Source organism: Phytohabitans aurantiacus (assembly GCF_027923225.1).
GTDB lineage: Bacteria > Actinomycetota > Actinomycetes > Mycobacteriales > Micromonosporaceae > Phytohabitans > Phytohabitans aurantiacus.
In genome coordinates this window covers 1-115,343 of record NZ_BSDI01000018.1, presented here as the reverse complement: position 1 = coordinate 115,343, position 115,343 = coordinate 1, and the positions used below count along the sequence as shown (strand labels likewise).

Here is a 115,343-nt window from a genome sequence, read left to right as displayed (position 1 = left end):
CGTCACCGACGTGCCGGGCGGCTGTGTCGTCAGTCAGCCGTGGGCGTACGGGGCGTCGATGCCGCTCGTCGCGCTGCTGCTGTCGGCCGGCACGGTCTGCTACGACATGTACGCCAACCCCAAGAGCGGCAACCAGGGCGAGTCGACGCACGACGGCGTCATCACCGGCTCGGACCTGCATCCGGGCGGCGGATGGTGCGCGGCCGACGCACCCGCCGCCGAGGTCCTGCGCACCTTCCTGTACCGGAACCACGCCATCGAGTACTGCTGCGCCTACGCCGGCGTGCGCCCCACCGACGCCCGCCCCTTCCTCGAGCCCGACCGCTGGGTACGCCTCCCCGCCCGCGACTGGTGGGCAATCTCCTTGTGATCAGCGGCGCGCGTGGCGGGCCGCCACCGTCGCGAGGGCCGCCGCCAGCAGGAGAGTCGCGGCCGCGGCCACCAGCGCCGGGGACGGGCCGCCCGCCAGGGCGCCCATGTAGTCGAGGCCGGCGACATCGTTGAGGACGGCGTACCAGAGCGGCGGATACAGCGCCTGGAACAGCCGGTGGGTGCGGCTCAGGACTCCCAAGGCCAGCGCGAGCGCCGGGATGAAGGCCGCACCGGCCAGCCAGCCCGCGAGATCGCCGTCCAGCGCCATCCGCAGACCTGGACCCGCGCCGACCGACGCGGTGAGCACGAAAGCAGCGAGCCATTGGGCGAACGTGCGCCGCATTGGTGAGGGACATGCACCGAGCAATGCGTCGACGCCGTGCTCGCGGGCCTGCGCGCCCAGCCGGGACCAGATCAGCACCGGCCAGATCCAGGCCGCGATCAGCAGCAGGCCCGTCGCGCGGACGGGCGCGGCGGCGCCCGCGACGACCAGCGCCGCCGCGCCGAGCCACCACCACCAGGAGACGCCCTGGGTGAGAATCCGCAGCTCACTGACCAGCAGGCGTCCGAAGGCGGCGCCACGCCGCGGCATGGTTTGGATTCTCGGGTACGCCATGGGCGGTTGCGCCGTGGGTTGGTGCACTGCGGCGGCGCTCGGCTCTGCTTCCCTCACGGCAACACCCGCGACGTCCGCAACACCCCGCTCTGCTTCCCTCACGGCGACACCCGCGACCGCGCAGCGCGCCGGGTCGAAGCGGCCGAACCAGATCGCCGGCACCGCGGCCGCCACGGTCGCGACCAGCAGGACGATCAGGCGCTCGCCCACGAAGCCGGCGGCGAGGTCGACGCCCGACCACTCGATCACGCGGGGCCGCACGTCGAGATACATCAGGCCCAGTGAGGTCTCCGTGAGCGCGATGCCCCTCGCGGCGAACTCGTCCCTGATGGACGCGGCGAACACGTGCACACCGAGGCCGCCCAGCGGGGCGCCCGCCGATTGCCCCGCGATCATCGTGGTCATCGAGACGAAGAACCAGATGACGTTGCCGAACCCGGTACGCAGCACGGGGATCGTCTCGAACAGCACCGCGGCGGTCGCGGTGAGCGCCAGTACCGGCAGCGTGAACACCGCGAACGGCACCAGCAGCGCGACCGGGTCGATCGCCCGGGACTCGCCGCGCGCCAGTTGCATCACCACGGCGGTACCGGCAAGCGCCGCCGCCATCGAGCCCAGCACCATGAGGTTGCTGAGGTACTTGCCCACCAGGTACCCCGACGTGCGCACCGGGGTTGCCGCGAGCAGTTGACCGACGCCGCTTCGTTCGTCGCGCGCGATCGCGGTCCGGACAATGTAGAAGCCGCCCGCGGAGAGCCACAGCGCGCCGGCGAGCGCGGTGACAGTGCCGATGTACGCGCTGTTGTACTCGCCCCGGTACGCGCCGGTGTTGACGATCGTCCAATGTGCGTCGACGGCTGGCGCGGCGAGGTACCCGAGACCCACGGCGGCCAGCAGCACCACCGCGTACGCGGGACGGCGTACCCGCTCGCGGAAGTCCGCGACGGCGATCGCGCCCAGTACCCGCGGCGTCATCGCCCGACCGCCGCGAGATATGCGTCCTCGAGGTCCGGGGTAGCGCGCGTGGCGGTACTGTCTGGTGCCGACGGCGCGAGCAGTCGCACGCGTACCCCCTGCGGTGTGCGGACCATCCTGCTGACGAGGTACCGGCTCTGCGCGGCGGCGACCGCGTCCGGCCCGATCACCGTTTCCCACACGTGTCCCTCGACGGCGCCCAGGAGTTGCTCCGGGGTTCCGCGGCGCAGCAGCCGGCCGTGGGCGACGATCGCGATGTCGCTCGCCACCGACTCGATGTCCGACACGATGTGCGTCGACAGCAGCACCAGGCGGTCGGCGGCCAGCTCGCTGAGCAGGTTACGGAAGCGCACCCGCTCCTGCGGGTCAAGACCGGCGGTGGGCTCGTCGACGATGAGCACCCGCGGGTCGGAGAGCAGCGTCTGTGCGATGCCGACCCGGCGGAGCATGCCGCCGGAGTACCCGCCGAGCGGTCGCTTGGCGGCCTCGGTCAGGTTGACCAGCGCCAGCAGTTCGTCGATGCGAGCACGTGCGGATCGCGCCGACAGCCCTTTGACGGCCGCCAGGTACGACAGGAACTCGCGGGCGGTCAGGTTGGGGTACACGCCGAAGTCCTGCGGGAGGTAGCCGAGCTGCCGCCGCAGCACGTCCGGCTTCGCCACGACATCGGTACCGTCGAAGAGCACCCGCCCGCTCGTGGGCCGGGTGACGGTCGCCGCGATCCGCATCAGTGACGACTTGCCGGCACCGTTGGGCCCGAGCAGGCCGACCACGCCGGTGCCGAGCCGCATGGTCAGCCCGTCGACGGCCCGCTTCTGTCCCTTGTAGACCTTTGTCACGTCGATCAGCTCGAACATCAGGCTGCCTTCCGTACCCGAGCGGTGCGGCCCTCGCCCGCCGTGGCGGTGATGCTGCGCTCGCTGGCCGGATCGCTGCGCAGGGCAGGCTTTCCGGGCGCGGCGCTGACGCGGTACGTCTCGGGTCCACCCGGCAGGGTGACGGCGACGTTGCCGTTGGCCTTGGCCCGCACGCTGGTGGGAGCGCCGGCGAAGTCGAGGGTGACGTTCCGCTCGCCGGAGGTGGCGGTGACGTCGGCGGAACGCGCGCCCGTGACGTCCACATTGGCCTCCGCGGTGAGGCGTAGCGCGCCCGTCGGGTTCTCGACCCGCAGCCAGGCGTCCGTCACCGTCGCGGTGAGGGCGCCGTCCAGCCCCACGGCCCGCACCGGGGAGTCGCTCGTCACCGTGATCGCGACCCCGGACGGGATGTGCACGATGTGGCGGCCGCCGCAGTCCGGTACGAACCCGCTGCATGTGACGTTCAGCCGCAGCGTCCCGCCGTCCATCTCCCACGCCGCGTTGTCGTCGGCGGTGGCCTTGCCGGTCAGCGACCGCTCCACCTCGAGCTTCTTGCCCGTGCCGGCGACCAGGCGCAGGTCGGCGCCGGAGCTTTCGATGACGAGCCGGTCGCCGGTGAGGGTGAACTCGCGCCGGTCCTCGCGGGTGTCGTTGACGGCGCGCACGTCGGTGCAGCCGGCAGCGGCGAGGATCGCCGCGATGCCCAATAGAGGTATAAAGCGCATGAAACGCTCCTGTCGGTTGTAAGGGGACCCAAGCACACCAGTCAGGACGGGGGTGGGGCACTACGCCCAGACGGCCAACCAGAGGTAGGGCTAGGCATACCGCGCCCGAGCGGGGGCGCGAGCTAGCGTGAGCGGGTGCCCGTACCGACGCCGCGGACCGCGATCGAGGCGGTCACCCGGCGCCGGTTCCTGGCATCCGGGTGGCCGTGGCGATCCGTGGCGTACCTGCTGACCGCACCGCCAGTGATGCTCGCCGCGGGGCTACCGCTGGCGCTGCTCGCCCTGCCCTGGATCGTGCTGCTGCTCCAGGTCGCCGAGTGGGACGACCCCTCGCTGACTGGGCTGGCGCTGCTGCTGGTGGCGGGGGCGGCGCTGCTGGGCGCGGTTGGCCCTCTGGTGGCGCTGCCGCTGGGCGCGGTCGAACGGTGGCGGCTGCGCATGGTCGACACCCGGCCGGTCGCGTCGGCGCACCGCCCGCCGGGGCACGCCGCGTGGCTGCGCACGCGCTACAGCGAGGCGGCAACCTGGCGCGAGCTGGCCTACGCGGTGCTGCTGTCCACTGTGGCGCCGGTCGGGTACGCCGCCGCACTGGTGCTGGTCATACTGATCGGCGCCTGCGTCGCCAGCCCGTTCCTCGTCTCCCTGGACGGCGGTCCGGTCGCGCTGGGCTTCGGCCAGGTCAGCACGGTGGGCGAGACGGTGCCGTACGCGCTCGCCGGTGTCGCGTTGCTGCCGGCCGTGCCGTATCTACTGGCGCTGCTCGCCGGTGCGCACGCGGCGGTGGCGCGGGCGCTGCTCTCGGCCGGCACCGGAGAGCGGCTGCACGCCGAGCTCGTCGAGGTCTCCCGGTCGCGGGCGCGGCTCGTCGACGCGTTCGAGGCCGAGCGCCGCCGGATCGAGCGCGACCTGCACGACGGGGCCCAGCAACGGCTGGTCAGCCTGACCCTCCAGCTCGGCATGGCCCGGCTGGACCTGCCGCCCGAGTCGCCAGCCGGTCAGGCCGTCGCCGGCGCGCACGACCAGGCCAAGCAGCTGATGGCCGAGCTGCGCGAGCTGATCCGCGGCATCCACCCGCAGGCGCTGACCGACTCGGGGCTGCCCGCGGCGCTGCGTGAACTGGCCGATCAGTCGACCATCCCGGTGACCGTCCACACCGAACTGTCCCGGCGGCCACCCGCGCCCATCGAGACAGCCGCCTACTTCGTGGTGGCCGAGGCGCTCGCCAACATGTCCAAGCACAGTGGAGCGACGGCCGCTGGCATCAACGCCACTCTCGACGGAAACGTCCTGGCGGTCGAGGTCCGCGACAACGGCCGCGGCGGCGCCGATCCCGCACGCGGCACCGGGCTGACCGGCCTGGCCGACCGCGTGTCCGTAGTGGACGGGCGCATGTTCCTGACCAGTCCGGCCGGCGGGCCGACCCTCATCCGAGTGGAGATTCCGTGCAGGCAGACCAGCGATCCGCACCTGTAGATCAGCGACCGATCCGGGTAGTCCTCGCCGAGGACGGCGTGCTGCTGCGCGAAGGGCTCGCCGGTCTGATGGGGCGCTTCGGTTTCGAGGTGGTGGCCGCGGTCGGCGACGCGGACGCGCTGCGGGAGGCCGTCGCCACGCACTCCCCCGAACTGGTGGTCACCGACATCAGGATGCCACCCGGGTTCAGCGACGAGGGGCTGCGCGCCGCCGTCGAGCTGCGTCGCGCGTACCCGGGGCTAGCGGTGGTGGCGCTGAGCCAGTACGTCCAGCAGGGGTACGCCACCGCGCTGCTCGACTCCGGCGACGGGCGGAAGGTGGGCTACCTGCTCAAGGACCGGGTGGTCGACGTCGAGGAGTTCGTGGCCGCGCTCCACAAGGTGGTCGGCGGTGGCACGGTCGTCGACCCGGAGGTGGTACGCCAGCTGTTGCGGCGGCGCAGCGACCCGATCGCACAACTGTCCACACGGGAGCGTGAGGTGCTCGGGCTGGTCGCCGAGGGCCACTCCAACGCCGCGATCGCCCGCATCCTCGTGGTCTCGGAGGCGGCTGTCGGCAAGCACGTCGGCAACATCCTCGCCAAGCTGAGCCTGCCACCCACCGACGACAGCAACCGCCGCGTGCTCGCGGTGCTGACCTACCTGCGCAGCACCACGGTCAGCGATTGAGTCGCTTGTAGACCGGGGCCAGCCGCTTGTGCAGGCTCTGGTAGACGTCGAACATGCCGTCGTACACGGCGCTCGCGGCGGGCGAGGGCTCGAAGACGTGGTCGTCGCGCATCAGCCCGCGGATGTCGTCGAACGAGAGCATCCCCGCACCCACCGCACCGATCCACCCCGCGCCGCGCGCGTTGACCGCCACCGGCTGGGCGTCCCGGCGGATCTCGATGCCCAGCGCGTCGGCGAAGATCTGGCACCACGAGTCCGATCGGGCGCCGCCGCCGGTGATGACCATCGAGGTGACCGGGGCGCCGAGGAACCGGTCCACGGCCCGCATGAGCCAGCGCGTGTTGAGCGCGACACCCTCGAACACCGCGCGCAGCAGGTCGGAGCGGCTGGTGTCGAGGGAGATGTTGAAGAAGCCGGCCCGCAGGTGCGGATCGTCGACCGGGGCGCGCTCGCCGTACAGCCAGGGGGTGTAGAGCACGCCGTTGGCGCCCGGCGGCACGGTCGGCAGGATCTTGTCGAACGCGTCGAAGATCGAGCCCTCGTCGCGGCTGATGTACCCGGCGCCCAGCAGCGGGTCGTCCCATTCGACGACCTTGTCGCGCAGCCAGGTCAGGTTGGCGCCGGCGGTGGCCTGGAGGGCGGTCATCAGGTACCGGTCGGGGATCGCGCAAGGCACCGAGGCAATCTGGGCGACAACGTCGGTCTTCTTTCGGGGCACGTGCGCGGCAATCCACGAGGATGTACCGAGGTAGAGGTGCGGCTCGTTGTCGCCGGTCGTACCCGCACCGATCGCGGCCGCCGTATTGTCGATGGCACCGGCCACCACTTGCACCGACTCCGGCAGCCCCAGGTGCTCCGAGGCACTCCGCGACAATGTGCCGATCACCTCGGTGCACGCGACGATCGGCGGCAGCTTGTCGCGGTCGATGCCGCAGTCGGCGACGAGTGCCGGCGAGTACCGGATGTTCGTCGGGCGCCGGTTGTCGGTGACCCAGGAGGTCAGGATCGAGTCGACGGTCGCCACCACGCGGCCGGTCAGCTTCAGGTTGATCCAGTCGAGCACGTTGAGGAACGCCGCCGTTTGGGAGTACACGTCAGGCATCTCGTCGCGGACGAGCAGCATGTGCGCGGCGGGGTCCTTGCCGGTGGACGACGGCACGCCACCGGTGAGCCGCAGCCAGCGCGCGACCCTGCGCGCCGACAGCCCGCCCACCGACGGACGCCCGCCGAACTGCTTGCGCAGGTGCGGCGCGCCGCGCATGTCGAGCCAGGTGATGCAGCGCGTCAGCGGATTGCCCGCGGCGTCCACCGCGATGGTGCCCTCACCCTGCGTCGACGAGCACACCGTGGTGACCGCCCCCATGTGCTCCGGGTGATTGCGCCGGAGTTCGGCGGTGACCGCACCGAGCGCGTCCCACCAAGTGCCCGCATCCTGCTCCGCGCCGCCGCCGGGCAATACGTGCAGCGGCACCGGCCGTTCGGCCCAGCCGGTCACGGTGCCGTCGGCCGCGACCAGCGCGGCCTTCATGCCCGAGGTGCCCAGGTCGATCGCGAGGACCTGCTGTGCCACCGCGCCCAATCAGACCCCTTCCACCTGCGCGAACACCTGGTCGAACCGCTCCAGCGCCGCGTCGATGACCTCGTCGGTGTCGGCCATCGACGTGTACAGCCGGGAGCCGGCGAGCGTGATGATGCCGTGGGCGGCGTAGGCGGCGCCCATCTGCTCCATCAGCCGCTTGCGCGCCTTGTTCTCCTTCAACAGCTTGATCGGGCTCCGCATGTCCATCAGCATGACGCCGCTGCACTCGAGGTGGACGATCGAGCCCTGGTTGTAGGCGACGTACGGCAGGCCGTGCTTGTCGATCAGGCGCTGGAGGCCGCGCCGGAGCCGGTCACCGGCCCGGCCCGCGATGACCGGCGCGTTCGTGCGGGCCATCTCCTGGATCGCGAAGTAGCCGGCCGCGCACGACAGCGGGTTGGCCGACAGGGTGCCGCCAACCTGGATGTGCGCGCCGCTCTTGCCGTCGAGGCCCGACCCGAACACGCTCATCACGTCGGCGCGGCCCCCGACGCCGCCGGCCATCGGGTACCCGCCGGACACCGCCTTGCCGAAGACGGTGAGATCCGGGGTCACACCGAAGTAGCCCGCCGCCCCGCCGAGACCGACCCGGAACCCGGTGACCACCTCGTCGAAGACCAGCAGCGCACCGAACTCGTCGCACAGCTTGCGGACCTTCGCGTTGAAGTCCTTCGGCACCGGCCGGGTGCCCGACTCCGGTCCGAGCGGTTCGACGATGACGGCCGCGGTACCGCCCCGAAGGCGGTTCTCGGTGAGCTTGCGGCGCAATTCGCCGATGCTGTGCGGGAATGCCTCGCGGGTGCGGGCGGTCACCCCGAACGGGATGCCCTTCGCGTTCATCCGGAAGCTGCCGGGGACGCGCAGGCCGTACACCATCGTGTCGGACCAGCCGTGATAGGCGCCGCCCACCTTGATCACCATCTTGCGGCCGGTGACGGCCCTCGCGGCCCGCACCGCCGCCATGACCGCTTCGGTACCGGAGCCGAGCGACCGGTACATCTCGATGTGCGGCATGTACTGGTTGATGATCTCGGCGAGCTTCAACTCGTACTCGTGGAACAGCCCCGTCACCGGCCCCGAGTCCCGGATCACCACCGCGACCTGCTCGTTGACCGGCGCGTAGTTGCTGCCCAGGATCGTCGGGCCGCCGGCCTGGAGGAAGTCGATGTACGTGTTGCCGTCGCGGTCGGTCAGGTACGCGCCCTCGGCCCGGTCGATCGCGAGCGGGAACGGGTAGTTGAACGCCAGATTGTGCTGGACGCCGCCGGGAATGCGCTTCTTCGCCCGGTCGGTGATCTCCTTGCTGCCCCGGCACTTTGTCTCGAAGTAATTCAGCACGTCGAGCATGGCATCGTGTCGGAGTCCACGGATCGGTTGCGCCACCAGTGCCTTGAGCCGGCGCATCGTGTCATCGACGTCGAGGTACTCGCTGATCGCGTACCCGCTTTGCACCGAGGGTGCTTCCTCGATTGCCTCGACGCTGGGGAGCACTTCGTCCGCCGGTACCCGGACCGGCGGCACCGCCTTGGTGATCTGCTCGGCGATCCGCTTCTCGTCCTTGCGCAGCTTGCTGAAGGCGATCTCCCGGATCGCGGCCGGGATCGTGTACACCTTGCCGGCCTCGCTGGTGAGCGCCAGCAGGTACGCGATCGAGACCTTCTCCAGCAGCGCCATGTTGAAGACGGCGCGCTCGGGGTCGGTGCCGACAGCGACGATGCCGTGGTTGGCGATGATGAACGCGTTGTCGCCGCTGGCGACCTTCTTCTGCACGTTCTTCGCCAGGAAGCCGGTGCCTGACGGCGCGTAGTCGATGATCGCGACCTTCTTGCCGAGGAACCGCACCTGCTCGTCGGTCAGCGCCGGGATCTCCTTGCGCAGGAAGGCGAGCGCCGAGGCGTACGGCTGGTGGGTGTGCACGATGGCGTTGACGTCGGGGCGCTCGCGGTAGATATTGGCGTGCATCCCGCACTCGATCGACGGCTTGAGCCCCACGCCGGAGTCGTCGGGCACGTGCTTGCCGTCGAAGTCCACGACGCAGATGTCTTCGGCACGCATCCGCTCGTACCCGTAGTTGCTCGGCGTCACGGCGTACAGCTCGTGACCGGGGATGCGGACCGAGACGTTGCCCTCGGTCGCTTTGAGGTAGCCGCGTTCGAGCATCGTGCGACACATGTCGACGACGTGCTGGCGAGAGGTCCGGTACTCCACGCTTTCCATAGTCTACGGACCGGCCGGATGAATCACCGTCTTCCAGACAGCGAGATCTGGCCGGGTTCTTATCACGGCGTGACAAAATTGGCCGGTGACCCCCTGGCAGCGGCTCCCCGCCGACCTCTCGGAGGCGATGCGCCCCCGCCTCCCGGTGACCGTGCACGCGGTCGCCAGCGCCATCACCGAGACCACGCCCGCGTTCGCGACGATCGAAGACGCCAAGTTCGAGCGTGACCTGCGCACGGCGGTACGCGTGGCGATCGAGCGCTTCCTCGAGCTCGTCGGCACCGCCGAGCCCGCGCTGCCGCCCCGCATCCGCGACGTGTTCGTCAGCCTGGGCGCCGCCGAAGCCCGCGAGGACCGCGGCCCCGAGGCGCTGCTCGCGGCGCTCCGGACGGCGTCCCGGCTGCTGCTGCGCATGGCCTGCGACGCGCTCGCCCGCACCCGCCCCGTCGGCACCGACGAGCTGATCGACCTGTCCGACGCGATCAGCGCGTACGTCGACGAGCTGGCCGCCGCGAGCACCGACGGCTTCGCCCTGCAGGTGCGCGAGCAGGCCGGCGAGGGCGACCGCCGCCGGCGTCGCCTGGCGGAGCTGCTCCTGCGCGGCGGCACCGCGCCGAACGTGGCCCTCGCCGCCGCGTCCGCAGCCGGCTGGCCCGACCTCGACACGGTCGTCCCCGTACTCCTCCCCCTGGACCAGGCGCGCGACGCCCGCTTCCGGTACGGCACCGGTGGCGTCGTCACCGAACGCGGCCACGACGCTGTCCTCCTCCTGCGCGCACCGCCCACCTCTGCTCCCACCGAGGCCGTCGTCGGCCCCGCGCTGAGCTGGCAACAGTTGCCAGAGGCGGTGCGCCTCGCCGAGCTGACCGCCGAGCTCACCGGCGCCCGCCACGGCCCCGTCTTCGTCGACGATCACCTGGCATCGCTGGCACTGCGCGGCGAGCCGGGCGCCCTGGCGGTGCTGTCCGCCCGCCGGCTGGCGCCGCTGGCCGGGCTGCGCGCCTCGCAGCGCGAGAGCCTGCTGGCGACGCTGCACAGCTGGCTGCGGCACTGGGGCTCGCGGGCGGCGGTCTCCGCGGAACTGTTCGTGCACCCCCAGACCGTGAGCTACCGCCTGGGCCGCCTGCGCGACCTGCTCGGCGACGACCTGGACGACCCCGCGATCCGCTTCGAACTCCTCCTAGTCCTAACCGCCCGCACCCCGTAACGACCAGACCCGCCGCGCCGCCGCCCGCCGCGCGCCCCATCGCGGCCCGGCCCGGCGCGCCGCAGCGCGCCGCCGCCCGCGGCGGCGCGGCCCGGCGCGACGCGCCGCTCTGTCCGCCGATCAAGGGCGAATGCACGTGGTTGGATCTCTTTTCCGCGTGCATTCGCCCTTGATCGACGCGATCTTTCTTGATCGGCGTTGGCCGCGGCGCGCGGTGGACCCTCGCCACGGCGCGGCGTGGTGCGCGAGCGGCGGCGCGGCCTCTCGCGCGGCGATCTTGCAGTTGTCACGGCGGAATGCCCGGTTTGGGCCATGACAACTGCAAGATCGCCGCGTTCTGGCGCCACGCGGAGCCGGCAGCGGAGGCCGGGGAATTCGGCGAGCCCCGCGAGCCGCCGGCCTGCGCGGTGCCCGCGGGAGCAAGCGGTCCGCCACTGACGCGGACCGGGGCACATGAGATCGGCAAGTAAGCGGGAACCTGGCGGCCGGGTGCGGGCTCGCGGATTGTATGAAGGCGCGGTGGCTGACGGCCGTGCTCGTCGTAGCGGCGGCCGGGTGTGACGGTGGTTCGGCGCCGGACGATGCCACGTCCCCGCCGGCCAGCGCCACGGCGGCTGGGTGCGCGCGTCCGGCGCCGGGCAGTGCTGACGCGGTGGTGCGGCCCGGTCCCACCAACGGGCTGTCGGGCTCGCCGGGCGGCGACGCGCTCGTGATCGAGACGGTCATCCTGGATCGTGGGTGCCGGCCCGCCACGGGTGCGGATCTGCGGATCTGGCACACCGACGCGAGGGGGCGATACGGTCCGGAATCGGAGAAGTGCTGCTACTTCGAGGGCACGGTGCGGACCGACCATAATGGACGGTTCCGGCTTGAGACGATCAGGCCAGCGCAGTACCCGGAGGCGAACGCGCCACCTGCCCACATACACATGGAGATCAGGCACGGTTCGACGGACATCGCGACGCAGTTCGTGTTCGGGATCGCGTCGCCGCCGGCGATGGTGGCGCCGGCCGGCGACCTCGTGTCGGTGGTCCTGCGCCGCGCGGGCGATGGCTGGCACGGCGACGCCGTCATCGTCCTCTGACCCATCCCGCCCACTGACAAAACCGGGATTTGAGCTACCGCGATGCCCGCCGCGCGCAAGACCGTAGCTCCCGCAGCCTCACCCTCCGCGCCCAGTCGCGCTCAAGATCCCGACAAAATCCCTGATTTTGTCGCCTCAACCGCGCTCGAAGGCCGCCAAATCCGGGATTTCGCTGCCGCGTGCGGGCGGGTCGTGGCTCGCGGAGGGTGAGGCCGCGGGAGCAGCGGTCTTGGGCGCGGCGGACGTCGCGGTAGCTCGGATCTCGGTCTTGGTTCTGGGCTTGTGTCGCTGGGCTTTGCCGATCAAGCAACCCTGGCCCTCCGGGCCACCCACAGGTAGGTGGAAGCGGGGCAGCCAACCCGCGCCCGTCCTCTCCTCGGCGCTGCCGCCCGCGCGAGACGGCGTCTCGCCACGCCCTGCGCGCCTGCCGCCGATCAAGGGCGAACGCACGTGGTTGGACCTTGTTTCCGCGCACATCCGCCCCCAGACCAGCCTTTGACGGCGTGTCGCCACGCCCTGTGCGCCGATCAAGGGCGAATGCACGCGGTTGGATCTCTTTCCGCGTGTGTTTGCCCTTGATCCATGCGATTGCCCTTGATCGGCGCGCGTGGCGCGGCCACACGACGCCACCAACCCTCAAACCCGGCGGCTGGCCCGGCCGCGACGGCGCGCCGGCTCACACCCCGGGACCTCCTTCGTCGATCAAGGCCATGCGGGTGGATCAAGGGCGAATGCACGCGGTTTTGCGATCGAATCACGTGCGTTTGCCCTTGATCGGCGGAAAGGGCGCGAGCAGCGCGCGGGGAGGGAGCAGCGCGGGGAGGGAGCAGCGCGGGGAGGGAGCAGCGCGGGGAGGGAGCAGCGCGGGGAGGGAGCAGCGCGGGGAGGGAGCAGCGCGGGGCGCGAGCAGCGCGCGGGGTGTGACCGCAATGTACGTAAGCATCGCTGTGGTCATAACGGTGACCTCGGACACATGCTGGGTCCACCATCATCGCGGCCCCCTCATTCGGAAACGAAAGAGAAACCGTGATGAAAAATATGACGAAGGCGCTGGTCGCCGCCGCCTCGCTGGTCGCTGTCACCGCGCTCAGCGCGTGCGGCGCCACCGCCGACAAAGCCGATAACGAACAGGGCAGCGGCCCGATCACCGACCTGCGGCTCATGGTGCCCAACAGCCCGGGTGGCGGGTATGACACCACGGCTCGCACGATCGCGAAGGTCATGGAGGACACCAAGATCGCGTCGGGTGTGGAGGTGTTCAACCTGTCTGGCGCGGGCGGCACCGTCGGACTGCAGCGCACCGTCAACGAAAAAGGCAACGGCAAGCTCGCCATGCAGATGGGGCTGGGCGTCGTCGGCGCCTCGTACACGCAGAAGTCGCCGGCGAAGCTCACGCAGACCACCGCCCTCGCCAAGGTTATCGAAGAGTCCGGCGCGATCGTCGTACCGAAGAACTCGCCCTATCAGACGATCACCGACCTGGTGACCGCCTGGAAGGCGGACCCGAAGAAGGTCGCGGTCGGCGGCGGCTCCTCTCCCGGCGGCCCGGACCACCTGCTGCCGATGCAGCTCGCGAAGGCGGTCGGCATCGACCCGAAGCAGGTCAACTTCGTCTCGTACGACGGCGGCGGCGAGCTGCTGCCCGCGGTGCTGGGCGGCAAGGTGGCGTTCGGTGCGAGCGGCTTCGGGGAGTTCCTCGACCAGGTCGAGGCGGGCCAGATCCGGGTGCTCGCGGTCTCGGGCGAGCAGCGGCAGGAGGCGCTCAAGGACGTGCCGACGCTGAAGGAGTCCGGCATCGACCTCGTGTTCACCAACTGGCGGGGCATCGTCGCGCCGCCCGGCATCTCCGACGCCGACAAGCAGACCTGGATCGACGTGCTGACCAAGGTGCACGACAGCGACGCGTGGAAGGCCGAGCTGGCCAAGCGCGGCTGGACGGACGCGTTCGTCACCGGCGAGGCGTTCTCGACGTTCCTCACCGAGCAGGACAAGGCCGTCGCCGACATTCTGACCGGCCTAGGGCTGGTATGAGCACCGCGACCACGACGCCCGAGCGGCGGTCCGACCGGACCGCCGTGCGGGACCGCGCCCAGTACGGCGTCTGTGCGTTCCTCGCGCTTGTCGGGGTACTGGTCATCGTCGACGCGTTCCGGATCGGTCACGCCACCAGCAGCAACGACCCGATCGGGCCGCGTCCGGTGCCGATCCTGCTGGGCGTCCTGCTGATCGTGGTCGCCGCCGTGTACGCGCTGGACGTGGCACGGGGCGGGACCGGTGAACCGGAGGGCGGCGAAGACGTCGACCTCACCTCGAAGATCGACTGGCGCACCGTGCTCCTGCTGGGAGCCGCGTTCGTGGTGAACGCGCTGCTGATCGAGCGGCTGGGCTGGGTGATCAGCGGGTCGCTGCTGTTCTTCGGGGCGGCGTTCGCGCTGGGCAGCCGGCGGTACGTCCTGACGCTGGCGATCGCCATCGCGCTGTCGCTGGCCACCTTCTACGGATTCGCGATCGGGCTGGGCGTCAACCTACCCGCCGGCGTACTGCAAGGAATCCTATGAAGCACCCCACGAAAATGCTCCGCTGCACTCCACATTTCCGCAGGGACCCCGCATGATCGAGAACCTGACGAACCTGCTCGACGGGTTCGGCAACATCGTCACGCCGATGAACCTGCTCATCGCTCTCATCGGCGTCACCGTCGGCACGGCTGTGGGCGTACTGCCCGGCATCGGGCCGGCGATGACAGTCGCGCTGCTGCTCCCGGTCACGTACGGGATGGAGCCGGCGCAGGCGTTCATCATGTTCGCCGCGATCTTCTACGGCGGCATGTACGGCGGTTCCACCACGTCGATCCTGCTCAACACGCCCGGCGAGTCGTCGTCGGTGGTGACCGCGATCGAGGGCAACAAGATGGCCAAGGCGGGCCGCGCCGCGCAGGCGCTGGCCACCGCGGCGATCGGATCGTTCGTCGCGGGCACGATCGGCACGCTCCTGCTGGTACTTGTCATGCCGGTCATGGTGTCGTTCGCGATCGACCTGGGCGCGCCCGACTACCTGGCGATCATGGTGCTCGGGTTCATCGCGGTCAGCGCCGTGCTGGGCGCCTCCCGGGTACGCGGGTTCGCCTCCCTGCTCCTCGGCCTGGTCATCGGTCTTGTGGGCATCGACAAGGTCACCGGCCAGCAACGGCTCGCGTTCGGCATCCCGCAGCTCGCCGACGGCATCGACGTCGTGGTCATCGCGGTCGGCATCTTCGCCGTCGGCGAGGCGCTGTGGGTGGCCGCGCACCTGCGCCGTAAGTCCAGCGAGGTGATCCCGGTCGGCCAACCGTGGATGGGCAAGCAGGACTGGCGCCGCTCGTGGAAGCCGTGGCTGCGCGGCACGGCGCTCGGCTTCCCGTTCGGCGTGATGCCGGCCGGTGGCGCCGAGATCCCAACTTTCCTGTCGTACGCGACGGAGAAGAAGCTCAGCAAGCACCCGGAGGAGTTCGGCAAGGGCGCGATCGAGGGCGTCGCCGGTCCGGAGGCGGCCAACAACGCCTCGGCCGCCGGCACGCTGGTACCGATGCTGGCGCTCGGCCTGCCCACGAACGCGACCGCGGCGGTCATGCTCGCGGCCTTCCAGTCGTACGGCATCCAGCCCGGCCCGCTGCTCCTGGAGCGGGAGTCCACATTGGTCTGGACGCTGATCGCGAGCCTCTTCATCGGCAACCTGCTGCTGCTGGTGCTCAACCTGCCGCTGGCACCCGCCTGGGCGAAGCTGCTGCAGATCCCGCGCCCCTACCTGTACGCGGGCATCCTGTTCTTCGCCTCGATGGGCGCGTACGCGGTCAACGCCCAGCCGTTCGACCTGTTCCTGCTGTTGGTTCTCGGTGCGCTCGGGTTCGGCATGCGCCGCTTCGGCCTGCCCGTGCTGCCGCTGATCGTCGGCGTGATCCTGGGGCCGATCGCGGAACGGCAGGGCCGGATGGCGTTGCAGCTCTCCGGTGGCGACCTGTCCGGACTGCTCGGCGGCCCCGTCTCGTACCTCATCTACGCCGCCATCGTCGTCATCCTCGCCTGGCCGCTGCTGCGCCGCCTAACCGTGATCAGGGCGTCCCTCAAGTCGTAAGAACGACTTGAGGGACGCCCTGATCAGGGAGCGCAGGGGTCAGGCTACGAGCGCCAGCTCGGGCTCGGGGGCCTTTTCAGCGTGTACCGCGCGCGCCTTGCGCGGCAGCAGGAACCCGAGCCCGAACGCCGCCACGGAGAGCACGATCGTCAGCAGCGTGACCGCCGTGGCGGCGTCGACCGCGGTGCCGGCATCGAGCAGCCCGTGCCCGGCCGAGCCGGTGGACGGCTTGGCGATCCCGAAGAACACCGTGCCGAGCACCGCCACGCCGATCGAGGCGCCGAGCTGCTGGATCGACTCCAGCATGCCCGCGGCCGAGCCGACCTCGCGGTCCTCGATGTCGCCCATGATGATGTCGAACAGCGGCACGAAGATCATGCCCATGCCCAGCCCGAAGATGAACAGCGGCGCGGTCAGCGTCCAGGTGCCGATCTCGGCGCCGTACCGCTCGAAGACCACGTACACGCCGGCGGTGCCCACGGTCATGATGGCCAGCCCCAGGTGCAGGATGCGCCGGCCGAGCTTGGCGGCCGCCCCAGCGCTGAACCCGGAACCGAGGAACGCGCCGACCGCCCAGGCGGCCATCGTCATGCTGGCGCGGGTGGGGCTGTAGCCGAGGCCGAGCTGCAGGAACAGGCCCACCGCCAGCGAGAAGCCGACGATCGCGCCGAAGAAGACGACCACGAAGGCGACGCCGGAGGTGTACGACCGCTTGGCGAACACGCTCAGCTCCACGAGCGGGGTGGCACCGGAACGGCGGCGCCGGATCTGGTACACGATGAAGCCACCGATCAGCGGGACCGACGCGACCAGCAGGGCCAGCGACCAGGTCGGCCAGCCGAGCTCGCGGCCCTGCACCAGCGGGAAGATCAGGGCGAACATCGCGACACCGGCCAGCACGACGCCGGGCAGGTCGAGGGTGCCGCGGCGACCGGTGGTCTGGCCCGGGGCGGCGTCGGGCAGCGCGATCCGGCCGGCCAGCAGGGCGAACGCCCCCAGCGGCAGGTTGATCGCGAAGATCATGCGCCATCCGGTGCCGAACACGTCGGCGTCGACCAGCATGCCCGCGACGACCGGGCCCAGGATGGTGGCGAGGCCGATCATCGGGCCGAAAATGCCGAACGCCTTACCCATCTGGTCCGGCGGGAACAGGTCACGGATCAGGCCGAAGCCCTGCGGGATCATCACCGCGCCGAAGAGCCCCTGGATCACCCGCGCGATGATCAGCGTCTCGATCGTCGGGGTGACCGCGCAGACGAGCGACGCCGCCACGAACCCGACCAGGCCGATCATCAGCATCCGCTTGCGGCCGAACATGTCACCGAGCCGCCCGCCGGTCAGCAGGCCGACCGCCAGCGCGAGGGTGTAGCCGGCGGCGATCCACTGCAGCGCGGTGTAGGAGCCGCCGAGCTCGGCGTGGATGGCCGGTGCCGCGACGTTGACGATCGTCGAGTCCAGCAGGTTCATCAACGTGGCTGCCAGGATGGCGAACAGTCCCATCCATGGGCTCTTGGCTCTCATGACTATCTCCCCTACCTGCGGTTTCTTGCGGAACGGATCGTTCTGTTCTCACCGTAGCAGAGCGGAACGATCCGTTCCAGTCTTGCGGAACAGAATTTTTCGTTCCGCTGTATGCTGGGGCCATGACGAAGCCCCTGAGCGGCCGGAAAGCCCAGGCCGCACGCAACGACGAGGTCATCCTGGAGGCCGCGCGGGCGGTGTTCCTCGACGACCCCGGCGCCCCGATCGCGGCCGTCGCGGAGCGGGCCGGCGTCGGGATCAGCGCGCTCTACCGGCGGTACCCGAGCAAGGAGGAGCTGCTGCGCAAGCTCTGCACCGACGGCCTGGCCGCGTACATCGCGGCCGCGCAGGCCGCGGTCGACGACCTCGACGCCGGCCGCGACGCCTGGGCGGCGTTCGCCAGCTTCATGCGCCGCGTCGTCGACGCCGGATCCACGTCGCTGACCATCCGGCTGGCCGGCACGTTCACACCAAATGAGCAGCTGTACCGCGACGCGCGGCACGGCGACACACTGAACAACGAGCTCATCCGGCGGGTACGCGAGGCGGGCGCCCTGCGCGACGACATCGAGGTCGCCGACGTCGGTCTCATCCTGGAGCAGATCGCGTCGGTTCGGTTGGGCGACGACCAGCGCACCGCGCAGTTGCGCCACCGGTACCTGGCCCTGGTCCTGGAGGCCCTCCGCCACCCCGGCCACGGCGACCTACCCGGCCCCCCACCCCGCCCCGAAGAACTAGCCGCCCGCTGGTCCACCCCCTAGCTAACGCCCGCCCCGCCCCACCGGGGGCTCGCCCGCCACGCCGCCACCCACTCTCCCCCGCCCCGCTGCGCCGCGCCGCGCCGCCGCCCGCTCCGCCCGCCCCGCTGCGCCGCGCCGCCGCCCCGCTGCGCTGCGCCGCGCCGCCACCCGCTCTGCCCGCCGATCAAGGGCGAATGCACGTGCTTTGATCTCTTTTCCGCGTGCGTTCGCCCTTGATCGATGCGAATGCCCTTGATCGGCGGCCGCCGGCCGCGCCCTTTGCGACGCCCGCACCGACCCCGCTCCTTCGACGCGCTGGAGCCCGCCACGCCGGCGCGGGGATACAGCATTTTCCGGGTTTTCGCGCTGTCCGGGCGAGGTTGAGGCCGCGTTATCCCCGTTCTTGCCGCATCCCTCGATCTTGACGGCCGCCGGACGCGGGCAGCGGGCGCCCGCAGCTCGCAGCCCGCAGCCGTCGCCGCGGCCCGGGCCCAAGCGGACGACGATGCCCAACGCCGTCGCCGATCAACAGGTGACTGTAGTCACATATTGCCGTGTCGAATCGGGCACGCGCCGGACGACGCTTCGGTAGACAGACACCTGACGAAGGGAACTGACCGATGAGCAAGGTGACCACCGGCGCGACGATGTCCCTCGACGGCTTCATCGCCGGCCCGAATCACGACGGGTTCGACTACCTGTTCAAGTGGTACAACCGGGGCGATGTCGAGACCCCCACCGGCAATCCCAAGATGACGTTCCGCACCTCGGCGGCCAGCGCTGAACACCTGCGCAAGCTGACCGAGCGGCTTGGGGCGCTGGTGGTGGGCCGCACGCTGTACAACATCACCAACGGGTGGGGCGGCCGGCACCCGTTGGACACGCCGACCGTGGTCCTCACGCACGAGCGCCCCGCCGACCGGCCGGAAGACGACGAGAACTTCGTCTTCGTGTCGACCGGCATCGAAGACGCCGTGGCCAAGGCCAAGGAACTTGCCGGCGGCAAGGAGGTGGGCCTCAACGGCGGCACGATCGCCCGGCAGGCGCTGGATGCCGGCCTGCTCGACGAGGTACACGTCGACCTGGTGCCCGTGCTGCTGGGCAGCGGCATCCCGTTCTTCGGCCAGATCGCCGGTGCCCCGGTCGAGTTCGAGGGCCCCATCTCCCTGGTCGAAGGTGACGGCGTAACCCACATCGCCTATCGCGTGGTCCGCTAGGGCCCGCACACGCCCGCCCCCGGCTCTCGCCCTTCGTCGATCAAGGAGATCTGCATCGATCAAGGGCGAAAAGGGGCGGGCGCCGTTAGAACTGGGCGCTCGCCACGTAGTCCATGGCCTTGACGAACTGCGGGTCTGCCAGGCGGCGGCCGATCTCCTCCTCGGTCGGCTCGGCGACGCGCTGGTGGATCCACCACAGGTTGCCGAACGGGTCGAGGAACCGGCTCACCCGATCGCCCCAGAACAGCTCGGTCGGCTCGGTGACGACGGCGGCGCCGCGCTCCACCGCTCGTCGCAGCACGTCGGCGTCGTCCGCGACGTACACCCGCAGGAACGCCGGGCGGTCCGTCCAATCTGGGCGGTCGAACAGCATGACGACCGAGTCGCCGATGCGCACCTCGGCGTGGCCGATGTTGCCGTCCTCGCCGACCCTGCCCAGGTCGGTGGCGTCGAAGACCGCGACGACGAACTCGATGATCGCGGCGGTGTGGCCGCGGGAGATCACCCACGGGGTGACGGTGTGGTAGCCATCCGGAACAACGTTCATGCGTCAACGGTATGCGTCATGTAGGTCAGCTTTGGTCCTACTTCAGAGGATCAGGCCGCCGGTCGCGCGAATGTTCTGCCCGGTGATCCACTGCCCGTCCGGGCTGGCGAGAAGCGCGACGACGTTCGCGATGTCCTCCGGCCGGCCGAGGCGCCGCAGAGCCGTGAACGCGGCCGTCTGCTCGGCCGCCCCCGGCGGGTTGGTGTCGCGGAACATGTCGGTGTCGGTGGCGCCGGGCGAGACCACGTTGGCGGTGATGCCTCGGTCGCCCAACTCGCGCGCGGCCACCTTTGTCACCTGTTCCAGCGCGGCCTTACTCGCGCAGTAGAGCGCGAGGCCCGGCGCCGGGATCGCGGTGTTGAGCGTGGAGATGTTGATGATCCGGCCGTTGTCGGGCATCCGCGCCGCACCGCGCCGCATCAACAGCAGTGGGTACTTCACGTTTACCGTCATCACGCGGTCGAACTCCTCGCCCGTGATGTCGGCCAGAGCGGTCGGCGGGTTGATGGCCGCGTTGTTGACGAGGATGTCGAGGCGGTCGCCAACGGCTTCCAGTAACGCGTCGACGGTACCCAAGTCTTCCTGATCGGCGCGGACAGCGACGGCACCGTCAAGCTCGTCCGCGCGCTCCTTGAAACCGAACACGACCCGCGCGCCGCCGGCGGTGAGCCGGCGCACGACGGCGCGGCCGATCCCCCGCGAGCCGCCGGTGACGAGCGCCGTCTTTCCCGAAAAGATCATGCCGCGACGCTAGTCGCGTCGCGACAGTGCGTCTTGGACAAACGCGAACAGCTCCGCGGGGGTCACGCCCGCGAGCGCACGTGTCTCGCGGTGAAAATGGGACTGATCCGTGTACGCGGACGCGGCAACCGCCGCGACCGTGGCCGATGGTGCGGCCAGCGCGCCCAATGACCGTTGAAACCGTGCAATGCGCGCGACCGTCTTTGGCGGTAGGCCGATGCGCTTTTTGAATCCAATTTGGAGGTACCGCTGGCTCACGCCGAGTTCGTTGGCGAGACCGCCGATCGTGAGCCGATCGCCTTGCTGCAGCCGCCACCAGGCACGGTCCACAATGGTGCGCTCACCGTCCACATTCAACCGTCCCGTGAACCACGCGTCGAGGGCGGCGAAGCGCGACCGCCAGTCCGGCAGCTCCCCGAGCCGGTCGGCAAGCCTGTCACCGTCTCGCCCCAGCACAGCGTCCAGCGGCACCACCTCACCGACCATCGCCGCAGCCGGCGCGTCCAGAAGCGCGTGGACACCGGCCGGCGTGAGCCCGATCGACACCCCGTGCCGCCAGGCCGGCTCGCCGTAGAGCAGCGGGGTGGCGCGCGGACCGGTCGCGAGGCGGCTCGGGCCGGCGAAGTCGACGATGAGCGTGGTGAAGTTCAGCGGCAGCAGCCGCCGCACGAAGGGTGCGACGGCGCCGGCCCGAAACCCCGCGTACCCGGCGACGTACGGCCGCAGGTACGGCGCGGAGCGGCACGGCACCGCCTCCGCGCAGGACGCGCTGTCGAGCCGCGCGGACAGGGAGTGAACCTGCGTCAGCACGGTTCAATCATGGACCCGCGTGAACGGTGGGCGGACGGTGTCTGACGGTTCGCGACATAGAGGGATTTGCCACTAGCGCTACATGCCCTCTACCAGCGACACTCTTTCGCACCACGGGTCAAACGCGAAGGAGATTCTTGTATGGCTAGACAGGTGCTCAGACCGCTGTTCGTCGCGGGCAGCGCCATGGCTCTGGTGCTCGTGACCGCGGGTACCGCCCTCGCCGCCCCGCCAGCGAAGCTGCCCGGCAACGCCGAAGCGGTCGAGCAGAGGTGGCAGCCGGCGTACGACTACGACACCGACGGCTGCTACCCCACCCCCGCCATCGGTCCCACCGGCACGCTGAACGGCGGCCTCAAGCCCACCGGCGCACTCAACGGACAGTGCCGCGACCAGTACGACCTGGACAACACCAACGGGTACGCACGCTACAAGTGCAACAACGGCTGGTGCGCCTACGCGTACGCCCTCTACTTCGAGAAGGACCAGGTCCTGGCCAACATCGAGAGCGGCCATCGCCACGACTGGGAGCACGTCGTCGTGTGGGTGCAGGCCGACCAGGCGCGGTACGTGTCCACATCGGCCCACGGTGACTTCGCGGTCCACGCCAGCAGCGCGGTCCGCTGGGACGGCACCCACCCCAAGATCGTGTACCACAAGGACGGCGCCGGGTCGCACGCCTTCCGCCTCGGCAACGCCAGCGACGAGCCGGCGGAGAACCACTACGGCGCCTGGCAGTACCCGACGCTGGTCGGCTGGAACGGGTACCCCGCGGGCGTCCGCGACCCCCTCAGCAACGCCAACTTCGGCAGCGCCCTCTTCGACCTCAAGGACAGCCGGTTCAACGGCATGCTCGAACGCGCCCTGCCGTCCGGCATCGCGTTCGACCCCCATGGGTGACAATCACCGCATGAACGTAATCGCGCAGGTCGCCGCCCTGATCGCCGGGCTGATCCACATCATGATCTTCACGATGGAGAGCGTGCTGTTCGCCCGACCGGCCGTCCACGGCACGTTCGGCGTCAAGGCGAGCGACCTGCCCGCGGTGCGGCCGTGGGCGTTCAACCAGGGCTTCTACAACCTCTTCCTGGCACTGGGCGCCCTCGGCGGCCTGCTCGTGGTGTGGACCGGGCCCGACTCGGCCGGCCGGGCGGTCGTGGTGTTCGCGTGCGCCAGCATGCTCGGCGCGGCGCTCGTGCTGCTGGCCAGCAACCCGAAGATGGTGCGGGCGGCGGCGATCCAGGGACTGGCGCCACTCATCGCGGTGGCGCTCGCGTTCCTATGAGGCCCCGCCGCGCCAGCGGCGACGTCCCGCGCCCGCCCTCTCCCCGATGCCGCCGCCCGCCCGCGACGGCGTGCCGCCACCCCCCACACGCCGATCAAGGACAAATGCGCGCGGTTCGATCTCATTTCCACGTGCATTCGCCCTTGATCCATGCGAATGCCCTTGATCGACGCAGCCCAGCGACACAAGCCCAGAACCAACACCGAGATCCGAGCTACCGCGACGCCCGCCGCGCGCAAGACCGCCGCTCGCCGAACGACCCAACATCGACCTGCGGGTCGTACCGTTCACAGCGCCATTTGTTGACCTGCGTAATACTGTCGATTACCTTTAAATTTGAATAAACGCGGGCCGGTGGCCCCGCCTGCTCGCGATCGCGGAGGCGGGAGGTAGTCATGTCCACTTGGGACGCCACGACATACGAGGCCAAAGACAACCTGCTCCGTGTGGTCCGTGGCGAGGCCGAGCGGTTTCTCGCGCTCGCCGGCGACCCGGACCGCTGGACGGCGCCCACCGCCTGCCCGGGGTGGGAGGTGCGCGACCTCGTCGGCCACATCATCGACGTTACCGAGAGCTACTTCGTGGGTTTCGACGCGGTGCGCGGCGGCGGGCAGGTGCCGGCGGCGCTCGGCGTGCGGGTCATGCAGACCGCGTTGGATGACGGTGCCAAGGCGTTGCGTTCGCTCAACCAGGATGAGGCGATCGGGCGGCTGCGCGGTGACTTCGACAGGCTGATGGAGATGTGCGAGGCGCTCGGGCCGGACGAGTGGCGTGGGCTCGTCGTGCCGCACAAGTACATGGGGCCACTGCCAGCGTTCTTCTATCCGACCTTCCAGCTCATGGACTACGGCGTGCACTCGTGGGACATCCGGCAGGGCACCGGCCGGGCGCACGGCCTGAGCGGCGACGCCGCCGACCTGCTGGTGCCGTTCATGTTCATCCTGTGGCAGTCGACCACCACCCCGCCCGCCGGCGCCGAGGAGTGCCGGATCGGCGTGCGGATCAACGGCGGCAACAACGCCGGCTCCTGGCGGATCACCGCCGGTCCGGGTGGGCTGGCGTACGAGCCGGGCGCGGTCGACGACCTGCCGGCGACGCTCGACTTCGACCCGGGAAGCTTCGTGCTGACCGCGTTCGGGCGCAGCAACGCCGGCACGATCACCGGCGATGTGGCGGTGGCCGACCGGTACCTCAACTTGTTCTTCCGTATCTGAAGGGGTTAGCGATGACGGACTACGCGGCGATCGACGCCGACCGGGACGAGATCCGCAAGGAGTACCTGCGGGCCGACCGGCCGGTGAGCAGCGCGCGCGGCGTGCACCACGTCGCGCTGCTCAGCTCGGACGTACGGCGGACGGTCGAGTTCTACCAGGGTGTACTGGAGTTTCCGCTCACCGAGATCTTCGAGAACCGCGACTACCGGGGCTCGAACCACTTCTTCTTCGACATCGGAAACGGCAACCTGCTCGCGTTCTTCGACTTCCCCGGCCTCGACCTCGGCCCGTACGCGGAGGTGCTGGGCGGCCTGCACCACGTCGCCATCTCCGTCGAGCCGGACCGGTGGGACCATCTGCGCCGCAAGCTCGACGAAGCGGGCGTGGAGTACCTGCTGGAGAGCGGGACGTCGATCTACTTCAAGGACCCGGACGGCGCGCGGGTCGAGCTCATCGCGGATCCGCTCGGCGAGATGTACGGAAACCCTGTCCTCTGAAGCGGCGTGCGCTGACCGGCTCGTGACCGGCCCACAGCAGGCCGGCGATCGCCAGTGCCAGCAGCGCGGCCCACCGGTCGTGAGCGGCGTCCGACCGCGGATCGCCGGGCGCGACCAGCATCGCCAGCCGCTCCGGCAGGCGGCTCAGCAGCAACGCGAGGACCAGGACGGCCGGCGCGGCGACCACGCCCGCGCCGGCTCCGCTCCCGCGTGACCGGGCGGCCGCCAGTGCCAGGGCGGCGCTCGCGAAGGCCACCGCCTCCAGGCTGGCGTCCCACACGGGTAGGTGGGCGGCGACCTCCTTGTCGGCGCCAGCGACCGTGATCGCGACGACGGCGACCCACCACAGGGCCGCCGCGACGAGTGCCACTGCCGCGCGGACGGCGTGGCGGACCACGCGGGGCGTCGGCACGGTGGCGATCACGCGGGCCGCCGGGTCGTCCAGGAGGAACGCGACGCCGACGGCGCCGCACAGCCCCGCGAGGCGCAGCAGCCGGATCAGGTCTTCGTCGGACAGCACCACGGTCATGGCCGCCGGGACGGCGACGATCACCAGGCCGAAGCCGGCTGCCGCCAGGAACGGCAGCCAACTCATCGCCCGCGCGGTCGGCGCCAGCAGCGCTGGTACGGCCCGAGCTGTCACTCCATACATACGCTGCGCTCCCCCTCCGGCTCCTGCGGGGGTACCGGTACGCCGAAGAGCTCGCCGGCGCGCTCGGTGGGCGTGCCGGCCGCGCTCAGCTCGGCCCACGAGCGCTTGACCGTCTCGGCGACCTCGGCGGCGGGCCGTTTCAGCAGCGCCTTTGCCACCGCCATCTCCCGATCGGACACCGAGATGAAGGTGTTGAAGCTCCGGTCGAAGAACCACACCCCGCCCGTGCTGCTGGCGTCGATCTCGCGCAGACCTTCCGCGGCCAGCGGCGTGGCCTGCCCGGCTAGCCAGCCGACCAGGACGCCCCGCGTGCCGCAGATGACTCCGTCCACACCGGGGCCCTTGCGCGCCACGACCTCGAACGCCACCCGACCCGCGAAGCCGGCCTCGTCCTCCCCCTCACCCCAGCGGGTGCCCACCGTCACCGCGTTCGGCGTGCCGGCCGCATCGTCGACGCGTTTCCACACCTCGGCCACCTTGGCGCGGTCTTCCGGGCCGCTCACGAAGCCATTCGACCGGTTGTCGTCTGTGGACACTCGCTGCCGGACGGCGAGCGGCTTGCGCGCCTCCTGCTCGGGGACCCCGCGCAGCACGCCGCGAACCACGGTGTCCCACCCGTCGATCCACGGGGCGAAGTCGTCGAACGCGCAGTACGTGACCTGGTCGATGGTGCGGCAGGTCTGCATGCCGGCCGGGCGCTCGACGGCGTCGAGGCTGGCCTTCTTCACCGCGTCGCTCACCGGAAGGTACTGCGCGGATCCCGCGAGGACGGCGACGGCGAGGCCAGCGGCGCCGGCCAAAGTGAGTCGCCGGCCACGGGCACCGGTGACGGCGAGCGCGGCCGCGACGAGGACCACTATCAGCCCGGCGAGGTACGCCAGGTGCCGGCCGGCGGGGCGCTCCATCATGTCGATCGGGTACGGCATCAGCGGCTCTTCCACCGATACCGGCATCAGCCACGCCAGGTATCGCGAGCCCGGCACCGACCCCAGCACGCCGATGAACGTGAAGACGACGATGCCGAGCAGGACCAGCGGCGCCAACACGGCGGTGCGGAGCACCCGGGCCAGCAGCACGCCCAGCGCGCCGAGCAGCAGGACCACAGCCGGGTAGACGGCCAGCTCGGCCGGGTTGGGGCGGCCGGCCGCGCTGGGCAGCAGCGCGAGCAGACCGATGCGCACCACGACGAGCAGCGCGACGATGCCCGCGAACGGCACGACCGCCAGCAGGAACGCGCCGGTGCGCCACGCGTGGGGCAGGACGAGCACGCCGTACTGGGCGGCCGTGCCGTGCCGGTGTGCCCGCAGCGCCGCCAGGTTGGCCGCGACGAGGGCCGCGCCGCCGAGGGTGAGCAGCCCGATGAACTGCTTGGACCAGTCTTCGTCGTGCAGCACCGGGAACCTGTTGGCCCCGCCGCTGACCCACTGGTACACCATCGGGCCGAGGAACAGCAGCAGGCCCGCGATCGTGACGGGATGCCGCAGCAGCCGCCGCGCCTCCACCCGAGCCAGGGCGAGCATCGCCCCGCGCGAGTTGGCCGCCTGGGCGGCGGTGGCCGCCTCGGGACGCTCGATGACCGACGTCGTCACGCGTCCTCCCCGCCGTGTGTCGCGGACGGGTCGACGAAGAGCAGGTAGCCGTCTTCCACGGTCGGGGTGACCAGGTCAGCGCCCGGTGGCGGGTCGCCGACGTGGCGATACAGCCCGCTGCCGGTGCGCCAGGACGCGAGGGCTCGCGGCTCACGGGCGCCGCTGGTCCAGACCCGGCCGGCGGCCAGGTCGGCCAGCTCGCCCGGCTGGCCCTCGAAGCGGACGGTGCCCCGATCGAGCACGATCACCCGCTGGCACAGCGCCATGACCTCTTCGGTCTGGTGCGTGGAGAGCAGGACCGTGCGCCGCTCCCCCAACTCGGCGATGACCTCGCGGAACCGCATCCGCTGCTCGGGGTCGAGGCCCACGGTCGGCTCGTCGAGGACGAGCAGATCAGGGTCGCCCACCAGGGCGGCGGCCAGCGCCACGCGCTGCTTCATGCCGCCGGACAGTGCCCGGATCCGCTTGCCGGCCTGCCGCTCCAGGCCCACCGAGGCCAGCACCCTGCGCACCTCCTGGTGCCGGGCCCGCCGGTCGGTCAGCTCCTTGAGGATCGCCACGTAGTCGACGAACTCGAACGCGGTGAAGCCCGGGTGGAAACCGGGATCCTGCGGCAGGTAGCCGAGGCGCCGGCGGACCGCCAGCCGGCCCGACCCGGTGCGCGGGTCGGCGCCTAGCACGGTCAGCTGCCCGCTGTCGGGCGCCAGCGCGGTCGCGACGATCCGCAACAGCGTCGTCTTGCCAGCACCGTTGGGGCCGAGCAGCCCGGTCACGCCATCCCGCAGCGTGAACGCCACACCGTCCAGGGCGAGCGTCCGGCCGTACCGCAGCGTCAGCTCAGACGCGCGGACCGCGGGCATCGTCGCGGCGATGGTCAACGAATCCTCCTCGGGGTTTCAAAGGTCCGGCGCAGCCGGACCACCATCAGGGCGGCAAGGCCGCCGGTAAGAGCGAGCGCCAGCTGCCCGGCGGGCACGAAGACCACCGGACCGGCATCGCCGGCACTCCAGGTCGAGGCCACCAGCGCAACCCAGCCGGCACCGACCGCGACGGCCGCGAGCACCGGGCCGAAGCGGGGCGTCAGCGCCAGGCTGAGCGTGGTCAGCACCAGTGCCGGCAGGAACCAGCCCACCGCCGCCAGGCCCAACTCCGGCAGGGCCAGGCTCGCCGCCAGGCTCAGCCCGGTGGTGGTGGACAGCACGGCCGCGCATCGCAACAGCAGCAGCCGGAACGTGTGCATCGGCGCCACGACCGAGATCTCGTAGGTCGGGTCGACGCGCGGGCCGAAGGACAGCGCCACCCCGGCCAGCGGCAGCAGGGGCGCCGCGGCGAGGAACACCGCCGGGTGCGCCAGGTGCGCCATCAGCGCGGTGAGCGTGAGCGTGATGGCCACCGCGGCCAGCCACGACAGCCGCAGCACCGGCGTGGCCGCCAGCAGCCGCGCGGTGTGCTCCGGCACCCCGACGCGGGTCAGCAGGCGCTCGATGGGCCCCGGCACCGGTGCGTCCAGCTCCGCCGCCAGCAGTTCCCAGCCGTCGTCCGCGAGCGCGGGGCCCGCCGCGCCGGTGAGCCGACCCCGGCACGAGGCGCACGCGGACAGATGCGCCTCGGTGGACCACAGCAGAGGCGGCGCCAACGCCCGGTCGGCGTATCGCCGCAGCTCGCCATCTGGCACGTGCCACCCCAGCCCGCCCATGGGTGTCTCCTCCTCGCCGGTCACGCCAGCTCCTGGCGCAACTGCCGCCGGGCCCGCATCGCCCGCGTCTTGACCGTGCCGGCGGGGATGCCCAGCAGCACCGCCGCCTCCGACGTGGTCAGCCCGTCGAGCACGGTCGCCTGCACGACCGCGCGCAGCTCGGGCGAGAGCCGGGCCAGCGCACCGGCCAGGTCGCCGTGCTCGACCCCGAACAGCACCTGCTCCTCGGCGGACGGCGCGTCGGCGAACCGGCGGCGGGCCAGCAACCCGGCCAGCCGCTGCCGGACGCCGTGCCCGCGCAGCGAGTCGATGAGCCGGCGCGAGCCGATCCGCCACAGCCAGCCGGTCACGTCGCTTTTCTCCTGCTCGCGGTAGCGTGCCGTGCCCCGCCACACGGCCAGGAACGTCTCCTGCACCACGTCGTCGACCACGGTGCCGTCGGCGCACCGGTAGCGAAGCCGCAGCGTCAGCCAGGTCGCGTGCCGGCGATAGAACGCCTCGAAGGCGTCCCGGTCGCCGGCCGCGACCCGGCTGAGCAGCTCACGGTCTGGCAGCTCACCGTTGGTTGGCGTGGTCACACCCCTTCATCGCGCCCCGACCCCCAAACGGTTCACCGGGGCTCGTCCGGCTTGTAGGTGACGTACACCAGGTCTAGCGGGTCGCCCGGCGCGTCGTGCACGGAGGTGTCGAGGAAGCCCGCCTCGGCGAGCATCCGCTCGGCGAGCTCGCGGCCCCATACGGTGCCGAGGCCCGCGCCGCCGGACGCGAGCGACACGGTCATGCAGTGCAGGGTGCTGATGGCGTACAGCATGGGCGCGAGCGGATTGTCCATGTTGGACTCAAGGTCGCTGGAGGCGTTGATGTCCACCATGAAGAAGACGCCACCGGGCGCGAGCGCCTCGTAGACCCGCCGCAGCACCGTCGCGGGAGCGGCCTGGTCGTGGATGGCGTCGATGGCGAACACGGCGTCGAACGCCGGCACCGGTGGCAACGCGGCGACATCGAGCACCTCGAAGGTCGCGTTCGTCAGGCCGAGCTCCGCCGCCTCGGCGCGGGCGCGGTCGATCGCGCCGGCCGACAGGTCGTAGCCGGCGAACGTCGACGCCGGGTATGCCCGTGCCATCAGATTCACGCAGTGTCCGGTGCCGCAGCCCACGTCGGCGACGCGGATGCCGCGGGCCAGGTGCGCGGTCAGGTCGCCAGCGAGCGGCAGCCACGCCTCGATCAGGAACTCGTCGTAGGTGCCGCGACCCAGGCCGTCCATGACGCTGGTGAACCGCGGCTGGAACCGCTCGTACGGGACGCCGCCGCCCTCCCGGAACGCCCGGGTCACGCCGTCGACCTGCTCGGCGAGCAGGACGACGATCTGGCTGCTCGTGGCCAGGTTCGCGCCGCCGGCGCCGGTGAGGCTGGCGGCGTGCTCGGGCGGCAGCGTGTAGGTGCGACCGCTGCCGTCGTACTCGATGATGCCGCCGGTCGTCAGCGCGCCCAACCACTCGCGGACGTAGCGCTCGTCCAGGCCGGCGCGCTCGGCGAGCCCGGCGCTGGTGGTCGGGCCCTGCGCGGCGGCTTCGAAGAGGCCGGTGCGGAACCCGATGTCGATCAGCGAGGTCAGAAGACCTCCGGTGTACAGCTCGAACAGGCGGCCGGCGAACTCCTCGGCCCGCGCCTGATCCATCACGAGAGTAGTCATGACGTCACGGTAGGAACGCCCGGGCCTGCGCCTCATCGGGCGGGCAATGGGTTCTTTTACCCACGCGCGAGGCCGTGGGTGAACGCGTACGCCGCCGCCTCGGTGCGCGACCCGACGTCGATCTTGGTGAAGATGTTGGACAGGTGGCGGGCCACGGTCTTCTCGGCGATGGCCAGCTCGGTGGCGATCTGGCGGTTCGTGCGACCGGCCGCGACCAGCCCGAGGACCTCGACCTCACGTCCGGTGAGCCCGTTGGGGCGCGTGGTGGCCGCCGCACCGAGCCGCTCCAGGGCCTCGCGCGCCTCCGCGCTCTCGCGAGCCGCCGTGTCCGCGTCACCGAGCCGCTCGTACGCGACCGCGAGCTGCTGCCGCACGCGCGCCACCTCGTACGGGGCGTCCAGCTCCCGCCACTGCTTGCAGGCGGTGCGCAACACACTCAGCGCCTCGATCGGCTGCCCCTCGGCCAGCAGTACCGCCCCGTGGGCGAGCCCAGCGGTGGCCGCCAGCCCCACCGTGCCGTAGGCATCGGCGATCCGGGCCAGCTCGTCGCTGGCCGCGCGGGCGGTGCGCGCGTCGCCCGCGGCGAGCGCTATCTCCACCTGTGCGGCGTACAGCCGGGCGCTCGTCAGGCGGTTACTGGTTTCGGCGGCGAGGGCAACCCGGATAGCAGCCGCGGCGGCCTGGGTGCGGCCCTGCCGGGCCCGGAGCAGGGCCAGGCCCGGCTGTGGGTCGCGGCCGAGGCGGTGCGCCATCTGGTACGCCTGCTCGGCACCCGCCGCATCGCCGCGGAGCCGGCGGATCTCGGCGACCGTGTACGCGGCTTCCGCGGCGGTCACCACGGCGATGCCGGCCACCTCTTGGCGTACCCGGTCCGCCTCCCGCTCGGCGGCCGCCCAGTTGCCGCGGATCTGGTCCAGCTGGCAGCGGTGCACGCGGCAGATACCGGAGAACACGGCCGCGGCCCGCAGCGTCGCCAACCACCGCTCGGTGGCCGCCACCCAGCGCCCGAACCTGCCCAGGTCGACCATCTCGTAGCAGGCCGCGACGAGGTGGCAATAAATGTTGCCCGCCCACTCCGGGCTCAGGTCGCCGGAGAGCGCGGCGAGCATCGCCTCGTCGAGCGCGGCCATGCCCTCCGGCACCCGTCCCCGGCGCACGAGCGCCCGGCCCTCGCCCAGGATGCCCGCCGCGGCGAGGTTGGGGTCGCCGAGACGGCGGCCGAGCGCGTTGAGCTCGCGGGCGGTGGCGACGACACCGTCGAGGTCGGGACCGTCGAGGCCCCCTTCCACCTCCAGCATGTACCGCAGGAAGCCCTGCTCGACGCTCTCCGGCTCGCCCGCCATCAGGCGCTGTGCCCGGCCGACCCACCCCGCGCCCTCGCCGCCCTCCCCGCGCAGGAAGTGGTTGACGGCCACCATGACCGCGGAGGTCGCCGCCCGACGCGGCCGCCCGTCCGCGAGGAACCGCCGGTACGCCTCGCTGGCGGCCGCGATCGACTCGTCGACGAGCCCGAGCCACCAGGCCGCGTCCGCCCACGCGTCGAGGTCGTCGGCGGACAGCGGCCCGCGCTGGGCGGCCGCGTGGAAACCGTCCCGAGCCTCCTGCCAGTCCCGGGTCACCCCCTCATCATGCCCCGCGGTGATCAGGGCGTCCCTCAAGTCGCCCTAACGACTTGAGGGACGCCCTGATCACGCTTTCTGCGCCAGGGCGAGGTAGCCGTCCTCCAGGTTGGGAGCGGCGGGGCTCGCGTCAAAGGCCGGCGGTGAATCGCCCACTACGCGGTAGCGCATGCCATCGTCGTGTGGGAGGGCGGAGACGACCGTGCCGGTAGTCGGCGCCGGTCCCGCTGTCACGACCGTCCACACTCGACCATCGGCCTGGCGCGTGAGGTCGCCGACGGTGCCGCGGAACACCAACCGTCCACTTGCGAGCACCGCCAGCTCGCGGCAGGTCTGCGCGACGTCGTCGACGATGTGGGTGCTGAGCAGAACGGTCCGCTGCCCGGCGAGCTGCGACAGCAGGGTGCGGAAGCGGATCCGCTCTTCCGGGTCGAGCCCGGCGGTGGGTTCGTCGACGATGAGCAGCCGGGGATCGGCGAGCAGTGCCTGCGCGATGCCGACGCGGCGGCGCATCCCGCCTGAGTAGCCGCGCAGCCGCCGGTCGGCGTCGCCGGTCAGCGCCACCACCTCCAGCAGTTCGCCGACCCGGCGCCGCCGAGCCGCACGGTCGTCGATCCCTTTGAGAAGCGCGATGTAGTCGAGGAACTCGCGCGCGGTCAGGTCCGGGTACACGCCGAGGTCCTGCGGAAGGTAACCGAGAATCTGTTGCACGGCAAGGCGTCCGGCGCGCGCCGTGCCGTCGTGCTCGCCCACCCGCACCGTGCCCGCGGTCGGCCGCAACAGCCCGGCGAGGATGCGCATCAGCGTGGTCTTGCCAGCGCCGTTGGCGCCGAGCAGGCCGAACATGCCGGTCGGCACCACGAGGTCCAGGTCGTCGAGCGCGCGACCCTTTCCCTTGTACACCTTCGTCAGCCCGGAAATCTCGATCCGCATGGGAACCGTCTCCTATCGAGTGGTGCGAGTACGAAGCGTTTGGGCGACGCCGAGCGCCAGGGCGGCGACCGCGAGCAGTACGCCGACGGACAGCCATGCGGTGGCGGGGGTGGCTTCGGGGCGCAGGAAGTTCAGCGTGGCGCCCGGCACCGGTCCGGCCAGCGTGAAGTCGCGCAGACCCACCAGTTCCTGGTTGCTGTAGACGCCGGCCGGTGAAAGCACGCTCTGCGTGGTCGTCGGCATGACGGCGGGGCTGATCCCGTTGCCCCAGAACCAGTACCCGACGAACAGCACGCGGAACAGCGGTGCCGGCATGACGAGCGGCACGGTGAGCGCGAAAGCGCCCACGAAAAGCACCGCCGGCAGGACGACGACCGCGTACGCCAGCGCGGCCCACGCCAGCGCGACCGGCCGGCCCGCCGTCACGGAGTACACCGCCGCGAAGCCGAACAGTATTACCGCGAGCGGCACCGCGGCGGCGGCACACGTGCCGAGGTACTTGCCGGCGAGGCGGCCGGTCGGCGAAGCCGGTGTGGCGTCCAGGATCGGTGCCACGCCTAGCCGGCTGTCGCGGATCAGGCGGTCGGCGAGCAGGGACCCGTACCCGACGGGCAGCATGAGGTTCATCAGGAACACCGTCGACGCGACCGTGTTCCGCGCGTCCGGATCCCGCAGCGCGTCGCCCCAGCCGCTGACGTTGAGCAGTACGAGCAGCAGCACGATGACCGCGTTCGTAATCCACATCGACCGCTTGCGGAGCATCATCGCCATCTCGTACCTGGCCGTGGCGATCACTCTGTTACTCCTTGGATCAGGCGTTCGGTGCGGCCGAGCAGCAGCCACGCCAGCGCACCGAGCACAATGGACACGGCGATCAGCGTGATCCGGTTCGCGGTCCAGTCGGCAGGCACCGCGCCTCGCGTGGTCGCGAACAGGTACAGCTGACGGGACCAGCCCTGCTCCTGGACCCTGTCGGCGAACATCTGCTGGAAGATCCAGAAGATCGCCACCAGGCCGCCGGCCGCCGCCGGTCCGCGGAACGCGGCACCGGCGAGGAACCCAAGCGCCGCCAGGCCCAGCGTCGGTGCGAGCCAGATGAGCTGGCCGGGCAGCGCGCCGTGGTTGGCCGGCCACTTCGCCCACCATCCGGTCGCGATCATCGGCACGGCGAGAAGCAGGGCCACCAGCGCGGTCCAGCCGACCGTGACCGCGAGCCGGCGCAGCAGGATCGTCCGGTACCCGGCCGGCGTGGTCAGCAGCAGCTCGGCGGCCGGGTCGCGGCCGACCAGCGAGGCGGCACCGATCCCCGCGGCCAGCGGTACGCCCATCTCCAGGGCACCGAAGAGGTTCTGCGCGATCTCATGGTCGGAGGCGTTGGCGCCGGCGTCGACAAAAGCGATGAGGATGGGGGCGGCGACGGCCAGCGGCGGGGTCAGCAGGGCTGTCCATCCGGCGCGCCGTGCCTCGTGCCGCCACAGCGGTAGTGGTCTCACGAGAGGTGAGTAGCGCGGAACCGGCGCAAGGGTTCACCGCGACCGGCGAGAAACACGGCGACCGCCACGAGGCCCGCCGCCGCGAGGCCGGTGGCGGGATTCGTCACCCACACCGCGCGGACCACGTCGAGCATCCCGCCGGCGTCGACCAGGGCCCCGCCGGCCAGTACCCGCAGCGACCACAGCACGATCGCCACGCCGAGCGCGATGTCGGGACCGACCCAGACCACCAGTACCAGGCTGAGCGCGGACAGCAGCGCCATCGGGCCGAGCCAGGCGGCGATCAGCTCCCACACGCCGGACGGATCGGCGCCGGCGGCGGCCACCACACCGGTCGCGGCGAACGCCAGCACCAGGTCGTACGCGAACACCAGCGCGATACGGGTGAGCAGGATCAGTCGCGGTGACGTGGGTGTCGCGGCGACCACCTCGTACGCCGGATCGCGGCGCGGCCCGTACACGCCGGCGACACCGGCGGCGGCCACCACGGGCGCCACGAGCGCGAGGACGTCGCCGGCCCAGCCGTCGTAGGCCGGCGGCATCGAGGCCATGACCACGCCGAGCGCCATGACGAGCGCGGACGCGACGAGCACGGAGACGCGCACGAGGCGCGCCTCGGCCAGTGCCAGCGACAGCGAGAACCACACCGGCCGGCGGGTCACCGGCTCCGGCTCGGCCAGGGCGCCGCGCAACAGCGCATCGCGTACCAGAGCAGGACCTGGAGGGACGGCGGCCGTGCCCGCCGCGTCCGCGAGCACCGCCCACCCGGCCAGGTCGGCGCGGCAGTCGGCGCAGCCGGCCAGGTGCGCCTCCACCCGGGCGCGGTCGGCCGCATCGAGCGAGCCCGCCGCGTACTCGACGAGGTTTTCGTTCATTCCTGCACCCCCTGGGTGGCGAGCGTGCGGGCCAGCGCGGCCCGGGCGTGGTGGAGCCGGCTCTTGACCGTGCCGACGGGCACGCCCAGCACGGCCGCGACCTCGGCGAGAGGCAGGCCGGCGACGAACACCAGCCCGATCACCTCCCGGTGGTGGTCGGGCAGGTCGCCGATCGCGCTGGCCACCGGCGTGCCGCCGGCCGCGGCGATCGCCAGCTCGTCCGGACCGGGCGCGGGATCGGCCCGGTCCAGCGGCTCGGACGGCGAGGGCGGCGGCGTGCCCCGCAACCGGTTGTAAGCCTGCCGCCGCGCCACCCCGAACAGCCACGTCGTCACCGTGGACGCGCCCGCGTAGGTGCCGGCCGACCGCCAGACCGCGAGCATGGTGTCCTGCAGGATCTCCTCGGCGGTCATCCGGTCGCCCGCCAGGCGCAGCAGGTAGCCGAACAACCGGCCACTGTGCGCCTGATACAGCCGGGTCAGCGCGCCACTGTCACCGCGCGCGACCCGGCGCAGCAGCGTCGCATCGTCAGACTCCATCACAGGTGAGTAGCAACGCTACGCCTGAAAGGTTCACCCCCGCCCTCTCCCGCGCGCTGATCTTGCCCCGCCGCGCCCGCCGCGCCCGCCGCGCCCGTCTCTGCCGCCGATCAAGGGCGAACGCACGTGCTTGGATCTCTTTTCCACGTGTTTTTGCCCTTGATCGACGCGAATGTCCTTGATCGGCGATGCCCGGCCGGACGCCCGGGACGTGCCGCCGGGCGTCGGGGGGCGTGCCGCTGGATGGCGGTCGGGATCGGGATCGGGAATTGGGCTACCGCGGCGTCCGTCGCGCTCAAGACCGTCGCTCCCGCGGCCTCACCCCGCGCGGTTCACAACCAGAACCGCGCGCTTCGTGATCAGGGCGTCCCTCATGTTGTTCTAGCGACTTGAGGGACGCCCTGATCACGACCTGACGGGTGGTCGTGGGGACGCGGAGGGTGAGGCCGCGGGAGCGACGGTCTCCAGCGCGACGGGCGCCGCGGTAGCTCAAATCCGTCAGTAATGGGCGGTGATTCGGCGGGCCGGGCCGTCGATGGTCAGCGCGCCGCCGTATGGCAGGACCCATTGGGGGTCGGTGTGGCCGAAGTCGACGTTGAAGACGATCATGGCTTCCGGGTTGTAGCGCTCGAACGCGCGCAGGATCGCCTCGCGCTGCTCGGCGCGGAAGCGCTGCCGCTCGTCCGCGCTGGTGCGGCGTTCGAGGCTGCTTGCCTTCGCGGTGCCGACGACGACCGCCGGGAACTGGGCCAGCAGCCCTCGCTCGCCGGCATCGCGCAGCATCTTGAACACCTCGGTCGCGGACGGCATCTCCTCGGAGGTCTCCAGCAGCAGCACGCAGCCCGCGTAGTCGTCGACCGGTCGCATCCACCGGTTCGCCGCGAGATTGCAATACAGGATCTCAAGACAGCCGCCCCAAGTCGGCGCGGTGACGACCTGGTCCGGCTGGTGCCAGTGCCATTCCGGCGCGGCGATGGTCGGCGCCACTTCGTCGAGCAGCGCCGGGTCGTTCCAGTCGAGCTCGTCTTCGCTGAACACGTCGACGGGGTGGATGTCGAGCTCTCCGCCGGTGAACAGCGCGGCGCGCAGCGAGCCCGCCGACACGGGATGCAATCCACCACCCCGGCCGAGATGCACCATGGTGGATCCACCGTGGAAGCTCGCGACGCCCAGACCCCACAACCAGTTCAGCATGTTCGTGTTGTCGCTGTAGCCGCAGAACGGTTTCGGGTTGGCGGCCACGACGTCCGGGTCGAGGTAGGGCAGGACCGTCAACTGGTCATCGCCGCCGATGCTCGCCAGCACCGCGCGGATGGTGGGGTCGGCGAAAGCCGCCATCAGGTCCGCCGCCCGATCCTGGGGTGTGGCGCCCAGGCGACGAGTGGTCGGATACTCCACGGGCTCGACGCCGAATTCGTCACGCAGGCGGCGCATGGCCACCTCGTGCACGGCCGGGAACATGCCGGGCGCGGCGAACGACGGGGAGACCACAGCCACCCTGTCGCCTGCGGTCACTTTCGGGGAAACGATGAACTCGGGACGCACGCCCTCATCTAACACCTTGAAACCGGTGCTAGCGAACGGTTACCAGCTCCTGCTCGGGCTGGTGGTCGGTCAGGTCGCGCAGGTGGCGTACCGGTGAGGCCAGCAGGACCAGTGGGATGCAGACAGCGGCGGCCACGAAGAGAAAGAGGGTGACGCGTCCACTGAGGACACCGGCGAGGGCGCCCGCGACGAGCCCGCCGATCGGGATGGCGCCCCAGGAGACGAAGCGAACCGTCGCCATCACGCGCGGCAGGAGGTCGGGTGGGCTGGCGATCTGCCGGTACGTGCGGGTCACCACGCTGAGAACCACCACGCCGATGGAGAACACGATGTTGCCGACCGCGAACGCGACGAAGCCCTGCCAGCCGGCGCCGATCGGCACGACGAGGGCGCCCGCCACGGCGACGAAGCCGGCGGCGATCAGCGCCCGGGCGGTGCCGAGCCGTGCCGTGATCCTGTTGGTGAGTGCCGCGCCGATCAGCGAGCCCACGCCGTCCGCCGCGAGGAGGATGCCGACGAGTCCGGGCTCGGCGTGCAGCTCGCGCACGAGGTACAGGGCGTACAGCGCGTGTTGCGCCCCGCAGACGACGTTGGCCGCGGTCGCCGCCCACATGCACGGGCCCATGACCGGGTGACGCACGACGAACCGCCAGCCTTCGCGGATCATCGCGCGCACCGGCGGCCAGCGGTCGGGGGCTTCGGTGCGACGCTCGGGCAGGGTACGCAGCAACAGCGCGGAGACGAGGTAGCTGACCGCGTCGACGAGCAGGGTGGGCACCGCGCCGAGGATCTGGACCACGAGACCGCCGACGGACGGCCCGCCCAGTTGGGTGGTGGCGTGGGTGCCGGAGGTGAGGCTGTTGCGGGACTGGAGCTGCTCCTTGCTCACGATCGCCGGCAGGAAGGTCGAGTTGGCGACATCGAAGACGACGTTCGCGAAGCTGATGACCAGAGCGACGACGACCAGCTGTACCACCGTGAGGTGACCCGTCCACCACGCCAGGGGGATGGAGGTGACGGCCGCCGCACGGGCCAGGTCGGCGCCGATCTGGAGGCGGCGCATGGGTAGCCGCTGCACGATCACCCCGGCCGGTAGGCCGATCACGATCCAGGCGACGTAGCTCGCGGCGGCGATCACCCCCATCTCGAACGCCGACGCGTCGAGCACCGTCAGCGCGGTGAGCGGCAGTGCCACCGCGCCCACCGCCGAACCGACCGCGCTGGTGGTACCCGCCGTCCACCACCGCCAGAAGACACTTGCCATCCCCGCACCTCCCCAGGTGAGTTCCAAAACGGAACTTACTATAGTGGAGGCGTGAAGCGCAGTGATCTTTCCGACGCCGACTGCGGCATCGCTCAGGCGCTCGGCGTGATCGGTGACTGGTGGACGTTCCTCGTGATCCGCGACATCGCCGGCGGCGTCACCCGCTTCGACGGCCTCCAGCGGGAGCTCGGCGTCAGCCGGCGCGCCCTCACCGAGCGCCTGGCGAACCTCGTCGCGCACGGCGTACTGCGCAAGGAGGCGTACTCCCGCCACCCACCCCGGTACGACTATCTGCTCACCCCGAAGGGCGAGGGGCTGCTACCCGCGCTGATCGCCCTGCAGGACTGGGGCACGAGGCACGTGATGGGCGACGGCACGCTGACCGCCGGCAGCGACGGCGGCTCCGCCGAGGTCCGCCGCACGCACGACCTGATCGGCCGCAGGCTGCCCGACGTCGCCCTGGAGAGGTACGACGGGGAGTGGATGCCGCCCGGCGCCCCGGGCGGCGCGTGGACCGTGCTCTACTTCTTCCCCGGCGCCTTCGCCCCCGGCCCCCAGGCGTATCCCCCCGGTTGGGGGGACATCCCGGGCACCAGGGGCTGCACGCTGGAGTCCCTCACGTACGCGTCACGGCACGCCGACTTCGAGGCGTCCGGGGCCACCGTGCGCGGCGTCAGCACGCAACGCCCCGACCAGTTGGCCGCCTTCGTCGCGCACGCGAAGCTGCCCTACCCGCTCCTGTCCGATCAGGACATGAAGCTGGCGGCCGGGCTGCTGCTGCCGACCTTCCGGGCGGGCGGGGCCGACCGGTTCAAGCGGCTCAGCCTGCTGGTCGACCCCGACACCGTCATCCGCGCCGTGCAGTACCCCATCACCGACCCCGCCGGCTCCGTGGACGAGATGCTCACCCTCGTGCGAGAGAAGGTATAGGACCGCGTCAGCGGATGGACTCCATGGGGAGCCACAAGCCGAGACGGCCGCCTATCGGCGCGGCCTTCGTGCGGAGCAGGTCGAGCTCGCGAACCGACAAGGCGCGGCGGTAGACGCGGACGTCGTCGATCGAGCCGCGGAAGCGATCCGCACCGTCCACTCGCTGTCCAATGTGGATCCCCTGGACGCCGAACTCCTTGCCCGCCGTCACCGAGCCCGGCGGTGCGGTCGCGGCCGCCACCTCGACGCCGTCGACGCGCAGCACCAGCCTGCCGTCGACGCGCTGGAGAACCACATGGTGCCACTGGCCGTCGTTGTACGCGGCCGGCGAGGCGACCGAGACGGTGAACCGGTCGACCACCATCATCGCCCGGATCCGGTTGCTCGCCGGCTCGGCGCGCAGCCAGATCTGCGGTGTGGTGCCGCTGCCCATCCGGTACGCCCACAGGATCGCGTGCGAGCCGGTCGTCTCGGCGTACCGGATCCACGTCGCGAGCGTGAAGTCGTCGCCGCGCAGGTCGATGGACTCGTCGAACGGTACCTCCACCCGGTCGTCGACCCGGTCCAGCGCCAATCCCTTACCGAACCGGCCATCCGTCAGTTGTGCACCGCCGCGCACGTACGCGGGATTGCGGTTGAACGTCACGTCGGGCGTCTTCGGTCCGGGCTCCGGCGCGGGCGGTATCCCCGGCGGCGTCCCATTCGGTGTCGACAGGTACGCCTCGTTGAAGCGGGCGTACCGGATCGTCTCGTACGGCGTGGCCACGCCCGCCTCGTACAGCAGCCCGATCTCGTCGCCGTCGAGCCGCACCATGTCGGAGTACGCGGTCGCTCCCCAGTAGATGACCTTGCCGCGCTGCCACGTGTCCCAGGTGCGACCACCGTCGTAGGACGACCGGATGCTCATCACCTCGCGAGCGGCCGGGTGTGCGGGCGCGGAGAGCAGGAGCCGGTGGCCGTACCGGAGCGTCGACGCCTGCACGTCCGGCATCGCGAGAGCCGGGATGGTCCGGAACGGCGCGTCGAACGTCGCGCCGCCGTCGCTGCTCGTGGCGTACGCCCGGTTGCCCGGGTCGGTGCCGCGCTCGCGGGCCAGCGCGTAGATCCGCCCATCGGCCAGTTCGGCGACGGTGACCTCCTGCGCGATGATCCGGCCATCGTCCCGGCTGGTCTCCGCGCCGATGTGCCACGTCTCACCGCTGTCGTCGCTGTACAGCAGGTGCGTGCCGTACACGTGTGGCCCGCCGGCACCGTCGTAGCTCTCGAAGCTGGCGCCGACGACGAGGCGCCCGGCGTGCGCGCCGCGGGTGAGCTGGATGCCGTGCATCGGCCCGGTGGCGTACCAGTGGTTCCACTCTGGACGCTTGGCCTCGGTCAGCTCGCGCGGTGCCGTCCAGGTCGCGCCGTGGTCGTCGCTGACCTGGACGTACGGGTCGCGGTCGCAACCATTGGGGCAGGGCGCCGCGCCGTTGTGGGTACTGACGAGCACGACCCGCCCGGTGCGGCTGTCCACTATGGGCACCGGATTGCCGTGGGTGGTGCCGTTGCCCTCGGAGACGACCTGGACCGGTCCCCACGTGCGCCCGCCGTCGGTGGAGCGGCGCAGCACGATGTCGATGTCCTCGTCGTCGCCGCAGTCCTTGACGCGGCCCTCGGCGAAGGCGAGGACCATGCCGTTGGCGGCGCGGACGATCGCGGGGATGCGGTAGCAGGCGTAGCCGCCGGCGTCCCGCTGCTGATACAGGACCTGTTCGGTGAAGAAGGGTTGAGCCTGGGCGGACGAAGCGCGCGCCGGACTGACGACCGCGGCGAGGACGGTGCCGGCGATCGCAGTGGAGACCCACAGCGGACGCAGCAGACGTAGGACGTGGGATGTCATGCTGGCGTACCGTACGCCGCTTGATCGCGAGCCCGCAAGACCTCCCCGATCGCTACGGAGTTTGTGCGCGGGCCACGCGTGCCTTCACGTCGGTGAAGTGCGCGCTCATCGCGGCGCGCGCCTCGGCCGCGTCACCGCCGCGCAGCGCGTCGACGATGCGCTGGTGGTTCGCCACGACGTCGGCGATCCGGTCCTCCGGCGGGTCGAGCGACGCCTCCACCTCGTGGTAGACGTTCCAGAACAGGCCGATGAGCTGCAGCACCAGCTCGTTTCCGCAGGACTCGTAGAGCAGCGCGTGGAAGGCGCGGTCGGCCGACAGGTCGGTGGCCATCCGCGCCACCAGCGCGTCGAGGGCCGCGAGGCGGGCCTCGCTCAGAGTGCCGGCGACCTGCCCGATCAGGCCGACCTCGATCAGTTCCCGCACCTCGACCAGGTCATGCAGGCCGCCGATGCCCGACGGGGTCCGGGACCGGACCCGGAAGGCCAGCGACGGCGACAGCACGTCGAGCGACGCGGTGCCGACGAACGTGCCGTGGCCGTGCCGGATCTCGACGATGCCGAGTGCCTGCAACGCCTGGATCGCCTCGCGGACGCTGTTGCGGCTGGCGCCGAGCAGGTCCATGAGCATGGGCTCGGTCGGCAGCGCCGCACCGGACGCGAGCTGGCGATCGTGGATGAGCGCGACGATCCGCTGCTGGAGAATCACACCGTTCCGTCTGGTCACGGCGACATCCTATGTCCCACTCCGTGATCAGGGCGTCCCTCAAGTCGCCCTAACGACTTGGGGGACGCCCTGATCACGGTGTGGGGGACAGGCGGGCGAGGCGGCAGCGTACACCTTCGAAGTGGGCCTGCATCGCGGCGATAGCCGCGGCCTTGTCACCGGCGACGACCGCGTCGTAGATGTCGCCGTGCCTGCGTGCGACGTCGAAGGGCGTCTCGTCCGGCGCGCCGAGGTCGTCGCGGAGCTGGTGGTAGACGTCCCAGAACGCGCCCAGCAGCTGGCCGACGAGCGGGTTGCCGAGCGGGCGGTACAGCACGTCGTGAAAGAGCCGGTCGGTCTCCGGCGAGACCAGGCCGGTGGCCGCCTCGGCGTGCATCCGCGCCATGATCGCGGCCACCGGTGAGATGTCGGCGTCGCGGTGGTCGTCGATCAGCCGCTGCACCAGGCCGCTCTCCAACACCTCGCGGATCTCCATCAGGTGCGCCAGGTGGTTGCGCTCGTCCTGCAGCGTGATCCGGCTGTGGAAGGCCAGCTCGTCGACCAGGCCGGTCAGCGACATGCGCCCGACGAACATGCCGAAGCCGTGCCGGATCTCGACGATGCCCACGGCCTGCAGCGCCTTGAGCGCCTCGCGCACCGAGTTGCGCCCGATGCCGAGCTGCGCCATCAGCTCCGACTCGGTGGGCAGCGGATCTCCGGCGCCGAGCCCGCGATCGAGGATCAGCTCCTTGACGGCCTGCTGGACCTCTATCGACCGGCTGAGCCGCCGGCTCCCCGGTAACAGTCCGGAAACCTGCTCTTGACCGCGGGGAGGCTCGATCATAACCTCCATCGTACAGGACGTAGGACGTGGGACGTCCAATGTCCTGCTCCCCTCACCTAGGAGGTACCCGTGCGCGCTCCGGACTCTCGGTTCGTGCTCAACCGCCGCGACTTTCTGCGCTACACCGCCACGATGGGTGCCGCCGCCGCGGTCGCGTCCACCGTTTCCGCTTGCTCCGGCCCCGCCTCCACCAGCAGCGTCGGCGCTGGTGGCGACAAGGATCTGATCACCGCCGTCATCGGCTACGGTAACGACCAGAGCTGGGACCCGACCATGACGGCGTCCGCCTTCGCGATGGCCGGCATCAACCACATCTACGAGGGGCTGCTGGAGACCGACCCGATCACCCGCGAGCCGTACCCGGCGCTCGCGACCGCACTGCCCACCGACACCGCCGCGACGTCGTGGAAGTTCACGCTGCGCGAGGGCGCCAAGTGGCACGACGGCCAGCCGGTCACCGCCGACGACGTCGTCTTCACCTACCAGCGGGTGCTGGACGCGAAGGCCAACGTGCTGGTCGGCAACTTCTTCCGGGCCTGGCTCGGCGAGGTGCGCAAGGTCGACGACCGCAGCGTCGAACTGGTCTTCAAGTTCCCCTTCCCCGACGCGGTGCAGCGGCTGTCGATCGTGAAGATCATGCCCAAGCACGTCTTCAGCCAGCCGGGCGCGTGGGACGCCGCCAAGGGTGGCAAGACGTGCGGCTCCGGCCCGTACAAGCAGGCGTCGCACCAGCCGAAGTCGAACACCACCTTCGAGGCGTTCGCCGACTACAACGGCCCGCGGCCGGCCACCGTCAAGAAGATGAACTGGCTGACCATTGTGGACGCTTCGGCACGGGTGGCGAAGATCTCGGGTGGCAGCGCCGAGGCCCAGATCGCCGACAACGTGCCGTACTCGAACATCGAGCAGCTGAAGAGCTCCGGCCTCACCGTCGAGGGCGGCAAGGGCATGAACCACATGTTCCTGATGTTCAACACCGGCGCCAAGCCGTTCGATGACATCCGCGTACGCCAGGCGCTGCTGTACGCCATCGACACCCGTACGATGATCGACGTCGCCCTCAAGGGCCACGGCACGCCGGCCAGCAGCTTCCTCAACGAGCAGAATCCCTCGTACGCCAAGGCGAAGACCGTCTACAGCCACGATCCCGACAAGGCGAAGGCGCTACTGGCCGCGGCCGGCGTGACGAACCTGTCCATCACGCTGATGGCCGTCAACGTCAGCTGGATCGCCGACTGCCTGCCGACCATCGCGAACTCGTGGGAGGCCATCGGCGTCAAGACGACGCTCCAGCCGCAGGACACCGCCGCGCTGTTCACCAAGATGGACCAGTCGCAGGACTACCAGGTGGTCGCGGCCGCGTCGAACCCCAACCAGTTCGGGCTCGATGCCGACCTCATCCTCCGGTACAACTACACGCGCGGCGGCTCGTGGATGAAGTACACGAAGTGGGACGCCAGCCCGGAGGCGAGCGCGCTGTTCGCGGCGATGGACAAGGCGACCCAGGAGCCAGACAAGCAGAAGAAGCTGGCGCTGGTGCACCAGTACCTCGACACCATCGCGGAGCAGGCGGTGCTCTATCCGGTGGTACACACCGAGCTGATGACGGCGTGGGACCCCAAGAAGCTGTCCGGCGTACGCCCGCAGGGGTACCCCGGCATCAACCTGCTCCAGGTCAAGCGCCTCTAGGAGTTACCGCGCATCTAGGAGAATCCACGTGGCCGTCATCGCCAGAATGCTGGTGCGCCGCATCCTCGTGCTCGTCCCGTTGCTGCTCGGCGTGGTGGCGTTCGTGTTCATCGTCATGCGCTTCTCCGACAGCAAGCCGGAGTACGCGTACTTCCAGGGCGCGAACCCCACCGCCGAGCAGGTCCGCCAGTTCCAGGAGGAGAACGGGCTGCTCGATCCGCTGCCGCTGCGCTACCTGCGTTTCGTCGGCGACCTCCTACAGGGGGACATGGGCACCAGCGTGCTCACCAAGCGGCCGGTACTGGACTCGGTCGTCACCGCGCTGCCGCTGACGATGCAGCTCACCATCCTGGGGCTGCTCGTCGCGGTGGTACTGGGGCTGCTGTTCGGCATCACCGCGGCCCTGTACCGGGACCGGTGGGCGGACCACCTCATCCGGGTGGTGTCGCTGATCGGGGTCGCCGCGCCGGCGTTCTGGCTGGCCCTGTTGATGATCCAATGGCTCGCCGTCGACTGGGGCTGGTTCCCCACCGGGGGGTACATCAACCCGGCCGACTCGTTCACCGGTTGGCTGCGCTCGATGACGCTGCCCGCGCTGTCACTGTCGCTGCCGGTCGCCGCGCAGCTCACCCGCATCATCCGCACGTCGGTGGTGGAGGAGCTCGACAAGGACTACGTGCGCACCGCGATCGGCAGCGGCCTGCCACCGATCGTGGTGGTCGGGCGGAATGTGCTGCGCAACGCGCTCATCAACCCGCTGACCGTGCTGGGCCTGCGAATCGGGTACCTGCTCGGCGGCGCGGTGGTCATCGAGACCATCTACTCCCTGCCGGGGATGGGCCAACTGATGATCAACGCGGTGCGAGACGGCGACCCGGCCGTCGTACAGGGCGTGGTGCTGACCATCGCCTGCGGCTTCATCGTCGTCAACCTCCTGGTGGACGTGCTGTACCTGCTGGTCAACCCGAGACTGAGGAGCGCTGGCTGATGCGACGCGGACTGACCGCCCGGCTGTCCCAGCCAGGCATCACGTTTCGGCGGCTCCCGCCCCTGTCGTGGGCGGCGCTCGCCGTGGTCGTCGTCGTGGGCCTGGCCGCGCTGTTCGGGCCGCTCCTGGCGCCGCATTCGCCGTACTTCCAGGAGGCGACCGGCGGCGGTCCATCCGCCACGCACTGGATGGGCCTCGACAGCTCCAACCGCGACATCTTCAGCCGCCTGCTGCACGGGGCGCGCTGGTCGCTGCTCATCGGCCTCGGCGCGACCGGGCTCGCGCTGACCGTCGGCGCTCTCATCGGCGCCATCGCCGCCACGTCCCGCCGGTGGCTCGACGAGACGCTCATGCGGATGCTCGACGTCGTCATGGCATTCCCCGGCATCGCGCTCGCGGCCGTACTGGTCGCCGTCTTCGGTGGCGCGATTCCGGTACTGGTGTGCGCGCTCGGCTTCCTCTACATGCCATCGGTGGCCCGCGTGGTACGCGCCAACGTGCTGGCCCAGTACGGCGAGGACTACGTGGCCGCCGAACGGGTCATCGGTGCCCGCACGCCACACATCCTGTTGCGGCACGTGGCTCGCAACTGCGCCGCCCCGGTGCTCGTGTTCTGCACCGTGATGGTGGCCGACGCCATCGTGTTCGAGGCGTCGCTGTCGTTCATCGGCGCGGGCGTGCGGCCACCGGCGCCGTCGTGGGGCAGCGTCATCGCCGACGGCAAGAACATGGTGCTGCTCGGCGGCTGGTGGGCCACCGTCTTTCCGGGCCTGATGATCCTGGTCACCGTGCTGGCGCTGAACATCCTGTCCGAAGGCGTCTCCGACGCGTGGGCGGCGCCCGCGTCGCGGGCTCCACAACGGACGGTCGCGGGGGTCAAGGCGGCGGCCGCCGCCAGCGAGGGAAAGGTAACGGAGTTGCCGGGCCTGGCCGAGGCGGCCACCCGGCTCGCCGAGCGCGCGCGGCCGCTGCCCGAAGGGCCGCCGATACTGGAGGTGAGCGGCCTCGCCATCGGCTTCGACGACCGGCACGGCGGCATCGACATCGTCGACGGCATCTCGTTCGACGTGCGCCCCGGTGAGGTACTGGGCCTGGTCGGCGAGTCGGGGTGCGGCAAGTCGCTGACAGCGCTGACCGTCATGGGCCTGCAGCCGCGCGGCGCCCGGGTGCGGGGCACGATCCGGTTTCGGGACAAGGACCTGCTGACGATGCCCCGGTCGGCCCGGCGCCGGCTGCTCGGGCACGACATGGCGATGATCTACCAGGACGCGCTGTCGTCGCTCAACCCGGCGATGACGGTACGGGCACAGCTCAAGCAGCTGATCCGGCGCGGCGGCACGCGCACCGCCGAGGAACTGCTGGAGCTGGTCGGCCTGGATCCGGCGCGGACGCTGTCGGCGTACCCCCACGAGCTGTCCGGCGGGCAGCGGCAGCGCGTGCTGATCGCGATGGCCCTGTCGCGCGGACCTCGTCTGATCGTGGCCGACGAGCCGACGACGGCGCTGGACGTGACTGTCCAGGCTCAGGTCATCGAGCTGCTGCTACGGTTGCGAGCCGAGCTGGGGTTCGCGCTCATCCTGGTCTCCCACGACCTCGCGCTCGTGGCCGACGTGACCGACCGCGTGGTCGTCATGTACGGCGGCCAGATCGTCGAGACCGGCGTGACGTCAGCGGTCGTCGGTGCCCCGGCGCACCACTACGCCCGCGGCCTGCTGGGCTCGGTGCTGTCCCTTGAGGCCGGTGCGGAGCGGCTCACCCAGATCCGCGGCGTGGTACCGGCACCGGCGGACTTCCCGGCCGGGTGTCGCTTCGCCGACCGCTGTCCAATGGCGACAGACATCTGCCGCGCCGAGGCACCGCCCTTGGCTGGCACGGAACGCCGCCACCAGGTGGCCTGCCACCACCCGGCGGTACCGGCCGTCGCGGCGACGGAGGTACTGTGATGGACACGCTGCTGGCACTGTCCGATGTGCACGTCGTGCACAAGGCGCGCTCCGGCGGGCTGTTCCGCCGCGACCGCGTGTACGCCCTGACCGGCGCCGACCTCGCCATCGCGCCCGGCGAAACCGTGGGCATCGTCGGCGAGTCCGGATGCGGCAAGTCGACGCTCGCCCAGGTACTGGTCGGCCTGCAACAGCCGACCCACGGCACCGTCACCTTCCGGGGGGAGGAGCTGTGGCAGCTGCCCGACGGCCGGCGCCGCCACCTGATCGGCTCCAACGTCGGCATGGTCTTCCAGGACCCGGCCACCGCGCTGAACCGCCGCATGCCGGTCCGGCAGATCCTGCGCGACCCGCTCGACGTGCACCGGCGCGGCACCGCACGGGAGCGCGACGAGCGGGTGCGGGAGTTGCTCGACCAGGTAGGGCTCCCGCACAGCGCGGCCGACCTGCTGCCCGGCCAGCTCTCCGGTGGGCAGCGCCAGCGGGTGGCCATCGCCCGCGCGCTCGCTCTCGCACCGGAGTTGCTGGTCGCGGACGAACCCACCAGCGCGCTGGACGTGTCGGTGCGGGCGCAGATCCTCAACCTGCTGCTAGACCTGAAGGACCGGCTCGGGCTGGCACTCGTCTTCGTGTCACACGACATCCAGACCGTGCGCAGGATGAGCGACCGCGTGGTCACCATGTACCTCGGCCGGATCGTCGAGCAGACCCCGGCGCACGCGGTGCCACACGCGGCACGCCACCCGTACACCCGGGCGCTCTTCTCCGCCACCCCCGGCCTGCTGTCGCCGATCGACCCGATCCCACTCGTCGGCCCCGTGCCGTCCGCCACTCGCCCGCCGAGCGGCTGCCCGTTTCGTACCCGATGCTGGCGCGCCGACGATGCCTGCGCCGCCGAGATGCCGTCACCACGCGCGGACGGCGCCCACGTCCTGCGCTGCCACCACCCGGTCGACGGCGGTGCCACCGACCTCGAACTGATCACCCAAGCCCAGGAGCGTTCATGAGTGCCGCCACGGCCCTGTCCGGCGTTGTCCCCCCGGTCTGTACCCCGCTGTCCCCCGACGGTGAGGTAGACACGCGGTCGCTGGTCCGGCTGGTCGACCACCTGATCGAGGGTGGGGTAGACGGGCTGTTCGTGCTGGGCTCGACGTCGGAGGTGGCGTACCTGCCCGACGGTCACCGCAGGGTGGTACTGGAGACGGTCGTGGGGCACGTGGCCGGCCAGGTGCCGGTGCTCGCCGGCGCCATCGACATGACGACACTGCGGGTGCTGGACCACGCGCGGGAAGCGGTGCGGTTGGGCGCCGACGGCATCGTGGTCACCGCGCCGTACTACACCAGGACCCACCCGGCCGAGATCGAGGGACACTTCCGGAGTGTCGCGAGTGGAGCGGGCGTGCCGGTGTACGCCTACGACCTGCCGGTGTCGGTGCACAGCAAGCTCGGCGGCGACCTGCTGCTCGACCTGGGAGCCGAAGGCGTGCTGGCCGGGGTCAAGGACTCCAGCGGTGACGAGGGCGCGTTCCGGTCCATCCTGCTGGGGCGCCGGGAGCGCGCCGGCCTGGACTCGTTCAGCGTGCTCACCGGCGGGGAGCTGACCGTCGACTGTGCACTGTGGATGGGCGCCGACGGTGTGGTGCCCGGACTGGGCAATGTGGACCCGCACGGATACGCCCGCCTGTACCGGTTGGCGAGGGCCGGCGACTGGGAGGCGGCCAGGGTCGAGCAGGAGCGGCTGCTACGCCTGTTCCAGTTCGTGACCGTGGGTGGCACGCGGATGGGCGGCAGCTCGTCGGCGCTGGGTGCCTTCAAGGCCGCCCTGTACCTGCGCGGCGTGATCGCCCACCCGACCACGGCCGTCCCCCAGATCCCCCTGGATGAGGACGAGATCGCCACCGTAGGCAAACACCTGTCCGCCGCCGACCTGCTCTAGCCTTTCCCACTCACCCCTTTGCGCTCCCGCGCGGGCGCTTCGCGCGCCCTTTCCGTCGATCAAGGGCGAATGCACGTGGTTGGATCTCTTTTCCGCGTGCGTTTGCCCTTGATCGATGGGGATGTCCTTGATCGGCGGGCGCTGGCCCCGCCCGGCCGGGCGGGCGCCTACAAGATCTCCCAGAGCCAGGAAGTGACGAGCTACCGCGGCGCCCGCCGCGCTCCATACCGCCGCTCCCGCGGCCTCACCCGCCGCCGTCCCACGACCTACGCGGCCGGCGCCGATTTTGCGCCGGGGTATCCGTCAGCGGCCGGGGCGAAAGTCGGGCGCGGGGCTGGGACTGGTGGTGTATCGCGGAGGGTGAGGCCGCGGGAGCAACGGCCTCGACCGCGACGCACGTCGCGGTAGCCCAAGACCCGATCCTGCTCCTGCGTCTGTGGCGAATAGCTGCCCCTGCGGGGGGAGCTGGCTTCCACGACCAGCGGCCGCGCCACGCGGGCCGCGCTCCGCGCGCGCCGCGCGCGTTGTGGAAACCGCGCCGTGCCGTGCGCCGTGCCGTGCGCGCCGCGCGCCGAGCCGCGCGTTGCGGAACCGCGCCGATCAAGGGCGATCCCGTCGATCAAGGGCGAATGCACGCGGAAAAGAGATCCAACCGCGTGCGTTCGTCCTTGATCGGCGGAAGCGGCGTGGCGACACGCCGTGCCGGGCCGGCCTGGAAGCGGACGCGCGTGGAGAAGAGATCCAACCACGTGCGTTTGCCCTTGATCGGCGGGAGGCGGGAGGCGGGAGGCGTGTGGTGACGCGCCGTCATGGGTGGGCGGTGGCGTCGGGGAGGACGGGTCGCTCGGCGGGCGGGGGCTTAGCGGGGGGTCAAGGGGATGTCGCGGGTTACCGTCGCGTAGGGGGTGTCGGCGACCACCGGGCCTGCCTCCCCCGGGTAATGGCCGCCGTGGGCGACGGTCAGGGCGTACGACCCCAGGGGGACGCGCACGGTGTACGTGCCCGAGGCGTCGGTGGTGACCTCGTGCTCCACGTTGTCGAGCCGGAGCAGTTGGACGGTCGCGCCGGCCACGGGAGCGCCCGTGCCCGCGGTGGTCACCCGGCCGCTGATCGTGCCCGGCGGCAGGTAGGTGATCGCCCCGCCCGGCCGCAGCAGCCCGGTCTCGACGTCGTCGGAGACGTAGTACCAGTACTCGTTGGAGAACTCGTCGTCGTGGCTCTCGATGCCGACGGTGGCCGACGCACCGCGCGCCTCGGGATTGTCGGGCAGCGCCTGGTACTCGATGGCGATGCGCCCGTTCTCGTGCAGCACGATGTCGAAGCTGATCCGCGTCGACGTGTCGGCGATCAGCACGTCCTGCCACGCCACGGTGAACCGGCGGTTGGGCGCGGTGCCGCTCGTGCCGGTGCGCACGCTCGCGGCCGCGTCGACGGTGAGCTCGTCCCAGAACGCGTAGATGGCCGTGTCCGGGGAGCCAGCGTTGTCGGCGGGCAGGCTTTCGTTCGATGTGGACTGCCACTCCTGCGGCTCGAACGAAACGTATCCGTGGGGGGTGACGTACACGGTCGGATAGGTGCGGCCGTAGAAGGGGAACGCGAACGGCATCGCCACGGCTGGCGCGGGGCCGATCGCCGTCACCGCGACCGGAGTGCTCGCCGTAACCGGCTCCGCCGCGGTGACCCGGCACTGGTAGCCGAAGCCGTCCGTGCCCTCCCACACGCTGTACGTCGCGATCACCGTGATGTCGCGAACGACGTCGCCGCCCAGGATCTCATCGAGGTACTCGTGGCCGTCCCGCATGCACTTGGGCACGTCGGCGTAGACGACCGAGGTGACGTCGGCTTCGGGTACCTTCTCGAACCGGTACGCGCCGTCGGGACCCGTGCGCGCGTACGTGAGGTAGAGCCCGTTGCTCGACAGCCGCACCCTGGCGCCTTCGATCGGGTTGCCCAGGTCGTCGCGGACCACGCCGCTGACGGTGCGCTCGTTGGCGGCCAGCCGCACGTCGTGCACCACAGTCGCGCCGTCGGTGTCGAGGACGAGCGTCGTCCGGTACAGGCCGAAGGTGACCAGCGACGCCTCGAAGGTGAACGTGCCGAGCGGCACGTGCAGCACGTACGTGCCGTCGTGCGCCGTGGTCGTGGCGATGGCGGGCGCGTCGCCGGCCCGCACCTGGACGGTAGCGCCGCTCGCGGGCGAGCCGTCGGGCCTGCTGACGGTGCCGCGCACGGTAGCCGACGTGCGGAACGCCACGGCTGAGTTGGGGCTCAGCACCGCGACGTCGCGGGAGTACTCCAGGCCGGTGGTGGCGGTCATGTTCTCGACACCGATGGTGGCGCCGGCGCCCCGTGCCACGGCGTCGGCGCTGAGCTGTCCGTAGTGGACGGTGACGCCGCCGTGCTCGGACACCTCGGCCGAGAACGTGGCCCGCCCGGGCGCATCGTAGAAGGCCACGTTGCGCCACTCCACCACGAACCGGCGGTCGGGCGCCGTGCCGAGCGTCGCGGTGCGCACGCTGGCCTGGGAGTCGACGATGAGGTCGTCCCAGAGCGCGAAGATGGCCGCGTTCGGGTACGAGGAGTTCGGCACCTCGCGGTTGATGGAGTTGTCAGCGGCCCGGTCGAAGGTGAGGAAGCCGTTGGTGGCGACCCACGCCTTGGTGTACCGGCCGCCGTAGAACGGCACCTCGAAGGGCAGCGCGACCTCCAGCGAGGCGTCGTCGCCGGTGAGCGGCAGCACGGCCGTCCCGCCCACAAACGGCGTGGTGACGCCGTGGCAGTGGTAGCCGGCCGCGTCGACCCGGGCGCTGGGGCGCAGGTCGATCTCCTCGTCACCGTCTACTGTGATCTGTCGCGAGCCGGCGGTCAGGCAGCGGCCGGCGCTGAACGACAGTGGATACGTGCCGGCCGGTACGCCGTCGAAGCGGTACGAGCCGTCGAGGCCGGTGGTGACCGCCGCGAGCGGGGTACGCAGCAACCGGAGCGTGATGCCCGCGGCCGGTACGCCGTTGGTGTCCAGCACCGCACCGCTGACCGAGTGCCGGGCCAGACCCGCCATGGTGAGGTCGACCGTGGCTGTGGCGTCGGCGGCGACCGCCACCGGTCCCGCCGAGGCCGTCGCGTAGCCGAACGAGGACGCCGTGACCTGATACGAGCCAGCCGGCACCCGCACGCTGTACTTGCCGGTGGCGTCCGTGGTGGCGACCCGCTCGACCCGATTCGACCCGACGAGCCGCAGGCGCGCGCCGGAGACGCCGGTGCCGCCCGAGGTCACCGTGCCGGCGACCGTCCCAAAGGGACCGAGCGGCGAGCGCCCGACAGCGGTGTAGATGTCGAGCTTGCCCTCACCCCAGACCCGGTTGTCGCCGGCTGTGCCGCCACAGGTGGTGTCGTCGACGTCGACAGCTGTGCCGTCGAGCAGCGCCCGGGTGCCCGCCACGTTGCCGATGAGGCTTGGCGAGGCAGACCACAGTAGAGCCACCGCGCCCGCGACGTGCGGCGTCGCCATCGAGGTGCCGCTGTAGGAGGTGTACCGGCTGCCGGGCAGGCTGGAGCGGACCGCGACGCCCGGGGCGGCGATGTCGGGCTTGACGAGCGTGTTGCTGGTCGAGCCACGGCTGGAGAAGTCCGCGATGGCACCGGCCGAGTCATAGGCCGCGACCGCGTACGTCGTCGGGTAGTCGGCCGGGGAGCCGATGGTGCCGCAGGACGGCCCGTCGTTGCCGGCGGCGAAGACCGGCATGATGCCCATCTGCACCCAGCGGTCGACCGCCTCGGTGTAGAAGGGATCGCTGTAGGCGGCGCCCCAGGAGTTGTTGACGACGTGCGGCGCGAGGTCAGGCCGGGGGTTCTGCCAGTTGGCGTCGAAGGGCGCGACTATCCACTGTGCCGCGAGGAGCAGGGCGAGGATGGCGCAGCCGTTGCCCTGGCAGCCACGGGTGGCGATCCAGCGAGCACCCGGGGCGACACCGATGCCGCCGTCGCCGACCATCGTGCCCATCGTGTGGGTGCCGTGGCCGTTGGTGTCGCAGGGGCCGGTGTCCAGCGGGCACTGGCCGTACGGGTCGTACCAGTTGTAGGTGTGGTCGAACGTTCCATCACCGTGGTTGCCCCGATACTGCTCGGCGAGGGCCGGGTGGTCGTACTGGACACCGCTGTCGATGCTCGCGACGACGATGCCCTCGCCGCGCACGCCGTACCCGGACCAGACCTTGTCGGCGCCGATGCTCGCCACGTTCCACTCCACGCCGCCGGCGGCCGCGGCCACCGTGCCGGCGGGCTCCGCCACCGGAGCCGGCAGCGCGTAGGTGCGGGCCGGGGTGACCGACCGTACCTCGGGACGGGCGGCCAGCTCGGCGGCGAGCTTCGCGTCCGCGCCGCTGATGTGCACGGCGTTGACGATCCACAGTGACCGGTGCGGCACGCGGCGCTCGGTGAGCAGGTCGCGCAGCCCGCGCTGGCTGCGCTCGGCCACGTCGACCAGCCGCTGCCGGCCGTACCCGGTGCGCTGCCCGTGCGTCTTGCGAGCGCGGGCTCCGCTCAGGTCGGCGCGTTCCTTGAGCGCCACCACCAGGTCGGCGCGGCGCCCGCCGGCGAGCGCCTGCGCGGTCTCCGGCGCGAGCCCAGGGCCCGGGGTGGCGGCGACCGGTTGTGCCGGCACGGCGGTACCAGCCGCCACGAGGAGCAGGCCGAGCAGGACGCGGCGCACTCCCGTCACCCGACCCGGGTGTCGAGGAACGCGAGCGCCTGGTTGACGGTCTTCCCGGCGAGCTGGTCGAACGCCGCGCGATCCAGCTCCTGGCCGATCCGCTCGGCGAGGGCGCCACCGCCGGCGGCCACGTCGGCCTCGGCGTAGTCGTTCATGAGACCGTTCAGCTCGTCCAGCATCTCCTGGCTGACCACTGTGGAGTCGCCATCCGCCGTGCCGACCGTGCGCAGCGCCGGCTGCAACGTCTGCATGGCGTGCGCGGTGCGCTTCCGCAGCTCGTCGTCGGCGGTCATCAGCTCGATGGCGCGCTGGCCGTAGGTGACGTAGACGACCTCGTAGTACGCCAGGGCGGGCGTGCGCGCCGCCGAGAACAGGTCACGTACGTGCAGCAGCGCGGCGAGCACCGCGTCGACACCGGGTCCCTGCGGGTCGAGGCCGCCAACCCCGGCACCGGCCAGCGACTCGTCCGCGAAGCACGGGCAGTCCTGGCGGGGCTGCTCGAAGACACCGTCCACGCCGACGGCGGTCCACGCGTCGGCGGCCGCCTTCGCCTCGGCGGAGCCCTTGCCGAACAGCTTGTTCGCCGACTCGATGAAGCCGATCCGCGAGTCGGTGAAGCGCGCCCGCTCACCGAGGTACGTGGTCAGCGTCCGGTACGCGATCTGCGCGGCCTTGGTGATGCCGATCTGCTGCGTCAACAGGTAGAAGGCCTTGTTCTGGATGCCGCTGTTGCTGTGCACGCCGCCCCAGTCGGAGCAGCTGGACTTGAAGTCGCTGTAGTGCGCGGGATCGCCGTAGATCGTCGGGTCTGCCATGCTGCGCAGCGCGCCGCCGGGGATCTGGCCACCGACCAGCCAGTCGTGGGCGCCCTTGGCGTAGTTCTCGATCCGCTCGCCGAAGATGTCGGAGAAGCTCTCGTTCAGCGCACCGGACTGATACATGTACCAGAGGCCGGCGCTGTTGAATGTCACGCCGTGGGTCAGCTCGTGCGCCACCACGTCCACTGTGGTCATGCCCTCGCCGAACACCATCGTGTCGATGTCGTCGGGGATGAACGCGGCGTTGCGCATGGGCTCGTTCGCCTTGTTCCGCACGCGTACGAACGCGCGCAGGTCGCCGCCCTTGCCGTCGTAGCTGTCCCGCCCGAACTCCGAGTAGTAGTAGTCGTAGGTGGCGCCGAGGTAGTCGTACGCGTCGTCCACGTCGTCGATCCCGGTCGCGCCCTCGCCCTCGGTGCGCTTGGGCAGGATCGGGAGCTCGGTCAGCTTGTTGGCGTCGTAGATCTTGCGGTCTCGCGCGTGCGTCGTCATCGGCATCGCGTACACCAGGCGGCCGCTGCGAGCGTCTACAAAGTACGCGTTGGACAGGCCGTCGGTCAGGTCGGTCAGCCACACCTGCCAGGCCAGCACCGCTGGGGTCGGCTTGTCCGGCTGCGGGTTCGACGGCAGCAGGTAGAGCTTCGCCGGCTCGACGAGACGCCCGTTCGGCATCGCCAGCCGTGCCGTGCGGAGCGCGTCACCGGCGGGCACGGTCGCCTGGGTGCTCTCCACCTTGAGCGCCGGCTCAGCGCCGTTGGTGACGAACTCGACGTACTGGCCGGTGCGGTCCAGGTGGATGCCAACCCGTGAGCCGTAGACGGGCACGCCGCCGACGTGCTGCTCGTACCAGAGGTGCCGTTCGCCGGTGCGGTCGCGCTGCTCCCGCTGCGGGCGCAAGGAGTTGGCCGGGTCGGCGAGGCCAAAGAGGCCGGCGTGCCGGTTCATCCACGCGGGCACGCCGCCGTCCAGCCGGCTCCGGGTGCCCACCATGGACGGTGTGCCGCGCCACGGGTCGTTGGAGACCAGCGGCTCGGCGCCCTGCTCGGTGCGCAGCCGCGCCAACTCGGTGGCGACACCCGGCCGCTTGTACCCGATCCGCGGCTTGCTCGCGCCGCCACCGAAGGGCAGCACGCGGTCGGCGGGCGGCTCGGCCGACGCCAGTACCGCCACGAGCGCGCCGGCCGCGACCACCGCCGCGACGACGGCGGCCCGGCGGCTGCGCGACGCCGTGCGCGGCAGTCCACCGAGGACGTTCGCGGCCAGGATGCCCGCGAAGGCCCACACCAGGGCGGCGGCGGCGAGGGGAACGGTGGGAACCGCCAGCCGCACCAGCGGGTCTCCCGCGAGCGCGGTCCCGGCGGCCGCGAAGGACGCGAGGGTGGTGGCGTACGTGGCGGCGGCCACCGCGACACCGGCCGCGTGCCCGCCGCGCTCCAGCATGGCCCGGGCGCGCACACCAACCACCGCCGCACCGGCGAGCGGGCCGGCGACCAGCAGCGCCAGCGGCGAACCCGCCAGCAGGAAGGTGACCGGGTACAGCCGGCCGCCGATGCCGGCCACCGTCCAGTCGACCGGCGCTCCCGTGCTGGCCGCGACGGCCGCCGCGGTGCCGGCCATGTCGGCGCCGAGGAAGCCGCCGATCTCACCGGCCGCCGTGTCACCGCCCGCCAGCAGCGTGAGGATCGCCCAACACACGCCGATGGTGAGTGCCGCGGCGCCCAACGCCTCGACGCCCACGCGGCACAGACCCGACCACCGACGCACCGGCATGGGCACGCTCCCCGTGAACAAACGTTTGTATAGGTGGCGAAGAATGTGACACGGAGATCATCAGAACCGCAAGTCCACATAGGTCACGGGACGGTAACTCCCCACCGCGCCGGCTAGCCGAGAATCACGTCGCTGCACATGTAGTAGGACTCGTCCTTGTGGCTGGCCTGCCAGATCGTGTAGACGACGTGCCGCCCGGTGCGGGTGCCGGCGTCGACCTGTGCCGTGTAGATGCCGGGCGCGCCCGGTTGGCGACCGGTCGTCGTGACCAGCTCCAGGTCGCTCCAGCGCAACGGCTGGGTGAGCACGTCGTAACCCTGCCGCGTGATGTAGACCTGCAGGAAGTCGGCGCCATGCTTGACCCCGTCGGTCACGGTGAGGGTGAACCGGCGGGGCTTGCTGGCGGCGCGCCACGCACCGGGCTTGTCCATCGCGGCGTAGCGGCCGTTGAACGTGAGCCCGCCGCTGCACAGCTGGCCGTCGGGGATCGCGGCGCGGAAGTTGCCCGCGACACCGGTGCGATTCAACGCGTTCCAGTTCCACATGGCGTTCGGGTTGGCCCGCCACGCCTGCCAGCACATCGGGTCCTCTGTGGCCATGACGGGATTGAGGAAGTCGCTGCCCCACCGGTTGAAGCAGCCGAACACCCGCGAGGGCGGGTCGGTGGCGGAGCCGTGCGCCCCCGCCGGCACGGCCAGCGCGGTCGCGAGCAGCACGCCCAGGAGCCCGGCGGCGCCGAGCAAACGCTTCATTATCAGCCTCCTCACTTATACATTGACGAATAAGAATGTCGGAAACGGTCGGAGGTAGCAAGGAAACATTTACGAAGCCTGTAAGGAGCTATGCATGGAGCTAAATAGGTACTATCTTCGCTCCATGCCACCTCGAGCACGGCGCGCACGCGGGGAGATCGAGAAGCTGCCCAGCGGTTCCCTGCGCGTGCGGGTGTATGCCGGCGTCGACCCGGCCACGAAGAAGCGTCGCTACCTCATGGAGACCGTCCCGGCCGGGCCCGCGGCGCTCCAGGAGGCCGAGGCGGTGCGCACCCGCCTGCTCGGCGAGGTCGGCGCGCGCCGCGGGGTGTCCACTTCCGACACTTCGGCCGCGCGGCAGAGCGAACGCCGCCAGGGCGAGCAGACCGTCGCAGCGATCGCCCGGTTCGCTGGCGTATCGGCGCCGACAGTGTCCAAAGTGCTCAATGGCCGTTCCGGCGTGGCGCCGGAGACCCGGCGGCGGGTCGAGGCGGTGCTGCGCGAGCACGGATACCGCCGCCCGGAAAAGGTCTCACGCGCCGCCAGTATCGAAATCGTCTTCTACGGCATGCAGAGCAACCTGGCGGTCGAGATCATGCACGGCGTGGAGCGGGTCGCGAGCGCCCACCACCTGGCCGTCAGCTTCACCGACGCGGTCCACCAGGCGTCCGAAGGACGCTCCTGGGCACAGGATCTGCTGGCCCGCCGCCCGACCGGCGTCATTGCCGTGCGCATGGGCTTCACCTCCGAGCAGCACGCCCTCCTCGCCGCGAGCGCGATCCCGCTGGTGGTGCTCGACCCGACCGGCGAGCCCGAGCACCCCGTGCCGTCGGTGGGCGCGGCCAACTGGAGCGGCGCGATCGCCGCCGCCCGCCACCTGCTCGACCTCGGTCACCGGCGCATCGCCGTCGTCGCCGGCCCCACCGAGCGGCTGTGCGCCAGAGCCCGGCTCGAAGGCATCCGCGCCGCGCTCGACGCCGCCGGGGCGCCGCTCGACGACCGGCTGGTCCGAATTGGACAGTGGTTCGCTTTCGAAGACGGCCTCAACCACGCCCGCGAGTTGCTGCGCCTGCCCGACCCGCCCACCGCTGTGCTGTGCGGCAACGACCTGCAGGCGTTCGGCGTCTACGAGGCGGCGCGCCAGGCAGGCCTTCGCATCCCTGACGACCTCAGCGTGGTCGGCTTCGACGACATCACATACGCGCGCTGGTGCGGACCGCCGATGACCACGGTGCGGCAGCCGCTGGCAGACATGAGCTCCGCCGCGGCGGAGCTCATCGTCGCCCTCGCCGCCGGGGAGCAGCCCATCCACACCAGGATGGAGCTGGCGACCACGCTCATCGTGCGCGAAAGCACGGCGCCGCCCCGCTAGCCAGTCTCCACAGTGGATGCCGATCGTGCGCACCGGCGGGCCGCGGCGGGCCCGACACCGGCCGCGATGAGAACAGCGGTCGCGGCGGCCTCGCCCGTCGGGTCGTTCCAGCCCGCACCCTCCTTCATCTCCTTCAGGGTGAGCGTCAACGACTCCAGGGCCTGAGCGAGCACGGGCGCGGGCAGGTGGTCGGCGAAAACACCATCGCGCTGGCCCCGCGCGAGGATCGCGAGCGCTTCGTCGCGCACGGGCGCGAGCGCCGCGCGGATTCCCTCTTCGCCGAGAGCGCGGCGCCCGAGCGAGATCAGCATGCGGTACCGGTCACCGGCGGCCCAGACCGCGATGGTCATACGAGCGAACGCGGTGGCCGGGTCGTCACCGGGTCGCCGAGCCGCGGCCGCCGCTTCGGTGACGGAGTCCCTCGCCTCGTCCGCGAGCGCGGCGACGAGCGCCTGCCGGTTCGGAAAGTGTCCGTACAGCGTGCGCCGCACCACGCCCGCCGCCCGAGCGATCTCGTCGAGCGTCGCCTCGGGATCCCGGCTCAACTCCTCGCGGGCGGTCGCCAGGATCCGCGCCCGGTTGGACCGGGCGTGGCTGCGTTGAGGCTGGTCAATCGCCATCGGGGCTCCCATCTGTGTGCTGCGTCTCCATAGTTGCACACCCCTGTGCAAGTACCTATGGTTGCACACAGATGTGCAAGTTTCGGAGGAGAACTCTCATGCCACTGATCGCTTCCACCCCGGTGGACCAGATGGCCGGCCCGTACCGGCGCAGGTGGTGGGCGCTGCTCGTGCTCTGCCTGAGCCTGCTGATCGTCGTCATGGCCAACACGTCGCTGATCGTCGCCGCACCCGACATGACCACCGACCTGGGCCTGACCAGCTCACAGCTCCAGTGGGTGATCGACGGCTACACCGTGCCGTACGCGGCGCTGATGCTGGTGCTGGGCGCGCTCGGTGACAAGTACAGCCGGCGGGGTGCCCTGATCCTCGGCCTGGTGATCTTCGGCGTCGGGTCGGTGCTCGGCAGCCTTTCCGGCACCGCGACGGACGTCATCGTCTCGCGGGCCGTGATGGGCGTCGGCGCGGCGACGATCATGCCGGCGACGCTGTCGCTGCTCGTGGCTTCGTTTCCCCGCCGGGAGCGGGCGCGGGCGATCACCGCGTGGACCGCGACCTCGGGCCTTGCCATCGCACTCGGCCCGCTGACCGCCGGTTGGCTGCTGGAAGACCACGCGTGGGGCTCCACGTTCCTCGTCAACGTGCCGATCGCGGCGCTGGCGATCATCGCCGCGCTGGTCCTGGTGCCGCCGTCGCGGGCCGCCGGGATGGGCCGGCTGGACCTGCTGGGCGGGCTGCTGTCGGTGATCACGGTCGGCTCGCTGGTGTACGGGATCATCGAGGGGCCGCACTTCGGCTGGGGCGCGACGGCGATCGGCGCCATGGTGCTCGCCGGACTTGGCCTCGTCGCCTTCATCGCCTGGGAGCTGCGCCATCCGCACCCCATCCTCAACGTGCGCAAGTTCCGGGACCGGCTGTTCAGCGGCTCAGTGCTGGCCGTGATGATGTTCTTCCTGGGCGCCTTCGGCACCATCTACTACGCGACGCAACACATCCAGTTCGTCCTCGGGTACGGGCCCCTCGCGACCGGCGTGCGGCTGCTGCCGCTGGCGGGCGCGGTGTTCGTGGGGGCGGCCCTGACCGGCCCGGTGACCCGCAAGCTGGGCATCAAGCCCGTCGTGCTCACCGGCATGGCGCTCGGCACGGTCGCCATCTTCCTGCTCACCCGCGTCGACGCCGGCGCCACCTACACCGACTTCCTGCCCAGCTTCGCCCTGCTGGGACTGGCGATCGGTCTGAGCACGGCACCCTGCACCGACGCCGTCATGGCCGCCTTCCCCGAGTCCGAACTGGGCGTCGGCGGCGGCATCAACGACACCGCGATCGAGCTCGGCGGCTCGCTGGGTATCGCCGTCCTCGGCTCGGTGCTGGCCACCTCGTACAAGGACGAACTCGGTACGCAACTCGCCGGCCATCTGCCGTCGACCACGCTCGACACCGCGAAGGAGTCGATCGGTGGCGCCCTGGCCGTCGCGCAACAGGTCGCCCAGAGCCCGCTCGGCGGACCGGAGCAGGCGCAGGCACTGGTGGCGGCCGCCAACGACGCGTTCGCCCAGGCGGTCGCGCACACCAGCCTGATCGGCGGGATCGTCCTCGCCGCCGGGACCGTGCTGGTGGCCTTGATCCTCCCCACCCGCCGCCCCACCCCACCCACCCGTACCGAGCCCGCGACTGCCGCACCCGCCCCTAGTGCGTCCACGCCCAGCGCCGCGGTCGGCACGCCCGCCGGCGCGGCGGGCACGGCCCGCACGCCCAGCAGCGCGGCGGGCACGGCCCGCACGCCCAGCAGCGCGGCGGGCACGGCCCGCACGCCCAGCGGCGTCGATCAAGGGCAAATGCACGTGGTTTGATCGCTTTTCCGCGTGCGTTCGCCCTTGATCGATGCGATCTCCCTTGATCAGCGCTCGGCGGAGGCGCGGTTCGGGGAAAGTGCGGCCTCGGACGCGGTCCGATGCCGCACTTTCCGCGAAGTCGCGGCCTCAGCCGCCGTCGCCCAGCGAACCGCCGTTGCGGCCACGGTTGTCGATCACGACGATCCCGGCGCCAGCCCACCTGCCGTTGCGCCGCTGGACCCGGCGGCGCCGAGCCACGCGGTCGAGCTGGTCCCGCGGTGGCGGGACATCACGGTTGTCTTGCACTTCGTCCATGCGTCCCCACACCTCCATCAGCGAACCGTTACCTTTGGCAACGGACACGGGACTCGGGGGGATCAATGCGAATGCCACGGATCGTCGCGCGTATGGAAGAGGTCCGGCTCAGCCGCCGCCGGTTACTGGTCAGCGCCGGTTCGGGCGTGCTGGGCATCGCCGTGGTGAACACGCTGGCAGGGTGCTCGAGCTCGGACGAGCCGAATGACGATGCAGGCACACCGAGCACCGGCTCCACGGGCTCGACCGGCGGGGCGATTCCCGGTAACTGGCAGCGCGTCGACCTGTCCTTTGTCTCCGCATATGTACTGGTCCGCGGCGGCGAGGTGGCCGTGGTCGACTTGGGCACCGCGGGCTCGGCCGACTCGATCGAGGCTGTGCTGAAGGGCGCCGGCACCGGTTGGGACGCCGTGAAGCACGTCATCCTGACCCACTATCACTCCGACCACGCCGGCGGCCTGTCCGAGGCGGCTCCCCTGGTCTCCGCTTCGCTGTACGCCGGTGCGGCCGACGTCCCATCCATCAAATCCACGAAGCCGTTGAAGCCGCTCAGCGACGGCGACGACATCTTTGGGCTGCAGATCATCGGCACACCGGGGCACACCGCGGGGCACGTGTCCGTCTTCGACCCATCGACCGGCGTACTGGTGGCCGGCGACGCGCTGCGGGCGACCTCCGGCCTCGAAGGGCCCGACGCGAAGTACACCGCTGACATGGCGCAGGCGGCGGCCTCGGTGCGCAAACTGGCCGCGCTCGACATCAAGACAATCCTGCCTGGACACGGCGCACCCGTGACGACCGGCGCCGCCGACGCGTTGACGAAGCTCGCCGAATCCCTGAAGTAAGCAGGGCGGTGTGGATATCCGCACCCCTGTTCGGCGGTCGCCTTCATGGTCGACACGCCGATCGGTTCGTACCGTTGTTGCATGATCAATACGTTGACCAGCCAAACCGAGCCGCCGGAGGGCGGTCTGGTCGGCTTCGTGACCGACCTGGTGGAGCGGCTCGGCGGGCCTGGCGCGGGTCTGGCGGTGGCGCTGGAAAACCTGTTTCCGCCGATCCCGAGCGAGGTCATCCTGCCGCTGGCCGGGTTCGCGGCGAGCCAGGGCAAGATGAACCTGTTCAGCGCCATCGCCTGGACCACCCTCGGCTCGCTTCTCGGTGCCCTGGCGCTGTACTACATAGGCGTCGCGCTCGGACGTGACCGGGTCCGGGCGATCGCGGCGCGGCTGCCGCTGGTCAAGCTGGCCGACGTCGACCGCACCGAGGCGTGGTTCGTCAAGCACGGCGGCAAGGCGGTCTTCTTCGGGCGCATGATTCCCATCTTCCGCAGCCTGATCTCGATCCCGGCCGGCGTGGAGCGGATGCCGGTGGCGAGGTTCCTGCTCTACACCGCGCTGGGCAGCCTGATCTGGAACACCGTCTTCGTCATGGCCGGCTACCTGCTCGGAGACAACTGGCACATTGTCGAGTCCTACGCGGGCACACTGCAGAAGCTGGTCATCGTCGCCTGCGTGCTCGCTGTCGGATACTTCGTCGGCTCACGCCTGCTCAGGGCCCGCCGGAAGCCCGCCGAAGAACCGATCACGCCGGTCCGCGGCGGGCGCGGCACCCTGTACGGCACCCCGCGCCGCCCCGACGACGCCTAGAAGATCCACTTCAAAAGATGCCGAGCTACCGCGACGTCCGCGGCGGTCCATGCCGTTGCTCCCGCGGCCTCACCCACCGCGCCCACACGACCCGCCCGCACGTAGCAGCGAAATCCCTGATGTCGCTGGCCCTGCGCGGTGCGCGGCGCGCGGGGCACGCTCGCGGGGCGCGGTGCGCGGTGCGCGGTGCGCGGTGCGCGGTGCGCGGTGCGCGGTGCGCGGTGCGCGGTGCGCGGTGCGCGGTGCGCGCCGATCAAGGGCATTCGCATGGATCAAGGGCAAATGCACGCGGAAATGAGATCGAGCCACGTGCATTCGCCCTTGATCGGCGGGAACGGCGTGGCGACACGCCGTGCCCGGCTGGCCTGGGGACGGACGCACGCGGAGAAGAGATCCAACCATGTGCGTTTGCCCTTGATCGGCGAGCAGGGGCGTGGCGACGCGCCGTCACAGGCGGGCGGCGGCGTCGCGGAGGACGGGGCGTGGGCTGGGTTGTCCCTCTTTCAGCCACCTGCGGGTGGCCGCAGAGCCGGGCTTCTTGATCGGCGGGCCGAGGGGGCGAGCGGGTGGTGGTTAGACGGACATTGCCGCCGCTCGGCCGGCGGAGCGGCCGGAAAATAGGCAGCCGCCCAGGAATGTGCCTTCCAACGCGTTGTACCCGTGCGCGCCACCGCCACCGAATCCAGCCACCTCCCCCGCCGCGTACAGGCCGGGGATCGGCTGACCGTCCTCGCCCAGCGCCCGCGAGTCGAGATCGGTCTGGATGCCGCCGAGCGTCTTGCGGGTCAGGATGTGCAGTTTTACCCCGATCAGCGGCCCGGCGGCCGGGTCGAGCAGGCGGTGCGGCGGTACGGCGCGGCCGAGGCGGTCGCCGATGTACCGGCGGGCGTTGCGGATGCCCTGGATCTGGGAGTCCTTGCTGAACGGGTTTGCCACCTGAAGGTCGCGTGCCTCGATCTGGGCACGGATCGCGGCGGCGTCGAGCAGCGGCTCTTCGGTCAGCTTGTTCATGCCGGCGACCAGCTCTTCGACGGTGTCGGCGACCACGAAGTCCGCGCCGTGCCGCTTGAACGCCTCGACCGGGGCGGGCGCGCCCTTGCCGAGTACCCGCTCGCGCAAGAATGCCCGGCGATTCTTGGCGGTGATGTCCGGGTTCTGTTCGGAGCCGGAGAGCGCGAACTCCTTCTCGATGATCCTCTGCGTCAGGATGAACCACGAGTGGCCGTACCGCGCGATGTCCGGTGTCGTACGCAGATGCTTGAGCGTGCCGAGCGTGTCGTATCCGGGCAGGCACGTGCCGGGCAGCCGCCGGCCGAGCGCGTCGAACCACATCGACGACGGGCCGGGCAGGATGCGGATGCCGTGGCCGGGCCAGATCGGGTTCCAGTTCTGGACGCCTTCGGTGTAATGCCACATCCGGTCGCGGTTGACGAGCCGCACGCCCGCGCCGGCGGCGATGTCGAGCATTCGTCCGTCCACATAGGCCGGTACGCCGGTCACCATTTCGGCTGGCGGCTGCCCGAGCCGCTCCGGCCAGTACCGGCGCACGATGTCGTGGTTGGCGCCGATGCCGCCGGTGGTGACGATGACTGCCTGAGCGGTCAGTTCGAACTCGCCCGCACTGTCGCGATTGGACGGTACGCCGCGCGCTGCTTCGTCGGGCGCCAGCACGGTGCCGCGTACGCCTGTCGCGGCGCCGCCCGAAAGCACCAACTCGTCGACGCGGTGGCGGTGGTAGAAGCGGAGCAGCCCGGCGTCGGCGGCCCGCTGCGCGGACGCCACGAAGGGGGCGACCACGCCGGTGCCAGTACCCCAGGCAACGTGGAATCGCGGCACGGAGTTGCCGTGCCCGTCTGCCCTCAGCGCGCCTCGCTCTGCCCATCCCACTGTCGGCAGAAACGTCACGCCGTGGCCCAGTAGCCACGAGCGCTTCTCCCCCGCGGCGAACTCGACGTACGCGCGCGCCCACTTCGCGGCCCACGCGTCCTCGCCGTCCAGCCGGTCGAAGCCGGCGCTGCCCTGCCAGTCGGACCACGCCAGTTCGAGCGAGTCGCGGATCCGCAGGCGGCGCTGTTCGGGCGTATCGACCAGGAAGAGTCCGCCGAACGACCAGAAAGCCTGCCCGCCGAGGTTGGCGGCGTTTTCCTGGTCGACCAGCGCGACGGTCCGCCCGGCGGCGGTCAGCTCGTGCGCGGCGACCAACCCGGCCAGTCCCGCGCCGACGACGATCACATCAGCGTCCACGCGCGCAGCCTAACTCCCCGAGATCAAGGCCCTCCCGCGATCAAGGCCATTCGCGTCGATCAAGGGCGAACGCACGCGGAAAAGAGATCCAACCACGTGCATTCGCCCTTGATCGACGGGCGCAGCGCACGGGCGCAGCGCGCCAGCGCCCGCATGTGCACGCACGGGCGCGTGCACATGCGGGCGCGGCGCGGCGCGCGAGGTGGCAGGCTGGCAGGCGTGGATGGGACGGGCATGCGCCGGGTCGCGACGCCTGCGCTGATCGTGCTGGCGGTCGCGGCGGCCTACGCGCTCGGCTCGGGCTGCTCGTGGCTGCTCTTCCGCGCTTCCGAGGCGGGCGCCGTGTTCTTTCCACCCGCTGGCGTCACGCTGGGCGCGCTGCTGCTGGTCCGGCGCCGCCGCTGGCCGTGGGTGCTGCTCGCGGCCGGCGCCGTGGAGCTCACGGTCGACCTGTGGCAGGGGCTCACACCGGCGGCGGCCACCGGTTTCGTGCTCACCAACACCGTCGAGCCGCTGGTCGGCGCGGCCCTGTTCCGGCGGTTCGTGCCGGGACACATCGACCTGACGCGGCGCCGCGACGCGATCGCGTTTCTCACCTGCGCGGTCGGCGCCGGCCCGATGGTGGGCGCGCTCATCGGCGCCACCACCAGCGTGATGACCGAAGACGCCAGCTGGTGGGCGGCCTTCGGTCGGTTCTGGGCGGGCGACGGCCTGGCCGTCCTGACGCTCGGCGCCGCCGTGGTCGGGCTGGGATCGCTGCGCGGCGGGACACGGCTGCGGCGCCTGGCACGCGCCGCCGCGGTTTTGGGCGCGATCGCGGTACTGACGGTGGTCGGCTTCTGGCCGCGTGACGTCCCACTGATCTACCTTCCGGTACCGGTGCTGCTGGCCCTCGCCTTCTGGGGGCGCGTGCCGACGGTGGGGGCGGCCGGATTCGTGATGGCGTTCGCCGCGAACCTCCAGAGCGCCGCCGGGCACGGACCTTGGGCGGGCATGGAGCACGCCTCCCTCCAGGTGTACCTGGCGTTCGTCGTGCTGGGCGGCTACGTGCTGGCCATCGCGGTGGCCGAGCGCGACCGGGCGCGCGCCCAGTCGCGGCGCGAGCTCGAAGCCAGGCAGCGCCTTCAGGCGCTGCAAGCGGTGACCGCCGGCCTGTCGACCGCCGCGACCTCCGAGCAGGTGATCCGGGTACTGGTCGACCAAGGCGTCGGCATCGTGGCTGACCACGGTGGTGTGGCTATCGCCGACCGCTCCGGCGAGCACGTGCGGATGTGGGCGACGGGTGTGGTGCCGACGACGGTGGTGGGGCGGTACGCCGAGGTGCGGCTCGACGCGGGCGAGCCGCTGCCGGTCGTCGACGTCGTGCGCACCGGTGAGCCGATCGTCCTGGCGTCGCTCGACGAGATCTCCACGCGGTACCCCCTGCTCATCGCGGATGACACCGGCACCACCCGCAGCCTGCTGGTGGTACCGGTGCGGGTGGGCCAGCGCAGCATGGGCGCGCTGGCGTTCGGGTTCGACCGGGACGGCGCGATCAGCCCGGAGGTGGCCTCGGTCGCGCAGACCCTCGCCGAGCTGGCCGGACAGGCCATCGAGCGGGCGTCGCGGTACGAGGCGGAGCACGAGACGGCGCACCGGCTCCAGCAGTCGCTGCTGCCCGACATCGCGCCGCACCTGCCGGGCGTCTCGGCCGCCGTGCGATACCGGCCGGCCGAGCGCGGGCGGGACGTCGGCGGTGACTGGTACGACGTGTTCGAGCTGCCCGGCAACCGGGTGGGCATCGCGGTGGGTGACGTGGTCGGTCACGGGCTGCCGGCCGCCATCTCGATGGGCCGGCTGCAGCAGTCGTTGCGGTCGGCGGCCCTGACCGGCGCGGGTCCGGCCGAGGTGCTGGAGGCGCTCGACACCGCGTCGGCGTCGATCGCCGGCGCCGACTACGCGACCGTCGGCTACGCCGAGTACAGCCCGATCGAGCGGACTCTCACGTACAGCTGCGCCGGGCACCTGCCGCCGCTGCTGGTGGTCGACGGCAGCGCTCAGTACCTGGACGGCGGCCGGTCGCAGCCGCTGGGGCTGAGCAGCCGGGCCCGCGCCCAGGCGCAGGTGGTGGCGCCCCCGACGGCGATGCTCGTCTGGTACTCGGACGGGCTGATCGAGCGCCGGCACCAGGTGATCGACGTGGGCCTCGACCGGCTGGCGACCGCCGCGAGCGAGCTGGCCGGCGCCGACCCGCAGGCGTGGTGCGACCAGCTGCTGCGGGCGATGACGCACGGATACACGGTCACCGACGACATCGTGGTCGCCTGCCTGTACCTGGACGGTCCCACCTCGGGCGCCGCCGGTTCCGCGCTGCGGCTGCGCCTGGTGTCGCCGGACGACCTGGCGCCGACCCGGCGGACGCTGCGAGGGTGGTGCGCCCGCCAGGATCTGTCCGAGGACGAGACCGACGCGCTGTTGCTGGCTTGCAACGAGGCGCTCAGCAACGCCCTCGAACACGCGTATCGCGGCCTGCCCGCGGGCCCGGTGGCCCTCAAGGTGGTCCGCGTCGACCGCCGGCAGGTACGCGTCGAGGTGTCCGACCGGGGCCGGTGGCGCGCCAACTCGTACCACGACGCGGAGCGGGGCCGGGGCCTCAACCTCGTCAACAAGCTGGCGCGCCGCGTGGTCGTCGACCTGAGCGACAGCGGCACCCGGGTGACGATCACCCTGCCGACAGGCTGACCGCCTCGTCGAGGAGTCGCTCCAGGGCGGCGCGGGTCGGCAGGTGTGCCAGCAGGTGGCGGACGCTGCGGTCCTGGTACCGGCGGATCTCCTCGTCGCGGGCGGTGAGGGCGTGGTCGAGCTGGCCCGCGACGTAGTTGGCGAGGCTGGTGACCGCGCCGGCGAACATGCCCATGCCGAGCGGCGGCAGCGTGCCCGCCACCGCGCGGTACCCGTCGAGGAGCGCGCGGGCCCCGGCGGTGTTGACGCCGCCGTTGGGGTTGATGGTCCAGTGCGTGAGCGCGTCGCCCAGCTCCCAGCTCGGCGGCTGGCCGCCGGCGTGCTCCCACCCCACGACGGCGAGGCGGCCGTCGGCGGCCCGGCGCGCGTTGTTCGGGCCGAGGCTGTTGTGGCACAGCACCGGCGGCGCGTCGCTCAGTCCAGGCGCCGCCGGCCCCGCAACCGAGTCGAGATCCTCCAGTGTGGACACCGCATCGGCGAGCGCGGCCGCCCAGGGCGCGCCTTTGGCCCCAGCGGTCTCGGCCATCTCGGCCCAGCCGCGCGCGGCGAACCGCATCGTGTGCCAGGGGCTGATGCGGTCGACGGGCAGCGCCAGCCCGTGCACCGTCGCCAGGATGCGGCCCAGTTCGCGGGTGAGCGTGGCGCTGACGGGGGCAGACAGCGGCGGGCCGGAGCGCAGCCACCGGTTCACCCGCCAGCTGTGGTCGCCGATCGACTCCACGATCGCGCCGGAGCCACTGCGTACCGGGGCCGGGAGCAGTACGCCGGCACCCACCGCCGCCTCCTGGAGGGCGACCTCGGTCTCCACGTCGACGATGGGTATCCAGGTGTCGGTCGTGCGGACCGCCCAGCGACCGCGATCTGTTTCGAGCGACCAGCGGCGGCCGATCTCGTCGGCCCGCGCCACCGACCGCATGGAGCCGGTGACCTGACCGAGGTCGTACCGGGCGGCGATGTCCCGCGCGAGCGCCGGGTCGGCCACGTCTGCCCGGCCCTGCTGGCGGTCGACCTCGGCCTTGAGCTCGGTCCAGCCGGCGAAACCGTACTGTTCGGCCAGTGATGCCTGCGCGTCGGCCAGCGCGGCCGACGGGTCGGAGTCGCGGAGGCCGGCCAGCAGATCCTTGGCCTGCTGGCGCAGGTGGTCGAGGTTGGGATTGTCAGGGAGCGTCTTCACGGAGGCACCTCTCACCCAGAGTCTTGACGACAAGGGTTGGCTTCGAGCCTTCCGGCGGACCGCGGCGCGCTCCCCAACGCGCTGCTGGCAGCCTAACGCACGACCTCGATCACCGTCATGCCGTCGTGGCAGCGGACGGTGACCGAGGCCGTTGTTCACGCGCCTACTTGGCGGCCTTCTGGAGTGCGGCCCAGTACTGGTCGAGCGTCTGCGGCGCGCCCCACGCCGCCGACATCTCCGCCGTCTCGGCGTGCACGCCGACCATCGCCTTGTCGGCGACGCCCTGCATCCACAGGCCGTCGGGGAAGGCCAGGTACAGCGGATCGCCGGCGGCCACACCCTTCGGCCGGACGACGCTGACGCCCTTGGCCGGTGCCCATGCGCTGATGTCGTCGAGCACCGCGACGACCTTCAGGTTCTGGGCGGCCTTGGCCAGCTGCGCGACGTCTGCGGACGAGGTCGCGTTGAGCTGCGCGTAGACCGTGCTACCGGCGGCCGCGGTGCCCTTCAGCGCCGAGTCGACCCGGATCGCGATCGTCACGTAGGGCGCGGAGCGGCCGGCCTGGCCCGCCTTGCTGTAGCTGATGCCGTCGGTGACGCCGACGAGCGTGCCGCGGACGATGAGCTCGCTCGCGGCGACGGCCGCCGCCGGGCTGGCCAGCTTGTCGTAGTCGATGTCCAGGCCGCGGGCGACGCCGGCGGCGAGTTGGGTGGCCGAGGAGGTGTCGGCCGCCTGGGCCTCAGGGGCGGCCCCGGTGGTGGCGGACCGGTCACCGGCGCAGCCAGTGAGTGCGAGGAAGGCGGCCGCCGTGGCGGCGGTCATCGCGATCGCGTATCGCTTGAACATTTCTCACTTCCTTTCTGGTGCGACCGGTCAGAACTGCGCGTTGATGTGGGAGATGTCGTGCGCGTCGTACCGGCGCCAGATGATGTCCAGGCTGGGGATCTCGCCGGAGATCATGGCGCAGTTGTGCGCGGCCGGGGAGTGGTGACCAAGACCGATCGTGTGTCCGATCTCGTGCACCGACGTCTTGTCGCGGTCGGCGATGTCGTTGTCGCCGATGTCGATCTGCGCGAAGTCGATCCTGACGTCCGCCGAGTCACAGACGGATCCCGAGAAGACGATGCATTCCGCCTGGCCGCGGATGGTGCCGGCCAGATCGAGCGACCACCACCAGACGTCGGTGGTGCTGGCGCTGCACGCGCCCAGGTTGGAGATGGTCATGTCGGTCGTGCTGTCGAGGATGCTCATCGCGTACGTTCCCGTGCCCGGGTCGATGCTGCTGGAGAATCCCGCGGTGAAGCAGTACGTGTGGAGCCCGCTGTCGGGCAGCCAGGTTTCCGGGTACGGAGTCGCGCTCGCCTGACCTGGCAGGAACAGGCTTCCCGCCGCGGCGGCGATGATCGCGATTACCGCGATCCTGAATCGACGCATGTGGCCCTCCCCCTTTGATGCGAACAGCCGATTGGCTGCCGAGAACGATGACACCAAAGGGAAAGAGATCGACATTAATCAGTCCTCGATCGGACCATTTAATGAATCCTGTCAATATTGACTCATTCGAAATAGTCGCTACGCCAAACTAACGAAGGGTTGCCACGAGGATTCTGGACATGTAGTGTCCAGGTATGCGGATGAGCGAAGGCGTCGAGTGGGCATTGCACAGCTGCCTCAACCTGACCTGGCTGCCGCCCGACCAGGCCGTCCCGACCGCCAAGCTGGCCGAGTTCTACGAGCTGCCCGCGGCATACCTCAACAAGCAGCTCCAGGCCCTTGCCCGCGCGGGCATCGTCTCCTCGACACCTGGCCCGCGTGGCGGCTTCCGGCTCGCGCGCAGCCCGGAGTCGATCACACTGCTCGACGTGGTCGTGGCCATCGAGGGCGCCGACGAGGCGTTCCGCTGCGAGCAGCTGCTCAAGCGAGGCCCGGGCGCCGATCCGGCAGTCGACTACCGGCAGGCGTGCCTCGTCTCCCGGGCGATGCGCCGCGCCGACCTGGCCTGGCGCCGCGAGCTGGCCGAGCAGACGCTCGCCGACCTCAAGGCCGAGGTCGAGCGCCACTACCCCGCCACACCCAGCAACACCGCCAACAGGTTCGCGGCCCTGCGCGCCTAAGGTCGTCAAGCCCTTCCCGAGGGAAGGGTTTTATTCGGAGGAAATTCTAGATGTCTAGTATCCAGGAATCGCTGAAGTCCGCCGTCCGCGGCAACGTCTGGCTGCCCGGCGAGCCCGGCTTCGACAACGTCCGCCGCCCATGGAACCTCGCGATCGAACAGCCCGTCGCCGCCGTCGTCGAGGCCGCCGACGCCGACGACGTGGCGGCGCTCGTCCGCCACGCACGCGCCGCCGGCCTGGGCGTCACCACCCAGCCCAACGGCCACGGCGCCACCGGCGGCACGGACGGCACGATCCTGCTGCGGACCGGCCGTCTGGACGCACTGCACGTCGATCCGGTCACCCGCCGCGCCCAGGTTGGTGCGGGGGTACCGTCGGGCCGGCTCCAAGCCGCCACGGCGGAACACGGCCTGACCGGGCTGCCCGGCAGCTCGCCCGTCGTCAGCGTCACGGGTGTCGCGCTCGGCGGTGGGCTGAGCTGGTTCGGCCGCGCCCACGGGTGGGTCGCCGACAGCGTCACGGCGTACGAGATAGTCGACGCCACCGGCGAGCGGCGACGGGTGACCGCCGAGACCGAATCGGACCTGTTCTGGGCTCTACGCGGGGCTGGCGGCGACTTCGCAATCGTCACCCAGCTCGAGCTCGCCCTGCATGCCGCACCCAGCCTCTACGGTGGCCGGACACTGTGGACAGCCAAGCACGCCCCGGCGGCTCTCGACGCCTACCGGCAGATCACCGCCCACGCGCCGGACGAGCTGACCGTATGGTTCGACCTGCTGCACTTCCCCGGTGCGGACCCGATGGTGGCGATCGACGCCACATACCTGGGCGAGGAGACCGAAGCGCGCGACCTGCTGGCGCCGATCGACCGCCTTCCCCAGCCGCTGGCCGACACCCGGCGGGTCATGTCCGTCGCCGAGCTCGGCTCCATCACCGCCGAACCCACCGATCCCAGCGCCGGACTGTCCCGCGCCGAGCTGCTGACCACACTGGACGACGCGGCCGCCGAAACGCTTCTGTCAGAACCGATCGCGCCGCTACTCAGCGTGCAGCTCCGCCATCTCGAAGGCGCGTTCGCGCAGCCGTCGGACAGCCCGCACGGGCCGCTGACCGAGCCGCACGCGCTGTACCTGTTCGGCATCCCGACCGACCCGGAAGCCGTCATCGGCAAGCAGCGCGCACTGGCGGAAGCGCTGCCGACGAGCGGCCGCAAGCCGTTCACGTTCCTCAACCCCGACGAGACGGTCGCCGACGCCTTCAGCCCGGACGTGGTGACCCGCCTCCGCGAAATCAAGCACGCGAACGACCCGACCAACGTCTTCCGCTCCAACTTCCCGGTGATTTCGTGACCAGAGCGGCGGTCGCGGGCTATTCGGCGCCGAACTGGAGGCTCCAGGCGTCGATGGAGCCGGTGTTGCCGGTCACGGTGTCTCGAACCTGGAGTGCCCAGCCGCCGCTCGCCAGCTCCGTCGAGGCGTCCACCCAGTACGTCGCGCGCACGTGGTCACCGGTGTCGCCGTCCGGGACATCCTCCAGCAGGTACGCCGTGCCATCGGGCGCCACCAGGTGCAGGACCAGGTCGCCGCGGTTGGGGTGCTTGACGTCGACGACGACGCGCAGGTTGGCCGGAGCGTTGCCTGTACGCCCGGTCACCTGGACACCGCTGGTGGCGACCGATCCACCGTCCATGATGGACACGTCGATGGCGTTGTGGTACTTGGTCGGTGCGGGGAAGGTCAGGCTCCAGCCGTCGATCAGCCCGGTGTCGCCGATCGCCGCATCGACCACCCGCAGCCGCCAGACGCCGTTGGCGAGTTCGGCCGACGCGTTCACCGCGTACTCCTTCACCACATCATCGCCGTTGCCGGAGCCCGTGAAGTCTTCGAGCGGATACCCGGTGCCGTCCGGGGCCACCAGGTGCAGAGACAGGTCGCCCCGCTGCGGGTGCCGGAGGGTGACTCCCACGCGTAGCCCCGATGGAGCCGCACCGGAAAGGCCCGCGATCGAGACCGTCGATTCGACCGTGCCACCGTCCACGATGGCCACGTCGTCGCCGTTTTCGAACCGGGTGCCGGGCACGGCCGGCTGCAGGCTGCCGAGGCTCAGGCTCCAGCCGTCGATGCTGCCGGTGTTTCCGGTGACCGTGTCGGCGACGCGCAGCCGCCAGTACCCGTTGGCTGTCTCGGCCGAGCCGTTGACCTGGTAGGTGGCGAACACGTTGTCGCCGGTATCCGAGTTCGGGAAGTCCTCCAGCAGGTACGCCGTGCCGTCCGGCGCGAGCAGGCGCAGGATCAGGTCTCCCCGGTTGGTGTGTTTGAGGTCCACGGCGACCCGCATGTCGGCGGGCGCGTTGCCGGCGATGCCGGAGACCTGCACGCCGCTGTCCACCGACGAGAACCCGTCATCGATGATCGCCACGTCGGTGCCGTTGGCGAACTTGTTAACCGGCCCGATGAGCGGTGGCGTCTGACTCACCGGCGACCACAGGCTCCACGAGGTGATCTGCACCGTGCCGCTCGTGCTGTTGCGCTGCACCGACAGTTTCCACGAGCCGTTGGCCACCTCCGCGGAGGCGTCCACGGTGAACGTACCCGCCATGGTGCTCGCCCCGTCGTGCACGACATACGCCGTGCCGTCCGGCGCGACCAGGGATATCTTCAGTTCCCGCAACCAGGTGTACGTGGTGCCGACCGTCAGGCGCAGGTCGCCTGGGGTGTTGCCGGGCACGCCGGTCACGTCCAGGTAGGACTCGCCGGTCACGCCGTAGGTGACGCCGTCGACGGTGAATCCGGCGCGCGTCACGCGCGGCCAGGCGACCGGTGGTGCGGGCGCCCCGGCGGGCGCGGCGGCGAGGCTCCAGGCGTCGAGGTGGCCCACGTCGCCCCAGATGTTGTCGCGGATGCGCAGCTGCCACACTCCGTTCGCTGTCTCCGCCGACCCGTTGAACGTGTAGGTACGGACGAGGTCGTCGACGTCTCCGGTGCCGGTGAGGTCCTCCAGCAGATACACGGTGCCGTCCGGGGCGACGAGGTCGAGCCTCAGGTCGCTGCGGTGCGGATGGCGCAACGCCACCGACACCTGCCAGTTCCTGGGCGCCATCCCGGTCAGCCCGGCGACGGTGACCGGCGACTCCATCGTGGCGTAGTCCGGGATCGTCATGTCGGTGCCGTTCTCGACCCGCCACCCGTCCGGAAGCACCGCCTGCGCGCTGGGCAGCAGTTGGATGCTCCAGCCGTCGATGGTGCCGGCGTTGCCCGTCTTCGTGTCCACCACCACGAGATCCCAGTAGCCGTTGAAGCGCTGCGCGACGCCGGGCACCGTGTACGTCTTGAAAACGTCGTCGCCGGTGTCGCTGTCGGGGATGTCCTCAAGGGGGTACAGCACCGCGCCGTCCGGAGTACGCAGCGTCAGTCTCAGGTCGCCCCGGTTGGGATGCCTGATGTCGACGGCCACCCGCAGGTCGTGTGCCGCGGTGCTGACGATCCCGCTCACCTGGGCCGAGCTCGTCGCCGGTGACCAGGCGTCGTCGGGGATCGCCTCGTCGGTGCCGTTGGCGAACTTGGTGGCCGGACCGGCCGGCGTCGCCTGGTGGTTGACCGGCGAGTAGAGGCTCCACGCGGTGATCGATACGCTGCCGCTGCTGCTGTTGCGCTGCACCACCAGCTTCCACGAGCCGTTGGCCACCTCGGCCGACGCGTCCACGGTGAACGTACGCGACATCGTGCTCGCCCCGTCGTGCACGACGTACGCCGTGCCATCCGGCGCGACCAGCGAGATCTTCAGCTCGCTCACCCAGTAGTACGAGGTGTCGACCGTCAGCCGCAGGTTCGCTGGCGCGTATCCGGACACCCCGCTCACCTGCGCGTATCCGGTGCCTGTCGTGCCGTACCCGCCAGTTTGTACGGCGAATGCCGCACCGCGCTGTTCCGGCCAGGCCACTGACGGCGCGAGTATCAGGCCCCACGACTCGATGGCGCCGGTCTCACCGGCGACCGCGTCCTCGACGCGCAGTTTCCAGGTGCCGCCCACCGTCTTGCCGCCGGCGTCGACCGCGAACGTGGCGGGCAGCGCGGGTTTCCTGTCGTGCAGCCGGTACGCGGTGCCGTCCGGCGCCACCAGCGTGACGACCAGTTGCTCGGGCTTGGGATGGGCGATCCTCGCCTGCACCCGCAGGCCGTTCGGCACGTTGCCCGCGACCCCGGATACGGTCAGCGGGCTCTCCGCGGCTGCGACATCGGCGATCGGCACGCGCACATTCGTGCTGGCCGGCGGGAAGTCCGACGTGGACAGGCTCCACGCGTCGATGATGCCGGTGTCGCCCCAGACCGCGTCGAGTACCCGGAGCTTCCACACCCCGTTGGCGATTTCGGAAGACGCGTTGAACGTGTACGTCTTGGCGAGGTCGTCGGCGTCTTCCGTGGTGGTGAGGTCTTCCAGCAGGTATCCGGTGCCGTCGGGCGCCTGGATGTACAGGGCAAGGTCGCCGCGGTGCGTGTGCTTGATGTCGACCGATACCCGCCAGTCCTTCGGGCCCATGCCGGTCAGGCCGGTCACCGTGACGGGTGACTCGGTCCAGCCGTCGTCGACGATCGGCACGTCCGCGGTGTTTTCCGCTTTCCAGCCGGCGGGCAACGTCGCCTGCGCGCTGGGCAGGATTTGGATGCTCCATTCGTTGATGACTCCGGCCCACTCGGTGCGGGCGTCGAGCACCCGCAGGTACCAGATGCCGTTGGGCAGCCGTGCCACACCGGATACGGTGTACGTCTTGCGCACGTCCTCCCCGGTGTCGGTGTCGGGGATCTCCTCCAGCAGATACGTGGTGGAGCCGGCCGGGTCCTGCAACTCCAGGCGCAGGTCCCCCCGGTTGGGGTGACGGATGTCGACCGCGACGCGCAGGTCGTTGGCGCCGGTGCCCGGTACGCCACAGGCGTCGACCGCACTGGTGGTGTAGTACTCGTCGATCGCGATGTCGGTGGCGTTGGCGAACTTGGTCTCGGGCGCGGTCGGCGACGCCTGGAGGTTGATGGCGGATGACAGGCTCCATCCGGTGACGGTGGGCGCACCGCTGATGCTGGTGTGCTTGATACGCAGCGTCCACACCCCATTGGCCGGCGAGGTGCCGGCGTTCACGAAGAAGCTCTTCTTGAGGTCGTAGGGGTCGCCCGGCCGCCCGCAGGCGTCGACCGGCGGCTGCGACGGCGGCAGGGCGCCGTCGTGCAGCAGGTACTCCCGGTTGTTCGGCCCGATCAGCGTCACGTGCAGGTCGCCGGCGTACGCATAGCTCTTGTCGATCGTGACCTGAAGGTTCGACGGCGCGTTGCCCGGAATACCGGAGACGGTCACGCTGCGGCTGGTCGTGCTGTTGTTGGCCACCGTGAAGCCGGAGCCGGCGACCTTGGGCCAGGGCACGGCCGGCCCGGGCTCGTTGCTCACGGGCGCGGCGAGGCTCCAGCGTTCGATGGTGCCGGTATCGCCGAGGACCCGGTCCACCACGCGCAGTTTCCACGTGCCGTTGACGAGCCGGCCGGAGGCGTTGAGCCAGTACGTCTTCTCGAAGTCGTCGACGTCGCCGCCGCCGGTGAGGTCCTCGAGCAGGTAGTCGGTGTTGTCGGGTGCGATCAGCCGCAGCTGGAGGTCGCCTCGGTAACTGTGGACTATCTTCACGGATACCTGGAGCGTGCCGGCCATGTCCGCGGTGAGGCCGCTCACCACCAGCGGGCTATCCACAGTAGACAGGTCATCGATCCTGGTGGGCTGTTCCTGCCTGATGATGGGATGGTCGATCCCGGCGAGCCTCACGATGTCTTCTGGCGAGGTCGTGTGAGGGCTGAGCGTCACGTCGTCGACCGCGCCGGCGAGAAAGTCGACCCACCGATCCTCGTGCCGGGTCCGCCCGATCGTGACGACCTGCTCGCCCTTGGCGACGCTGGTGTACTCCGCGGTCGCCTGCGAGCGGCCGTTGACGTACATGCGCAGTTTCTTGCCGGGATGGTCGTAAACGACCGCCACGTGGTTCCAGTCGCCGATTCTCGGCGGGGTGGTGGCGCGGATGAGACCGTCCGGCACCGTGCCGCCGTCGGCGGTGTTGCCGGCGATGGCAAACGTCCACGCCTTCGCCACGCTGTCGTAGTAGAGCCGGAATGGGCGCTGCCGCGTGCCGTCCTGACTCAGTACGGTCTGATGGCGGTCCAGTGTGTCCAGTCGCACCCAGCTCGACATGGTGAAGCTGTTGTCGAGCGGCAGCACCGGCCCCGCGGTATAGGCGTGCCCCTCCACGCCGTCGAAGCGCAGGCCGCTCCCCTGCTTCCTCCCCGTCGTCCACGACGCGCCGTTCCACAGTGCGAGCGCGTGGCCGTGGCCGGTGGCGTCGGCCGTGCTGTCGTCGAGGCTCCAGCGGGCGCCGGCGGCGAAGCTGGGACCCGCCGCCGCGGCCGTGATCTGTGCGGCCGACCGGACTCCCGTGAGCAGCTGGACGTCGTCGACCTCGCCGGGCCAGTAGTCGACCCACCAGCCGTCGTTCTTGCCCCGCCCGACCTGCAGCGAGCCTGTCGCGTACCACGTGCTGCGGCGCTCCATGCTCTTTGCCAGCCGGCCGTTGACGTACAGGCTGATCGTGCCGGCGGCGTGGTCGTAGACGCCGGCGAGATGGGTCCAGACGCCGACCTGCGGGACCGCGTCGGCCACCACATAGCCCGGTGCGCCGCCGCCATCCGCGTCCACGGGGTTCATGCCAAAGCTCCAGCCGCGCGGATAGCTGGAGAATCCGAGGCTGAATCCGCTGTCCCGCTGGCCGTCCTGGCTCACGGCGCTCGCCCAGGTGTCCATCTCACCGAGCTTGACCCAGGCCATCACCGTGAAGCTGTCGAATGTGCCCTCGGCGCTCCGGGCGGCCACCGGTCCACCGGCGTACGCGTGCCCGCCCTTGCCGTCCAGGCGCAGCGCGCTCCCGATGCCGGTGCGGCCGGGCGTCACCCACGACGTGCCCGACGACAGCAGGAGGGTGTGACCATTCGATGAAAGGTCGGCGCTGGTCTGCCCGGTGCCCTCGTCGAGCGGCCAGCTCGCGTCCGGCCCCAACGCCGCGCCGCCCATCCGATGCCGCACCTCGAAAGCCGACGCCGCCCACGGGTAGATCTGCAGTTCGTCGAGGTCTCCGGGCCAGAAGTCATCGAGCACCCCGTTGTACTTGGCGCGGCCGAGCACGGTGGGGCCGGCCGCGTACCAGGTGCTGGTGTGGCTCGCCTCGCCGCTCAGCCGCCCGTTGACGTAGATGTGGAGCTTGCCGGCTTGATGGTCGTAGACACCGGCCAGGTGCGTCCAGAGACCGGTCTGCGGGACGGCGACGGAGTCCGCGTGCGCGACACCCTCCATAGAGAACTGCCACGCCCGCGGCAGCGCGGTGTATTTCAGCGCGAACCCGCTGTCGGTCTCGCCGTCCTGGCTCAGCACCGTGGCGTGGTCGCCGGCCTTGTCCAGCCGCACCCACGCCATGACGGTGAAGCTCCCGAACGTGTCCTGCGCCGTCTTGGGCGCGACTGGCACGGTCGTGGCGGCGTACGAGGCGACGCCGTCGAGTCGCACCGCGCCGGTGGCGTTCGATACACGGTCCCTTGTGGAGGTCATCGTGCCGGAGATCGTCGCGGGGTACTTCGCCTTGTCGTCCAACAGCCTCCCCCCGGAGACGGAGTCCGCCTTCCAGTACCCGTGCACGGTCGTCGCGGTGACGATCGGCGATACCTTGAACACGTACTCCCGCTTCGGCCCCACGTTTTTGGCCCGGTCGACGGCCTGCACCACCACGGACGAGGACGAGAAGCTCGTCGACGCGGTGTCCGCGGTGTAGGAGACCGTCGCGCGCCCGCCGGGCGCGTCGGCGGCGATTGGTGTATCGGCCACCGGCGCGCGGCCGATCCCGTACTTGAACGCCACGACGTCCGGATCGCCGCCGGCGTCGAACGTGAAGCGACCCGCGGTATACAGCAGCGGGCCGGTCGCCGGAGACGCGGGAAACTCCGCCGAGGAGACCGTCGGGGCCGCCGCGGGCGCGCTGGTGTCCACGGTGAACCGGCACCAGGGCCGGCCGTCGCTGGCGTCACCCCGTTCGTCCTCCACGGTCACCCCGAAGAGGTAGGTCGCGCCGTTGCGCAGCGGCCGGTCGTCGGGCACGTCCACCTTGGCGACGTCGGGACCGCTGAACTCCGTGACGGCGCTGGCTACCTCCGTGGGCGGGCCGCCGGTCTCCTCCCACCAGCGAAACACGGCGCGCACGTTCTCCGGGTCGGGGTCGCTGATCGCGGCGGAGAGGCGCGGAGTGGCGTCTGCCATGGCGATACCCGCGTCGGTACACGCCAGCCCGTTGACCTTCAGGTCGGTGGCCCGGTTCGGGATGGTGTTGACGTTGTCCCAGGTGATGGCCAGCACGGTGGGTCCCACGTTCAGTTCGGGCACCGTGCGGTAGAGAAACTCCTTCGCCGCGTACGAGTCGTTGTCCTCGCGCGCCTTGAGCGCCACCGTCGTGGTCGGCCATTGGCCGTTCGCCGCCTCCGCCATCAGGTCGGTGACGTCGAAACCGACCATCGCGGGCTCGCACGACGCGTCGTACCCCCGCGCGGTGGAGATCTCGGCCGCCTTGCGGTGGAACGGGGTGGCGTCGCCCCAGGTGGTGGTCGGACCGATCGCACCGATGTGCCACAGCTCGACCGGTTGCGGGGTACACGACTCGGCCCACCACTCGTAGATCTTGAGCTGTGCCTTGAGCACGTGCTTGCCGGCGATCGGCGAGGTGTTCATCTCGAAGTACGACCGCCATCGGGTGTTCTCGCCGCGCACTCGGCCGACCTTCGCGATGTACTGCGACGAATCCCAGTACGCCGCCTTGGCGCCGGTAGTCGGATCGTGCGACAGCAGCATCCAGTGCAGCTTCTCCCCCCACGCCGGACCGTCCAATGTGAGCGGATACGTGGTGTCGGGGTCCGCGGCCACCTTCGCGTCGGGCTGGACGGTGAGCGAGTCTCCGGAGACCTTCCACCCCTTGGCCATCCGCGGGGTAGCCGGCCCGGTGGTGTGCAGGCCGAACCGCAACGTCCGCAGCTTGGGGTTACGGGCCGCAGCGGCGTCGCGCACCACCAGCGACTCGGCGAACCCGGTGGCGGTGGCCGTCAACCTCAGGTCCACCCCGGGGAGGATCTCGGGGTACGTGGCGGTGCTGCCGGCGAGCCTGGGCTTCGGCAGCCGCCCCGCCCAGTCAAGGCCGAAGTCCCCCGCGTCACCCCGGCTGCGGGCCAGCGGCACGGTCGCACCGCCGCCGGAGAACCGTACCGGGACCTCCGACACCTTCGGACCGACCGTGCCGTCGGCACGGGCGACCAGCGTGGTGTCGATGGGCACCCAGCCGGTCGCGGTCTTCGCGCGGACCGGCTGGTTGTGCACCGTGGCGGTGAAGGTGCCGTCGGGGTTGGCGACAACCGTCGTGTCCGCCGTGCCCAGCGCGTCGACATCGACCGGACGGCCGGTCCGCCGTGCCTCCGCCGACGCCTCGCCCTCCGCGGGGAGGGGGCGCGGCGCCGGTGGCGGGCCGGCCTCGACAAGGCCCGGCACCATCGCGTTCAGGGACGTCAGCAGCAGTACCGTCGCCAGCAGCGCGGCACGTCCGGTCGAAGGCATCACCCGTACCGCCCTACTTCTTCTTCTTTTTGCCGTACAGGCCGGGCGGGCTGTATCCCTCGACCTTCCCGGGCTTGGTGTTACACGGATTCCACGACGTGCACTGGTCGTACTCCCACTCGTCGCGATACTCCACGTAGTCGCCGTGCAGGTCTTCGAGATAGGAGCCTTCTTCGTAGTCGCTCGTGTCGTAGTACGGCTTGTAGCCCCCGTAACCGCTGGGCGACTTCACAGGCGTGTAGGTGCAGGTACGCACCGGGCCCTCCGTGCGGCAGTTCACCAGCCAGGTGCCGTCGCCCGGGTCATGGATGTCGTATCCGGACGAGCCGGTGCTGGGCGTCGTCGGGATGTTCGGAAGCGGGACCGGGCGTCCTGGTTGCGAGGGCGGGCTCTCCGGCGGCTGCGTGTATCCCGGCGGGACCTTCGGCGACCACTTCCGCACGCCGAAGACATTGTTGATCGTGGCGTTGAGGTTGGGGTTGCCGCGCGCGCCGGGCAGTACCCGGGTCACGTCCGGTGTGGACAGCGCTTCGCGTTCCGGGGAGCCGAACAGCCGGAACCCCGTGACCGCGCCGTCCCAGTCGATCGGCGGCGCCGACACCAGCGCGAGGTGGGCGGTCAGGCCGGTCGGGTCGGCGTAGGTGACAGGTGAGTTGCCGGCGTACGCGTAGCCGTGCAGTTGCTGCGGCGACTCGGTGTCGAGAATCGGGTCGACCGAGATGAACGCGCCCGCGTGCGGATCGTAGTCGCGCGCGCCGACGTGCGTCAGGCCAGTACTGCCATCGGCGGTGCCGCCCACGAAACCCCGCTCCCCCGGCCAGCCGGCCGCCGTACCGCCGCGCGGAGCGCCGTAGGGCAGCCGCCGCCGGACGGTGACGTCGAGGTTGCCGGCGTCGATCGCCGCGCCCGCCGTACCGGCGTGGTCGTCGGCGAGCCACGACAGGCCCGAACCGGTGCGTACGGCGATCGTGTCACCGTCCACGGTGTAGTAGCGGGTGCCGGTGACGGCGCCGGTGGCCGAGTCCAGGCGCAGCTCGGTGTCGCCCAGGTACAGCGTCCGGCCCTCCGGGTCGCGCCGGATCAGCCGCTCGCCGTCCGCGCCATACTCGAACGTCGTAACGTCGCCGCCCGCGTCCACCCCGGCGAACCGGCCTTCCGCGGTCCAGGTCAGGGTCTGCCCCGGCCGCGCCACCGTGTTTCCGGCCGCGTCGTACCCGTACCGGTCCACACTGGACCCGGTGGTCACGCTCTGGAGGCGGTGCGGACCGGCCCCACCGGCGGGCGGGTAGGCGTAGTCGCGAACCGTGTCACCGCCGGCCGCGTGCCATGTCTCGCGGGTGCGGTTGCCACCACCGTCGTACCGGTAGGAGTGCCAGTACGGCGCCGGCCCGCCGAGCACGGCCAGGCTCGGCGCGGCCGCGCAGTTGTCAGTGGCGGTCCATGCCTCCACCAGCCGCCGCAACGAGTCGTGCCCGAAGCACTGCGTGTCGCCGGAGGCGGCCTCGGCGCTGGCCACGACGTTACCGGCCGGGTCGTAGCGGATCCCGAGGTCGACCGCGACCGCGCCGGTGTCCAGTACCGTCCGCACTCCGGTGAGCCGACCGGTGCTCTCCTCGTAGGAGTACTGGCGCATCACCCGGCCGTCGAGAATGCGGGCCCGCAGCTGGCCGACCTCCGTGTATGCGGTCTCCGCCACGTACTGCGTCACCTCGGAGCCCACGGTGCTGACCCGGCCCAGGCCGTCGTAGCCAGTCAGGATCCGCTCTTCGGGCAGGCCCCCGACCGCTGGCAACTCCGTCGCCACGACCCCGCCGACCTGGTCGTACTCCACTGTGGACTCGTACCGGCCGGCCAGGCCGGCCTCGCGACTGGGAATCGTCACGGCGGTGCCGGTGGGCCACCCGTGCGGGTCGTAGCCGAGCGTCTCGGTGCGGTACGCGGCGCCATCGGCGTGCCGGATCGCCGCGGCGGGCTCACCGATGCCACCTTGCGCCGTGTCGAACGTCCACTCCGCCAGGCGCTTGCCGCTCGGCGATCCCTCGAAGGTCCCGGTTCGCCGGTCGAGCACGTCGTAGGTGTACGCGATCGTGGCGCCCCGCGCGTCGGTGACCGTGGCGAGGCGGTCCTTGCCGTCGTAGGTCATGGTGGCGGTGCCCTTGTCCGGATCCTCCACCCGCACCTGCCTGCCACGCACGTCGTATCCGAAGCGCCACACGTTGCCGGCGGGATCGGTCACCGAGGAACGCCTGCCCGCCTTGGTGTAGCCGTACTTCGTCGCGAGGTGCGCGCCGCTCGGACCGTCCCCTGTGTACTGTCGCAGCTCGACGACGCGTCCTCGCACGTCGGTGATCCGCGTCGTCGGCGTACCACCGGCGGGCGGATCCTCGCTGATCCGGTCACCGCCGTAGGTGTAGGTGGTGCGGTGCACCTCCGTGCCGAACGAGCGGAGGATCGCGGCGCTCTTCCGGCCCGCGCCGTCGTACTCGACGACCTCCTGCGAAGGTACCGCCGCGTGGTCGACCACGAGCAGCGACGTGCTCACGGCGCTGTCATTGTGGTAGTCGGCGTTGGTGCGGGCGACCCGGCCGTGTGCGTCGTAGTGCGTGTCGGTGACGATCCGGCCGCCGTTCGGCGCCGGCCTCTGGGTCTGCCGCTCGCGCAGCAATCCGTCGTAGAACGCGTGGCTGGTGACGTAGGCGCCGTTGCCGAGTAACCGGTGGGTGGTCACCACGGACGGCTCGTCGGACCGGAGCAGGTACTCGTGCCGCACCGACGGCGGTTGGTTGGCCGCACGCCCAGGCTGCCAGGCGGCGGTGAGCCGCCCGAGCGGGTCGTAGGTGCGCGTGCCGCGGCGGTCGTTGGCGTCGACCGTTGCCAGGACGCCTCCACGGGCGGCGTCCAGCTCGGTGACGCCCGTGTGGCCGAGCGGGTTGGTGACTGTCACCTTCGTCACCGGGCCGCCGGTCGCCGGCTCGTACGCGGTGGTGGTCTTCGCGTCGAGCGCGTCGAACGACTCGACGATCCGCCCGTGCTGGTCGTACGCCGCCCGGGTCGTGGTGACATACCGCGGCTCGTCACCCTCCCAAGAGGACAGTTTCTCGGTCCTGGTGACGTCGCCCTTCACCGGCGCCGCGTCGATGGTGCCGCTGCCGTCGTAGTAGGTGCGCTCGTCGGAGACCACGTCGGCCGGCGCCGGGTCGGTGCCGCACGGCACCGCCGCGGTGCGCACGCGGTTCGGCAGGTGAACCAGCCAGGCGGTGGTGTTGCGCGTGTACGACGTCGTGGTGCACAGGTCGTCGCCGGCCACCGCCACGTCGCCGTGGTCGTGAACCTCGGTCACACTGCCGTAGCCGTCGTGCTTCGTGGTGGTCTTCGACAGCCGCACGCCGCCGCCGGCGAGGACGGTGCGGGTCTGCACCGTGTCCACCTTCAGGATGCGGGCCTCCAGCGGGCCGCTGTCGCGGTCGCGGACCGCCGTCGGGTCGGACAGCCACGGCTCCTGGAACTCCGCCGAGATCTCCGCGCCGGTCACTCCATCCCGGACGATCGTCTCGCGGGCGAACCCGGCGTAACCGGGCTTGTCCGGGACCGGGATGCCCAGCGAGTCCTCGATGCTGACGCTCCGGCGGGAGCCGTCGAGGAGCAGGTCGTCGTGCATGCCGCGCATGAACAGGTGCTCGGTGAGCGTCTGCTGGCCGCTCGGTGCGCCGGTGCGCACCCGCACCTTCTGGAAGCCGCGCCAGGACCCCCACGTCTTGAACCGGTCCGGCACGAGCTCCGCGGCGTCGTAGCGCCAGGCGGGACCGGTGTCGACGTACTCGTACTGGGTGAGCGCGCGTGGCGCCCCGCCGACCCGGTCCACCTCTGCCACCTCGCGCACCACGTACTTGTGGAACCAGCCCAGTTCGGGGTTGGTCGCGCCCTGCGGAAGCCAGTACGCAGGGAAGCAGCTGCGCGCGTTCGCGTCCTGCCGGGGCAGCGTCGCGGTGTCACACTGCGCGGCCTGGTAGCCGACCTCGGTCAGGCCGCCGGCCTCGCTGTAGATCCGGGACAGCCGCCACTTGTTCATCGGCGAGAGCCCGTCGACCGTACCGATCCGGTTGGGCAGCCGCAGGCCGTCGAGCAGCACCTCCGGCAGGCGCGCCGTACCACCGACGTGTCCGGTATGGAGGATCGAGCGCAGCCAGAGGGCCGGGGTGGCGTCGTCGCCGGTCGCCGGGAAGGTGTGACCGAGCGTCCACGAGTCCACATCGGTGAACGCGGCACCGGTACGCACCTGTGTGGTGATCTTCGCGAGCCGCTTGGTGCCCCAGAAGCTGGGCCCGACAGCCGCGCAGCTCCCACCGGGGCACGACAGGTCCCACGGCGTGTCCGGCCAGTCGGAGGTCTGGGCCGCCTGGCAGACCGAGCCCGGCACGCAGCGCGGCGCGCTGGTGAAGAGCACCCGCGCCACCGGTTCGGTGCCCGCGCGCTGTCCATAGTCGATCCGTGTGAGGTAACCGCCCCGCACGTAGGGGGTGGCGTTGCTCGCGGTGCCGGACCGGCCGTAGTGGTTGGTCTCGGTCTCGTAGTGGTAGGAGATCTGGTCACCGTGGATGTCGGTGACGGTGTCGAGCGTCCAGCGGTACGCCTGCTGGCACCACGACGTGTCGAACGCCGGCCCGTGGCACGGTTCGCCGCTGTCATCGCCGAACACCGGCACCGTCCAGGTCGACCTCGCCGCGCCGACCCGCCCAAACGAGTACTGGGTGCCGTCCGGCCCGGTGACGACCCAGTGCTCGCCGTCATCGTCGCCGTTGCTGGCCCCGGTGCGCAGCTCGACGCGCCATCCCTCGTCGTTCGCGACCCGCCACACCTCCCGGGAGCTGTCCCAGACAAGTTCGCCCGTTATCCCGGGCAGGATCAGGTGCGCCGCCTGCCCGTCCCAGCACATGTCACCCTTGCCGGCCTGGCCGTCCTCGGCACACGGTTTGTAGGTACGCTCGATGAATCCCGGCTCGTAGCCGAATCCCTCACCGATCCAGGACGCCTGGTTGTTGGTCGACGCCGTCCGTCCATCCACGACACTCGACGCGTATGAGAGGGCTACCTCCGGGGTGAGCCCTGGTGCCGGCGGCACCCGGATCGGATAGTTCCACGAGAAGTCGCCCGACTGGATCCCCACCGCCCACGTCGCCGACGGCGCCAGCGAGGTCGGTGCGAAGCTGCCGGCGCTGCCGGCGGTTCCGGCGGTCACCGCGTACGTGGTGCCCGCGACTGCCGGCGCGCTCAGCTTCCCAGCCGCCGCGTCGTGCTTGGCCCGCACCACCTTGCCGGTGCCCAGGTCGACGACCCGCAACCGCGACGCGTAGTCACCGCCGTACGCCCGCCGCAGGCCCGAGTAGTCGACCTCGACCGTCGCCGACCGTCCTACCTGGAACGTGGTGACGGTGGCGGTGCGCCGCAGCACCTTCACGGCCGGCTGCCCCGCCCCGGTTGCCCGTACCGTGAGCGAGGCAGCCGCCGTCCCGCGCCCGGCCGCCTGCTTGTCCACCGCCAGCGCCGGACGTGGTGCCTTCGGAGCGGTCTTTCCCGTCACCGACCGCTCCGCCCCCGATGGCGGCACCTTCCACCTGTCCGGCTCCTCCGCCCGCGCCGCGACGGGAGTCGCTACCAACGACAGCAGCACCGTAATAGCCAATGCCGACATACGCCCGCGCACCGTCACCCTGCCCATCAACACTCACCGCCTGATTGTCTGAAGTGGAACCCGATCCGCGGACGCTGACTACTCTTCCCAGACACTGTCGATCGCCTCGGTCGCGGCCTTACTCGCGTAGATGCCGGCTACGGTCCCCACGACGGCACCGACGAACGCGCCAGCGGCCGTGCCGACGCCAGGAATGACGCTTCCGACCGCGGCGCCCAGACCCGCGCCTGCCTTCGCACCGGCCCAGACCGTGGCGGCGTCGACGCCGGTCTTCACCGCCGCCTTCCCCAGGCTGTCACCTCCGGCGACGTTGCTGTTGAAGGTCATCGCCGCCCCGACGGCGCCCAGCCCGCGCCCGCCCCACTTAACGGCGGGCTTGTTCAGCCCAGGGTCCTTGCGATAGGTGTTTGCGTGCTTCGAGGCCCACCAGTCCTTCTTCCACTTGTCCATCGTCTCGTCGTAGGTGGCAGCTCCACTGGGGCCCGCGCCCAGGGCTGTCGCGGCGTCGGCGGCCTTACCCAATTTCTCAGCGGCGTCGCGGTTCTTCATCTTCTTGACGTCTTTGGCAATCTTGGCGTTGCTGCCGTCGCACTGCCGCGGGTTGGCACACTTCCGCTTCGCCGCCGCGTTGCGGGCCTTCACCTTCTTCGCGTCCTTGTTGTCACACTGACTCGGCGTCGAGCAGTAGCGCTTTGCCGCCTTGTTCGCCCGAGCCTTCATCTTCTTGACGTCTTTGGCAATCTTGGCATTGCTTCCGTCGCACTGGCGCGGATTGCCGCACCGCGGCGTCGGCTTCGACTTGGGCTTGGTGCTCTTGGCCTTCTTGACCTTGGCTTTCGGCTTCTTCGTCTTCGGTTTCGCATGGCCGGGGCGGGGTTCGAGGCCGTCCGGGTCGCTCAGGCTCGCCGGGTTGTTGTTGGCGTAGGCGTACCCGTGCATCTGCTGTGGATCGTCCACATTGATGATCGGGTCGACCGAGATGAAGCGGCCGGTCAGCGGGTCGTACTCGCGCGCGCCGAGATGGGTCAGTCCGGTGGCGTCCTTGGTGCCGCCCACGAACCCCTTGTCACCCGGCCAGGTGGCAGGAGTGCCCCCGCGAGGTGCGCCGAAGGGCAGATGCAGCCGGTGGCTCACCGCCTGGGTGTCGGCGTCGACCACGGTTTCGCCCGTGCCGTGGTGGTCGGCGAAGACCCAGCTCAGCCCGGCTTCCGTCCGGATCGCGACGGTCGCATCGTGGAAGGCGTAGTAGCGGGTGCCGTCGACGCTGCCGGTCCCCCTGTCCCACCGCAGCTCGGTGCTGCCGAGGTAGAGCGTGGTGGCACCCGCCTCCCGCCGGATGAGCCTTTCGCCCTCCGCGTCGTACAGGTAGGAGGTGGTATCCGATCCCGCGGTGACCGACTCCAGCAGGCCCTCGCTGTTCCAGACCAGGGTCTGGCCGGGGCGACTCGTCGTATTGCCGTCGGCGTCGTAGCCGTAGCTGTCGGTTCGCGACCCGCCAAGCCCGGTCGACGTAACCGAGAGCAGCGTGTGCGGCTGCGGTGATCCCGCCATCGGGTACGAGTAGGTGCGTGTCGTATCACCAGCGGCGGCGTGCCACTTCTCGGTGAGCCGGTTGCCAACCTTGTCGAAGGTGTACGAGTGCCAGTACGGCGCCGGCCCGCCGAGGTTGTCGAGGCTGGGCCCACCGGCACAGTCGTCGGTCGCCGTCCATGCCTCGGTCAGCCGTTCCAGGTGGTCGATGTCGTAACACTGGGTGTCGGCCTGCCGGTCTCGCGCCGCCGTCACCAGCTTCTTGAGGTTGCCGGCGGGGTCGTACTCGAAGCGACGCTCCACCGCTGGCGTCTCGGAGAGCTCGTCGCGGGCCCGGGACACGGTCATCCGGTGCGTTCCGGTCTCGTACTCGAAGGACTGTTGCATCCGCTTGCCGTCGACGCCGCCGAGAATGTACTCGGCGAGCTCGCCCAGCGGCGTGTACCTGGTCCACTCGACGTAGGTCGCCGCACCCGTCAACGAGATCGGCTGCCCGAGTTCGTCGTAGCCGTACGCCAGGATCTCGTCGGGAAGCCCTCCGGCGCCCGGCTGTGTCACCGAGGTGACCTGGCCGACGTCGTTGTAGGTGGATGTCGACGTGTACCGGCCGGCCAAAGCGCCCTCGGCCGCGGGGATGGTCACCGCGGTGCCGGTCACCTGGCCCCGGTCGTTGTATCCGGTGACCTCGCTGCGGTACGCCTGGCCGTTCACGAACCGGGTCGACGCGACCGGAAGTCCCTTGCGGAGGCTGTCGTAGGTCTGCTCGGTCAGCTGGGTCCCGCCGGTGGATCCCTCGTAGGTGGCGGTCTTCCGGCCGAGGACGTCGTAGGCGCTGGCGACCGTCCTTCCCCGCGAGTCGGTCGTGGTGAGCAGCCGGTCCTCGTCGTCGTAGGTCATCGTCGCGGTGCCCTTGTCGGGGTCGTCGACGCGAATCTCGCGGCCACGCAGGTCGTAGTGGTGCCGCCACACGTTGCCCGCGGGGTCGGTGACCGAGGCGGGCTCACCGGACGGGGTGTAGGTGTAGCGGGTGCTGTCGTACGCGGCGCCGCTCTTGTGCTGGCGCAGCTCGATAACCTTGCCCTCGGCGTCGAACACCTCGGTGGTCGGGGTGCCACCGGCGGGCGGGTTCTCGCGCGTCCAGTTTCCGCCGTACGTCGTGGTGGTACGCCACTTCTCGATGCCCTTGACCCTGAAGATCTCGGCGGTTTCCCGGCCCACACCGTCATAGACGAAGACCGTCTGCCCGGGTGCGTCCTCGTCGGCGGTGACCAGCAGATCGGTCCCCGGCGCGTCGTCGTTGTGATACGTGGAGTTGGTCTTCACCACCCTCCCGTGCGAGTCGTAGATCGTGTCGGCGACGAGCCGACCGCCACCCGGCGCCGGCGACTGGGTCTGCCGTTGCCGCAGGAGTCCATCGAGGAGGGAGCGGTCGCTGCGGTATCCACCGTTGTTGAGAAGGGTCCTGGTGGTGATGACCGATGGGCCGTCGTTTCGCAGCAAGTACTGGAATTCGACCTCGGGGCTCTCGGCGCTGGACCGTCCGGGTCCCCATGCCTTCACGAGGCGTCCGAGCGCGTCGTAGACCATCTCGGAACGCTTGCCGTCGGCGTCGACGAGGAGCACCGGGGAACCGGTTGCCGGGTCGACCCGGGTCAGTGACCGGTGCCCGAGGGCGTTCGTAGTCTCGACCTCCGTCATGGGCCCGCCCACAGCCGGCGTGTATGCCGTGGTCTCCTTGTTGCCCAGGGCGTCGTAGCTTTCGATCTCGCGCCCGTGCGCGTCGTACGCCTTGCGACCCATCGTGGTGTAGACCGCGCCGTTCGCGCCCCAGGACGACAACTCCTCACCTCGAGTGGCGTCGCCCTTGGTAGGGGCCGCGTCGAGGGTGTCGGACCCGTCGTAGTACACCCGCACATCGGAGATCACATCGGTTGGGCGGTTCGGGGTGGCGGCGCAGGCGACGCTCACGGTCTCGACGCGGTGCGGCAGGCCGATCAGCCAGTCGTCCTTGTTGGCGGTGTAGCTGGTCCGCTGGCACCGGTCGTCGTCGCTTGTGGACAGGTCGCCGCGGTCGTCGGTCAGGATGTGGACGCCGTACGCGTCGTAGGAATGGATCTCCTCGGTCTCCCGGTAGCCCCCATCCGCCAGAACGGTGCGGGTGTAGTTCCGTTTCACCTCGGTGGTGTACGCGCTCAGGTCGCCGGAGGCGCGGCGGCGGATCGCGTTCGGCCCGATGACGACCGGCTCGTTGAGCTCACGCTCGATCTCGGGGCCGCCGTCGCCGTTGTACGTGATTTCCTCATGCGCGAACCCGCGCAGTACGGGCAGGTCGTCCTGCCCGCCGAGCTTGTCCGCCTTGGTGGTGCCGTCGAGCTTCTTGTCGCCGTGCATGCCCCGGAAGAAGCGGTGCTCGACGAGCGTGCGGGCGCCGCCGGGCGCGCCCGTGCGGACCTTGACGGTCTGGTAGCCGCGCCACTGCCCCCATGTTTTCAGCTCGTCGGGCACCAGTTCGGCGTCGTCGTGGTGCCAGGCGGCGTCGCCGGCGTACTCGTACGAGGTGAACTTGTCCGGCGATCCGCCGACCCGGTCGATCTCGCGAACCTGGGTCACCAGGTACTTGTGGAACCAGTCCAGCCGCGGCTGCGTGGCGCCCGCCGGAGTCCAGTAGACGGGGAAGCACGCGCGGCCGTTGGTGTCGGCGGCGGGTACGGTGCCGGCCGTGCAGTTCGCGGAGTAGGTGATGTCGATCTGGCCGCCGGTCTCGGTGTTGATTCTGACCAGCCGCCACTTGCGCATCCACGGTTCGCCGTCGACGACTTCCAGCCGGTTGTCGCGCAGCAGGCCGTCGAAGTTGACCTCTGGCGTGCTCAGCTGGCCACCGACGTGTCCCGTATGGACGATCGATTCGAGCCAGAGGCTGGGACCGGTGGTGTCGTTGGTGACCGGGTAGAGATGCTTGAGCGTCCAGGAGTCGACGTCCTTGAGCTGGCCGCCGTCGCGCACCTGGGTGGTCACCTTGGCGAGTCGCTTGGTGCCGAAGAAAACCGGCGACGTGCCAGTACAGACGCCGCCGTCACATTGCTGGTCCCACGGCACGTCGGGCCAGTCGGCCGGTTGGGAGCGCTGGCACGGCGAGCCGGGTATGCACCGGTCCGCGGCGGTGAAAACGACCCGGGCGGCCGGCTCGCTCTGGCCGTCCCGGAGGCCGTAGTCGATGCGAGTGATCTGACCGGCTCGCACGTACGGGGTGGCGTTGCCGCTGGCGCCCCCGCGTCCATAGTGGTTGGTCTCGGTGTCGTAGTGGTATGCCATGGCGTCGCCGTGCCGGTCCACGACGTAGTCGAGCATCCACCGGTACGCCTGCTGGCACCATGAGGTGGCGAAGGCGGCCGCGTTGCAGGGCTCGCCGGCCTGGTTGCCGAAGACCGGCACCGTCCAGGCCGACTTGGCGGCGGTGACGCGGCCGAAGAAGTACTGCGTGCCCTCGGGCGAGGTGAGCCGCCAGTGCTCGCCGTCGTTGTCGCCGTTGTTCGCGCCGAAGAGCTGCTCAACCCGCCAGCCGTCATCCTCCTCCGCACGCCAAATCCGCTTGCCCGCGTCCCACACCAGTTCTCCGGCCACGCCGGGCAGTGCGACGGTGGCGTTGGCGGACGCGTAGCACAGGTCGGTGGTGGCGGTGGTGTTGTTACCACCGTCCATGTCGGAGCCACACGTCGTGTACTGGCGCTCGATGAAGCCGGGCTGGAGGTCGAAGCCGTCACCGATCCACGACGCCTGGTTGTTGGTCGAGGTCGTGCGACCGTCGACGGCGCCGGAGGAGTACGACAGGGCCAGTGACGGCTCCATGCCCGCGGCCGGCGGCACCTCCAGGGGGTACGACCAGTTGAAGTCGCCGGACTGGAGACCCACCTCCCACATGGCCGACGGTGACAGCGATGTGGGCTTGAAGCTGCCGGCGCTGCCGCTCGCCGAGGAGGTGACCGCGTAGACCGCGTCGGCGGTGGTCAGGTCCGCGGTGGTCACGTCGCCGCGGATCCGGCCCGCCCGCACGTCGTTGGTGGCCCGCAGCGGCGTGGCGGCGACACACTCGGGCCGTTTGGGCGTAGACGCCGCGCACGCGGGCAGCCGCACCAGGGTCAGCCGCGCGGCGTAGTCGCCTCCGAAGGCGTGCCGGAAACCCGAGTAGTCGACGTCGACCGCTACAGGGCCGGCGCCGGCCGCTCCGTCCGTGCGGCGTACCCGGAACAGCACACCGTCCACTCCGGCCTGTTCGGCTGCGGACCTGTCGAGCAGCTCCACCTTCACCCGGCGCGGGCCGCCAGCGCGCGGCGCGATCGATACCGGTAGCCCACCGGCCCGCACCGCGGCGGTCCGCGCGCCCGACAGTGACACTTCGGCGCTGCCGGCCTTGGGCCACGTCACGGCCGGCGCCTTGGCCAGGGCGCCCGCCGCCGCCGGGTCGGCGGGGCGCGGCCGCGTGCGAACGGCCGTGCCCCGCACCGGCTTCGCCTCGGGCGCCGCCGACCAGCGGGCCTTGTGAGGTTTGGGTTCGGCGGCCTGAGCCGGCACGCCGCACAGGCCAGCCACCAGGGCGAGCGCGGTTCCCACCGCCACCGCCCCCCGAGACCAGAGCGTCAATCGATAGGCCGGCATCCGCGATCCCCTCCCCGTTTGAGGCGCGCCATCCGGGGATGGCGCCACGCACGTACGCTCAGGGTCCTGTCGATGGGCAGACATCGACAGGCGACCAAGCGGAGAATGACCGGAGATTTCCGGGCACGCGGGCCTGCCGGCGAGGTGGGCGCGCACGTCGAGTGGGGGACGCGCAGATTGTTCGGTGAGCTGTTGCGCAGGTATCGGCAGCACCGTGCGATGACCCAGGAGGAGCTGGCCAGACAGGCTGGCATCAGCGCGCGCCAGGTCAGAGACCTGGAGACCGGCCGGACGGCTCGTCCCCGCCCCAGCACCGTGCAGCTCCTCGCCGACGCGCTGGGCCTCGCCGATACCGAGCGTGAGCGCTTCTACCAAGCCGCGCTCGCCATCGCGCCACCGGCACCCGCGTCGCCGCCGATGCCCTCGGGGCCACCACGTGCCATCCCCCGGCAGCTTCCCACCCGGCCGGCGCGGTTCGTGGGACGCATCCGTGAACTGGCGAAGCTGCGCGGTTCGATGCCAAGCACCGATGTGGACGGTCGGATGCCGGTGGTGGCGATCAGCGGCCCCGGTGGGATCGGCAAGAGCTGGCTGGCTTTGCGGTGGGCCCACGACAACCTGGAGACGTTCCCGGACGGCCAGCTGTACGTGAACCTGCGCGGCTTCGACCCGGTGGCCGAGCCGATGCCGGCGGCGGTGGCGCTACGCGGTTTCCTCGACGCGCTCGGCGTACCACCGGAGGCCGCGCCCGCCGAGCCAGAAGCTCTCGCCGGCCGGTACCGCAGCGTCGCCGCGGGCCGGCGCGTGCTGGTGGTGCTCGACAACGCCCGCGATACCGCGCACGTGACGCCGTTGCTGCCGGGCGGCGACTCCGCGACGGTACTGGTCACCAGCCGGCGCCGGCTCACCGGCCTGGTCACCACCCACGGCGCGATCCCGGTGCGGCTTGGCCTGCTCGATGACGACGAGGCCAGGGGCCTGCTCGCCGGTGGACTCGGGCAGCAGGCGGCCGCCGAGCCCGACAGCGTCACCGACATCCTGGCGCACTGCGCCGGGCTGCCGCTGGCCCTCAGCATCGCCGCGGCGCGCGCCGCCACACACCCGGACCTGCCGCTCGCGGCCCTCGCCCGGCAGTTGCGCGACGACGCGACGCGACTGGACTATCTGGACACCGACGACCTGACGGCCAGCCTGCGCGCGGTCTTCGCGGCGTCGTGCCGCGCGCTGACCCCGGACGCGGCGCGGGTGTTCACCCTGCTGGGTCTGGCGGTCGGTCCGGACATCGGCGGAGCGGCCGCCACCAGCCTGGCCGGATCGCCACCGGCCGCCTGCCGGGTGACGATGCGCGAGCTCACCGACGCGCACCTGGTCGAGCAGCACGCGGTCGACCGGTACCGGCTGCACGATCTGGTGCGGGTGTACGCGGCCGAGTGCGCGCAGTCCACTGTCGAGCGGCACGACGCGCTGCGAAGGTTGTTCGACCACTACGCCGAGCTGGCCGAAGCCGCCGAACGCCACCGGGATCCGGACGAGGCGATCGAGCCGGCCGAGCCAGGTGACTTCGCGAAGCGGGAGGAGGCGGTGGCGTGGTTCCGCGCCGAGCACGCCGTACTGGTCGCGACGTGCCAGCAGGCGGCGAAGGTCGGCTTCGACCGGCACGCGTGCCGGCTGGCCCGTTCGCTGCGGTTCCACCTGGAAGACGGCGGGCACTGGGACGAGCTGACCGCCGTGCAGGGCACCGCGATCGGGGCCGCCCGCCGGCTGGGCGATCCGGCCGCGGAGGGCAACGCGTGTGACAGCCTCGCGCGCGCGTACGCCCGCCTGCGCCGGTACGACGAGGCGGAGGCCCACTATCGCCGCGCCGTCGACCTGTTTCGCGCGGTGGCTGACGCGGTCGGCGAAGCGCACGCCCAGCGTGGCCTCGGCGGGCTGTGCGCACGGCATGGCCGGCACGACGAGGCTTTCGCGCACAACCAGCGGGCGATCGACCTCTACCAGGCGGCCGGCCACGTGTCCGGCCAGGCGAAGGCGTTGAACAACATGGCCTTCCTGAGCGCCATGAGCGGCGAGCACCAACGGGCGTTGGCCTTGTGCGAGGAGGCGCTCGGCTTTCTGACGGCGAGCCCGCATCGCAGTCCGGAGGCCGCCATCTGGGGCACGCTCGGCTTCGTCCACCAGCAACGCGGCGACCATCGACAGGCGATCGCCAGCTACCGTCACGCCGTCGACATCACCCGCGAGCTCGGTGAGCGCTACAACGAGGGCTACTGCCTGTGCCGGCTCGCGGAGGCGTACGAGGCTCTCGGCGACCACTCCGCCGCCCGCGAGGCGCGGCAGCGGGCACTGGAAATCTTCGAGGAGATCGGGCACCCGGACGCCGACGAGGTACGGGCGGCCCTCAGCTGAGCCGCCGCACCATCACGCCGAGGATCTGGTTGCGGGGGCACGGGCCGTACTGCTTCGAGTCGAAGCTGCGCGGGTTGTCGCCGAGCAGCACGAGGTGACCCTCCGACACCGTCCCGCCGCTCCCGACGCCCTCCGGGTACTGGTCACCGGCCAGCGCGACGGCCCGCTTGATGTACCAGCCGGTCCCGCGCAGGCCGTCCACGGGCGGGTTGTGCCGCCAGCCGGTCTCGCGGTCGGGCCGCGCGACCACCACGATGCGCCCCCGTCGCAGGCCGCCCGCGCCGCGCCGGATCAGCACCCGATCGCCGGTCACGAGGGTGGGGCTCATGCTGAGGCCGGCGACGGTGATCGCGACATATGTGCGGCGCAGCCACCAGGCCAAGGCCAGCACGGCGACCGCGACCGCCGCAGCGGTGAGCGCCATCCAGCCGTTCACGCGGGCGCGTCCACGTACCCGGATGCCTGCAGGGTGAACAGGCGCGCGTACTCGCCGCCGGCGGCCAGCAGTTCGTCGTGGGTACCTTGCTCGGTCACCTGTCCATCTTGGAGCACCGCGATGCGGTCGGCCCGCCGTACCGCGCCGAGGCGGTGGGAGATGAGCAGGCTGGTGGCGCCGGCACGGTACCGGCGGAGGGTCTCGTGGATTGCCTGCTCGGCGTCGGCGTCCAGCCCCGCGCTGGGCTCGTCGAGGATCAGCAGGTCGCGACCGTCGCGCATCAGTGCCCGCGCCAGGGCGATCCGCTGCCACTGGCCGCCGGAGAGCGTGACGCCGCGCACCTGCTCGTCACCGTCTTCGTCGTGCATGAACATGCGCGACAGCAGCGTCCGGTACCCCTGTGGCAGGCCGGTCACCATGTCGTGTACGCCCGCGTGCTCCGCCGCCGCGCGGATCCGATCGGTGTCGTCGAAGTGCGCCACGTCGCCGATGCCGATGTTCTCGGCGGCTGTCAGGTCGTACGCGACGTAGTCCTGGAACACCGCGCTGATCCGGTCACGCAGGTCGGCGATGGGCACCTCGCGGATGTCGACGCCGTCCCAGAGGATGCGGCCCTTCGTCGGGTCGTACAGCCGGCATAGCAGCTTCACGAGCGTGCTCTTGCCCGCGCCGTTGAGTCCTACCAGCGCCAGCGCCTGTCCACAGGGGATCGCCAGGCTGACGCCTCGGAGCACCCACGGGGCGTCGTCGCCGTACCGGAACCAGACGTCGTCGAGGTAGATGCCGCGCCGCAGCACCGGAAGCGCGCTCGGGTGCTGGGGTACTGGCAGGTCTGCCGGCGTGTCCGTGACGTCGGTGTAGTGGCGGAACAGCAGCAGCGCGCGGTAGCCCTCGGTCGCGCCGAACACCAGGCCGCCGATCGCGCCCTGTACCCCGGCGACAGCCGCGATGAACGCGGACACGTCACCGATGGTGAAGTCACCGCGCACGGCGGCGCCCACCATCCACACCAGACCGCCGGCCGCGACCAGCGCGCCGAACGCGGACAGCGGCCCTTGCCGCGCCGCGATCCCGCGGTCGATCCGCTCCTCCGCGCGGTTGATGGCCACGGTCTCGTCGCGCATCCGCCGCAGCAGGAACGGCCCGGTGCCGAACAGGCGGGTCTCCTTCACCGCGGCGAGGTCGAGCATCAGCATCTGGTAGAAGAGCTGCCGCCGGCTGTGCGGGCTCATCCGCCACAGCATGTCGGCGTGCTGGCGGCTGATGAGCACCTGGACGAACAGCGACGGCACCGCGGCGCAGACGGTGACGACGGTCATCACCGGGCTGATCGTGACGAGCACGCCGAGGAAGCTGGCCACGGTCAGCAAGCTCTGCGCGGTGCCGAACGCCGATGTGACGACCTGGTCGGGCGCCCCGGTGGCGGCCTGCTGGGCAAGTCGCAGCCGGTCCCGGAACTCCGGCTCCTCGAAGCGTGCCAAGCCGTCCATCCGGTTGACCGCGGCGTAGAGGCGGTGCTGCACCAGCAGGGCGACGGAACGCTGCAGCCGTGACCGGACGTAGTCCACGCCATAGGGCAGGACGGCCAGCAGCACCCCGAGCCCGCCGATGCCCGCGACCAGCGCGACCGGCTCCGTGTAGGCGGGAGAGCCCGGTCTCTCCGTGCCGGAGAACTGGATGGCGTCGATGAGCCACTTGGTCAGCAGGGCCACACCGGCCGGCAGTACGCCCTGCGCGACCGTCATCAGCAGGTACAGCGTGGCCTCGACCGGCCCGGCCCGCCAGGTCAGCTTCAGGGCGTGCGCGGCTCCGCGGACCAGGCCGGACCCGTTCATGCCGCGGCCGCGACCAGCGTGCTCGTGCTGTCTCCCGAGCGCCGGACGATGCCGCCCGGGTCGGCGATGACGAAGGCCGGGAAGCTGTGGATGGAGAACGCCGCCGCGACCGGCCCCAGCGTCTCCTCCAGGATCACGGTGGCCCGCCCGTCGAGCGCGTCGACGTATTCGCCGGCGTCGGCGGCCTCCCCGCCCACGACGGCGACCACCTGGTCGGGGTTCAGCCCGTTGCGCTTCGCGTAGTCGAGCAGTCGGGGAATCGTCGGCCGGCACGACGAGCAGCCGCTGTCGAAGAACGCGTACACCGCCTCCGACTCGCTCTGGCTCTTGTCGCTGACGCTCCGGCCCGACAAGGCCTCGGCGTGAAACGCGGGCACCGGGCTGCCCGCGGGCAGTTCCGGCAGGTCGGGGTCGGCGGCCACCTTGCGCGCGGCCGGCGGCGACTCGCGCAGGCGGCGGATCACGGCCAGCGTCAGCACCAGGTTCAGGGTGGCGATCGCGCTGAACAGCACGACCGCGGCGACGAGGAACGGCATGGCGAGGATGCTCCCTTTCGTGGGACCTCAGGTCAGCCCGTGACCAGGTCCACTATGTCGTCGTAGAAGGCACACAACAGCGTGACCACGAGCGCCGCCGAGGCGGCGACCGCGTATCCGGCCACATCGGACGGTGCGGCCATCGGTGCCAGAGCGCCGGCCAGGGCCGACACGGCGATGCCAAGCAGCGCCAGGTTTCGCCACACGTGGCGCCAGCCCAGGCGCGCGCTCGGTCGGCCGAAGCAGGCGCACGTCAGGTTGAGCTTGGAGCGCGCGGCGGCCAGCGCCAGCGCCGCAAAACCCACGAGCAGCGCGGTGGCGGCGAGCAACGCGGGGACAGCTAACGGTCGGCCGGCGAGCAGCGCCGCTCCGGTACCGGCCTCCACGGTCACCAGCAGCCACGATGCCGGGCGGTCGAGGCGCCGGCCAGCGGGCCAGAGCCTCTTGCGCAGTACCGCCACCATCGCGACGGTCTCGTCGAGCGCCCTGGCCTTCGCCAGGCCGGACACGAGGAACACGCCGGCCAGCGCGAGCCGCAGAGCCAAAGTCACATAGGTCACTGTGGACACCTCACCCGGCCATGGACACGACACGCGGCCGTGTCCATGGCCTCGGCTCGACCGATCCTTGTGAAGCGGGACCTAGCAGCAGCCGACGCGCTTCCACGGCGTGGCGCTGCCGTCCGAGCAACGCGTGCGGCGGAACTTGGTGCGGAACGCCTGCCCGGGGCAGTACGGGTAGGCCCAGTCGCAGATCGTCTGCGGCGAGCACTCGAACTGGTCGGCGTCCGCCGTGTCCTGCGGCAGCAGGCCGCTCAGCATCCGGTCGCCGACAGAGCGGAGCAACTTCGTGACGCTCATGTGAACCTCCCAGGTTGGGGGCGTGTGCCGGGGAAACCCGGCTCGGTGCCTGCAGACCGTAGCCACCAGCTGTGGTAAAGATCTTGTGGCTTTCTTGTGGAAGCCTTGCGGCGCAGGTCGAGGCGGCGCGGATACGATCGCGACGGTGACCAATTCGGACGGTTGGATGATCGATGTTGATCAAACTCCTGGGGCCCGTCGAAGTGGCGCACAAGCAAGGCTGGTCGCGCGGCGGCACGCCCAAACAGGCGTGCGTGCTCGCCAGCCTCGCGTTGGCGCCCAACACGGTTCTCAGCATCGACGTGCTGGCGCACCGGATCTGGGGAGCCGATGCCCCGGCCGAGGCGCGCAACGTCCTCTATGGACACGTCAGCCGCCTGCGCCAGGCGCTGGGAACTCACGAACAGGTCGAGCTGCGCCGGGCCGGTGGCAGCGGATACGTCCTGGACATCGCCCCGACCGACGTCGACGTGTCGTTCGCGCGGCTGCTGGCCGGGCAGGCGCGGGCGGCGCGCGCACAGGGTGACGTGACCACGGCCGCGCGTCACTGGCGGGAGGTGGTCGGGCTGTGGCAGGGCCAGCCACTGTCTGGTGTGGCCGGTGGTTGGGCCGAACGCACCCGGCGCAAGCTGCGCGACGAGCACGTCGCCGCGCTCGCCGCCCTTGGTGAGTGCGGCCTGGAGCTGGGACGGCACGCCGAGGTCGCCGCCGATCTGGAAGCGGCCGCGGAACGGTTCCCGCTCGCGGAGAACCTCGTCGAGCAGCTCATGCTCGCGCTGTATCGGTGCGGGCGGCACGCGGAGGCGCTCGCCTGGTACACGGACACGCGCACCCGCGTGCGAGAGGAGTTCGGCAGCGAACCCGGCAAGCCGCTGCGCACGCTGCACCAGCGGATCCTGCGCCAGGACCCGGCTCTGCTCCTGGTCGACGCGCCGACCGTCGACGCGACCGAGTCACCGGCGTGGACGGCGATCTGCCAGCTCCCGCCCGACATCGCCGACTTCGTTGGCAGGGAACGCGAGCTCGACACGCTGACCGCCACCGTGCTGCGCCGCGGTGGTGGCGCCGCACCCGCCATCGCGACCGTCCACGGCACACCCGGCGTCGGCAAGAGCACGCTCGCCGTCCGCGTCGCGCACCGGCTGCGCCCGCACTACCCCGACGGCCAGCTGTTTCTCGACCTGGGCGGCGCCGCGCCCGCACCGCGTGACCCGAGCACCCTGCTGGCCGAACTGTTGCGATCGCTGCACGTCGAGCCGGCCGCCATACCCGAAACGCTCGCCGAACGCACCGCCCTGTACCGATCCACAGTGGCCGATCGCGCGATCCTGCTGGTACTCGATGACGCCGCCGACGAGGAGCAGGTGCGTCCCCTGCTGCCCGGCACCGCGCACAGCGCGGTGCTCGTCACGTCCCGGCACCACCTCGTGCTCGACGGGGCGACAGCCACGCCCCTGGACCTGCTGACCCGCTGCGAGGCGTTCGGGTTGCTGGCTCAGGTGACCGGCGGGCGGCGCGTCGAAGACGACCGCGCGTCCGCGGAAATCATTCTGGACGCCTGCGGCCAGTTGCCGCTCGCCATCCGCGTCGCGGGTGCGCGGCTCGCGGCCCGGCCCACCTGGCCGCTGCGCGCGCTGGCGGATCGCCTGGCGGACGCGAGCGACCGCTTGGACGAGCTGTCCGCGGGCCAGCACAGCGTGCGGGCGAGCTTCGCGGTCAGCTATGCCGCACTGCCGGCGGCCGCACGCCGCGCCTTCCGGCTCCTGGGTCCAGCGGGTTTCGAGACCATCGCGGAGTGGTCGGTCGAGGCGCTGCTCTGCCAGCCTCGCGACGTCACCGATGCCGCGATCGAGGCGCTCGTGGTGGCGGGCCTGCTCACCGCGTGCGAAGCCAACCCGGCGGGCGAGCCGCGATACCGCATGCACGACCTGTTGCGGGCGTACGCGTGCGACCGGGCCCGCGTCGAGGAAGACGAACGGCACCAGCGAACGGCGCTGCGGCGCCTCGTGGCCGAGTGCCTGCACCGGGTCCGGTCGGCGGTGCGCGACCTGTCCCACCCGTTCGCGCCGCCGCCCGGCCCATCCGCGTGCGGCGGCGCCGGCTACGAGTGGCTCGCGGCGGAACGCCACAACCTGGTCGCCGCCGTGCGGCTGGCGGCGGAGACGGGCCACCCGGACATCGCGGTGGAACTCGCGTACCACCTGACGGCGTACCTCAAGGCGCGCGGCTACTACGACGACGTCGTACGCGTGCAGCAGGCGGCCATGGCGGCCGGTGACGCACACCAACGCATGCGCTGCCGGCTCATCCTGGCCGAACTCGACGTCGATCGCGCCCGCTACGGTGCCGCGCTCTCCGAGTTCGAGGAGTTGTCACGCCACTTCGAGCAGACCGGCGACCGGCACGCGGCCGCGTACGCGCGGACCGGACGGGCGGCCTGCCGGCACGCGCTCGGCGACCACGAAAACACCATCGCCGAACTCGACCGCGCCGTGTCCGTGCTCCGCGCGGCCGGCGACAGCGGCGGAGCCGTGTACGCGCTGCTCGTCCTGCGCAGCGTGCACCTCGAAGCCGGGCGCTACGCGGACGCCATCGCGGTCAGCGCCGCGGCACTGGAGTTGACCGCCGGGCGCGCCAGCCTCGACCGTGCGTGGGTGCTCCGCGGCCTCGGCATCGCCTACTACGAGACCGGTCAGGTCGAGACGGCCGTCCGGTACTACGAGGAGAGCCTGGCCCTGGCCCGCCACTTCGACTGTGACGGTGGCGCGCGGAAGACGCTGCGCCGGCTCGGCGAGGCGTATGGGGCGCTGGGCCGCTTCGAGGAAGCCACCGAGACGCTCACCATGGCCCTGACCCGCTTCGTGCGCTCTGGCGACGTGCTCGGCGAGGCGCTGACGGCGTACGCCTTCGGCGAGCTCTGCCACCGTCAAGGTCGAGGGCGGGAGGCGCTGGCCCACTTCACGCGTTGCGCCGAGCTGATCGGGCCCACCGGTTCGCGTACCTGGCGCATCCGCGCGCTGCGCGAGATCGGGCGCGCGCGGGCCGGCCTCGGCGACCGCGCCGCTGCCGTGGCGGCCTGGACCGAGGCCCTGGCCCTGTGCCGCGACCCTCACTCCGCCGAGGCCCGGGAAGTCGCCCATCTCCTCACAGACGTTCGTCAGATCCACCCGTAGCCGCGGGCGACCCGGACGGCCTCGTGGCGATTGGTGGCGCCGAGCTTGCCGACGGCCGACGAGAGGTAGTTGCGCACGGTGCCGGGTGACAGCGCCGCCCGCTGGGCGATCTCCTCCACCGGCGACCCATCCGCGGCCAGCTCCAGCACCTGCGCCTCGCGCGCGGTCAGTGGGCTGTCTCCCACACTGATCGCCTCGGCCGCCAACTGCGGATCGACGTACCTGCCGCCGCTGTGGACGGTGCGGACGACGGTGGCCAGTGTCTCCGCGGAGACCGTCTTGGGCAGGAAGCCGCGCACGCCCGCGGTGAGCGCCCGCTTGAGGTGGCCGGGCAGGCCGTGGCTGGTAACGATCATCGTGCGGCATCCGGGCACGTCGGCATGGAGCGTCTTCGCCACCCGCACCCCGTCGACGTCCGGGAGCTGAAGGTCGAGCACGGCCACATCTGGGCGCAGCGCGCGGGCCATCGACAGCGCCTCGGCACCGGTGGCCGCCTGCGCCACCACCGTCAGGTCTTCCTCCAGGCCCAGCAACGCGGCCAGCGCGCCCCGGATCAGGTGCTCGTCGTCGGCGAGCAGGATGCGGATCCCCTGTGGACTCACGTCGGCGCCCCCTCGGTGGCCGCCGCCGCGTGCGTGGGCAGCTCGACCGTGAGGCGGAAGCGCTCCCGAAAGCGGTCGGCGACGACGGTGCCACCAAGGCCCGCAGCCCGTTCCGCCAGGCCGACCAGGCCGCCGCCGAAACGGACCCGGCCGCCGTCGGGCGCCGGCTCGCCGCGCACGCCGTCGTTTTCGATGGTGAGAGTGACCGTACCGCTGGCGCCGCCCCGCAGGGCGATGGTGCAGTTTCGCGCGTCGCTGTGCCGCAGCACGTTGGTCACTCCCTCTCGCACCGCCCAGCCCAGCGGCGTCCGCACCGACTCCGGCAGCCCGCCGCTCTCCCCGATCATCCGGCATTCGATGCCCGCCGAGGCGAGCAGCGAGCGGGCGCCGGCCAACTCGACGTCCAGACTGGACGAACGGTATCCGCCCACCACCCCGCGCAGCTCGGTCAGCGACTCCTGCGCGACCCGGCGCACGTCGAGCATCTCGTCGATGGCGGTTTCCTGGCCGCGCCGCGCGAGCTGCGCCGCCAGCTCTGCCTTCAGCGCGATGGCCGACAGGGTACGCCCGACGACGTCGTGCAGGTCACGGGCGAAGCGGAGCCGCTCCTCGGTGACCGCCAGGTTCGCCTGGACATCGCGCGCGCGGTCCAGCTCCCAGACCAGGCCGAGCATCCAGGCGGAGACGCGCCCGGCGAACGCCACCACGGTGAGCAGCGTCCCGAGCACGAAGGCCGCGTCGAGGGCCGGGGCTTCCTGGCGGACCGACAGCCCGTACGCCGCCGCGCACGAGGCCATGGCCGCGACCGCCGTGACCCGCGGGCGCACGGCCGTGCTGAGCGCGGCCACGAAGCAGGTGGTCAGAAGCATCAGGATGCTCATGGCGGGCCCGCCGTCGTCGCCGGGCGACACGTCCGGGTACGCGAGGTAGCCGCCGACACTCGCCGCGACCGTCAACGCGCCGGTGGCAGCGATCAGCGCCGCCGGTCGCGGCCTCCGCCCGAGGTAGTTGTCAAGGCCGGCGCCCACGATCAGAGCGCACAGCACCATGTGGACCGCGATGAGCGCGAGGACGAGCCACACGGCCGCGCCGATCTCCGGTGCGAGGCCGGTGGCCACCAGGAACGGAACGAACGCGAAGTTCAGGTAGAAGGACCATCGGACGCTCAGGTCGAACCGGGCCGCCTGGCTGCGCCGGCGCCACCAACCCAACACCGCCATCACCCGCCAACCTCCGGCCACCACACCAGCGTCGGATCGTCACCGTACCGGGTGGCAGCCAGGGAGGCGCCACTGTCAGGTGTGGGCGTAGACCATCGTGCTGCACGTGCCCGCGAGGTTCGTGCCGTTGTTCGAAAGACAGACGAAGAACCGGAAGCTGAGGTTCTCCCCGTAGCTGAGGTTGTACAGGGTCTGGTTGTGGGCACCGTTCGTATTGGTCCGCTCCTGCCAGGCGCCGTAGTTGACCGAGAAGTGGACCCGGACTCCGGCACCGTCCTTGTGCCAGTCGGTGACGTACATGTACTCACCGTCGGCGAAGAAGAGGGCCGAACCGGCCCCGGCCGTGTACGGCGCGTCGGCGCGGGTGTCCTTCCCCCAACAGGGTCCCATGCAGCCTTCGGCCCGCGCGGGGGCGGCGATCGCGAGCAGTGCGGCCATCGCGACCGCGAAAGCCACGAATCCTCGGATAATAATCCTCATGGCCACGGAGTCTCCCGTGGTCCCGGGCGAACGGGCCATCGATGCTCACCATCTTGAGGCAATCTTGAACAGCCATTCGCTATCGCCGGGGCTCCCACCGGAACCGGTATCGGATCGCCATCGCACCGGCCGCCAGCCAGGCCACCAGGACCAGCACCGGCACAGCGGCCGGGCCGAACGCTCCGGCGAAGTCCTCAGGCGCGCGCTCGCCGGCGGTGCCCACCCAGCCCAGGCGCATCAGCTCGACGACCGGGCTCAGTGGGAGCGCCCGCAGCGCCGCCGCTACCGGGTCGGGCAGCTCCTCCAGAGGCACCATCAGCCCGGACCCGAACAGGCATCCCAGCAGGATGGGCAGGGTCGTGATCTGCGCCAGCTCCGTCGTACGCGTGAAGACCGACGACGCCGCCGCGAGCAGTACGAACACCACGACGCCGCCCACCACACCAAGCAGCAGAAGCGGGGCGTTGACCGGGGCGGGCAGCCCGAGAAACACCGCACCGGCAGCGACGAACAGCACCGACTGGGCCAGTGCGACGGCGACGGCTGGGCTCGCGACACCGGCGAGGATCTCCGCGTCCGTGAGTTCCCCGGCTCGCAGCCGCTTCAGCACCAGTTCCTCGCGCCGCGACACGTAGGCCGTCACCAGGTTGTAGTACACGGCGGAGAGAAGGACGAAGGCGAGCATCGCGGTGACGAGGAAGGCCATTGTGGACAGTTCTCCCCGATCGACGGGTACGCCGGACACCGCCGCGACCATCGCGAGCGGCAGGACGATCGCGCTGAACAGCGCGGCGCGGTTGCGCAGCAGCAACGTGAGTTCGGCCCGGCCGAGCGCCCGGATCCGCCGCGCGGCGCTCATCGTGCGCCTCCAGCCGCCGCGATCGCCAGGAACGCCTCCTCCAGCGACGCCGGCCTGGCGTCCAGGTCACCAAGGGCGACGCCGCGCTCGGCCGCCCAGCACAGCAGTACCGTCAGCGCCCGCTGCGGCGCTCTGGTGTGGACGGTGAGCCGCGGTCCGTCCCGCTCCGGGGGCCTGGAGTCGGGCAGGGCCGGCACGTCGCCGGGGAAGACGTTGCCGGGCAGGGTGAACCGGATCCGCGCCGGATACGCGGCGATGACCTCGTGGAGGGTGCCCGCCGCCATGATCTGACCGCGGTGCAGGATGGCGAGGCGGTCGGCGAGCTCCTGCGCCTCCTCCAGGTAGTGCGTGGTGAGCAGCACGGTGACGCCCTCGCGCAGCAGGTCGCGCACCAGCCGCCAGGCGTCACGCCGGCTCTCGGGGTCCAGCCCGGTGGTCGGCTCGTCGAGAAACAGCACATCGGGCCTGCCGAGTATCGCCAGCGCCAGATCGAGGCGCCGGCGCTCACCGCCCGACAGCTGCTTCACGCGTACGCCCGCGCGGTGGTCCAGGCCGGCCAGCGTGAGCGCCTCGGCGACCGGGCGTGGTTTGGTGAGCGTGCCACCCCACAGCGCGGCGGTCTCCGCGACGGTCAGGTCCGGCGGAAAGCCACCTTCCTGCAGCATCACGCCCACGCGCGGTCGCACCCTCGCCCGCTGGGTGTACGGGTCATGCCCCAGCACGCGCACCGTGCCCCCGCTGGGCCGGCCGAGCCCTTCGACCAGCTCCAATGTGGACGTCTTGCCCGCGCCGTTGGTGCCCAGCAACGCGAACAGCTCGCCCCGCTCGACCCGGAAGGAGACTCCGCGTACCGCTTCGTAGCCCTCGTAGCGTCGGCGGAGCTCGCACGCCTCGACCACGCTGCCGGAATTCGTCATACACCGAGTCTTCGGCGTCGACCGGGACCGCTGTAGTGCCGCGATACACCGATCGGCGTGCGCGGTGCCCGGCGGCGCGATGACAGATGTCACGCCGCCGGGCGCCCTGTCACGTGTGGGCGTAGATCAGAGGGCCACACGTGCCCGCGATGTTCGTGCCGTTGTTCGAGATGCAGACGAAGAACCGGAAGCTGAGGTTCTCCCCGTACTCGAGGTTCCACTCGGCCTGCGACTTGTTGCCCTTCGAGTTGGTTCGCTCCTGCCAGCCTCCGTAGTTCACGGAGAAGTGGACGCGGACCCCGGCAGAGTCAGCGTCGTTGTCAAAGGCGTACAGGTGTTCGCCGTACGAGTCGAAAAAGGCCGAACCCGCCGCGGTCTTGTAAGGAGCGTCGGCTTTGGTATCCGTCCACCAGCAGGGGTAAGGGCAGTCGTCGGCTCGTGCCGGGGCTGCCGTCACGAGCAGCGCGGCCACCATGACCGCGACCGCCATAAGTCCTCGGACAAGAATCCTCATGGTGATCGAGTCTTCCGTGGCCACCGGCGGGCCGGCCGCGCCCGCCTGGCGTCTTGAGGAAATCTTGAAGGGCTAGCCGCCGGCCGTGACCCACTCGTAGACGCGTGGCCCCGCGGTCTGCGCGGTCGCGAAGTTGCTGTTGACCCGTGACGCCTCCTGCGCGTTGGGGAACGCGTTGGTGCACGAGATCGCCGCGCTGCTGCCCGACATCAGGTCGGCACACAACCCGGTACGCCTATCGGGCAGACCGAGCAGGTGGCCGAACTCGTGTGCCGCGATGCGTGGCGGGTGGTAGCCCTGGTTGACCGCCTGGCGACCCATGTACCAGTACCCGTTGCCGAGAGACTGCGTGTAGGCGCGCGGCCACCCGTTGTCGACGTACACGGTGATGTTTGCCCGCTGGCCGGCCGGCACTGGCTCCAAGCGCACGTTGGTGACGCGGTTGTTCCAGTTCTGCGCACCCTGGTGTACGACGGCGACGAACTCCGCGGCGCGACTGGCGTCGTAGTACAGGACCCGTGGTGCCGCCTGTGCCGGCGTGGCACCGACGAGCTGAGCCGCCGCGAGCGCCGCGGCGCCCAGTGCTGCGGCCAGGATTCTTCGTCTGAGCATCGGACCTCCCCAATCCATCGACTCTGATCTCTCAATATAGGGGTTGCCGCCTGCCAACTGAACTGCGACGACATGAGATACGTATGGATGGACATGCCTCGACCGCGCACCTTCGCCGCAGCCGCCATCATCGCCGCAGTCGTCGCCGCCGGCTTGGCGGCGCTGCCCATCGCGAACGCCGAGACCGGCGATTCGAATGGCGCCTCCGACTGGGTCGCACCCGAAACCACGGCCGTGCCCTTCGCCGGGCCGGCGGGCTCACCGGTCGACGTCAACGGGCAACTGAGCGTGTGCGGAGTCAACCTCTGCAACGAAGCGGGCGAGCCGATCCAGCTGCGCGGGATGAGCAGCCACGGCATCCAGTTCTTCCCGGACTGCCTCAACCCCGACTCGCTGGAGGCGCTCCGCAACGACTGGCTGGCGGATTTCGTGCGCATCTCCATGTACGTGCAGGAGGGCGGCTTCGAGACCGACCCGGCCGGCTTCACCGGCAAGGTGAACGAGGCGGTCGAAACCGCGACCGCGCTGGGTCTCTACGCCATCATCGATTTCCACATCCTCACGCCGGGCGACCCCACCTTCAATCTCGAACGCGCCCAAAGCTTCTTCGCCGACGTGGCTGCCGAACACGCCGACAAGCCGAACGTCATCTACGAAATCGCCAACGAACCCAACGGCGTCAGCTGGGACACCATCAAGAACTACGCCGAGCAGGTCATCCCGGTCGTGCGCGCGGCCGACCCGGACGGCGTGGTGCTCGTCGGCACGCGCGGCTTCTCCTCGTTGGGCCTGACCGACGGCGCGGACGAGACCGAAATCATCGAGGACCCGGTCGACGCCGAGAACATCATGTACACATTCCACTTCTACGCCGCCTCGCACGGTGCCGACCGGCGCGCGGTCGTCGACCGGGCCGCGGCGAGCCTGCCGCTGTTCGTCAGCGAGTTCGGCACCCAGACCTTCACCGGTGACGGCGCCAACGACCTGGAGAGCGCGACCGCCTGGCTCGACCTGCTGAAGAGCCACAAGATCGGGTACGCGATGTGGAGCTACTCGGACGGCCGGGAAAGCAACTCGGCGTTCGTGCAGGGCACCTGCCAGGGCACGGAGTACGCCGGCACCGAGGTGCTCACCGAGTCAGGAAACTTCATCCGCAGCCGCCTGCGGGGTGAGTGACCGGTCAGTCAAACGGCCGCCGGCCAGCCAGCTCCTCGAAAACCAGCCAGGTGCGCGTGGTGCGCACACCCGGCACCGCGTGCACAGCGGCGATGACGACGTCACGCAGCGTCGCGTTGTCGGGTGTGCGCACCAGCATCATGATGTCGACATCACCGCCGACGAGCGCCATGTGCTGCACGTACGGGACGTCGCGTAGCTGGTCCGAGACCGTCTCCCAGACGTTCTGCTCGATGTTCAGCAGCACGTATGCCGTGGTGCCGAGCCCCGCCCGCGCCGGGTCGACGCGCGCGGTGAACCCGGTGATGACCCCACCGGCCGACAGCCGCTCCACCCGGGCGTACGCGTTGGTGCGGGAGACCCGCACCCGCTCGGCGAGCGTGCGCACCGACATCCGGCCGTCGGCCGCCAGCTCGCGCAGGATCGCCCAGTCGACATCGTCGAGCACCGGTGCCGAACGTCCCACCGGACGCCCCGACAACGGCGGAACGCCTGACAAATGGTCCACCGCACGTCTCCTACAGATCCGATCGTCCCCACTTTACCCAGGATGTTGAGCCATTCGACCGACTAACAGGAGCATGTTGTGGCATGGCACAGCTCCTGCCGGCAACGCAGCCGGTGCGGTTCCTCACCGAGACGGGCACGCCCGTGGCCGACCGGCCGGCGTACCCGGAGCCGGATCAGGATCTACTCCTGTCGGCGTACCGGAAGATGGTCGTCGGGCGCCGGTTCGACACCCAGGCCACGGCGCTGACCAAACAGGGCCGGCTCGCCGTCTACCCGTCCAGCCACGGCCAGGAGGCCTGCCAGGTCGGCGCGGTGCTCGCGCTCGACAGCGGCGACTGGCTCTTCCCGACCTACCGCGAGTCGGTAGCACTGGTCTCACGCGGCATCGACCCCGTCGAGGTGCTGTCGCTGCTGCGCGGTGACGCACACTGCGGCTACGACCCCGGCGAGCACCACGTCGCTCCACAGTGCACACCGCTGGCCACCCAGACCCTCCACGCCGCCGGCCTGGCGTATGCCGAGCGCCGCAAGGGCAGCGGCCGGATCGCGCTGGCGTTCATCGGCGACGGCGCGACCAGCGAGGGTGACTTCCACGAGGCGCTGAACTTCGCGGCCGTGTTCCGCGCGCCGGTGGTCTTTCTCGTGCAGAACAACCACTACGCGATCTCCGTGCCGCTTTCGCGGCAGAGCGCGGCGCCCTCGCTGGCACACAAGGGCATCGGCTACGGCGTCCCGGCCGAGCAGGTCGACGGCAACGATCCGATGGCGGTTCTGGCGGTACTGTCAGCCGCCGCCGCCCATGCGCGCGCAGGCAACGGGCCGTTCCTCGTCGAGGCGCACACCTATCGCATCGACGCGCACACCAACGCCGACGACGCGAGCCGGTACCGGTCGACGGCCGAGGTCGACCAGTGGCGCCAGCGCGATCCGATCGCCAGGCTGGAGGCGTACCTGCGCGGGCGCGGTGCGCTCACCGATACCGTCGTCGCCGAGGTGGCCGCCGAGGCCGAGGAGTACGCCGCCGCACTGCGCACCCGCATGAACGCCGACCCGCCTCTGACACCCACCGACCTGTTCGACCACGTGTACGCCGAGCCGACGCCGCAACTGCGGGAACAGCGCGCCGGCCTGCTGGAGGAACTGGTGGAGGCGCGCTGATGGCACCGATCACGATGGCACAGGCGCTCAACACGGCATTGCGCGACGCCCTCCACGACGACGACCGGGTGGTCGTGTTCGGCGAGGACGTCGGCGCCCTCGGTGGCGTTTTCCGGGTCACCGACGGGCTGACCGACAAGTTCGGCGACGAGCGGTGCTTCGACACCCCGCTCGCGGAGGCCGGCATCGTGGGTTTCGCGGTCGGCATGGCGATGGGCGGGTTCCGGCCGGTCGTCGAGATGCAGTTCGACGCGTTCGCGTACCCCGCGTTCGAGCAGATCGTCTCGCACGTGGCGAAGCTGAGGAACCGCACGCGGGGCCGGCTGAGCCTGCCGCTTGTCATCCGGATCCCCTACGCGGGCGGGATCGGGGGCGTCGAGCACCACTGCGACTCCAGTGAGGCGTACTACGCGCACACGCCCGGGCTCAAGGTGGTCACGCCCGCGACCGTGGCTGACGCGTACTCGCTGCTGCGGGAGGCCATCGAGGATCCCGACCCGGTCGTGTTCCTGGAGCCGAAGAAGCTGTACTGGTCGAAGTCCGATGTCGACACTCCCTTGCGGACGGAGCCGTTCGGGCGGGCCGTGGTGCGCCGTGCGGGGCGCGACGCCACCGTGGTGGCGTACGGGCCGGCGGTACCGGTGGCGCTCGCGGCGGCGGAGGCGGCCGCCGGTGAGGGCTGGGACCTGGAGGTCGTCGACCTGCGCACGATCGTGCCGTTCGACGACGAGACGGTGACCGCCTCGGTGCGCCGCACCGGCCGGTGCGTGGTGATACAGGAGGCTCCCGGGTTCGCCGGTGTCGGCGCCGAAGTGGCCGCCCGGGTGCAGGAGCGCTGCTTCCACAGCCTGCACGCACCTGTGCTGCGGGTCAGCGGCTTCGACGTGCCCTATCCGCCGCCGATGCTGGAGCACCACCACCTGCCGGGCGTCGACCGGGTGCTCGACGCGCTCGACCGCCTGCAACGGGACGACGAACCCGACCCGCGGTTCCTGGCTCTCGGCGGGGCGGCATGAACACCGTCTTCCACCTGCCCGACCTCGGCGAGGGACTCACCGAGGCGGAGGTGCTCGAATGGCGGGTCGCCACCGGTGACACCGTCGCGGTCGACCAGATCGTCGTCGACGTCGAGACCGCCAAAGCCGCCGTGGAGGTACCCATCCCGGTCGCCGGCACTGTCGTCGAGCTGTACGCCCAGCCCGGCTCGGTGGTCGCGGTCGGCGCCCCGCTGATCGCGGTCTCCGGCGGGCCGGCAGCGGTGGGCGGGCCGGCAGCGGCGCCGGAGGAGCCGGCGGGCTCCGGCAACGTCCTCATCGGATACGGCACCGGTGGCGCGCACGCCAAGCCGTCCCGGCGCCGTCGCAGGCCCGCCGAGGCGGTCGCGCCCCGGGTCATCTCGCCCGTCGTGCGGCGCCTGGCCAAGTCGCACGGCATCGACGTCGCCGCGCTGGCGCCGAGCGGCCGGGGCGGGATCGTGCTGCGCCGCGACGTCGAGGCGGCCATCGCGGCCCAGCGGTCAACAGTAGAGTCACGACCGGTCGAGGGCGCGACGCGCATCCCCCTGCGCGGGGTACGCCGCAGCATCGCCGACAAGCTCGTGCGCAGCCGCACCGAGATCCCCGACGCCACCACATGGGTCGATGTCGACGCCACCGCCCTCGTCGCGCTGCGCCGCGAGCTGAACCAGGCGGCCACCGCCCCCATCGGCCTACTCGCCCTGCTGGCCCGCATCTGCGTCGCCGGACTCCAGCGGTTTCCGGAGCTCAACTCCTATGTGGACACCGTCCGTGCGGAGATCGTCCAGCTGCCGCACGTCAACCTGGGCTTCGCCGCGCAGACCGACCGCGGCCTGGTCGTACCCGTCGTCCACGACGCACACCGGCTCACCCTGACCGAGCTGGCGGAACGGCTGCGCGAGCGCACCGAGGCCGCACGGGCGGGCACGCTGGCACCGGGCCACCTCACCGGCGGCACCTTCACGCTCAACAACTACGGCGTATTCGGAGTGGACGGCTCCACGCCGATCATCAACCATCCGGAGGCGGCCCTGCTCGGCGTGGGCCGCGTCATGGAGCGCCCGTGGGTGGTCGACGGCCAACTCGCCGTGCGGAGCGTCGCTCAGCTGTCGCTGGCGTTCGACCACCGTGTCTGCGACGGCGGAGTGGCGGGCGGCTTCCTCCGCTTCGTCGCCGACCACGTGGAGCACCCCCACCACCTCCTCCTCCTCCTCTGACCCTCGAAGAATCAAGATTCCCTCAAGTCTCCGACCACCCCATGGCGCTATCTCCATCAACGCCTATATATCTCACGTAACCGGTGGAAGGAGTTCCAGATATGAAACGTCGAATGCTCGCCACCATCACCCTCACGTCGGTAACCGTCGCCGGAGCGCTCTTCGGCATCGGCTCACCGGCACACGCCGCCACAACGGTCTTCTGCTCGCAGCCAGCCAACCCCTCCGGCGACGCTTGCTTCTACTCCGACGGCGACAAGTTCGCTGTACAGGACATCCGCCCCGACGGTATGCGCGCCGTGGTCATCTGGAACACGGACTACGGTCGCAGCGGCGAATGCCACGACGCGAACGGCTCCCAGAACGGCTGGACGTGGTGCGACTACGACTTCGCTGAAGGCCACACGCTGCGGTTCGTGGTCGTCGCCCGCAACGGCGCCAACGGCGCGAACCAATGGCCCTCGAACGTGGTCACCGCCTGGATCTCGGGCCGCTGACCGGTACGTCCGGCGGAGGTCGTCGACCCACAGGTCGGCGACCTCCTAGGGCGCGACGGTCAGAGCGTCCGCGGAAACGTTGTGCACCACCGGATCCGTGTCGAGGCGGACGGCGTACCCGATGGGTGGACCGCTCTGAAGCCACCGCACGCCGACCACCGTGCCCACGGCGGCGCTGGTCGTCAGCACGACCCGCGCGCCCGGCGGGTGACCCTCGTACGCCTCGACGAGCAGCGCGTCGAGGATGTGCCGCGCGCCGGCGAGTGAGCCGCGAAGGCTCACTGACCGCAACTCCCGGCCCAGCGTGACGGCCACGTCGCGTACCCGCCGGTCGGAGCTGGCCTCGCCGGCCGTCAGCGCGGCCTCTACGCGTGTCCACAGTGGCCACCCGCCGTCGTCGAGCAGCATCCGGGCGGCCCGGTCGAGGGCGGCGCAGGTGATGTCGACGGCGGCCGCCTCGCCGAGGTCGGCGACCCAGGCCAGCTCGTCAGCGGCGGGCACGAGCGCGGGCGACTCGTGCGCGAGCACGGCGTAGAGCATCGCGAGCGTGGTTTCGCGGCCGTCGCCGTCATAGAGCGTTTCGGTCGCGGAGCGCAACGGCGGGAACCGCTCGATCAGGTGCGCCGCCCGACCGAGCGGAAGGTCAGCGGCGAGCCGACAGTCGCCGACCCGGGCATGGAACGGCCGGTGTTCGCGCAGGGCGAACATGGATGCGCGGTGCTCGTCTCCCCCAGTGGGAAAGCTGGGCCGCCGGTCAGCCGCCGGACGCGGGATCTGGCCCGCGATAAGGCGTGCGGCGACCAGATACGGCACGCCGAGCCGCGCGGCCAGAGCGCGGACAGCACGCCTGCGGGCCCTGTCGGGGACAGGTCGTCGGTGCTTCGTGCCGGTCATCGTTGTAATCTAGAACAGCAGCCGCGCCTGCACGAGCGTTGCGAGGCTCCCCACGCGGGCCCCGCGCAGACGCCAAGAGGCTTTGACTCAGCGCACGCCACCTTCTCCGTAGTCGTGCGCCCATGTGCGCCTGTCGGGTGGGGTGCGTGGGGCCTTGCCGCGAAGGCGTGAGTGTCGTGTTCGAACGCTTCACCGACCGTTCCCGTCGGGTCATCGTGCTGGCTCAGGAAGAAGCCAGGATGGCCAATCACCACTACATCGGCACGGAACACATCCTGCTCGGTCTCGTCCACGAGGGTGAGGGTGTCGCCGCCAAGGCGCTGCAGAGTCTCGGCGTCTCCCTGGAGGGCGTCCGTCAGCAGGTCGAAGAGATCATCGGTCAGGGTCAGCAGGGGCCGGGCGGGCACGTTCCGTTCACGCCGCGCGCCAAGAAGGTGCTGGAGCTGTCGCTGCGCGAATCGCTACAGCTCGGGCACAACTACATCGGCACCGAACACATCCTGCTCGGACTGCTCCGGGAAGGCGAGGGCGTCGCGGCGCAGGTGCTGGTCAAGCTCGGCGCCGACCGGGCTCGCGTCCGCCAGCAGGTCATCCAGCTACTCTCCGGTCACCCGTCCGTCACGCCCGTCGAAGAGACCGTTCCCGCCGTCTCTTCGACGGTGCTCGACCAGTACGGCGAAAACCTGACCAGGGCGGCGCGCGAGGGCAAACTCGCGCCCGTCATCGGGCGCGACCGCGAGATCCAGCGCGTGATGGTCGTGCTTTCCTGCCTGACGAAGAACAATCCGGTACTGATAGGCGAGCCCGGCGTCGGCAAGACAGCCGTCGTCGAAGGACTGTGCCAACGCATCGCGGACGGCACCGCGCCCGAGGCGCTGCGACACAAGCAGGTGTACACATTGGACCTCGCCAGTCTCGTGGCCGGCTCCCGATACCGGGGTGACTTCGAGGAGCGGCTGCGGAAGGTCGTCAAGGAGTGCCGCACGCGCGGCGACATCATCCTGTTCATCGACGAGATCCACACCCTGGTCGGCGCCGGTGCCGCCGAGGGCGCGATCGACGCCGCGAGCATCCTCAAGCCGATGCTGGCCCGGGGTGAGCTGCAGACGATCGGCGCGACCACCCTCGACGAATACCGCAAGTACTTCGAGAAAGACGGCGCGCTCGCCCGCCGCTTCCAGCCGGTCCAGGTCGACGAGCCGACACACGCGCAGGCCGTCGAGATGCTCAAGGGTTTACGCGGCCGGTACGAGAAGCACCATCGCGTGTCCATTTCGGACTCGGCGGTCGTCGCTGCGGTGACCCTCGCCGACCGGTACCTTTCCGACCGGCACCTGCCGGACAAGGCGATCGACCTGATCGACGAGGCGGGCGCGCGGATGCGCGTCCTGGACGGTGTCGGTGTGGTCGACGAGGAGCAGATCGCACTCGTTCTCGGTTCCTGGACCGGCATCCCGGTCTACAAGCTGACCGAGGAGGAGACGTCCCGGCTGCTGCGGATGGAAGACGAGCTGCACAAGCGGGTCGTCGGCCAG

General features: G+C 70.9%; 87 protein-coding genes (1 of these 87 running past the window's edge). 35 read left to right on the top strand and 52 right to left on the bottom strand.

Annotated features, from left to right (window positions below; all coding sequences use genetic code 11):
* Positions 1-370, top strand: the final stretch of a protein-coding gene (locus QMG73_RS20315) for an ankyrin repeat domain-containing protein (protein ID WP_281897948.1). The gene continues 581 nt to the left of window position 1, outside the view; only the last 370 of its 951 coding nucleotides appear in the window; the start codon falls outside the window, past its left edge; it ends in the stop codon at positions 368-370.
* Here the strand turns inward: QMG73_RS20315 and QMG73_RS20310 are convergent, their stop codons facing one another.
* The 3 genes from QMG73_RS20310 to QMG73_RS20300 are packed head-to-tail and all read right to left on the bottom strand — an operon-like array spanning position 371 to position 3,545.
* Complete coding sequence (locus tag QMG73_RS20310; RefSeq protein ID WP_281897946.1) at positions 371-1,963, bottom strand: ABC transporter permease; 1,593 nt, start codon at positions 1,961-1,963, stop codon at positions 371-373.
* A complete protein-coding gene (locus tag QMG73_RS20305) occupies positions 1,960-2,820 on the bottom strand; it encodes an ABC transporter ATP-binding protein (protein WP_281897944.1) in 861 nt (286 codons plus the stop codon). Before QMG73_RS20305 ends, QMG73_RS20310 begins: the two co-directional genes overlap by 4 nt.
* The gene (locus QMG73_RS20300) at positions 2,820-3,545 is read right to left on the bottom strand and encodes a hypothetical protein (protein ID WP_281897942.1); all 726 of its coding nucleotides are present in this window, start codon (positions 3,543-3,545) and stop codon (positions 2,820-2,822) included. The genes QMG73_RS20305 and QMG73_RS20300 overlap by 1 nt, the downstream gene beginning before the upstream one ends.
* Positions 3,546-3,680: 135 nt before the next feature.
* Here QMG73_RS20300 and QMG73_RS20295 point away from each other — a divergent pair, with 135 nt between their 5' ends.
* Both QMG73_RS20295 and QMG73_RS20290 read left to right on the top strand, forming a co-directional pair.
* Complete coding sequence (locus QMG73_RS20295) at positions 3,681-5,018, top strand: sensor histidine kinase (protein ID WP_281897940.1); 1,338 nt, start codon at positions 3,681-3,683, stop codon at positions 5,016-5,018.
* Between the two features lie 11 nt (positions 5,019-5,029).
* On the top strand, positions 5,030-5,686 hold the full coding sequence (locus tag QMG73_RS20290; RefSeq protein ID WP_281898010.1) for a response regulator transcription factor: 657 nt from the start codon (positions 5,030-5,032) through the stop codon (positions 5,684-5,686).
* Here QMG73_RS20290 and QMG73_RS20285 read toward each other — a convergent pair.
* Both QMG73_RS20285 and QMG73_RS20280 read right to left on the bottom strand, forming a co-directional pair.
* Positions 5,676-7,256, bottom strand: a complete 1,581-nt coding sequence (locus QMG73_RS20285) for a xylulokinase (RefSeq protein ID WP_281897938.1) — start codon at positions 7,254-7,256, stop codon at positions 5,676-5,678. The two genes, QMG73_RS20290 and QMG73_RS20285, sit on opposite strands and share 11 nt — an antisense overlap.
* Positions 7,257-7,265: 9 nt before the next feature.
* Positions 7,266-9,482 (bottom strand): aminotransferase class III-fold pyridoxal phosphate-dependent enzyme, encoded by a 2,217-nt coding sequence (locus QMG73_RS20280; RefSeq protein WP_281897937.1) that lies wholly within the window; start codon positions 9,480-9,482, stop codon positions 7,266-7,268.
* 85 nt (positions 9,483-9,567) lie between these two features.
* Between QMG73_RS20280 and QMG73_RS20275 the strand changes: the two genes are divergently transcribed.
* The 5 genes from QMG73_RS20275 to QMG73_RS20255 all read left to right on the top strand — a co-directional run bounded on the left by QMG73_RS20275 (position 9,568) and on the right by QMG73_RS20255 (position 15,883).
* A complete protein-coding gene (locus tag QMG73_RS20275) occupies positions 9,568-10,689 on the top strand; it encodes a helix-turn-helix domain-containing protein (protein ID WP_281897936.1) in 1,122 nt (373 codons plus the stop codon).
* Positions 10,690-11,197: 508 nt separating this feature from the next.
* Positions 11,198-11,773, top strand: a complete 576-nt coding sequence (locus tag QMG73_RS20270) for a dioxygenase family protein (RefSeq protein WP_281897934.1) — start codon at positions 11,198-11,200, stop codon at positions 11,771-11,773.
* A 1,029-nt stretch (positions 11,774-12,802) separates the two neighbouring features.
* The gene (locus tag QMG73_RS20265) at positions 12,803-13,804 is read left to right on the top strand and encodes a Bug family tripartite tricarboxylate transporter substrate binding protein (RefSeq protein WP_281897932.1); all 1,002 of its coding nucleotides are present in this window, start codon (positions 12,803-12,805) and stop codon (positions 13,802-13,804) included.
* Positions 13,801-14,331, top strand: coding sequence for a tripartite tricarboxylate transporter TctB family protein (locus QMG73_RS20260; protein ID WP_281897931.1), 531 nt, complete (start codon positions 13,801-13,803; stop codon positions 14,329-14,331). Before QMG73_RS20265 ends, QMG73_RS20260 begins: the two co-directional genes overlap by 4 nt.
* Positions 14,332-14,383: 52 nt before the next feature.
* Positions 14,384-15,883 carry a tripartite tricarboxylate transporter permease gene (locus QMG73_RS20255; protein WP_281897929.1) on the top strand — a complete coding sequence of 500 codons (1,500 nt, stop codon included), beginning with the start codon at positions 14,384-14,386 and terminating at the stop codon, positions 15,881-15,883.
* 39 nt (positions 15,884-15,922) lie between these two features.
* Here QMG73_RS20255 and QMG73_RS20250 read toward each other — a convergent pair whose 3' ends face one another.
* Positions 15,923-17,404: an MFS transporter gene (locus QMG73_RS20250; protein WP_281897927.1), complete on the bottom strand. Its 1,482-nt coding sequence runs from the start codon at positions 17,402-17,404 to the stop codon at positions 15,923-15,925.
* 122 nt (positions 17,405-17,526) lie between these two features.
* Here QMG73_RS20250 and QMG73_RS20245 point away from each other — a divergent pair, with 122 nt between their 5' ends.
* Both QMG73_RS20245 and QMG73_RS20240 read left to right on the top strand, forming a co-directional pair.
* Complete coding sequence (locus tag QMG73_RS20245; protein ID WP_281897926.1) at positions 17,527-18,165, top strand: TetR/AcrR family transcriptional regulator; 639 nt, start codon at positions 17,527-17,529, stop codon at positions 18,163-18,165.
* 599 nt (positions 18,166-18,764) lie between these two features.
* On the top strand, positions 18,765-19,361 hold the full coding sequence (locus QMG73_RS20240; RefSeq protein WP_281897925.1) for a dihydrofolate reductase family protein: 597 nt from the start codon (positions 18,765-18,767) through the stop codon (positions 19,359-19,361).
* A gap of 85 nt (positions 19,362-19,446) precedes the next feature.
* On the opposite strand, the gene QMG73_RS20235 is transcribed toward QMG73_RS20240, so the two are convergent.
* Genes QMG73_RS20235 through QMG73_RS20225 form a run of 3 tightly spaced genes read right to left on the bottom strand, consistent with a single transcriptional unit; the run spans position 19,447 to position 21,459 of the window.
* A complete protein-coding gene (locus QMG73_RS20235) occupies positions 19,447-19,908 on the bottom strand; it encodes a VOC family protein (RefSeq protein WP_281897923.1) in 462 nt (153 codons plus the stop codon).
* Positions 19,909-19,950: 42 nt separating this feature from the next.
* A complete protein-coding gene (locus QMG73_RS20230; RefSeq protein ID WP_281897921.1) occupies positions 19,951-20,649 on the bottom strand; it encodes an SDR family oxidoreductase in 699 nt (232 codons plus the stop codon).
* Positions 20,650-20,658: 9 nt separating this feature from the next.
* Complete coding sequence (locus QMG73_RS20225) at positions 20,659-21,459, bottom strand: helix-turn-helix domain-containing protein (protein ID WP_281897920.1); 801 nt, start codon at positions 21,457-21,459, stop codon at positions 20,659-20,661.
* 141 nt (positions 21,460-21,600) lie between these two features.
* Here QMG73_RS20225 and QMG73_RS20220 point away from each other — a divergent pair, with 141 nt between their 5' ends.
* From QMG73_RS20220 to QMG73_RS20205, 4 genes are all read left to right on the top strand, one after another.
* Positions 21,601-22,359 carry an NPP1 family protein gene (locus QMG73_RS20220; RefSeq protein WP_281897919.1) on the top strand — a complete coding sequence of 253 codons (759 nt, stop codon included), beginning with the start codon at positions 21,601-21,603 and terminating at the stop codon, positions 22,357-22,359.
* A 10-nt stretch (positions 22,360-22,369) separates the two neighbouring features.
* Entirely contained in the window at positions 22,370-22,744 is a 375-nt protein-coding gene (locus QMG73_RS20215) for a DUF1304 domain-containing protein (protein WP_281897918.1), read from the top strand.
* Between the two features lie 395 nt (positions 22,745-23,139).
* Positions 23,140-23,958 carry a maleylpyruvate isomerase family mycothiol-dependent enzyme gene (locus tag QMG73_RS20210; protein ID WP_281897916.1) on the top strand — a complete coding sequence of 273 codons (819 nt, stop codon included), beginning with the start codon at positions 23,140-23,142 and terminating at the stop codon, positions 23,956-23,958.
* Between the two features lie 11 nt (positions 23,959-23,969).
* Positions 23,970-24,455 (top strand): VOC family protein, encoded by a 486-nt coding sequence (locus QMG73_RS20205; protein ID WP_281897914.1) that lies wholly within the window; start codon positions 23,970-23,972, stop codon positions 24,453-24,455.
* Here the strand turns inward: QMG73_RS20205 and QMG73_RS20200 are convergent.
* From QMG73_RS20200 to QMG73_RS20135, 14 genes are all read right to left on the bottom strand, one after another.
* Positions 24,409-25,107 (bottom strand): hypothetical protein, encoded by a 699-nt coding sequence (locus QMG73_RS20200; protein ID WP_281897913.1) that lies wholly within the window; start codon positions 25,105-25,107, stop codon positions 24,409-24,411. The genes QMG73_RS20205 and QMG73_RS20200 overlap by 47 nt on opposite strands.
* Positions 25,095-26,696: a hypothetical protein gene (locus QMG73_RS20195; RefSeq protein WP_281897912.1), complete on the bottom strand. Its 1,602-nt coding sequence runs from the start codon at positions 26,694-26,696 to the stop codon at positions 25,095-25,097. The genes QMG73_RS20200 and QMG73_RS20195 overlap by 13 nt, the downstream gene beginning before the upstream one ends.
* On the bottom strand, positions 26,693-27,574 hold the full coding sequence (locus QMG73_RS20190) for an ATP-binding cassette domain-containing protein (protein WP_281897910.1): 882 nt from the start codon (positions 27,572-27,574) through the stop codon (positions 26,693-26,695). Before QMG73_RS20190 ends, QMG73_RS20195 begins: the two co-directional genes overlap by 4 nt.
* Complete coding sequence (locus QMG73_RS20185) at positions 27,571-28,416, bottom strand: hypothetical protein (protein ID WP_281897908.1); 846 nt, start codon at positions 28,414-28,416, stop codon at positions 27,571-27,573. The genes QMG73_RS20190 and QMG73_RS20185 overlap by 4 nt, the downstream gene beginning before the upstream one ends.
* Positions 28,413-28,970, bottom strand: a complete 558-nt coding sequence (locus tag QMG73_RS20180; RefSeq protein ID WP_281897906.1) for an RNA polymerase sigma factor — start codon at positions 28,968-28,970, stop codon at positions 28,413-28,415. Before QMG73_RS20180 ends, QMG73_RS20185 begins: the two co-directional genes overlap by 4 nt.
* Positions 28,971-29,002: 32 nt before the next feature.
* Positions 29,003-30,085, bottom strand: coding sequence for a class I SAM-dependent methyltransferase (locus QMG73_RS20175; RefSeq protein WP_281897904.1), 1,083 nt, complete (start codon positions 30,083-30,085; stop codon positions 29,003-29,005).
* A 56-nt stretch (positions 30,086-30,141) separates the two neighbouring features.
* On the bottom strand, positions 30,142-31,704 hold the full coding sequence (locus QMG73_RS20170; protein ID WP_281897902.1) for a LuxR family transcriptional regulator: 1,563 nt from the start codon (positions 31,702-31,704) through the stop codon (positions 30,142-30,144).
* Positions 31,705-31,773: 69 nt separating this feature from the next.
* A complete protein-coding gene (locus QMG73_RS20165; RefSeq protein ID WP_281897901.1) occupies positions 31,774-32,637 on the bottom strand; it encodes an ABC transporter ATP-binding protein in 864 nt (287 codons plus the stop codon).
* 12 nt (positions 32,638-32,649) lie between these two features.
* Positions 32,650-33,432: a hypothetical protein gene (locus QMG73_RS20160; protein ID WP_281897900.1), complete on the bottom strand. Its 783-nt coding sequence runs from the start codon at positions 33,430-33,432 to the stop codon at positions 32,650-32,652.
* Complete coding sequence (locus QMG73_RS20155) at positions 33,429-34,130, bottom strand: hypothetical protein (protein ID WP_281897899.1); 702 nt, start codon at positions 34,128-34,130, stop codon at positions 33,429-33,431. Before QMG73_RS20155 ends, QMG73_RS20160 begins: the two co-directional genes overlap by 4 nt.
* Positions 34,127-35,005, bottom strand: a complete 879-nt coding sequence (locus QMG73_RS20150; RefSeq protein WP_281897898.1) for an anti-sigma factor family protein — start codon at positions 35,003-35,005, stop codon at positions 34,127-34,129. The genes QMG73_RS20155 and QMG73_RS20150 overlap by 4 nt, the downstream gene beginning before the upstream one ends.
* Positions 35,002-35,544, bottom strand: a complete 543-nt coding sequence (locus QMG73_RS20145; RefSeq protein ID WP_281897896.1) for an RNA polymerase sigma factor — start codon at positions 35,542-35,544, stop codon at positions 35,002-35,004. The genes QMG73_RS20150 and QMG73_RS20145 overlap by 4 nt, the downstream gene beginning before the upstream one ends.
* Positions 35,545-36,042: 498 nt before the next feature.
* The gene (locus QMG73_RS20140) at positions 36,043-37,041 is read right to left on the bottom strand and encodes a S66 family peptidase (protein WP_281897894.1); all 999 of its coding nucleotides are present in this window, start codon (positions 37,039-37,041) and stop codon (positions 36,043-36,045) included.
* 76 nt (positions 37,042-37,117) lie between these two features.
* Positions 37,118-38,353, bottom strand: coding sequence for an MFS transporter (locus QMG73_RS20135; protein ID WP_281897892.1), 1,236 nt, complete (start codon positions 38,351-38,353; stop codon positions 37,118-37,120).
* A gap of 51 nt (positions 38,354-38,404) precedes the next feature.
* Here QMG73_RS20135 and QMG73_RS20130 point away from each other — a divergent pair, with 51 nt between their 5' ends.
* A complete protein-coding gene (locus QMG73_RS20130) occupies positions 38,405-39,283 on the top strand; it encodes a winged helix-turn-helix transcriptional regulator (protein WP_281897890.1) in 879 nt (292 codons plus the stop codon).
* A gap of 7 nt (positions 39,284-39,290) precedes the next feature.
* On the opposite strand, the gene QMG73_RS20125 is transcribed toward QMG73_RS20130, so the two are convergent.
* The 3 genes from QMG73_RS20125 to QMG73_RS20115 all read right to left on the bottom strand — a co-directional run bounded on the left by QMG73_RS20125 (position 39,291) and on the right by QMG73_RS20115 (position 42,709).
* Positions 39,291-41,162, bottom strand: coding sequence for a sialidase family protein (locus tag QMG73_RS20125; protein WP_281897889.1), 1,872 nt, complete (start codon positions 41,160-41,162; stop codon positions 39,291-39,293).
* A gap of 52 nt (positions 41,163-41,214) precedes the next feature.
* Positions 41,215-41,886 (bottom strand): FadR/GntR family transcriptional regulator, encoded by a 672-nt coding sequence (locus tag QMG73_RS20120; protein WP_281897888.1) that lies wholly within the window; start codon positions 41,884-41,886, stop codon positions 41,215-41,217.
* A 73-nt stretch (positions 41,887-41,959) separates the two neighbouring features.
* Positions 41,960-42,709 (bottom strand): FadR/GntR family transcriptional regulator, encoded by a 750-nt coding sequence (locus QMG73_RS20115; protein WP_281897886.1) that lies wholly within the window; start codon positions 42,707-42,709, stop codon positions 41,960-41,962.
* Positions 42,710-42,778: 69 nt separating this feature from the next.
* On the opposite strand from QMG73_RS20115, the gene QMG73_RS20110 reads away from it, so the two are divergent.
* From QMG73_RS20110 to QMG73_RS20090, 5 genes are read left to right on the top strand one after another with little or no spacing between them, the layout of a single operon-like run.
* Positions 42,779-44,398: an ABC transporter substrate-binding protein gene (locus QMG73_RS20110; protein ID WP_281897884.1), complete on the top strand. Its 1,620-nt coding sequence runs from the start codon at positions 42,779-42,781 to the stop codon at positions 44,396-44,398.
* A 28-nt stretch (positions 44,399-44,426) separates the two neighbouring features.
* Entirely contained in the window at positions 44,427-45,386 is a 960-nt protein-coding gene (locus tag QMG73_RS20105) for an ABC transporter permease (protein WP_281897882.1), read from the top strand.
* A complete protein-coding gene (locus tag QMG73_RS20100; RefSeq protein ID WP_281897880.1) occupies positions 45,386-47,329 on the top strand; it encodes a dipeptide/oligopeptide/nickel ABC transporter permease/ATP-binding protein in 1,944 nt (647 codons plus the stop codon). The genes QMG73_RS20105 and QMG73_RS20100 overlap by 1 nt, the downstream gene beginning before the upstream one ends.
* The gene (locus QMG73_RS20095; protein WP_281897877.1) at positions 47,329-48,336 is read left to right on the top strand and encodes an oligopeptide/dipeptide ABC transporter ATP-binding protein; all 1,008 of its coding nucleotides are present in this window, start codon (positions 47,329-47,331) and stop codon (positions 48,334-48,336) included. Before QMG73_RS20100 ends, QMG73_RS20095 begins: the two co-directional genes overlap by 1 nt.
* Entirely contained in the window at positions 48,333-49,265 is a 933-nt protein-coding gene (locus tag QMG73_RS20090; RefSeq protein ID WP_281897875.1) for a dihydrodipicolinate synthase family protein, read from the top strand. The genes QMG73_RS20095 and QMG73_RS20090 overlap by 4 nt, the downstream gene beginning before the upstream one ends.
* An 859-nt stretch (positions 49,266-50,124) precedes the next feature.
* On the opposite strand, the gene QMG73_RS20085 is transcribed toward QMG73_RS20090, so the two are convergent.
* The 3 genes from QMG73_RS20085 to QMG73_RS20075 all read right to left on the bottom strand — a co-directional run bounded on the left by QMG73_RS20085 (position 50,125) and on the right by QMG73_RS20075 (position 57,313).
* The gene (locus QMG73_RS20085) at positions 50,125-53,982 is read right to left on the bottom strand and encodes a carboxypeptidase regulatory-like domain-containing protein (protein WP_281897873.1); all 3,858 of its coding nucleotides are present in this window, start codon (positions 53,980-53,982) and stop codon (positions 50,125-50,127) included.
* Positions 53,979-56,561: a M4 family metallopeptidase gene (locus tag QMG73_RS20080; protein ID WP_281897872.1), complete on the bottom strand. Its 2,583-nt coding sequence runs from the start codon at positions 56,559-56,561 to the stop codon at positions 53,979-53,981. Before QMG73_RS20080 ends, QMG73_RS20085 begins: the two co-directional genes overlap by 4 nt.
* A gap of 113 nt (positions 56,562-56,674) precedes the next feature.
* Positions 56,675-57,313 (bottom strand): lytic polysaccharide monooxygenase auxiliary activity family 9 protein, encoded by a 639-nt coding sequence (locus QMG73_RS20075; RefSeq protein ID WP_281897871.1) that lies wholly within the window; start codon positions 57,311-57,313, stop codon positions 56,675-56,677.
* Positions 57,314-57,437: 124 nt separating this feature from the next.
* Here QMG73_RS20075 and QMG73_RS20070 point away from each other — a divergent pair, with 124 nt between their 5' ends.
* On the top strand, positions 57,438-58,685 hold the full coding sequence (locus tag QMG73_RS20070; RefSeq protein WP_281897870.1) for a LacI family DNA-binding transcriptional regulator: 1,248 nt from the start codon (positions 57,438-57,440) through the stop codon (positions 58,683-58,685).
* On the opposite strand, the gene QMG73_RS20065 is transcribed toward QMG73_RS20070, so the two are convergent.
* Positions 58,682-59,305 (bottom strand): TetR/AcrR family transcriptional regulator, encoded by a 624-nt coding sequence (locus tag QMG73_RS20065; protein WP_281897868.1) that lies wholly within the window; start codon positions 59,303-59,305, stop codon positions 58,682-58,684. The genes QMG73_RS20070 and QMG73_RS20065 overlap by 4 nt on opposite strands.
* A 98-nt stretch (positions 59,306-59,403) precedes the next feature.
* Here QMG73_RS20065 and QMG73_RS20060 point away from each other — a divergent pair, with 98 nt between their 5' ends.
* Complete coding sequence (locus QMG73_RS20060) at positions 59,404-61,155, top strand: MFS transporter (protein WP_281897866.1); 1,752 nt, start codon at positions 59,404-59,406, stop codon at positions 61,153-61,155.
* 129 nt (positions 61,156-61,284) lie between these two features.
* Here QMG73_RS20060 and QMG73_RS20055 read toward each other — a convergent pair whose 3' ends face one another.
* Positions 61,285-61,452, bottom strand: a complete 168-nt coding sequence (locus tag QMG73_RS20055) for a hypothetical protein (protein WP_281897864.1) — start codon at positions 61,450-61,452, stop codon at positions 61,285-61,287.
* A 92-nt stretch (positions 61,453-61,544) separates the two neighbouring features.
* On the opposite strand from QMG73_RS20055, the gene QMG73_RS20050 reads away from it, so the two are divergent.
* Positions 61,545-62,297: an MBL fold metallo-hydrolase gene (locus QMG73_RS20050; RefSeq protein ID WP_281897862.1), complete on the top strand. Its 753-nt coding sequence runs from the start codon at positions 61,545-61,547 to the stop codon at positions 62,295-62,297.
* An 81-nt stretch (positions 62,298-62,378) separates the two neighbouring features.
* Positions 62,379-63,101 carry a DedA family protein gene (locus QMG73_RS20045; RefSeq protein WP_281897860.1) on the top strand — a complete coding sequence of 241 codons (723 nt, stop codon included), beginning with the start codon at positions 62,379-62,381 and terminating at the stop codon, positions 63,099-63,101.
* A gap of 573 nt (positions 63,102-63,674) precedes the next feature.
* Here QMG73_RS20045 and QMG73_RS20040 read toward each other — a convergent pair.
* On the bottom strand, positions 63,675-65,345 hold the full coding sequence (locus QMG73_RS20040; protein WP_281897858.1) for an FAD-binding dehydrogenase: 1,671 nt from the start codon (positions 65,343-65,345) through the stop codon (positions 63,675-63,677).
* Between the two features lie 219 nt (positions 65,346-65,564).
* Here QMG73_RS20040 and QMG73_RS20035 point away from each other — a divergent pair, with 219 nt between their 5' ends.
* Complete coding sequence (locus QMG73_RS20035; protein WP_281897857.1) at positions 65,565-68,066, top strand: SpoIIE family protein phosphatase; 2,502 nt, start codon at positions 65,565-65,567, stop codon at positions 68,064-68,066.
* On the opposite strand, the gene QMG73_RS20030 is transcribed toward QMG73_RS20035, so the two are convergent.
* From QMG73_RS20030 to QMG73_RS20020, 3 genes are all read right to left on the bottom strand, one after another.
* Positions 68,047-69,240 carry a phosphotransferase enzyme family protein gene (locus tag QMG73_RS20030; protein WP_281897856.1) on the bottom strand — a complete coding sequence of 398 codons (1,194 nt, stop codon included), beginning with the start codon at positions 69,238-69,240 and terminating at the stop codon, positions 68,047-68,049. The genes QMG73_RS20035 and QMG73_RS20030 overlap by 20 nt on opposite strands.
* Before the next feature lie 163 nt (positions 69,241-69,403).
* On the bottom strand, positions 69,404-70,087 hold the full coding sequence (locus QMG73_RS20025; RefSeq protein WP_281897854.1) for a hypothetical protein: 684 nt from the start codon (positions 70,085-70,087) through the stop codon (positions 69,404-69,406).
* 27 nt (positions 70,088-70,114) lie between these two features.
* A complete protein-coding gene (locus tag QMG73_RS20020) occupies positions 70,115-70,675 on the bottom strand; it encodes a hypothetical protein (protein WP_281897852.1) in 561 nt (186 codons plus the stop codon).
* Positions 70,676-70,869: 194 nt separating this feature from the next.
* Here QMG73_RS20020 and QMG73_RS20015 point away from each other — a divergent pair, with 194 nt between their 5' ends.
* A complete protein-coding gene (locus tag QMG73_RS20015) occupies positions 70,870-71,355 on the top strand; it encodes an RrF2 family transcriptional regulator (RefSeq protein WP_281897850.1) in 486 nt (161 codons plus the stop codon).
* A gap of 50 nt (positions 71,356-71,405) precedes the next feature.
* Complete coding sequence (locus tag QMG73_RS20010) at positions 71,406-72,704, top strand: FAD-binding oxidoreductase (RefSeq protein ID WP_281897849.1); 1,299 nt, start codon at positions 71,406-71,408, stop codon at positions 72,702-72,704.
* Positions 72,705-72,723: 19 nt separating this feature from the next.
* Here the strand turns inward: QMG73_RS20010 and QMG73_RS20005 are convergent, their stop codons facing one another.
* From QMG73_RS20005 to QMG73_RS19995, 3 genes are read right to left on the bottom strand one after another with little or no spacing between them, the layout of a single operon-like run.
* The gene (locus QMG73_RS20005) at positions 72,724-81,018 is read right to left on the bottom strand and encodes a proprotein convertase P-domain-containing protein (protein WP_281897847.1); all 8,295 of its coding nucleotides are present in this window, start codon (positions 81,016-81,018) and stop codon (positions 72,724-72,726) included.
* A 13-nt stretch (positions 81,019-81,031) separates the two neighbouring features.
* Complete coding sequence (locus QMG73_RS20000) at positions 81,032-86,734, bottom strand: RHS repeat-associated core domain-containing protein (RefSeq protein ID WP_281897845.1); 5,703 nt, start codon at positions 86,732-86,734, stop codon at positions 81,032-81,034.
* A 51-nt stretch (positions 86,735-86,785) separates the two neighbouring features.
* Positions 86,786-92,890, bottom strand: a complete 6,105-nt coding sequence (locus QMG73_RS19995) for an RHS repeat-associated core domain-containing protein (RefSeq protein WP_281897843.1) — start codon at positions 92,888-92,890, stop codon at positions 86,786-86,788.
* A 72-nt stretch (positions 92,891-92,962) separates the two neighbouring features.
* Here QMG73_RS19995 and QMG73_RS19990 point away from each other — a divergent pair, with 72 nt between their 5' ends.
* The gene (locus QMG73_RS19990; RefSeq protein ID WP_281897841.1) at positions 92,963-95,296 is read left to right on the top strand and encodes an ATP-binding protein; all 2,334 of its coding nucleotides are present in this window, start codon (positions 92,963-92,965) and stop codon (positions 95,294-95,296) included.
* Here QMG73_RS19990 and QMG73_RS19985 read toward each other — a convergent pair.
* The 5 genes from QMG73_RS19985 to QMG73_RS19965 all read right to left on the bottom strand — a co-directional run bounded on the left by QMG73_RS19985 (position 95,289) and on the right by QMG73_RS19965 (position 98,963).
* Positions 95,289-95,732 (bottom strand): S24/S26 family peptidase, encoded by a 444-nt coding sequence (locus tag QMG73_RS19985; RefSeq protein ID WP_281897840.1) that lies wholly within the window; start codon positions 95,730-95,732, stop codon positions 95,289-95,291. The two genes, QMG73_RS19990 and QMG73_RS19985, sit on opposite strands and share 8 nt — an antisense overlap.
* Positions 95,729-97,567 (bottom strand): ABC transporter ATP-binding protein, encoded by a 1,839-nt coding sequence (locus QMG73_RS19980; RefSeq protein ID WP_281897839.1) that lies wholly within the window; start codon positions 97,565-97,567, stop codon positions 95,729-95,731. The genes QMG73_RS19985 and QMG73_RS19980 overlap by 4 nt, the downstream gene beginning before the upstream one ends.
* Positions 97,564-98,103 (bottom strand): thioredoxin domain-containing protein, encoded by a 540-nt coding sequence (locus QMG73_RS19975; protein WP_281897837.1) that lies wholly within the window; start codon positions 98,101-98,103, stop codon positions 97,564-97,566. Before QMG73_RS19975 ends, QMG73_RS19980 begins: the two co-directional genes overlap by 4 nt.
* A gap of 32 nt (positions 98,104-98,135) precedes the next feature.
* Positions 98,136-98,663 carry a MauE/DoxX family redox-associated membrane protein gene (locus QMG73_RS19970; RefSeq protein ID WP_281897836.1) on the bottom strand — a complete coding sequence of 176 codons (528 nt, stop codon included), beginning with the start codon at positions 98,661-98,663 and terminating at the stop codon, positions 98,136-98,138.
* Between the two features lie 81 nt (positions 98,664-98,744).
* A complete protein-coding gene (locus QMG73_RS19965; RefSeq protein ID WP_281897834.1) occupies positions 98,745-98,963 on the bottom strand; it encodes a hypothetical protein in 219 nt (72 codons plus the stop codon).
* Positions 98,964-99,136: 173 nt separating this feature from the next.
* On the opposite strand from QMG73_RS19965, the gene QMG73_RS19960 reads away from it, so the two are divergent.
* Positions 99,137-102,136: an AfsR/SARP family transcriptional regulator gene (locus tag QMG73_RS19960; protein ID WP_281897831.1), complete on the top strand. Its 3,000-nt coding sequence runs from the start codon at positions 99,137-99,139 to the stop codon at positions 102,134-102,136.
* On the opposite strand, the gene QMG73_RS19955 is transcribed toward QMG73_RS19960, so the two are convergent.
* The 7 genes from QMG73_RS19955 to QMG73_RS19925 form a co-directional block, all read right to left on the bottom strand.
* Positions 102,121-102,738: a response regulator transcription factor gene (locus QMG73_RS19955; RefSeq protein WP_281897829.1), complete on the bottom strand. Its 618-nt coding sequence runs from the start codon at positions 102,736-102,738 to the stop codon at positions 102,121-102,123. The two genes, QMG73_RS19960 and QMG73_RS19955, sit on opposite strands and share 16 nt — an antisense overlap.
* Positions 102,735-103,958: a sensor histidine kinase gene (locus tag QMG73_RS19950; protein ID WP_281898008.1), complete on the bottom strand. Its 1,224-nt coding sequence runs from the start codon at positions 103,956-103,958 to the stop codon at positions 102,735-102,737. Before QMG73_RS19950 ends, QMG73_RS19955 begins: the two co-directional genes overlap by 4 nt.
* Positions 103,959-104,033: 75 nt before the next feature.
* Complete coding sequence (locus QMG73_RS19945; protein WP_281897827.1) at positions 104,034-104,414, bottom strand: hypothetical protein; 381 nt, start codon at positions 104,412-104,414, stop codon at positions 104,034-104,036.
* Positions 104,415-104,517: 103 nt separating this feature from the next.
* Positions 104,518-105,297, bottom strand: a complete 780-nt coding sequence (locus QMG73_RS19940; RefSeq protein WP_281897825.1) for an ABC transporter permease — start codon at positions 105,295-105,297, stop codon at positions 104,518-104,520.
* Positions 105,294-106,214: an ABC transporter ATP-binding protein gene (locus QMG73_RS19935; protein WP_281897823.1), complete on the bottom strand. Its 921-nt coding sequence runs from the start codon at positions 106,212-106,214 to the stop codon at positions 105,294-105,296. Before QMG73_RS19935 ends, QMG73_RS19940 begins: the two co-directional genes overlap by 4 nt.
* A gap of 109 nt (positions 106,215-106,323) precedes the next feature.
* Positions 106,324-106,728 (bottom strand): hypothetical protein, encoded by a 405-nt coding sequence (locus tag QMG73_RS19930; protein ID WP_281897821.1) that lies wholly within the window; start codon positions 106,726-106,728, stop codon positions 106,324-106,326.
* Positions 106,729-106,800: 72 nt separating this feature from the next.
* Positions 106,801-107,340 carry a snapalysin family zinc-dependent metalloprotease gene (locus tag QMG73_RS19925; RefSeq protein ID WP_281897818.1) on the bottom strand — a complete coding sequence of 180 codons (540 nt, stop codon included), beginning with the start codon at positions 107,338-107,340 and terminating at the stop codon, positions 106,801-106,803.
* Between the two features lie 72 nt (positions 107,341-107,412).
* Between QMG73_RS19925 and QMG73_RS19920 the strand changes: the two genes are divergently transcribed.
* The gene (locus QMG73_RS19920; RefSeq protein WP_281897816.1) at positions 107,413-108,516 is read left to right on the top strand and encodes a glycoside hydrolase family 5 protein; all 1,104 of its coding nucleotides are present in this window, start codon (positions 107,413-107,415) and stop codon (positions 108,514-108,516) included.
* A 4-nt stretch (positions 108,517-108,520) separates the two neighbouring features.
* Here the strand turns inward: QMG73_RS19920 and QMG73_RS19915 are convergent, their stop codons facing one another.
* The gene (locus QMG73_RS19915; protein ID WP_407676828.1) at positions 108,521-109,024 is read right to left on the bottom strand and encodes an Lrp/AsnC family transcriptional regulator; all 504 of its coding nucleotides are present in this window, start codon (positions 109,022-109,024) and stop codon (positions 108,521-108,523) included.
* Between the two features lie 83 nt (positions 109,025-109,107).
* Between QMG73_RS19915 and pdhA the strand changes: the two genes are divergently transcribed.
* The 4 genes from pdhA to QMG73_RS19895 all read left to right on the top strand — a co-directional run bounded on the left by pdhA (position 109,108) and on the right by QMG73_RS19895 (position 112,914).
* On the top strand, positions 109,108-110,184 hold the full coding sequence (gene pdhA, locus QMG73_RS19910; protein WP_309299501.1) for a pyruvate dehydrogenase (acetyl-transferring) E1 component subunit alpha: 1,077 nt from the start codon (positions 109,108-109,110) through the stop codon (positions 110,182-110,184).
* A complete protein-coding gene (locus QMG73_RS19905) occupies positions 110,184-111,200 on the top strand; it encodes an alpha-ketoacid dehydrogenase subunit beta (protein WP_281897812.1) in 1,017 nt (338 codons plus the stop codon). Before pdhA ends, QMG73_RS19905 begins: the two co-directional genes overlap by 1 nt.
* Entirely contained in the window at positions 111,197-112,417 is a 1,221-nt protein-coding gene (locus QMG73_RS19900) for a dihydrolipoamide acetyltransferase family protein (protein ID WP_281897810.1), read from the top strand. The genes QMG73_RS19905 and QMG73_RS19900 overlap by 4 nt, the downstream gene beginning before the upstream one ends.
* 101 nt (positions 112,418-112,518) lie before the next feature.
* The gene (locus tag QMG73_RS19895) at positions 112,519-112,914 is read left to right on the top strand and encodes a hypothetical protein (RefSeq protein WP_281897808.1); all 396 of its coding nucleotides are present in this window, start codon (positions 112,519-112,521) and stop codon (positions 112,912-112,914) included.
* Positions 112,915-112,959: 45 nt separating this feature from the next.
* Here QMG73_RS19895 and QMG73_RS19890 read toward each other — a convergent pair whose 3' ends face one another.
* Complete coding sequence (locus tag QMG73_RS19890; protein ID WP_281897806.1) at positions 112,960-113,808, bottom strand: hypothetical protein; 849 nt, start codon at positions 113,806-113,808, stop codon at positions 112,960-112,962.
* A gap of 176 nt (positions 113,809-113,984) precedes the next feature.
* Between QMG73_RS19890 and QMG73_RS19885 the strand changes: the two genes are divergently transcribed.
* On the top strand, positions 113,985-115,343 hold a 1,359-nt coding region (locus QMG73_RS19885; protein ID WP_281898007.1), incomplete at its 3' end, for a Clp protease N-terminal domain-containing protein.

Excerpts from the sequence above, each read along its gene's own strand:
- QMG73_RS20310 (WP_281897946.1), bottom strand. The coding sequence starts at position 1,963 with ATGACGCCGCGGGTACTGGGCGCGATCGCCGTCGCGGACTTCCGCGAG.
- QMG73_RS20305 (WP_281897944.1), bottom strand. The coding sequence starts at position 2,820 with ATGTTCGAGCTGATCGACGTGACAAAGGTCTACAAGGGACAGAAGCGG.
- QMG73_RS20300 (WP_281897942.1), bottom strand. The coding sequence starts at position 3,545 with ATGCGCTTTATACCTCTATTGGGCATCGCGGCGATCCTCGCCGCTGCC.
- QMG73_RS20280 (WP_281897937.1), bottom strand. The coding sequence starts at position 9,482 with ATGGAAAGCGTGGAGTACCGGACCTCTCGCCAGCACGTCGTCGACATG.
- QMG73_RS20270 (WP_281897934.1), top strand. The coding sequence starts at position 11,198 with ATGAAGGCGCGGTGGCTGACGGCCGTGCTCGTCGTAGCGGCGGCCGGG.
- QMG73_RS20265 (WP_281897932.1), top strand. The coding sequence starts at position 12,803 with ATGAAAAATATGACGAAGGCGCTGGTCGCCGCCGCCTCGCTGGTCGCT.
- QMG73_RS20260 (WP_281897931.1), top strand. The coding sequence starts at position 13,801 with ATGAGCACCGCGACCACGACGCCCGAGCGGCGGTCCGACCGGACCGCC.
- QMG73_RS20255 (WP_281897929.1), top strand. The coding sequence starts at position 14,384 with ATGATCGAGAACCTGACGAACCTGCTCGACGGGTTCGGCAACATCGTC.
- QMG73_RS20250 (WP_281897927.1), bottom strand. The coding sequence starts at position 17,404 with ATGAGAGCCAAGAGCCCATGGATGGGACTGTTCGCCATCCTGGCAGCC.
- QMG73_RS20245 (WP_281897926.1), top strand. The coding sequence starts at position 17,527 with ATGACGAAGCCCCTGAGCGGCCGGAAAGCCCAGGCCGCACGCAACGAC.
- QMG73_RS20240 (WP_281897925.1), top strand. The coding sequence starts at position 18,765 with ATGAGCAAGGTGACCACCGGCGCGACGATGTCCCTCGACGGCTTCATC.
- QMG73_RS20235 (WP_281897923.1), bottom strand. The coding sequence starts at position 19,908 with ATGAACGTTGTTCCGGATGGCTACCACACCGTCACCCCGTGGGTGATC.
- QMG73_RS20230 (WP_281897921.1), bottom strand. The coding sequence starts at position 20,649 with ATGATCTTTTCGGGAAAGACGGCGCTCGTCACCGGCGGCTCGCGGGGG.
- QMG73_RS20220 (WP_281897919.1), top strand. The coding sequence starts at position 21,601 with ATGGCTAGACAGGTGCTCAGACCGCTGTTCGTCGCGGGCAGCGCCATG.
- QMG73_RS20215 (WP_281897918.1), top strand. The coding sequence starts at position 22,370 with ATGAACGTAATCGCGCAGGTCGCCGCCCTGATCGCCGGGCTGATCCAC.
- QMG73_RS20210 (WP_281897916.1), top strand. The coding sequence starts at position 23,140 with ATGTCCACTTGGGACGCCACGACATACGAGGCCAAAGACAACCTGCTC.
- QMG73_RS20205 (WP_281897914.1), top strand. The coding sequence starts at position 23,970 with ATGACGGACTACGCGGCGATCGACGCCGACCGGGACGAGATCCGCAAG.
- QMG73_RS20200 (WP_281897913.1), bottom strand. The coding sequence starts at position 25,107 with ATGTATGGAGTGACAGCTCGGGCCGTACCAGCGCTGCTGGCGCCGACC.
- QMG73_RS20175 (WP_281897904.1), bottom strand. The coding sequence starts at position 30,085 with ATGACTACTCTCGTGATGGATCAGGCGCGGGCCGAGGAGTTCGCCGGC.
- QMG73_RS20165 (WP_281897901.1), bottom strand. The coding sequence starts at position 32,637 with ATGCGGATCGAGATTTCCGGGCTGACGAAGGTGTACAAGGGAAAGGGT.
- QMG73_RS20150 (WP_281897898.1), bottom strand. The coding sequence starts at position 35,005 with ATGAACGAAAACCTCGTCGAGTACGCGGCGGGCTCGCTCGATGCGGCC.
- QMG73_RS20145 (WP_281897896.1), bottom strand. The coding sequence starts at position 35,544 with ATGGAGTCTGACGATGCGACGCTGCTGCGCCGGGTCGCGCGCGGTGAC.
- QMG73_RS20135 (WP_281897892.1), bottom strand. The coding sequence starts at position 38,353 with ATGGCAAGTGTCTTCTGGCGGTGGTGGACGGCGGGTACCACCAGCGCG.
- QMG73_RS20125 (WP_281897889.1), bottom strand. The coding sequence starts at position 41,162 with ATGACATCCCACGTCCTACGTCTGCTGCGTCCGCTGTGGGTCTCCACT.
- QMG73_RS20115 (WP_281897886.1), bottom strand. The coding sequence starts at position 42,709 with ATGATCGAGCCTCCCCGCGGTCAAGAGCAGGTTTCCGGACTGTTACCG.
- QMG73_RS20100 (WP_281897880.1), top strand. The coding sequence starts at position 45,386 with ATGCGACGCGGACTGACCGCCCGGCTGTCCCAGCCAGGCATCACGTTT.
- QMG73_RS20095 (WP_281897877.1), top strand. The coding sequence starts at position 47,329 with ATGGACACGCTGCTGGCACTGTCCGATGTGCACGTCGTGCACAAGGCG.
- QMG73_RS20090 (WP_281897875.1), top strand. The coding sequence starts at position 48,333 with ATGAGTGCCGCCACGGCCCTGTCCGGCGTTGTCCCCCCGGTCTGTACC.
- QMG73_RS20080 (WP_281897872.1), bottom strand. The coding sequence starts at position 56,561 with ATGCCGGTGCGTCGGTGGTCGGGTCTGTGCCGCGTGGGCGTCGAGGCG.
- QMG73_RS20075 (WP_281897871.1), bottom strand. The coding sequence starts at position 57,313 with ATGAAGCGTTTGCTCGGCGCCGCCGGGCTCCTGGGCGTGCTGCTCGCG.
- QMG73_RS20070 (WP_281897870.1), top strand. The coding sequence starts at position 57,438 with ATGCCACCTCGAGCACGGCGCGCACGCGGGGAGATCGAGAAGCTGCCC.
- QMG73_RS20065 (WP_281897868.1), bottom strand. The coding sequence starts at position 59,305 with ATGGCGATTGACCAGCCTCAACGCAGCCACGCCCGGTCCAACCGGGCG.
- QMG73_RS20060 (WP_281897866.1), top strand. The coding sequence starts at position 59,404 with ATGCCACTGATCGCTTCCACCCCGGTGGACCAGATGGCCGGCCCGTAC.
- QMG73_RS20055 (WP_281897864.1), bottom strand. The coding sequence starts at position 61,452 with ATGGACGAAGTGCAAGACAACCGTGATGTCCCGCCACCGCGGGACCAG.
- QMG73_RS20050 (WP_281897862.1), top strand. The coding sequence starts at position 61,545 with ATGGAAGAGGTCCGGCTCAGCCGCCGCCGGTTACTGGTCAGCGCCGGT.
- QMG73_RS20045 (WP_281897860.1), top strand. The coding sequence starts at position 62,379 with ATGATCAATACGTTGACCAGCCAAACCGAGCCGCCGGAGGGCGGTCTG.
- QMG73_RS20025 (WP_281897854.1), bottom strand. The coding sequence starts at position 70,087 with ATGTTCAAGCGATACGCGATCGCGATGACCGCCGCCACGGCGGCCGCC.
- QMG73_RS20020 (WP_281897852.1), bottom strand. The coding sequence starts at position 70,675 with ATGCGTCGATTCAGGATCGCGGTAATCGCGATCATCGCCGCCGCGGCG.
- QMG73_RS20015 (WP_281897850.1), top strand. The coding sequence starts at position 70,870 with ATGCGGATGAGCGAAGGCGTCGAGTGGGCATTGCACAGCTGCCTCAAC.
- QMG73_RS20010 (WP_281897849.1), top strand. The coding sequence starts at position 71,406 with ATGTCTAGTATCCAGGAATCGCTGAAGTCCGCCGTCCGCGGCAACGTC.
- QMG73_RS20005 (WP_281897847.1), bottom strand. The coding sequence starts at position 81,018 with ATGCCTTCGACCGGACGTGCCGCGCTGCTGGCGACGGTACTGCTGCTG.
- QMG73_RS20000 (WP_281897845.1), bottom strand. The coding sequence starts at position 86,734 with ATGGGCAGGGTGACGGTGCGCGGGCGTATGTCGGCATTGGCTATTACG.
- QMG73_RS19995 (WP_281897843.1), bottom strand. The coding sequence starts at position 92,890 with ATGCCGGCCTATCGATTGACGCTCTGGTCTCGGGGGGCGGTGGCGGTG.
- QMG73_RS19990 (WP_281897841.1), top strand. The coding sequence starts at position 92,963 with ATGGGCAGACATCGACAGGCGACCAAGCGGAGAATGACCGGAGATTTC.
- QMG73_RS19980 (WP_281897839.1), bottom strand. The coding sequence starts at position 97,567 with ATGAACGGGTCCGGCCTGGTCCGCGGAGCCGCGCACGCCCTGAAGCTG.
- QMG73_RS19975 (WP_281897837.1), bottom strand. The coding sequence starts at position 98,103 with ATGCCGTTCCTCGTCGCCGCGGTCGTGCTGTTCAGCGCGATCGCCACC.
- QMG73_RS19965 (WP_281897834.1), bottom strand. The coding sequence starts at position 98,963 with ATGAGCGTCACGAAGTTGCTCCGCTCTGTCGGCGACCGGATGCTGAGC.
- QMG73_RS19960 (WP_281897831.1), top strand. The coding sequence starts at position 99,137 with ATGTTGATCAAACTCCTGGGGCCCGTCGAAGTGGCGCACAAGCAAGGC.
- QMG73_RS19950 (WP_281898008.1), bottom strand. The coding sequence starts at position 103,958 with ATGGCGGTGTTGGGTTGGTGGCGCCGGCGCAGCCAGGCGGCCCGGTTC.
- QMG73_RS19940 (WP_281897825.1), bottom strand. The coding sequence starts at position 105,297 with ATGAGCGCCGCGCGGCGGATCCGGGCGCTCGGCCGGGCCGAACTCACG.
- QMG73_RS19935 (WP_281897823.1), bottom strand. The coding sequence starts at position 106,214 with ATGACGAATTCCGGCAGCGTGGTCGAGGCGTGCGAGCTCCGCCGACGC.
- QMG73_RS19930 (WP_281897821.1), bottom strand. The coding sequence starts at position 106,728 with ATGAGGATTCTTGTCCGAGGACTTATGGCGGTCGCGGTCATGGTGGCC.
- QMG73_RS19925 (WP_281897818.1), bottom strand. The coding sequence starts at position 107,340 with ATGCTCAGACGAAGAATCCTGGCCGCAGCACTGGGCGCCGCGGCGCTC.
- QMG73_RS19920 (WP_281897816.1), top strand. The coding sequence starts at position 107,413 with ATGAGATACGTATGGATGGACATGCCTCGACCGCGCACCTTCGCCGCA.
- pdhA (WP_309299501.1), top strand. The coding sequence starts at position 109,108 with ATGGCACAGCTCCTGCCGGCAACGCAGCCGGTGCGGTTCCTCACCGAG.
- QMG73_RS19905 (WP_281897812.1), top strand. The coding sequence starts at position 110,184 with ATGGCACCGATCACGATGGCACAGGCGCTCAACACGGCATTGCGCGAC.
- QMG73_RS19900 (WP_281897810.1), top strand. The coding sequence starts at position 111,197 with ATGAACACCGTCTTCCACCTGCCCGACCTCGGCGAGGGACTCACCGAG.
- QMG73_RS19895 (WP_281897808.1), top strand. The coding sequence starts at position 112,519 with ATGAAACGTCGAATGCTCGCCACCATCACCCTCACGTCGGTAACCGTC.
- QMG73_RS19890 (WP_281897806.1), bottom strand. The coding sequence starts at position 113,808 with ATGACCGGCACGAAGCACCGACGACCTGTCCCCGACAGGGCCCGCAGG.